This window comes from Mariniflexile sp. HNIBRBA6329 (genome assembly GCF_043558645.1).
Taxonomy (GTDB): domain Bacteria; phylum Bacteroidota; class Bacteroidia; order Flavobacteriales; family Flavobacteriaceae; genus Mariniflexile.
On record NZ_JBIFXS010000009.1, the window covers coordinates 57,672 to 139,701 of the forward strand.

Genomic DNA, 82,030 nt, shown 5'->3' on the forward strand with positions numbered 1-82,030 from the left:
GTGTAACACCTTGGTCTATAATAGGACCCGCATCTAATTCTTCGGTCACATAATGACTGGTGGCCCCTATAATTTTAACGCCACGTTTAAAGGCCGAATGGTAGGGTTTTGCCCCCACGAAAGCAGGTAAAAACGAATGGTGGATATTTATGATTTTGTTCGGATATCTTTCAATTAGTTTAGGCGAAATAATTTGCATGTACCGCGCTAATACAATAAAATCTATTTGGTATTCTTCAAGCAATTCCAACTGTTTTTGTTCCGCTGCTTCCTTGGTATCTTTGGTAACAGGAACGTGGAAAAACGGAATTTTAAAACTACCGGCAATCGGTTTTAAATCTAAGTGATTACTGATAATGAAAGGGATTTCTAAATTAAGCTCGCCAGAATTATAGCGTCCTAATAAATCGTACAAACAGTGGTCGTATTTAGAAATAAACAGTGCCATTTTAGGCTTTCTGGCCGAAGAGTAAATGCGCCATTTCATTTCAAAAGCATCAGCCAATGTTTTTTTAAAAGCATCTCTGAAAACATCGGCAGAAAATGATTCTTTTGTAAACTCGCTTTCCAATCGCATAAAAAAGATGTTTTGCTCTCTATCAACATGTTGGTCTATGTAGACAATATTGCCATCTTTTTGGGCAATAAAATTGGTTACGGTAGCAATAATGTTCGGACGGTCTTTACAATGAATTAAAATGGTAATCTTTTGCATTTGAATTAAAATGATTTAAGTTCAAAATTAACCTAAAAATTATTGATGCATATTATAAGATTATAATTTTAGATAATCGTTTGTAAATGCTTATTTTTTTTGAACATTTCGTAAATTTACACCCTATTAAATTAATTTATTTTAGAATGATGCACATAGCGCCATATAAGCCCAAACATAAAATTAGAATAGTAACCGCAGCATCTTTGTTTGATGGTCACGATGCCTCCATAAATATCATGCGCCGAATTATTCAAGCTACGGGTGTGGAGGTGATTCATTTGGGTCACGATAGAAGTGTGGAAGAAGTGGTAAATACAGCCATTCAAGAAGATGTAAATGCTATTTGTTTGACCTCCTATCAAGGCGGCCATAACGAGTATTTTAAATATATGTACGATTTGTTGAAGGAGAAAGGCGCACAGCATATTAAAATTTTTGGTGGCGGCGGCGGTGTTATTTTACCTTCTGAAATTAAAGAGTTAATGGCTTATGGTATTGCCCGAATTTATTCGCCAGATGATGGTCGTGAACTTGGGTTGCAAGGCATGATTAACGATTTGGTAGCACAATCGGATGTACCTCTTAATTTCTCCGAAGGGGAGAAACAGCAACCGGGAAAAGTTTGTAATGAAGATGATTCTTGGTTATTGAAATTAGGAAAAGATAAGGTTTTAGAAAATTTAAAAAATAAAGATGTTAATACCATTGCAAGGTTAATTTCATTGGCAGAAAATAATCATAAGGCTTTTGAAAATTTATTTTTTCAGCAGAGTGAGAATTCCTCCCCTTCGGGGAGGTTAGGAGGTACTCCCGTTTTAGGAATTACGGGAACAGGAGGCGCAGGAAAATCATCGTTAGTAGATGAGTTGGTGCGCCGATTTTTAATCGATTTTCCAGAAAAAACAGTCGGCATTATATCTGTAGATCCATCCAAACGAAAAACAGGTGGCGCGCTTTTAGGCGATAGAATTAGAATGAATGCTATAAACAATCCGCGAGTTTATATGCGTAGTTTGGCAACACGTCAGTCTAATTTAGCTTTGTCAAAATATGTGCACGAGGCTATTGAGGTGTTGAAGGCTGCTGAATACGATTTAATTGTTTTGGAAACTTCGGGTATAGGGCAGTCGGATACCGAAATTATTGAGCATAGCGATGTGTCATTATACGTGATGACGCCCGAGTTTGGAGCTGCAACCCAATTGGAAAAAATAGATATGCTCGATTTTGCTGATTTAGTGGCGATAAATAAATTCGACAAACGAGGTTCGTTAGATGCCTTGCGTGATGTGAAAAAACAGTACATGCGTAATAATAACCTTTGGGATACACTACAAGAAAATTTGCCTGTTTTTGGAACGATTGCTTCACAGTTTAACGACCCAGGGATGAATACGCTTTATAAAGCGGTCATGGATAAATTGGTTGAAAAAGCATCGGCAGATTTAAAATCGACTTTCTCCATTTCAGATGAAATGAGTGAAAAGATTTTTGTCATTCCACCATCTAGAACCCGTTATTTATCTGAAATAGCCGAAAACAATCGTGCTTACGATTCAAAAGCCATTGAACAAGTTGAAGTTGCCCAAAAATTATATGGTATTTACAAAACGATATGTTCCGTTGCAAATGTCTCGTCGAGCGCAGTCGAGACGCCCTTTGTAAACAAACAAGGAGTAAACCACGTAGCCATCCTAAAACAAACACCAGATGATAGTAAAGATTTTATCAGATTGTTAGTTGCCGAATTTGATCGTGTAAAACTAAACCTAGACCCCTACAACTGGGAAATAATTACAGGTTGGGATGAAAAAGTTAACAAATATAAAAACCCGGTTTACACATTTAAAGTCCGCGATAAAGACATTAAAATAGAAACCCATTCAGAATCGCTTTCACATTTGCAAATCCCTAAAGTCGCATTGCCCAAGTACCAAGCTTGGGGCGATATTTTAAAATGGGTGTTGCAAGAAAATGTGCCAGGGGAATTTCCATACACCTCAGGATTGTATCCATTTAAACGTACAGGCGAAGATCCAGCGCGTATGTTTGCAGGTGAAGGAAGTCCGGAGCGCACCAATAAACGTTTCCATTATGTAAGTGCCGGTTTGCCAGCAAAACGCTTGTCTACGGCTTTTGATAGTGTAACGCTTTATGGAAACGACCCCGATTTACGTCCGGATATTTACGGTAAAATAGGAAATGCAGGCGTTAGTATTTGTTGTTTAGATGATGCTAAAAAACTCTATTCCGGATTTGATTTGGCACATGTAATGACTTCGGTTAGTATGACGATTAACGGGCCAGCTCCCATGCTTTTAGGGTATTTTATGAACGTTGCCATCGACCAACAATGTGAAATTTATATAAAGGAGAACGGTTTAGAAAAAGAGGTAGAAGCTAAAATAACAGCTTTATACAAAGGTAAAGAGCGACCAAAATATAACGGTAAATTACCCGAGGGAAATAATGGTTTGGGTTTGATGCTTTTGGGGGTTACGGGAGACCAAGTATTGCCAAAAGAAGTCTATCAAACCATAAAGGCAAACTCCATGTCGCAGGTACGGGGTACGGTACAAGCCGATATTTTAAAAGAAGACCAAGCGCAAAATACTTGTATATTTTCAACGGAATTTGCATTACGTTTAATGGGCGATGTCCAAGAATATTTCATTGAAAATAATGTGCGTAATTTTTATTCGGTGTCTATTTCTGGTTATCATATTGCGGAGGCTGGCGCAAACCCCATTACCCAATTGGCGTTAACCTTATCTAATGGTTTCACGTATGTGGAATATTATTTAAGTCGCTGTATGGATATAAATAAATTCGGACCCAATTTATCATTTTTCTTTTCAAACGGCATCGACCCAGAATATGCAGTTATTGGTCGTGTAGCTCGTAAAATTTGGGCAAAAGCCATGAAGCTGAAGTATGGCGCTAACGAACGCGCTCAAATGCTTAAATACCATATTCAAACTTCTGGTAGAAGCTTGCATGCTCAGGAAATCGATTTTAATGATATCCGAACCACGTTACAAGCCTTGTATGCTATTTACGATAATTGCAATTCTTTACACACGAATGCATATGATGAAGCGATAACCACACCAACTGAAGAATCTGTGCGTCGTGCTATGGCCATTCAATTAATTATAAATAAAGAATTAGGGTTAGCAAAAAACGAAAACCCAATTCAAGGTTCGTTCATTATTGAAGAATTAACCGATTTGGTTGAAGAAGCTGTTCTTTTGGAATTCGATAGAATTACCGAACGCGGTGGTGTTTTAGGCGCTATGGAAACTATGTACCAACGTAGTAAGATACAGGAAGAAAGTCTGTATTACGAAACCTTGAAGCATAATGGCGCATTCCCCATTATTGGCGTTAATACCTTTTTAAGCAGTAAAGGGTCTCCTACGGTGTTGCCTGCGGAAGTGATTCGAGCCACCGAAGAAGAAAAGCAGTTTCAAATAAAAACTTTAGAAAATCTTCATAAAGCACACGATACAACGGCACTTTTAAAAGCGCTTCAGCAGAAAACCATCCAAAATGAAAACATTTTTGAAGCTTTAATGGAAGTTTGTAAAGTGTGTTCTTTAGGGCAAATTACAAACGCTTTGTTTGAAGTTGGTGGTCAGTACCGTAGAAATATGTAAGCAGTGAACCATTTTTTGCTTTATCAAAAAATGTTTGAATCGCTTACCCTGAGCGGAGTCGAAGGGTCTTTCTTTAGAAGTGAACATTTTAAAAACAAAATTATTTCAAAAAATGCATCTTTTTAAACATTTGTACGTCTACTATATGAACATTAAAAATAGATATTATGAAAAATAAAGAATGCACTTGCAACTGTGATGGTTGCCAAAATGGACAATGCCAAAATTGTACCTGCGAAAACTGTACTTGCAGTAATTGTAACTGTTAAGTTTATTTTAATTTGAAAAGCAACAGTGTTTATTTTAGTAACTTTATGCTAAAGTAAGCACTGTTTTTATAATTCTAGTTATGCAAACCCAAGACATTTGGAACACTTATTCAAACGATATAAAATACTTTATATTAAGTAAAGTGAAGGATGCCGTTGTTGCAGACGATTTGCTTCAGGAAACCTTCATTAAAGTACATACAAAGCTTGATACTTTAAAAGATGCCGATAAATTAAAGTCGTGGTTGTTCGCCATTGCCAGATATACCGTTCTAGATTATTTCAGAAATAATAATATCACTTATGAAGTTTCAGAAGTTGATATGACTTTTGATGATCAAAAATTAGAACATACCAAAGAAGACTGTTTAAGGGGCATTATTAAAAGTTTGCCAAAGAAATATAGAGATCCATTGTTTTTATCAGATATTAAAGGAATTAAACAAACCCAAATTTCAGAACAATTGCATTTGCCATTGCCTACCGTAAAATCTCAAATACAACGCGGTAGAAAATTAATTGCCCAAGGTTTTATGGATTGTTGTGATTTTAAAGTGAATGATGCCGGTTATTTAGTGGGTGAGATTAAAGATAAAAAGGATTGCAAAATGTGCAATTAGAAATTTAATTCGCTTGGAATAAGCTACAGATACAAATTTTTAGAATTTAATAATTAATGCGATGAAAAACTTTTTTAACAGAGTTTTTCATCGTTTTTTTTTGCAAATTAAAACCACTTATAGATGTATGTAAACCCTTGAACTAATATTGTTTAAGAAATTTTTCGGCTATCAACTCCTAGTGTAATTTTATCCTGTTGAAGTTAATTATTAAACAAGATTTACCCCAACATTTAAATCTTATACCTATGGAAGCAAATTTAAAATACCAATTCAAAAGACAGTCAAAAAATCATTTCGACTGGTTGATTAATTTTATAAAATCGGAAAGATATTATGAAATTGAAGCGACATTAGTAAATACTAAAAATACTATGTTTATAGATTAAAAAAACAAGACTCTCATTTGTTTTTTTAGAATCCTTGTGTTAAAATACAGGGATTTTTTTGTCTTAAAATAAAGTAAGTGATGTTTTTTACAAAGTTAACATCCAACTGCGTTGCAATTGTTTAAACTTTTTTAATTCGCTACGTAAAATAGGTAAAAAGTCTTTCCCGTTGCTGTTAGAATGCTCCAAACGATACGAATTTTTATAAAGCTTGTTAGTTAAGCGTCTTAAAGAGGCAATGTGTTTATGTTTTCTTTCGGTATAACGTTCTAATTCGGCATTAACAATCTCTGGAGCTAAAGAAACAGATTGCTGAACAATATCACCAGAAAAATAAATATGAGAATCTTCAGAACCATCATTTTTTAAAGCAGATAAATCATGATTTAAATACGTGGAAATGTTTTGAGATAAAGCAAATATCTCAATAGCTTTTTTATAAATCGGTAATTCCGATAGGTTTGATGGGGTATTAGACATCATATTCTTTTTTCTCTTAGCAATTATATCAAAATTACTCACAAGAATCAACAAACAACTTTTTATTTTAAAGTAAAAGTGTATATTTACTTTAATTATTAACTTTTTATAGTTAAATTTCATTCAATATGAATTTAGATAATCTTAACTGGAAGATTTTGAAGTGTTTGCAAGAAAATGCTCGACAATCTAATGCCGAAATAGGCAGGCAAGTGGGTATTAGTTCGCCAGCAGTTTCAGAGCGCATAAAAAGGCTGGAAGATGCAGGTATTATATTGGGTTATAAAACAGTAGTGTCGCCATTGGATATGGGTTACCAACTAAAAGCCATCATTACTTTGCATGCTTTTATTGGTAAATTAAAGCCCTTTTTAGAGAAAGTGAAAACTTATGATGAAGTGTTGAATTGCTACAGAATAACTGGCAATGAAAATATAGTAATGGAAGTGCTTTTAAAAAACCAAAAGCACTTAGAAACCTTTATAGACCAACTTATTGTTTACGGCGAAACGAAAACACAAATCGTGTTGTCTCATGTTACGCGATTTAAAGAGGTGAAACCTATGAAATAAAGCTTGTTAATTTATCAAATTCGCCATGGCGGGTTTTTTCTATTTTCACCTGCATGATATATAATAATTTTGTTACCATCTAAATCGTTTAAATGTGCCTCGCGCCAAAGCCAGGGTTTATCTTGTGGTTCGCTTAAAAAAAGGATTCCTTTTTGTTTTAAATTGGATACGGTTTCATCAATATTTTCATTTTCAAAATATATGGATATGCCAATGCCAATTGGTAATTCATTTACTTTATGTATGGAAAATGTACTGTTTCCGTTTGGACATTCAAATCTTACATACCTAGGAAGTGCATCTACAATGAGATGCAACCCCAAGGTTTTATAAAATGCCGTTGCTTTTTCAACATCTAAAGATGGAATGGTTATTTGGTTTAAATTCATTACAAAAGTCTTTTATAGTTTAAGTTTCTATTTAGCAGAAATAAAATGATGGCACAAATAAGTGCAATTATCGAAATTATGTACCAAGTATTATCAAATCCAAGTGCGGCCGTCATTTGTAAACCAGCATTATGTCCAAAAATGTGAGCTATTGAAAACGACATGGAATACAATGCCATATATTCCCCTTGATTTCCTTTTTTGGCTCTTTCAACGGCAAAGGCATTTGAAAATGGAAAAGCAATCATTTCTCCAATGGTCATTAATAACATTCCAATTACTAAAATGCCAGACCACGTGGTAAAATTTAATATCAGTAAACTTAAACCCGTTAATATTGCTCCAAAAAACATTAACCCTAATTTGGTGTATTTGGTATTTTCCAACCATTTAATTAATGGCATTTCTAAAATAAAAATAAGGAAACCGTTCAGCCCTAAAATAAGTCCAATTTGAAGCTCACTTAATGAATGTACATCTTTATAGTAAATAGTTATGGTTGAAAAGTATTGTAAGAATACTACGCCAAACAGCATCATAGCTATAAGGAATACCATAAAGGCATAATCACTATATGCCGAAACTGGATTTTTGTTTTCAATAGCATCTAAAACTTTGGCCTTTTTAGGATGCAATACTTTAATCATTAAAAAGGTTGCAATAATGCAAGTAATGCCATCAACCCAAAACAAACCGGCATATCCTAAGCCAGTTATAATAAGGCCACCAATGGCAGGTCCAGCCGAAAATCCTAAATTTATGGCTAAGCGTATCAGTGTTAACGACCGTATTTTGTTTTCAGGTTTGCTATATGCATTTAAAGCCACAAACATAGCAGGTCTAAACGCATCAGCTACCAACATCACAATAAAAATACCAATACAAATGGATGCGAACGTATTTAAAAATTGCAAGGCTATAAATAAAGCTCCAGTAGCTAATAGGCTTCTTACCATTACTTTGTAGTAACCAATTTTATCGGTTAATTTGCCGCCAATCCAAGAGCCAACTACCGATCCTAATCCAAAAGCACTCATAACCCAACCTACATGGCTTACTGTAAAATGCAAATCTTCCTTTAGGTATAACGATAAAAAAGGAATGACCATAGTACCTGCTCTGTTTATAAGTGTTATGAGAGCTAGCCACCATATTTCTTCCGATAGGCCTTTGAAAGTATTTATATAGTTTTTGAAAAGTGTTTTCATGGTTTGGTTTACATGGTTCTTTTGATTGAAAGTTAATTATAGACTAAAAATAAAAAGTCCGACTGTGAAGTCGGACTTTTACATATTGTAATAATTTATAACTATATCACCTAAATATATAAAAAGCCCGACTTCCTCTACGTGAAGTTGTTAATTGCATCTTACAAACGGTGACGTTTTTACGCATTTTTATTTTTTATGAGTTACAAACTTATAGAAAATAATTGTAAGTTGTATTTTTGAATTTAAATTATAATTTTAATGAAGCCATTAATTACATTATTAATATTTATAACTTTCTTAGTAAGTTGTGCCCAAGATAAAAAAGCCGTTAAAGGAGAAACCGAGTTTCAGCGTGAGTTGAATGCTGAATATAAAGATGCTACCACTTCACCTTTAAAAGATAAAGATAGAAAGCATTTTGAAGGCTTGGAATTTTTTAAGTTTGATGAAGCCTATGTAGTGACAGCAACTTTGAAACGTACACCAGATACAAAGTTTTTTAATATGAAAACAACTACTGATAGGGTTTCTAAAGAACGTGTTTATGGTATTTTAACTTTTGAATTAAAAGGAAATACATATCAACTAAATGTTTATCAAGGGAAAGATTTAATGGAAAGAGATGGTTACGAAGATTATTTATTCTTGCCTTTTTTAGATGAAACCAACGGGTTAGAAAGTTATGGAGGTGGGCGTTACATTGATGCCCGAATACCTAAAGGAGACACTATGGAAATAGATTTTAATAAAGCCTATAACCCATATTGTGCCTATAATGATAAATACTCTTGCCCTATTGTACCCAGAGAAAATTATTTAAAAACCAGAATTGAAGCAGGAGTGAAGGCTTTTGGGAAGCATTAATGAAATGTCTATTTTATTCGCTTTTTAATGTCCATTCTTTGATGTAGTATCCTGACTATTTCAACTTTGCCATCTTCTATTTTCCTATAAAAAATTAGATGTGATTTTATTTTAGTCACCCTATAGTTTTTACGTGTTAGATCTACAGATTTACCAGTCATAAAATTATCTGCAACGAATTCAATTTCACTTATAATTAAATTGTAATATCTGTCTGCTTGTTCTTTAGACCATTTATGGAATGTATAAATCCAAATATCATTTAAATCGGTAATAGCTTGCTTGCTTATTCGATATTTGTTTCTATTCATAAGTGTTCACGATGTAATTCTTTTAGGTTATCTTTTGCGTCGAAGTTTTCAACAAAGCCACTAAGCTCTCCTGTTTCAAGGGCTTTTATTAGCTCGATTTCTTTTTTTTCTTCACGTTCTAAAAGCCTTAAAGCAGATCTTATTACTTCACTTACAGAACTATACCTTCCAGATTTAACTTCGTTATTGATAAACTCTTCAAAATGATTTCCAAGTGATATTGATGTGTTTTTTCCCATTTTCAAATAAATTTACTCAAATATACCAAATCTTGGTAATTTTGGCAAGTTCTTGAATTTGAAATATATTTTGTTCAGAAATTAAGCTAAAATCACTTGTTTTATTGCCAGATAAGAAGCTTAGCTATAATGAATATTATCATGGGTTAAACAAATGTAAAGCTTACTTCACCAAAAACATCCCTAAAAACACCGCTAAAAAACCAATTACAAAACTGGCAATGGTGTAAGTGGCAAAGCTTAAAAAATCACCCGATTTTAAAAACACATGGTTTTCGTAAGCAAAGGTAGAAAAGGTTGTAAAACCACCACAAAAACCCGTGGCAAGTAGTAAGGTTTGGTTTTGGGTTAACGAGTCGTTTTTGGCGGCAAAACCTAAAATAAGCCCAATAAGTAAACTGCCTAAAATATTGGCTAGAAAGGTGCCATAAGGAATGCCGTTTTCAGGATTGTTCAAATATTTTCCAATAATGTAACGCAGTACACTGCCAAAACCACCTCCAAAAAAAACAAGTAAAATGCTCTTCATTTATTCAATGGTATCTTTTTCTTTAACAGCAATATAAATTTCGGTAACCAAGTTGGCAGGATTTGGTGTTTTTGTTGGATCTGTTAAGTAAGTTTCAATCATAGGGCCATTTTCAGCAAACTCAAAACCATTTTTGGGTATATATGCCATAGCAGTTTCCCAAGCTTCTTTTAAATGGTTATAGTTTCCTTTTAAAGTTGTTTTGATGGCTTTAAAACTTTCAAATTTACCGGTAAGTATATCGTCTCCTTCGGCAGTAATAACCTGTTCAGTAGTTGGAATGCAACACGAAAATATAACGGCATTGTTTTCTTCATCCCATTTTATATAATTTATAAACGGAGTGCCTGCTAAACTTATATTATTTTTTATGGCATATTCACTAACTTTGGGCAACATTTCTTGAATTTTGCTTTCTAATTCACTTATTTTACATGATGCGGTATTGTATAAATAGTAACCGCCGCTATGGTTTGTTACACCATTTACAGTGATGCTGTATTTTTTCATTTCTGCAACTACAATGCTATCCAATTTTTCCAAACTGCGTTCGTAGTGCGATCCAATTTGTTTTTCCATACCGCCAGTAAAAACCGTATAGGCTATAAAACCAAATGGTAAATCTTTGCCAGAAATGCTCCAAGTTACATTGGTACTACCATTAGTATTGGGTTTAAAATCCCAAGTAATATCTGATGCAGGAAACTCGGCAATCTGCATTTGTTGTTTGATGAATTTATTTGCAATGGTTTCAATGGTTTTCATAGTACCAATGCCATTTTTATCTTCCCAAGAGTATGAACCGCCAACACCTTTAGTTTGGTTTGGATAGGTAATTTTCATGTTAGGGTCTGCTTCAACCCAAGACGACCAATCTTTCCAGTTCTTAAAATCTATAACATTATTGTAAATAACCGCTGCGGGTGCCTTCATGGTTCGGGTTCGGCTAACTTCAAACGAGTTAGGTTGCACCGAAATGTAAATGGAAGTTCCAATTATGGCGATTAACAATAAAAATGCGATATACTTAAAAACCTTCATTTTAATTTTTTTTGAAAAGATGCGAATCAAAGATAAACAATTTTAAATTCTCATTAATAAATTATTACATTTGCACTATTAAAAATAAATATTCAATAATTTAAATATCATAAATCAATATAATCAACAATTTAGATTGATTAATTGCTGTTTTTTTATAAGAAAAAATAATTAAAAACAAATGAAACTAAAATCAGTATTGAGTTTTGTGCTTATTGGGGCACTGATGTTTTCCTGTGGAAATGATAAAACTAAAGAAAATAATGAAGATTTAAAAGCAAATGAACCAACGTTTGATTACAATGTTGATCAATTTGCAGATGTTAAAGTATTGCGCTACCAAATTCCAGGTTGGGAAGACTTAACCTTAAAAGAAAAAAAATTGGTTTATTATTTAACCCAAGCAGGTTTGTCTGGACGCGATATTATGTGGGACCAAAATTACAGACACAACCTTAAAATTAGAAAGGCTTTAGAAAACGTTTATACTAATTTTAAAGGCGATAAAACTTCTGAAGAATGGAATGCTTTTGAAGTTTATTTAAAACGGGTTTGGTTTAGTAATGGGATTCATCATCACTATTCAAACGACAAAATAAAACCCGAATTTTCAGCCGATTATTTAAAACAATTACTAGCTGAAACCAATACGGTTTTAGAAGGTGAAGCATTTGATGTTATTTTTAATGATGTGGATGCTAAAAAAGTAAATCAAGCCAAAGGGGTTGATAACGTAGCGCAATCGGCAGTTAATTTTTATGGTGTAGGCGTAACCAATAAAGATGTTGAAACATTTTATGCAGCTAAAAAATCTCCAGATCCTGCTAAACCTTTATCTTTTGGATTGAATTCTCAATTAGTTAAAGAAAATGGCGTGCTTAAAGAGCGTGTTTACAAATCGGGTGGATTATACGGCTCGGCTATTGATGAAATTATCAAATGGTTGGAATTAGCTAAGGGTGTTGCAGAAAACGAGGCACAAGGCAATGCATTAGGTTTGTTAATTACATATTATAAAACAGGCGATTTACAAACTTGGGATGATTATAATGTGCTTTGGACAGCCGCCACCGAAGGCAATATCGATTATATAAATAGTTTTATTGAAGTGTATAAAGACCCATTAGGTTATAGAGGTTCTTATGAATCTATTGTACAAATTAAAGATTTTGATATGTCGAAAAAAATGGAAGTGCTTTCAAAAAATGCCCAATGGTTTGAAGATAATTCACCTTTAATGGAACCCCATAAAAAGAAGAATGTGGTAGGTGTTTCGTATAAAACCGTTAATGTGGCAGGTGAAGCGGGTGATGCCTCACCAAGTACGCCTATAGGTGTTAATTTACCAAATGCTAACTGGATTCGTGCCGCTGTAGGAAGCAAATCGGTGTCTTTAGGGAATATTGTAGATGCCAGTAATAACGCAGGAAGTTCCGATAGATTGAAAGAGTTTGTAAACGATGAAGAAGAGTTGGCATTAGAGGAAGTTTACAGTAAGTTGGCCGATAAGTTGCATACGGCTTTACACGAAGTGGTTGGGCATGCATCGGGTCAATTAAACCCTGGTGTTGGCGAAACCAAAGAAACTTTAAAAAACTATGCTTCTACGCTTGAGGAAGGTCGTGCCGATTTGGTAGCACTTTATTATTTGTACGATAGTAAAATTCAGGAATTGGGATTAACCGATGATTGGGAAAAAACAGGAAAAGCGGCGTATAACGATTATATTAGAAACGGACTTTTAATGCAATTAATCCGTTTAAATTTAGGTGATGATGTTGAAGAAGCACACATGCGAAACAGACAATGGATTTCTGCATGGGTTTTTGAAAAAGGAAAAGCCGATAATGTCATAGAGAAAATTACCCGAAACGGAAAAACCTATTTTAACATAAACAACTATGTAAAACTTCGTGAGCTTTTTGGAGAATTATTACGAGAAACACAACGTATAAAATCTGAAGGCGATTTTAAAGCTGCTGAAACTTTAGTTGAAACTTATGGTGTAAAAGTAGATCAAAAAATACATGCTGAAGTATTGGAGCGTAACAAACAATTTAAATCGGCACCATATACAGGTTATGTAAACCCTGTATTGGTTGCAAAAACAAACGAGGCTGGTGAAATAATTGAAGTGAACGTAGAGCATCCTAAAACATTTGTTGAACAAATGCTAGATTATAGTAAAAAATATAATTTCTTGCCAGAAGTAAACTGATAAGAGTATAAAATAGTAATTAAACTATAAACGGAATCTTAATCAAGGTTCTGTTTTTTTATTAACACTAAATACCAAAAGAATAAGGTTTACAACTATAAGAGCACTGATAATAAGAATAATATTCATGATTTTAGTTATGTTAGTTACTCATTAGATGCAAGATTTTAAAAAAGGTTGCGTCAAGTTTTCAAACTATTTATAAAACAAGATAAAAAAGTTTTTTTTTCTAGTGTGAAAAATACACTTTTTATTACTTGAATATAAATTTAATAGCTGTAATGAGAAGAATAAAGGTTATAAATGCAATAAGCACCCAAATACTACCAGAGTAAAAACGTTTGTGGAGTTTAAAATCTTTTCGGTAAGTGTAACCAATAACAATGGCGAACACTATAAAAAATAAAACTCCGAAAATGATTTGACCTTTACTAAACATATGGTTATTTTTATGCAAAAATAGGTAATTATAAAATGAAAAATAAAATAGAAGCTGTAAAAGCATTTCATACGGCATTTAAAATTGGACATAGTGAAATTCCAAAGGCTGATTTAGGTATTGAAAAAAACACACTGCGTTTTAGTTTAATGAAAGAGGAAAATGAGGAGTATTTGGAAGCAGCCAACAACAACGATTTGGTAGAAGTAGCCGATGCCCTTGGTGATATGCTTTACATTTTATGCGGAACTATTATAGAACACGGCATGCAGTATAAAATTGAAGAAGTGTTTGATGAAATACAGCGTAGTAATATGAGTAAATTAGGAGAAGATGGTTTGCCTATTTACAGAGAAGATGGTAAGGTGCTGAAAGGGCCTAATTATTTTAAACCAAATATTGCATCTATTTTAGGTAAATAGTTTTTGCTGTCATTCTGAATTTATTTCAGAATCACCTAATTATAAAGTTCACAAACAAAAAAGAGAAGCTAAATAGCTTCTCTTTTTTAATATATCCTTAATGTTTAATCTAATTTATAACGCCATCCAAACGGGTCTTCAGCTTTATTTGTTTGAATATCGGTAATACGCTTTTTTAAATAGCTTGCGTAAGTATCATCTAATTCAGGTAAATCATAATCATTGTCTTTATATCCAAATCCTGAAATTGGCGAAATAACCGCCGCCGTACCTGCTCCAAACATTTCTTTTAAAGTACCGTTTTTAGCAGCTTCAACCACTTCGTGTACCGATAGTTTTCTAACTTCAACGTTTATGCCTTCAGCTTTAGCCAATTCAATAATACTTTTTCGGGTAATTCCATCCAAAATACGGTCGCTAGTAGGGCCTGTTATTAGCGTATCGTTTATACGTACAAAAATATTCATAGCACCAGCCTCTTCAATATATTCATGAGTGGTGTCATCAGTCCAAATAACTTGTTGGTATCCTTTTTCAACAGCTAATTGTGTTGGGTAAAATTGCCCTGCGTAGTTGCCACCAGCTTTAGCAAAACCAACACCACCATTGGCAGAACGCGAATAGGTTTGTTCAATTAATACCTTTACTTTTCCTGAAAAATAAGCGCCAGATGGTGCGGTACAAATAATGAATTTATACGCATTGGCAGGCGATGCATGAAAACCGTTTCCAGATGCAAAAATGAAAGGGCGTATGTATAAAGAACTGCCTTCTTTTTTAGGAATCCAATCTTTATCAACTTCCAGTAAGGCTTTTAAACCCTCCATAAAATGGCTTTCTGGCAATTCAGGAATTGCTAAACGTTTAGATGAAATATTCAAACGTTTGAAATTTTCTAACGGACGGAATAACCAGACATCTTCGTTGGCGTCTTTATATGCTTTCATACCTTCAAAAACCGATTGTCCGTAATGGAAAATCTTAGCAGAAGGGTCTAAAGTAATGGCTTGGTAAGGAATCACTTTAGGCGCTTCCCACTTACCATCTTTAAAATTACATTCAAGCATATGGTCTGAAAATACACTTCCAAAAGCCAAATTATCAAAATCTACCTCGTTTATTTTGGTAGTTTTCGATTTTATAATCTCGATGTCGTTGATTATAGAGTTCATAAATCTTGTTATTTTAAGTTACAAATTTAAGTAAAAACGTTTTTAAAAAAGAGGTATATTTACAACAAATCATCCAAAAATTAAATTTTATTGTATGAAACATCTATTATTCGCAACTTTTTGTCTGTTCTTGCTAAATTCTTGTAAAGATAAATACTATTCCTTTGGAGAAAAAATATCTGCGGATGAAGCTAAAGAAGCGTCTTTCATGGCATTGCAATATAAGCACATGCAGGTTGGTGATAGCGTGAATTCTAAAAGAAAAGCTAAGGTAATGGATGTTTGTCAAGCAAAAGGCTGCTGGATGACTTTAAATTTGGAAGATGGGAGTGAAGTGATGGTGAAATTTAAAGATTACGGTTTTTTTGTACCGAAAGACATTACAGGAAAAGAAGTGATTGTAAACGGAAAAGCTTTTGTAAACGAGGTTTCGGTAGATGAACAACGCCATTATGCTGAAGATGCAGGAAAAACTTCTGAAGAAATTGCAAGTATTACCCAACCCAAACGCACTTATTCTTTTGAAGCCGATGGTGTTTTAATAAAACAATAAATTTGGAAAGAGAAGTAGTAATTACCGGAGATGGATCAACAACTATACACTTGCCGCAGTGGGATGAGCAATACCACTCCAAACATGGCGCCATACAAGAAGCGTATCATGTATTTATAAAACATGGCTTGAATTATTTTTGTTTTAAAAAAGAGATTTCTATTGATGTCACTTCGAGCGCAGTCGAGAAGTCTCAGAAAGTATGGAATGAGCCAATTTCAATCCTAGAAATAGGCTTTGGCACAGGATTAAACGCTTTTATAACTTTACTTGAAGCCGAAAAACTAAAAGTTAAAATTGAATATGTTGGTGTTGAAGGCTATCCTGTAGGAATGAATGAAATTGAGCAACTCAACTATCCCAATCAATTAGAGGCAAACGGAAAAGAACCTCTTTTTAAAACCATGCACGAAATTTCTTGGGAAATTCCACATGCTATTTCCAATAACTTTTCACTTACTAAACAAAACCGTTTTTTTTCAGAAATTGAAGAGACTAATAGTTACAACCTCATTTATTTTGATGCTTTTGGTGCCCGTGTTCAACCCGAGTTATGGACGGAAACCATCTTCAAAAAAATGTTTGATGCCTTAAAGGAAAACGGTGCATTGGTAACCTACGCCGCCAAAGGCAGTGTACGTCGCGCTATGCAAGCCGTAGGTTTTCTAGTTGAAAAACTCCCTGGGCCACCAGGTAAGAGAGAAATGCTGAGAGGAACGAAGCATTCAATGACTCAATTAAAATAATTTTTGGAGTTAAATGCTCAGAGCCACGAAAAGGCTCTGAGCATTCGGCGCTAGCCAAATGTTAAGTGAGTTAAAGTCTCTTAGCATTCGGCGAAGCCAAATGTTACGCGCCACTAAACAGTCTCAGTTTTCAATCACAGCAAACAGTATTCATAGACTATAAGTTTGCTTAGTCACTTTGCTTCTTTGCCTCTTTGCAACTTTTTTCAATTATACCCATTCTGTTAAACCTAATACAAAACCTTAGCAAATGCCTTTTCCGTTTCGTAACTTTAAATAAAAAAGAAAAATGCGAGTTTTAATTACAGGAGCGACGGGACTTATTGGGCAAGAGATTGTAAAACTTTGCTTAAAAAAAGATATTGCGGTAAATTACTTAACCACGAGCAAATCTAAAATAAATCAATCCGATAAAACACAAGGCTTTTATTGGAATCCCAAACAACAGGAAATTGATATCAATTGTTTTAAAGGTGTAGATGCTATCATCCATTTAGCAGGGGCTACGGTGTCAAAACGGTGGACTTCCTCATACAAAAAAGAGATTATTTCAAGCCGAAAAGAAACTACGCAGCTATTGGTTTCTAGTTTAAAATCCATTGGGCATACGGTAAAACAGGTTATTTCAGCAAGTGCCATTGGTATTTATCCGGATTCGTTGATTAATTATTACGATGAAACCTTTAAAGATTTTGACGATTCGTTTTTAAGTAGCGTCGTACAAATTTGGGAACAGGAAGTAGATGCTTTTTCCGAATTAAATATTAAGGTGTCTAAAATTAGAATAGGCTTGGTGCTATCCCATAAAGGTGGTGCGCTTACCGAAATGCTTAAACCTATTAAATTAGGCATGGGTGCTGCTTTTGGCGATGGAAAACAATGGCAATCGTGGATACATATCTCCGATTTGGCACAACTATTTTTATATGTATTAAAATATCAACTACCTGGAGTGTATAATGGTGTAGCGCCCAACCCGGTAACCAACCAAGAATTAACAAAAACTATAGCGAGTACATTAAATAAACCTTTGTTTTTGCCCAACATTCCAAGGGTTTTTATGAAATTGGTTTTAGGCGATATGCATACCTTGTTGTTTGATAGCCAACGCGTCAGCAATAAAAAAATAGAAGATAAAGGTTTTTATTTTGAATACCACCACTTACAACCTGCTTTGGAGGATTTGTTGGGGTGATTTGAAGGTCTTGTTTAAAGGTTACGTATGAGAAAAGTGCGTAGTTTGAGTGTGAGGATTTTCCGAAGGAAAATCAGATGCAAGCAAACAAGTACTAACTTTTTATTTAGGAATAAACTTACGCATTATTTTTATACAATGCTACCCAACGTTTTTATTTTTCAGAACTATTTTAGCTGCTTCAACAGCCTCTTTTTGATAGCTTTTGCTGTTGTCCAAAATTTCAATTAATTGTTTTTCGTTTTTCGACTCATATTGTTCAATGAACTTTTCAATTCGAGTTCTTTCTCTTTTTTCTTTTAATTCAACCGCTTTTTTAGAATCCGATTTATTAATGTAAGTAAACATTCTAAATCGGTATTTTGTTTTCCCTAAAAAAGGTGTATCGTGTATAAAGTCGTGAAGAATATTTGTTAAATAATATCTGTCTCCATTTTTAAATTTTAAATCCCAATATCCAAACTCAGATACGAGCATTGGAATCCGTCCAGCTCTATCTATTGCATTTTTGTAATAAATTCCGAGATGATAGTTTGATTCAGCAACATCATTTATGGTGTAAACTTTAGTTAATCCATTTTGAGTGATTTCAATTTTTTTTGAGTCAAAGTCCAAAGTAAAAGAAGTGTCTTTGTTTTCAAAGTAATAATTGAGATAGATTAATAAAGATGGAATGTTCATAATCAAGACTATTACACTAAAGATTATGATTATTTGTTGGTCAAGAACAAATTCGGTTCCGTTTCTCCATTTCCAATAAAAAGGCAATGCGATGATTAAAAGAGCTATCATTTTGAGGTTGTCAAAAAGTAGTCCTTTCAGAAGTTTGTTGTTTATTTCGTAGTGTTTTCTCAAATGTTGGATAACTACTTTGATATGAAATCGTTTTAATACTGAAACAAGTTCAGCACAAATGTTTTATATCATACGTTAAACGAAGGTAGTTGATTTTTTCTACAAAATCAACAGCTTTATTATTTCCAATAAAAAAATATTTTAATGACATTATGACATTTTTACAATAATGGCAGTACTTTTGCCAACCAATTTAAGTATTTGTATAAAAATTGAGATACAACAATGAGTAAAAAGGATAAAGCAAACGATATAGAAAAGGAGCAAGTAGACGCTGTGCAAAACGAAACAGTGGAGGTTGAAGAGCAAATTGTTGAAGAACAAACAGTTGAGGAGAAACTTCAAGGTGAACTAAAACAAGAAAAGGATAAGTTTTTACGCTTATTTGCTGAGTTTGAAAACTACAAACGTCGTACCTCTAAAGAGCGTATCGAGTTGTTTTCTACTGCCAGTGAAGACGTTATGAAAACCTTACTGCCAGTTTTGGACGATTTTGAACGCGCATTAAGTCATATTGACGAAGATAAAGAGGCAGAAGCTTTACGTAAAGGCGTGTTGTTAATTTACAACAAACTGGTAAGCACCTTAGAGCAAAAAGGACTTAAAGTGGTTGCTGTTGCAAAAGGCGATCCATTTAATGCCGATAACCACGAAGCTATTACGCAAATTCCTGCGCCTACAGACGATTTAAAAGGAAAAATTATTGATGTTGTAGAGAAAGGTTATAAACTTGGCGAGAAAGTAATACGTTTTCCTAAAGTTGTTATCGGACAATAAATATTAACTTAAAAAAAGTCCTTTCCTTTGGAAAGGATTTAGGATAGGACATGGCTAAAAGAGATTACTACGAGATATTAGGGATAAGCAAAGGAGCATCGGCTGCTGAAATAAAAAAGGCATACCGTAAAAAAGCTATTGAGTATCACCCAGATAAAAATCCAGACAATAAAGATGCTGAGGCAAAATTTAAAGAAGCTGCCGAAGCGTATGAAGTGTTAAGCGACGAAAACAAAAAAGCACGTTACGACCAATACGGTCACCAAGCCTTTGAAAATGGCGGTGGTTTTGGTGGTGGCGGCATGAATATGGATGACATATTCAGTCAGTTTGGTGATATTTTTGGCGGTGGCGGCTTTGGCGGTGGTTTCTCAGGTTTTGGCGGTGGCGGAGGTCAACGTCGTGTTAAAGGAAGTAATTTACGCATTCGTGTAAAACTTACTTTAGAGGAAATTGCTAATGGCGTAGAGAAGAAAATAAAAGTAAAACGTAAAGTTCAAGCACCAGGTACCACTTATAAAACCTGTTCTACATGTAACGGGTCTGGGCAAGTAACCCGAATTGCAAATACCATTTTAGGTAGAATGCAAACATCGGCACCTTGTAATGTGTGTGGTGGCGCCGGACAAACCATTGATAAAAAACCTTCCGATGCCGATGCACAAGGTTTGAAGATTTCAGAAGAAACCGTATCAATCAAAATACCTGCAGGTGTTGTAGATGGGATGCAGCTTAAAGTTTCTGGGAAAGGTAACGAAGCGCCAGGAAATGGTATTTCGGGCGATATTATTGTGGTTATTGAGGAAGAAGCACACGAAAAACTACAACGCGAAGGCGATAATTTACATTACGATTTGTACGTAAGTTACCCCGATGCTGTTTTAGGTACGTCGCAAGAAATTGATACGGTAACAGGTAAAGTGCGCATCAAGGTAGAAGCTGGTGTACAATCGGGTAAAATTTTACGCTTACGCGGAAAAGGAATACCAAGTATCAACGGTTATGGTAGAGGCGATTTATTGGTACATGTAAATGTTTGGACACCAAAAACCTTAAGCAAACAACAGCGCGAGTTTTTTGAAGCCATGCAGAATGATGAGCATTTTACACCAAAACCAGATAACACCGATAAATCTTTTTTTGAGAAAGTAAAAGACATGTTTTCATAATATTAGTGATAAAAGAAATTTCAAGTAATCGATTATTTTTTTTAAAGTTTCTAGTTCCGTTTTAAGGGTTTTTAGAAAAAAAAACATATATTTGGTTTATCACTAATTTATTTTAGTGATAATTTTTCTTTTTCATAGCAATTTTTTTCCCATCCTTAATCTTTTTTAAGGGTGGGTTTTGTTTTTATAGCGGTTTGTCACCCTGAGCGCAGTCGAAGGGTCTATTTATACCTAAAAATTTCTTCATAAATTCATAAAAAAACTATAAATAATATACAAAGCATTGAACTACTGTTTTAACATTTAATATATTTACAAACTACAAGTCAATTAAAAACTACCAATGAGTAACTTATTAGAAGTTAACCAGGTTTCTAAAAATTTTGGAGACTTTAAAGCCCTTAACAATGTGTCAATTTCGGTTCCTAAAGGCAGTATTTTTGGGCTATTAGGGCCCAATGGTGCAGGAAAAACAACTTTAATTCGCATCATCAACCAAATTACCATGCCCGATGCTGGTACAGTACATTTAGATGGCGATTTGTTGAGCGCTACCCACATAAAAGATATTGGTTATTTGCCAGAAGAACGTGGTTTGTACAAATCTATGAAAGTGGGCGAGCAGGCATTGTATTTAGCACAATTAAAAGGTTTGAGTAAAACCGAAGCCAAAGAACGCTTAAAATATTGGTTTGAACGGTTGGAGATTGGCGACTGGTGGAATAAAAAAATCCAAGAGTTATCTAAAGGGATGGCGCAAAAAATACAGTTTGTAGTTACCGTATTGCATCAGCCAAAACTCTTGATTTTTGATGAGCCTTTTTCTGGTTTCGATCCCATAAACGCCAATTTAATTAAAGATGAAATTTTACATTTAAGAAATCATGGTGCCACCGTTATTTTTTCAACCCATCGTATGGAATCGGTTGAAGAGTTGTGTGATGATATTGCTTTAATCCATAAATCGAACAAAATCCTAGATGGAAAACTGGTAGATATTAAACGTCAATATAAAATCAATACGTTTGAAGTTGGTATTAATTCAACTGATAAGGAGGCGTTAAAAGCAGAATTATTACAAAAGTTTGATGTGTCGTTAGCCAATTTCAAAACTTTGGAAGACGAATTAAAGCTTAATATAAAACTGAATGAGGGTGATATCCCCAACGATTTATTGAACTTTTTAACCTCAAAAGGTGACGTATCGCATTTTGTGGAATTAATACCAAGTGTAAATGATATTTTTATTCAAACCGTGAAAAACAATTGACAATTAACAATTGATAATTAACAATGAGTAATCGTTAAAACCCAACAACACCTAATGAACCATTTACCACTTATAATAAAACGCGAATATTTAACGAAAGTTAAAAACAAATCGTTTATAGTCATGACTGTTTTAAGTCCGCTTATCATGATTGTGCTCATTTCGGTAGTTGCTTATCTATCGCAGTTAAATAATGATACAGTAAGAACCATTACAGTTTTAGACGAGTCAGGTTTTGCCAACGGTGTTTTCGAGAATACCGACAAAACCAAGTACAATGTATTGGAAAATATGTCGCTTAGCGATGCCAAGGTATTGGCAAAAGAAAGTGGTTCGGTAGGTTTGTTGCATATTGATAGAGTTGAAAACATTCATACCATTTCAAATCATATTAAGTTTTATTCGGAAGAATCGCCATCACTTTCCTTAATATCAGATTTAGAAAGCAAATTGGAAAAAAAGTTAACCAATATAAAACTTTTGGAAAATGGTGTTGATTTACAAATGATTAACGACTCAAAAATACGTGTAAATATTGCGCAGGAAAGTTTTGCTGGTGAAAAAACATCAAAAATAGATAGCATTATGAAGTTGGCTTTTGGTGGTGCAGCTGGCTATTTGTTGTTTATGTTTATTATTATTTATGGGAACATGATTATGCGCAGTGTTATTGAAGAAAAAACCAGCAGAATTATAGAAGTCATTATTTCTTCAGTAAAACCCATGCAATTGATGCTAGGTAAAATTATCGGAACCTCGTTAGCTGGTATTACACAATTTGTAATTTGGCTAGTAATTGGCGGTATTCTTTTATCTGTGGTTTCTTTAATTTTTGGCATCAATATTCAAACGCCCCAACAGGAAATGGTGGAGCAAGCCATGGCAAATCCAGAATTAAGTATGCAGGTTCAAGATTTTATAAATGCATTTTTCCATTTGCCTTTAACTAATTTAATCACAGCTTTCATACTGTTTTTTATTGGAGGTTATTTGTTGTACAGCTCGTTATACGCTGCCATTGGTGCTGCGGTTGATAATGAAACTGACACGCAACAATTTATGTTGCCCATCATCATGCCTTTAATTTTAGCCGTTTATATAGGATTTTTTACGGTTATTGAAGATCCTCATGGAACAGTGTCAACGGTGTTTTCATTTATACCATTCACATCACCGGTGGTTATGCTCATGCGTATTCCGTTTGGTGTTCCCATATGGCAACAGTTGGTGTCGTTATTTATATTAATTGCTACCTTTATGTTCACGGTTTGGTTTGCAGCAAAAATTTACCGCGTAGGAATTTTGATGTATGGCAAAAAACCAACCTACAAAGAGTTGATAAAATGGATTAAATATTAAAAAAATGATTCAGGAATTAGAAAAGATAGAAAAGACGGTTGAAAAAAGTTCTATTTGGGAAGGGGTAAAAAACTTTCTAAATCAGCATTATGATTTTACCGATAGGATTAGTATTTCTGTAAAAGACGTACTTATTATTATAACGGTAATTTTTATCACTACCTTAATTTTAAGATTTGTTTTAAAAATAATTACCCGAAAATTACCGGATGATGATAAAGGCAAGTTTAATGTGGTATTTGGGTATTTTAGATGGCTGGTCTATCTGCTTATCTTGCTTCTTACCTTACACAGTGTAGGCGTAGATGTTACGGCTGTTTTTGCAGCATCGGCAGCGTTAATGATTGGTATTGGTTTGGCACTTCAAACCTTATTTCAAGATATTATTTCGGGTGTTTTTATTTTAGTAGACCAAACCGTGCATGTGGGAGACATAATTGAAATTGATGGTAAAGTTGGACGTGTTGAAGAAATAAAATTAAGAACCACTAGAGCTGTAACCATAGATAATAAGGTATTAATAATCCCTAACCATTTATATCTAGAAAACAGCCTTTATAACTGGACACAAAATGGTACGGATACAAGAGAATATGTAGAAGTTGGCGTTGCTTACGGAAGCGATGTGCAGCTAGTAAAAAAGATACTAATACAAGCAGCAGCTTCAAACCCCATTGTTTTGGATAAGGATGATATTGCTGTGCGATTTACCAATTTTGGAGATAGTTCATTAGACTTTAAAGTGGTTTTTACTATTGCAGATAGCTTCAATGCCAACGCCATAAGAAGTGAAGTTAGGTTTGAAATAGATAGACTATTTAGAGAAAATAATATTAGCATACCGTTCCCACAACGCGACATACATATTATTCAAAAACCGGATCAAAGTGTGAGTTTAAGATTGGAACAATCGGAGTTTAATACCAATTTGAGTAAAGATTGATTTCAATTAAAAATGATAATTAAAAATTAATAATATGGAAATGTAGATGTCTTTTGTCTATTTTCTAAAAATATAAAAATACTTATGCCAAAAATTTTAATAATTGAAGATGAAGCAGCTATCAGACGTGTGCTTGTTAAAATTCTTTCAGAAGAAAATGAATCGTACCAAGTAGAAGAAGCTGAAGATGGCTTGATAGGAATTGAAAAAATTAAAAATGATGATTTCGATTTAATTCTGTGCGATATTAAAATGCCAAAAATGGATGGTGTTGAAGTGTTGGAGGCTACCAAAAAAATAAAACCAGAAATACCCATGGTCATGATTTCGGGTCATGGCGATTTAGATACAGCCGTTAATACCATGCGAATGGGTGCGTTCGATTATATATCGAAACCACCCGATTTAAACCGACTTTTAAACACCGTTAGAAATGCTTTGGATAGAAAAGAACTGGTGGTTGAAAATAAATTGCTAAAAAAGAAAGTCAGCAAGAATTTTGAAATGATAGGTGAGAGTACTGCCATTTCCCACATAAAAGAGATTATTGAAAAAGTAGCTCAAACCGATGCGCGCGTGCTTATTACCGGACCAAACGGAACGGGAAAAGAATTGGTGGCACACTGGTTGCACCAAAAAAGTGAACGTGCTAACGGCCCAATGATTGAAGTGAATTGTGCCGCTATACCAAGCGAACTTATTGAAAGTGAATTGTTTGGTCATGTAAAAGGGGCGTTTACAAGCGCTGTAAAAGATAGAGCTGGAAAATTTGAAGCGGCTAATAGTGGTACTATTTTTTTAGATGAAATAGGTGATATGAGTTTGCCGGCACAAGCCAAAGTACTAAGGGCGTTGCAGGAAAGCCGTATTCAACGTGTGGGTAGCGATAAAGATATTAAAGTGAATGTACGTGTGGTTGCCGCCACCAATAAAGACTTAAAAAAGGAAATAGCTGAAGGTAGATTTCGTGAAGATTTGTACCACCGCTTAGCAGTTATTCTAATACAAGTGCCAGCATTGAATGATAGAAGGGATGATATTCCGTTATTGGTAAATCATTTCACCGAAAAAATAGCAAGCGAACAGGGTACGGCTAAAAAAATGTTTTCAGATAAAGCCATCAAGTTGTTACAAGATTATGATTGGACAGGTAATATCCGAGAGCTTCGCAATGTTGTAGAGCGTTTGATTATTTTAGGTGGCACCGAAGTAAGCGAGCAAGATGTAAAAATGTTTGCCAGTAAATAGTTTTATTTTTTTAAACATACATAGTATTGCTGTTCGTTCGAGCGCACTCGAGAACTTCGGGTTTCCGACTGTAATTTTAGGTCTCGACATTAGTTTATCTTGAGCGCAGTCGAAAGACTCGATCAGACAAATTACTTGCTACACAAACTTAACTCCGATAAATATGTTGAAGCCAACGTTTTAAGGTTGTTTACGTAATAAACCTTTAATTCTTCAATGCTTTTTGATGTGACACCCTCTAAATCATCAACATTTTTTATGGATTGGTGATTGCAATTACAGCTTTTTAGTGTTTCGTTGTAGGTTTTGATATTGGAAGTAATAGCATTTTGATAGTTCAGAATTAATGCTTCCTTTTTAAGTTCTAATTCTTTTTCTTTCTGTTCGGCTAATTTTGCTTTTATTTCAGCTTCCTTAAGTTTTAAAGCTTCTTGTTGCTGTTTTAATTTTTGCTGTTCTTTTTCTAAATCGCTTAAAGCATCTAAGTTTGTAATATTTTCGGTTTTGGTGGATGTCATGCATTTATCAATTGCAATAACACTTTCTTTACTTAAATCCCGACCTTGTTTTACATAAAACCTGCCGTCTTCATAAGTTTTGGCCGCTTCAACTTTAGACAATAAAATAATGGCTTTGTCGGCAAATTCTTTTGCAGCAGCACAATCACAACTGCTTAATTTCTTTTTTGAAAGGTTTAATGATTCAACCGATCGGTTTGCATAATACTTTAAATGGCTGATGTTATTGGCATCATAAGATGATTTTACATGCGAATAAGCACTCACAAGATAGTAGTTGGCATCATCGCATTCAGTTTGTCCGTTAATGGAAAAGGAAGTAATTAAAACTAAAAATAAGTAAAGGTTTCTCATGAAATTTGGGTTAAAAACATAAATAGGTGGTGCTAAAGTATTAAAAACATTAAACATATATGTGTAGTTCATCGAATTTGTGGGATTTACTATATTTATAGAATATTAGTTGCAAACAAAACTTTACACATGGAAGATAAATTCATAGAGAAATATAAAGTATCAAGTTCAATTTCATTAAAAGATATTGAAACTAAAGAGGTTATAAAAAAAGCCGATAAAAAGCTAAACGATGTAAGCAAAGATTTAGGTAAACTTCAAGATACCATGTATGCGCATGGTAAATATGCGGTGTTGGTTTGTTTGCAAGGCATGGATACTTCTGGTAAAGATAGCTTAATACGCGAAGTGTTTAAAGAGTTTAATGCTAGGGGCGTAGTGGTACATAGTTTTAAAGTGCCAACCGAATTGGAGTTAAAGCACGATTACTTATGGAGACATTACATAGCGTTGCCCGCACGAGGCAAGTTTGGGGTTTTTAATAGAACGCACTACGAAAACGTGTTGGTAACACGAGTACATCCCGGTTATATTTTGGGTGAAAACATTCCCACGGTAAATTCTGTAGATGATATAAATGATGCTTTTTGGGATGCCCGTTTTGAACAAATAAATAATTTTGAGAAACATATAGCCGATAATGGCACCATCATTTTCAAATTCTTTTTAAACCTTTCAAAAGAAGAACAAAAAAACAGGTTGTTGCGCCGTTTAGATAAACAGGAAAAGAATTGGAAATTTTCTCCGGGCGATTTAAAAGAACGAAAATTATGGGATGCATATCAAACTTACTATGAAGATGCCATCAACAGAACATCAAAACCACACGCGCCTTGGTTTGCCATTCCTGCCGATGATAAAGATTCTGCACGCTACATAGTTGCAAAAATAATGTACGATACCCTAAAGAAGTATACCGATATACAAGAACCTGAGTTGGATGATGATATTAAAGCCAATATAGAAATGTATAGAGGTTATTTGAACAACGAATAGATTTTTGTGGTTTTTTTCTTGATTAATTTTGTGTTTTCCCGGAATTTATCAATTAAAAAAATGATCTAAAGAAAACTTCCATATATGCAACTCTTTGTTATTAATTTCCACAAATTCGTGTGTAAATTCAGTTATTTTATTAAACGTTACAATAAAAGAACGGTGAATGCGAATAAAATTATTTTATCAATCATTGCTTCGATAGCCGATATTGTTTTTCTACAAAGATGTGTTTTTTTATGAGTAAATAGTGGAAAAAAAAGCCTTCTGCAACCGACATAAGGAAATTTGGAAATTTCCCAGTCGTTATAAAATTAAGAGGTTAAGATAGCGTACCATTGTAAAATATCCACCCCCAAAAAGTAAAAAAACCAAATGTCTGCTAAAACTATACCATTTCTTATTAGATAAGATAAATTCACGCATGATTGAAAGCTTTAATTTTATAAATGTAATTGATTAAAAAGATAGATTGCTTATATCGTACACATTAAAGACATAAAAAGAAAAAATAGCAACAAACAAGTTTCGTCGACTGATATATGCTTTGTGTCATTTTTTAACATGATTCTGTCTCTAAAATTATTTTGATATTCAAATGTAATTTAAATTTGCATATTAACATGTTGAAAATCAGGTAAAAATGAAAAATTTTAATTTTAGAGTTTATTTTAGAAAGCTGATTTTATTTTCGGCTTATATGTGTATACTTAACCTGAATGGTCAAATTATATATACAGATATAGAACCGGACTTTGAAGCAAATAAAGTTGGAGACAATTATAATCTGGATTTAAACAATGATGGAATTATTGATTTTATTTTGAATACATCCTATTATGATTATTATTGGTTTGAAATTCGTTCAACTAATAATTTTAATGGAATTATTACTGTCCAACCTTGGTATTCAAACGCACTACCTCTTGATAGTGGTAAAGAAGTTTTTACACTTTCGGGTTATAAAAATGGAGAAATTTATGAAAAATGGGGTTTGTTTACTGTTGGAGATTGCTTTGCAGGCGAATATGAGTGCTTTTATAATTGGAAAAATAAAGGCGATAAATACCTTGGATTACGCTTTTTAGTTAATGGGCAAATCCATTATGGATGGGTTCGTTTAGATGTTATAAGTTATGTCCATTGGGTTATTAAAGATTACGCTTATAACACAATATCCAATACGCCAATTCTTACTGGTCAGATAGTTTTAGGTTTAGAAAAGCAAAACTATCAAAAATTTAAATTGGTTGTAATAAATAGGCAAATATTGATTGTTAATCTAAACGATAATTTTAAATACAGTATTTATTCTATAGAAGGGCAAGAAATATTTTGTGGAAATATAAAGTCTAATGATGAAAGGATAGATGTTCAAGCACTCGCTTCGGGTGTTTACATTATAAAATTATGGTCATTAAATGATTCATATCATTTTCAAAGGAAATTTATAATACCGTAAAAAGTTTAATTAATACCTATAAAAGCATTAACAATGAAAACAAATGTTAAGTATATAGTTTGTTTTGTAGTTATTGTATTTCTTACTAACTGTTCAAATAACGGAGAAATTCTTAATCTACAAGATGCCAATTAATTACCAGAAAATGATGTTAGTGCTGTTTCGAAAGTTGGTTTTCCAAAATTGCGGTTAGAGTTTCAAAATGAAACATTAACTAACTAGACTCAATACTATTTTAGAAGCGATGGGCAATTATTGAAAGTTCTATATAGTTATCCCAACTCCTCTGAACAAGTTTTTCAAATGATTACTATTATGATAATTTAGACAAAGTTAAGTTGCTGAGGGGACATGATGTATATAATTTTGTTTGGAATGATGATAGGATTATTAAGGTGCTTAGGTATAATGGGATGTGGAGTGGAAGATCGGAAATATTATTTACCTACAATAATCAAGGTCAAATTGTTCAAAAAACCGAAAACAACTTTGATTTTCATTATGGTCATAAAGACTCTTATGAATACTAGGATGATGGAATCTTAAAATCAATAGAAGTTTTCATGTAGATGATTATCATTCAAGTAATGCCTTTAAATTATATTCCAAGACAAATTTTTCAGGTTATAATAGTGCAAATAATTTATTTTATGAAATTGAGATAATTCCTGGTAAAATTACACAAAACCGTTTTCCGGTCTCACAAGAGTTTAATCACCTATTATCTTCAGGTTATGATACCTACTATGTTTACGAATATCAGTATGACAATGTAGGAAGGGTCGTTTGTAAATCATATGGAAACACAAAAATAGTTTATGAATATTATTAACAATAAAATCTAAGGTTATGAATACAAAAATTCGTTTAAGGAACAGTTCTGATATGATTTAAATGGATATTAAAATTGTTCTTTATTTAAATTTTCTTTAACAGAATTTTATATTTTATTATTGCCATGTTTTTTTTAGAAATTCTATATTTAACGAAACAAAAACATGGCATGAAAAGACTATTTATATTTTTGATATTTACATTTTCAATTGCACTTTTCTCCCAAACCGATGAAGCCGTTTTAAAGAAAATTTATACCACCTCACTAACAAATGGCAAAAGTTACGATTGGTTAAACCATTTATCTACTCAAATAGGAAGTCGTTTATCGGGTTCTTTAGGAGCCGAAAGAGCAGTAGCTTACACAAAAGCGGAACTAGAAGCTTTAGGCTTGGATAAGGTTTGGTTACAGCCCGTTATGGTGCCAAGGTGGGTTCGAGGTGCTAAAGAGTACGCCTACATAGAAACCGCCCCCGGAAAAACCAATACAGTAAATATTTGTGCTTTAGGTGGTTCGGTTGCAACACCTTCTTTAGGAATTAAAGCCCATATTGTTGAAGTGAAAAACTTTGAAGAATTAGAAACTTTAGGAAAGGCTAATATTGAAGGTAAAATAGTTTTTTACAATCGTCCGATGCAAGCAGATTTAATTCAAACCTTTGATGCTTATGGAGGCTGTGTAAACCAACGATATAAGGGAGCTGTTGAAGCTACAAAGTATGGCGCGGTTGCTGTAATAGTTAGATCTATGAATTTACGATTGGACGATTTACCACACACAGGAAGTATGGCTTACGATGATATTCCTGTTGAAAAACGCATTCCCGCTGCAGCCATAAGTACTAATGATGCCGAAATTTTAAGTACCATGTTGCAGCTTGATAAAAACATTAAGTTTTATTTTAAACAAAACTGCAAACAATTAGCCGATGTGCAATCATACAACGTGATTGGAGAAATAACCGGTAGCCAGTTTCCAAATGAGTATATGCTAGTTGGCGGACACTTAGATTCTTGGGATTTAGGTGATGGTTCGCACGACGATGGTGCTGGCGTGGTACAATCTATGGACGTGTTACGATTGTTAAAAGAATCTGGTATCAAGCCAAAACGCAGTATTCGTGTGGTATTGTTTATGAATGAAGAGAATGGCCTTCGCGGAGCCAACAAATATGCAGAAGAAGCCAAACAAAAAGGAGAAAACCATGTGTTTGCTTTAGAAAGTGATGCTGGCGGATTTACACCTCGAGGTTTTAGTTTCGATTGTAGCGATAATAATTTCAACCAAATATTAAGTTGGCAAACGTTATTTAAGCCTTATTTAATTCATTATTTTGAAAAAGGAGGCACAGGAGCCGATGTAAGTCCTTTAAAGAATAAAAGTAACGTGGTAGCAGGTTTACGCCCCGATTCACAACGTTATTTCGATCATCATCATGCAAGTAACGATACGTTTGATGCCGTTAATAAACGCGAGTTGGAATTAGGTGCAGCCACCATGACCGCTTTGGTGTACTTGTTCGATAAATATGGAGTGAAAAACAATTAGCAGGTTTGTATTTTAAATGAAAAAAATAATTTTCACATTTTTAGTAATGAGTTCTATGTTTTCTAACGGACAGTCAGAAGAAAAATTACCTTATTATGAAATTCCCGATTATCAAGAAGATTATACGGCGAACACAGTAGCAGCCAGAATGATTGATGGATTGGGCTTTCGATATTATTGGGCAACTGAAGGCTTGCGAGATGAAGATTTAAATTTCAAACCAAGTGAAACAGGTCGCGCCACCATTGGAACTATCGAGCATATTTACGGCCTGTCTAAATTTATTAGAAATAGTGTTTTAAGTGATAATAAAGATGCTAATAAAACAGAACTGTCTTTTGAAAATATGCGTAAACAAACCCTGTTGAATTTTAAATTGGTATCTGATGTTTTGAGAAATACTAATTTTCAACTTCAAGATACTGAAGTGCCTTTTTGGAATATTATTAATGGTCCCATTGCCGATGCGTTATGGCATTGTGGGCAAGTGGTTGTGCTGCGCCGTTCTTCAGGAAATCCATTCAATTCAAATATTAACCTGTTTTCAGGTAAAATAAAATCGCGGTAATTAATCTAATGGTTTTTGGTCTGGAGATAATGGTTCTTTTAAAAGCACTTTACATATTTGGTAATTGCCATTTCTAAAGCCAGTAATCAATAAGTTAATGTTGTTGGGAGACCAACGAGGCAATATGTCTTCATCGTCATTATATGTAATTTGAATTTTATTCGTGCCATCATTTCTCATAATATATATATCAGAAGTTTTGGCATCATCTTCTTTGGCTGAATAAACAATTCTACTACTTCTTATATTAGTCCAATCGGGGAATTCACTGTGGTCTTTAAAATATGTAAGTCTGTTTTGTTCTTTGGTAATAATATTGTAGCTATAAATAACATTGTTTTTCTTTTGGGTGTTTTTATTTGAAAAGTAGATTAGATTATCGCCCCTTGGAGAAAGGTTGGGTTGCAAATTAATATGTTGGTTGTCTATAATTTTTTTTAATCGTTTACCATTGGCACTGCACATGTAAATTCCTGTTTCATTATTCTTATCGTGGCAAATAAAAACAACCTCAGCGCCATTCGGTGCGAATTGTGCAAAAGATTTATTGTAACTTAAACTAATAGGCATTTTTTTTACGGATTTGTTTTCTAGGTTACAGGTGTAAATTTCGTTGGTGCCTGTCCGGTCTGATTCAAAAATAATTTTATTTTTAAAGGGATGCCAACTTGGTCTGCGGTCGTTCGAGGTACTGTTTGTAAGCCGTACCTGATTGTTGCCATCAATATCCATAATGTAAATTTGCCAATGTCCGTCTCTGTTTGATTCAAAAACTATTTGTGTACCGCTTTTGTTATAACTGGCATATCTGTTGTCCGAACCAGTATGTGTTAATTGTATTTCTTTAAACCCTTTTTCTTGAGCATTGTTGAAGATAGGTGATAAGAGTAAAATTAAGGTAGTACTTAATAATTTATAAAGTGTCATTTGTTGAATTGTAATAAAAAGCGTTACTAATATAAGACATTTATAAAAAATGAAATAATATTACTAATTTTCGAGTTGTATTTATTTGATTTTATAACTCAATACTAATCATGTTTTTAATAATTTTTTGAAAGCTTTCGACTCCAGATGTTAATTCTTAAGTATTTAATTGAAATGAGCGGGATTGTTGTTAATTTTAATAGAGAGCTTCATTACCTCTTTCTTTTTTTCAAAAACTTTACTAAAACAAAAATTAATGATAACACACCTATAATAATTACAGTTGCAATTATTTCATTTTGTGCTAAATTTGATAGAAAATAAAGTATAATCAGTATTGAAAGTATAGGAACGCTTAACCCTCCAGGAATTTTAAATTCACTCGGTAGAGATTTATGAGAGTTGCGTAATTTAATGACAGACAAAGCAACACCCAAATAAAGCAGGAGTACAGAACTACTAGCAATAACAACCAACTGCTCAAAATTACCAGATACTGCCAGTGTAAAGCCAATAGTAGCATATATAATAATGGCAATGTGCGGTGTTGCAAATGATTTGTGAATTTTAGACAACCAATTAATGGGTATAACTTTATCTCTAGAAAGTGCATATAAAATTCGTGGGCTATTTAAAATAGATCCGCTCATATATCCAAACATAGAGATTATGGCACCAATTAATAAAAGTATAAGTCCAAAAGGACCAAAAATAATTTTCGCTGTTTCGGCAAGTGGTGCTGCTTTAAAATTTGGTAATTCGCTTCCTAAAACACCTTGCGCCACAGTTTGAATTAAAATATAGATGATAACAACCGTTATAATACTTATAAAAACGGCTTTAGGTATGCTGCGTTTTGGGTTAATAACTTCGCCACCAACAATAAGCCCTGTTTCGCAACCTTGAAACGCAAAAAATAAAATAAGGGAGGTTTCACCTAAAGTTTTAATACTTGGTAAGGAGTGAATTTCTAAATTCTCAAAGGAAACATTTTTCCACCCAAAAACAATAATTAATAATAAAGGGATGATTTTAGCAATAGTATTAAATTTTACCAACCCGATACCCTGTTTTAGTCCAATAACATTAATGTAAACCAAACCATAAAAAAGTATGAATAAAAATAAAAACCGAACCCATCCTGTTTCAAATATGGGATACGTAGAGGCCAAAATATTTACTAACGCATTCGAGACTGCGGCATCAGCAAAAAAATTACCGCTTACAGCAAGAATACCTCCAATAAATCCAGCGTAATCGCCAAATGCAGTTTCAATGTATGTATAAGGACCGCCTGTATTGGTCACTTTACTTCCTGCTTCTGCAAAGCATAGCATAACAAGAGCCATTAAAATTCCACAAAATGCGTAAGCTATAATACTAGAAGCGCCCATATTTGCAGCAATAATAGCTGGAAGTACAAAAATTCCCGAACCTATTATAATATTTATAACATTAGCAGATAAGCCTATCGCACCAACACTTCTTTTTAAACCTTCCTCTTTTTGAATCATATTATTTTATGGAATTTTACAAATAGCTCAACCACCATTTGTTTTTGTTTTCGGATTTATAAATCATATATTTTTTGCACGGAATATATAGTAAAGCTATAATACCTATCCATACTAAATATACCACAAAGAGCGAATATCCATAATTAATAAGATTGGCATTGGCAAATACTTCTTTAGTTAAAATCATGTCTTGCCAGTTACCACCAAAAATTAATATCCCAATTATAGCTAAAATATGAATAACCAAAACATGTAAAAAATAATAAAACAAAGGCACACGCCCGAAGACCAAAAAGAAGTCGGTCAATTTGTTTTTTACAGTCTCCATGCCATATAAAAATAGTAGGGCAGGACCAATAGTGATTAAGATGTATGCTAATGATGGCGGATATTTTGTAACGTTAAAGAATGACAAAACGGTATAGGTTGTATTTCTTTGAACTGTCCAAGGCACTAAATCGCCATAAACATTGATGCTTCTTAAAACGAAAAACAAGATAATAGAACCAGTACCCAAAATAACCAGCCATTTTTTTCTAATTTCAATATTAAAATCTCTTGTATAAAGGCTTCCTAAACAATAGCCTAAAATCATAAGTCCTATCCAAGGTAATACTGGATAAAAAATACCTATGTCGTTATTGTTGTTTAAAGTAATAATATTTGGTTGATGCAGAGTATACCAAAAAATAGACTTTAAACTTGCACCATTCATTACAATACTATCTAAGGTATTATGGCCAACAACTATTAAGATTCCAATTAAGAGTGTTGTTTTTCTTGATAAAAAGATTAAAAAGGATAGTACAATCATGCTAAAACCAATAGCCCAAATTACTTGAAGAATGAGTCGGCTATAGGTTATATCGAATTTCCAAATAAGATTGTTTAAAACAATTTCCAGTAGTATTAACCAAAGTCCCCGAGTTAATAAGAATTTAAACAACTCATTCTTTGTTTTTTTACTGCCATATAAAAAGGCTGAGGTTCCTGCTAAAAACACAAATACAGGGGCACAGTAATGTGTTATAAAGCGGGTGAAAAACAAAATAGGCGTCGTGGTTGCTAAATTAGTAGGGTTAATAAAGAACGACCCATAATGAAAATAGTCTCTAACATGATCTAAAGCCATGATAACCATTACGACACCTCTTAATATGTCTATGGATTCTATACGGTTGGTTTTAACCATATTTGATATTGTTTATTTTTTAAATGAATGCCGTTTTTGATAACTTAAATTTCTCCAAATCCATTCTAAAGGACCAAATTGATAATATTTTAACCAAATAGGGCTAGCTATTAACTGAAACAACCAAATTGAAAATACAATATATAACAATTCATGACGATGAAAGGTTCCAAAGAGTCCAAATCCTGCACCAGTAAAAATAAACATAGCAAAAACCGAGTGCATCACATAATTGGTTAAAGCCATTTTGCCGACAGCTGATAAACTCTTTTTTAACCAATTTAAAATAGGTAGTTTACAAAATAACATGATGAGCCCAACATGCCCCATAGCAACAGGTACTCTTCCTAAATCATAAGTCAAGTATGATTGTGAAAAAGCCAGCATTGAAAATTGATTGTTAATAATTAATTGGGTTTCGTAATAGTTAACAGATATGCCAATTACATAACCAGCTACAACCATTAACCCGTAAAAGCGATATGATTTTTCAGCGGTAAGGATTTTCAATTTAAACAACGCAATACCTAAAAGCATCATGCTTAATACATCCCATAAATCGTATCTATAAGGAAAATGTTCATTATAATGTAGATTTTTTGGGGCTAGAAAAGTGACAACATCAAAATATCCTTTACGCATGCTGGAGTTGTATTCTTCAACACCTTTTTGGGATCTTTCCCATGCTCTGGCTTCCCATTTCTGGTCTGCCTCCTTTAGTTCTTTTGGTAATTCTTTACCTTCCAATTTATAACTTTGAGCAAGTTCAACTTGTTCCATAAACTTGATATCCTTAAGATAGTCTGAGTAGTTCCACAAGGCACCTGCAGAAAATAAAAATAAAGCAATAGTTATTAATTTTTTCGGCGCTATATATCTAAAAGAAAACACCAAGAATCCCATTAATGCATAGTTATATAAAATCTCTCCGTCCCATAGCAATAAGTAGCAGTGAATTAATCCGAAAACTAATAACCAAGTAAGTCGTCTAAAATAGATGTTTGCTGCTTCAATGCCTGCTCCTTTTTTTTCGAGTCGGTCAAGAAGTATAAACATGCCAACACCAAATAAGAGCGAAAATAATGCCCTCATGGTACCTTCAAAAAACATATTGGTCGTTATCCATGTAGTTAAATCCCAACCCGATGAACCTCCACTAACCGTAGGGTCTTCATAAGCTCCGGCTAGACCCATACCGTTGATGTTCATTAATAATATTCCAAACAAAACAATACCTCGCATAATATCAAGGGATTGAATTCTATCTGAACTCTTTAAAGGAACAAATACTGTTTGTGTGTTTTCCATTGTGGTTGGTTGTTTTAATAGCATCTTTCTAAATTCTATTTTAAGAAAGATGCTATTGGAAAGTTAAGTTTCATTCTACGTAGGGACCTGCATCGACAATATTACAGGTTCTAAAACAGTATGTTCGTCTTTCTTTGATTTGTTCTTTGGGTCGTTAATGATAGCCCCAAGCATTTCTAGATCAGCATCTTCAAAAACTATGAGTATGGAATTGGAATCATTTGAATCCTGAAATGTCCTGAAACTGGCTACTGCAGGAGAAAATAAGTTAACTCGGTCTTGATGGCCTTTAAGCCATTTGTCAAAATTTCCGACTTTATGTCGGCCTATAACGGTTTGTTTCATGATATTCTATTTATATTAATGCCTACTCTTATTGGTTTTCGGCTTACCCATTTTTGTATGTATTCAATCCAAAAGCCAGGGCTGTATCAATACCAATGCCTGTTGTTCTTAATTTTGTTTGGTTTTTAGTTTTATTATTTTATGGCATCTGCTAGTTGCTTTGTATCCACATATTGTTGAAAAGCAATTACCTTTCCATCATTAAGCGTCCATAAATGAGCTGCTTGAGCATCAATAGGCTTATTGGTCTTTTTATAAGTTCCATTATAGCGTAAAGTAGCAAGCACTTGGTTATTGAACATGTCATGCAATTGAATATTAACCAGTTTAAATCCATCCCATTCACCACCAACACGTGCAAATACACCATTTAAAACGGTATCTGGCCCTACGTATGGATTGCCATCGGCATAAGCATTGCCTTCGGCTTCATTCCAAACAATATTGGCATCCATTTTGCTTAAAACAGTAGGAATATCACCAGTTCCAAAAGCTTTATAAAGACTGTCAATAATGCTTGTATTTTCTGGTGAAGATACAATGCCTAATTGTTGTAAAAATACCGTGTTATCCATGAAATCTTGTTCTTGGGCAATTTTACCATCTTTCATTTTAGCTATGGTAACACCCTCAATGTCTACCGATTTTCCTGTGGCGGGCATTCCGAAGAAATCACCAGTATGTTTTCCTTTAAAATTCCAATGTTTCACAATATTATCGTCTTGACCAAAAATATCAACAACCGTAAATTTAATATCTGAAAATCCAGTTATGAAGTTTTGGTAATAGGCTTTAAAATTGTCAATACCTACAATGTTTTCTGGACTAGATATCATTGTGATGTCTTCGGTGAAGTTTGTATTGTTAATAAGGTCTAAGTTGCCATCGTTAACAATATGATCCCAAGTATCGGAATACATTTTAATGTTTTTTTCAGTTTTAGTATTGTTACAAGACATTATGCTTAATCCAATGATTAGAAGAAATAGTTTGACTGAATTTTTCATTTTAGTTGATTTTAGTGGTTAAACTTATATAATTGTGTAAATACAAAGGCAGCTAAATAGTTAAGCAGCCTTTGTATTTTAAATGTTTCACTTGGCAGTCAGCAAGCTTTGGCTATAGTACCCCATTTCAGCTATTATTTTTCCGTCTGAGTTAAAACTGTTGCTAATGTGCATTGGCAGCGTAATTTCTTTTTTATCCGACTTACGAATTAAATGGTAATTCCACCAAGATAAAACTTCACGTCCGTTACCCATTTCATATTCCAAGTAATCAGGATATCCAATCATCTCTAAATTTTTTATCTCATAATCATTTAAGAATTTTTGCCACATGGATTTTGTTTCTTCTTTTGTATAGGTTTTTTCCCATCCTGAATTGATATCTGAAAATTTTGCATCATCACTGTAATAACTCATGCATTTGTCTAAATCTTTTTTTTCAAAAGCATAGTTGGCCAAACGAACGGTATTAATATTGTCATGATGGTTATAAATTTTGCCATTTGTTCTATTTACATAGCTGGCACGTATTTCGTCTGGGATACTTTGATTGGTGTAATTTATAATGGTTTGTATCTTGTTGTTTTTGTTTACAACAAAAAGTTTGTGTGTAGGCATATCAATTTTTACGCCTGTTTTTTTATGCACCCCTTTTAAATCTTCCCAAGTTTGTACCCAAACTACATCCTTTTGATTATCTTCTTTGTATTCCAAAGCATCAGGATAAGCACTTTTGGTGCGGGTTATAGAAAAATAATCGAGGGCGTCGTTCCACCATTTCACACCTTTTAAATAAGAGGTTTTGTCTTGTCCTTTATCGTTGGTCCTTGTGCCTACGCCGTTATAGGATTTAAAATCATCAGCCAAATAACTTGCTACTTTGGCAGAATCTCCAGCTACAAAAGCTTTGGTCATGTTTTCAACTACAGCAATAGCTGGGTGTTCAATGTAAATGGTTCCATTGGATTTTTTTTGGGCGAATGATGCCACTGTGCTTGCTAAAGCAATTACGAATAATAATGTTAGTTTTTTCATTGGTATAAAAATTTATGGTTAATTAATTCTTTTTAAATTTATAGTTAGTAAATTGGTTTAATGTTGATTTTATAGACAGAAACGGTATGCCCAATTGATGCTCTGCCAATTGGTTTTGGTAAATTATTTTAGCTTTAGGAGTGAGTGTTTTGGTATTAGGTTTTACACTTTGCTTGTTAGATGTGTTTTGCAAAAATGAAAAAGTAGTGTACAGCCACAAGAGTATAAATACAACCTTTAGTTTGAAGATGTATGTAGTTGTATAAAATAGCATAAAGTCTTTTTATTAAAATTAATTTAACTAAAAAAAGACTTAGGGAAAATATTATATAATATTAGTTAATATATTGATTATTAACAAATTTTATAAATAATATTTATTGAAAAGATGTTTTGAAGAAAAAAAGCTCAACAATTATTGTTGAGCTTTTTTTATAAACTAAGATTTAATATGGAATTTATTTAACTAATTCCTTTTGTTTTTTAGAAGAAAAATCAACTTCAATTTGATTGTTTATAATATCATCAAAGGTTTCTCTTTTTCTTATTAAATGTGCTTCATTATTGTACCATAATACTTCGGCAGGACGGAATCTAGAATTGTAGTTACTTGCCATAGAAAAACAGTAAGCACCAGCATTTTTGAAACATAAAATATCACCTTCATTAATTTCGTTGATGCGACGGTTATTGCCAAAAGTATCTGTTTCACAAATATAGCCTACTACAGTATAAAAACGCTCGCGCCCTTTTGGATTGGAAATATTTGAAATTTCGTGGTGCGACCCGTAAAACATAGGGCGTATTAAGTGATTGAAACCAGAATCTACCTGAGCAAAAACCGTTGAGGTAGTTTGTTTAATGGCATTTACTTTAGTTAAAAAACTTCCAGATTCGCTCACTAAAAATTTACCTGGTTCAAATGCTAAGGTTAAATCTTTCCCGTATTCTTTACAGAAGTTATTGAATTTTTTAGTTAATTTTTCACCTAATTCTTCAATATTAGTTTCAATATCACCTGGTTTGTAAGGTACTTTAAACCCAGAACCAAAATCGATAAAGTCTAAATTTTTAAATTGTTTTGCGGTTTCAAACAAAATTTCACTAGCATATAAAAACACTTCAATGTCTAATATATCACTGCCAGTATGCATGTGTATACCGTTAATTGTCATTTTGGTATTTTCAACAATACGTAAAATGTGCGGTATTTGATGAATAGAGATACCGAATTTAGAATCTATATGGCCAACAGAAATATTAGCATTTCCACCAGCCATAACGTGCGGGTTTATACGGATACAAACAGGCGTTTTTGGGTGTTTTGCACCAAATTGTTCTAAAATAGATAAATTATCTATATTAATTTTAACACCTAAAGCAGCAGCTTCTTCAATTTCGGTTAATGAAACGCCGTTTGGTGTAAAAATAATTTGTTCTGGTGAAAAACCAGCAGCTAAACCTAATTGAACTTCTTGTATTGAAACAGTGTCAATTCCAGAACCTAATGAGTTAAAAAATTTTAGTATAGATATATTAGATAATGCTTTAACAGCATAGTTTATTTTTAGATGCTTAACATTTTTAAAAGCATTAGTTAGTCTTTTGTATTGACTTTCAATTTTTTCGGCATCATAAACGTAAACCGGGCTCCCAAAATCTTGTGCTATTTTTAGCAATTGATTTTCCAACATAATTTTCAAAATTTTTGCCAAAGATATTTCTTTAAAATCAATAAAAAAGAAATTAATTAAAAATTAAACAAATTAAACAAAAAGTTAATTATTTAACAAAATAAAAAACTTTAATTCAAAATAAGCGTTTTAGTAATTAATTATTAGGGTAAGTAAACATGATTATTTACATTTGCGCTTCTTAAACTATTTAGCAAATTATGAATTTACACGAATATCAAGGTAAAGAAATATTAAGCAGCTTTGGAGTACGCATCCAACGTGGTATTGTTGCTCAAAATGCACAAGAAGCGGTAGCAGCAGCAAAACAATTAACGGCAGAAACTGGTACAAGTTGGTACGTAATTAAAGCCCAAGTTCATGCTGGTGGACGTGGTAAAGGTGGCGGTGTTAAACTTGCTAAAAACCTTAAAGAAGTAGAAGCAATTGCAGGAAACATTATAGGAATGAACCTTATTACGCCTCAAACTTCTGCTGCCGGTAAAAAAGTACATCAAGTTTTGGTTGCTGAGGATGTTTATTATCCAGGAGAAAGTGAAACCAGCGAGTTTTACGTATCTGTTTTATTGAACAGAGGTACAGGTCGTAATATGATTATGTATTCTACCGAAGGTGGAATGGATATTGAAACTGTTGCAGAAGAAACCCCTCATTTAATTTTTACTGAGGAAGTAGATCCTGCAGTTGGTCTTTTACCTTTCCAAGCAAGACGTGTTGCTTTCAATTTAGGATTATCTGGTACAGCTTTTAAGGAAATGACAAAGTTTGTTACCAATCTTTATACGGCTTATGTAAAATCAGATTCATCTCTATTTGAGATCAATCCAGTTTTAAAAACAAGCGATAATAAAATTTTAGCTGTTGATGCTAAGGTTACTATAGATGACAATGCGCTTTACAGACATAAAGATTATGTAGATTTACGTGATATCCGTGAAGAAAGTGCTATTGAAGTTGAAGCTGGCGAAAAAGGCTTAAACTATGTAGACTTATATGGTAATGTTGGATGTATGGTGAACGGTGCTGGTTTAGCTATGGCAACCATGGATTTAATTAAACAAGCAGGTGGTGAGCCAGCAAACTTTTTAGATGTTGGTGGTACTGCTGATGCGGCTCGCGTAGAGGCAGCTTTCAAAATCATATTAAAAGATCCAGCTGTAAAAGCTATTTTAATCAATATTTTTGGAGGTATTGTACGTTGCGACCGTGTGGCGCAAGGTGTTATTGATGCTTACAAAAACATGGGAACTATCAATGTGCCAATTATTGTGCGTTTACAAGGAACGAATGCTGATATAGCTAAAGAATTAATTGATAATTCTGGTTTAGCAGTATTAAGTGCTACTGAATTCCAAGAAGCAGCAGATAAAGTACAACAAGTATTAGCTTAATTTTACCCTGCAAGGTTTTAAAAACCTTGTAGGCATATATAACAAAAAGAGCAACATTAACCGTTGCTCTTTTTGTTTGTTTTAGAATGTAATAAACTTTTCTTTTTTATAAACTTTTTTTGTGGTGCTTTCTCGGAAGCTTCACCTTTTTCGGTTCCAGGTTTAATATTGATACCTTTTTCTTTATTGGCATCTTTCTTGGGCATTGGTCCGCGTAAATGAATAACCAAACCGTTTAAAAAGTTTCGTAAAATTTGGTCGCCGCATTCCATATACTTTGGATGGTCTTCATTTCTAAAAAAAGCACCCAACTCACTTTTAGAAATTCTAAAGTCTACAAGCTCTAAAATTTTCACAATATCATCATCTCTAAGCTTTAACGCAACACGTAGTTTTTTTAAAATATCGTTATTTGTCATATCTGCAATTTTTACACTAAAATTAAGCTTACCGTTTATCGATAATGCAATCAAGCACATGCTTTTCTAGCGTTTTTGTAATTTTTGTAAAGATACCTTAAAAAATTTATTTTGATTAACCTTATTTTATAATAATTAAAATAAATTAATTTACTGTATATCAATTAGTTAATTAATTGTTTTTTAATTTTTTGTTAAGATTTTATGCTTAAAAGCACATGTGTTTTTTTGTGTGATAATTTTTTTTATTGATGAAATAAATAAAATACACGACCAACTACGTTTGTGTTTTCGATAAGTTACATATTATCCACGATTATTAAATTATTGTTGTTCGTATCTTTATAATGTAATTAATTAATCCCTCTTAGCCATGATTAATAGAGTAGAAAAACTAAGTCTTCTTTCCGAAATGATAGCTTTTGCTAAGTACGATAAAGACATAAAACATATAGAATATAATTTTTTACTAGGTGTTGCAAAACAGTTAGATATTTCGCGAGAAGATTTTGATTACTTGATAGAACATCCAATTAATTATACTCATTTAAAATCTCATAGCGAGCGCATTGTGCAATTCCACCGTTTGGTTTTGCTAATGAATATTGAAAATCAAGGCGGTAACGAATCAAAAAGTGCGATTAAGTTATATAACTTTGGATTGCGTATGGGTTTAAGCCATGAATCAATTACAAAGGTTTTATATTTAATGGAAAGTTTTCCCAATAAAATTGTTCCACCAGACGTTTTAATAGATATTTTTAAAACACAGTATAATTAGGTTTATAAAGTAAATTCCAAAATCCAAATTCCAATAGAAGGTTTTAATTACTGAAATATTGGAATTTGGATTTTTTATTTGGAATTTTAAACATTTAACTTTTCCAGTTTCGTTTGGTAGTCTTTAATTTCATCACGTAGTTTTGCCGCAACAATAAAATCTAATGCTTTAGCAGCTTCTTCCATAAGTTTCCGTTTTTCGCGAATTTTCTTTTCCAATTCAGGTTTGTTTAAATAAGCACTTTCTGGTTCGGCAGCTTTTAAGGCTTCCAATTCATAACTATAGGTGCTTACTGAGTTTTTAGTTAAAGCATTATCTAAACTTTTATTTAATGCCTTTGGAACTAAATTGTGTTTGGTATTGTATGCAATTTGTTTTTCGCGTCGGTAATTGGTTTCATCAATGGTTTTTTGCATGCTATTGGTTATTTTATCGGCATACATAATAGCTTTGCCGTTAAGGTTTCTAGCGGCTCTACCAACGGTTTGTGTCAATGAACGTGCCGAACGTAAAAAACCTTCCTTATCGGCGTCTAAAATGGCGACAAGAGACACTTCGGGTAAGTCCAATCCTTCTCGAAGTAAGTTTACACCAACCAACACATCAAATAAACCTTTACGTAAGTCTTGCATAATTTCTACACGCTCCAAAGTATCTACATCGCTATGTATGTAGCGACAACGAATTTGAATGCGGTCTAAATATTTAGTCAGTTCCTCTGCCATACGTTTGGTAAGTGTAGTTACCAAGGTACGTTCGTCTTTTTCAACACGTTGCTGGATTTCTTCTATTAAATCATCAATTTGGTTTAAACTGGGTCGGATTTCAATAACGGGGTCCAATAATCCGGTTGGACGAATCACTTGCTCTACATAAATACCGTCCGATTTTTTTAATTCATAATCAGCAGGTGTAGCGCTTACATATATAACTTGGTTTTGTATGGCTTCAAACTCTTCAAATTTTAAGGGTCGGTTATCCATAGCAGCAGGCAATCTAAAACCGTATTCTACCAAATTTTCTTTTCTGCTTCTATCGCCTCCATACATGGCGTGTACTTGCGAAATAGTAACATGGCTTTCATCCACTACCATTAAGTAATCCTCTGGAAAATAATCCAATAAACAGAATGGTCTTGTACCCGGAAGTCTTCCATCTAAATAACGTGAGTAGTTTTCAATACCGGAACAATAGCCCAATTCCCTAATCATTTCCAAGTCGAATTCGGTACGTTCTTTAAGCCTTTTTGCTTCTAAATGTTTACCAATTTCTTTAAAATAATCGTGCTGTTTTACTAAATCGTCCTGAATTTCCTTAATGGCGTTTTGTAAAACATCGGGCGATGTTACAAACATGTTTGCAGGATAAATAGTCAGTAAATCATATTTTTCAATCACTTGATTGGTTTGGATGTTGAAAGATTCCATATCCTCAATTTCATCGCCAAAAAAGTGGATTCTAAAGGCATCATCGGCATAACTTGGGAAGATATCCACCGTATCACCTTTTATCCTGAAGTTTCCATGATTGAATTCACCTTCGGTACGCGAATACAAACTTTGTACCAATTGATGTAAAAGTTTGGTTCTTGAAATAACTTGGTCGCGCTTAAGCGTAATCACGTTTTTTTGAAATTCTATTGGGTTTCCAATACCATAAATGCACGAAACGGATGCAACAACCAATACATCGCGTCTGCCAGAAAGTAGGGAAGAGGTTGCACTTAAACGCATCTTTTCTATTTCTTCATTGATGGATAAATCTTTTTCTATAAAAACTCCCGATACGGGAATGTATGCTTCAGGTTGGTAGTAGTCGTAATACGATACGAAGTATTCAACAGCATTATTTGGAAAAAACTGTTTAAACTCAGAATATAATTGAGCTGCTAAGGTTTTATTATGGGCTAAAACAAGCGTGGGTTTTTGAACTTCCTGAATCACATTAGCAACTGTAAAGGTTTTACCAGAACCTGTTACACCAAGTAGTGTTTGGTATTTTTCGTTGGCATTTATACCGGCAACGAGTTGTTTTATAGCTTCGGGTTGATCGCCTGTAGGACTGAATTCGGATTCAATTTTGAACTTCATATTGCAAAATTACGCAAAAAAAGTGTGTTATCGTTTCAAAGTAAAGCGTCCATTATATTCGCTACTATCGGGCAATGTTACTAAATACCAATAATCGTCATTTGATAAAAATTTGAAACTATAGGTACCATTTCAACCAGCTTCTAAAGGATTGATAGGTTTGACTGTCAACTTGAAGATTTTGTTTAATCGAGAGAAATCCTAAAAAAGAAAACTTAAAAGAAAAAGCGGCTTCATTATAAATGACAACTCTAACTGTAAAAATAACTACTTAAACATAAAAAGTTAATGATTTTAGCGTTTTAGTGCAAAATGTCCTTTAATTTCAAAAGCTTCTCCGTTTTGAATGATTTTTGCAACAAACCAATAATCATCTGTAGGCATGTTTTCGCCATTGTACGTTCCATCCCATCCACTGGAGGTGTGCAGTAAATTTTTGAGTAATTTACCATATCTGTTATAAATATAAATAACGGTTCCAGGTAGTTGTTCAATGCCTACAACATGCCACGTATCAAAATAGCTATCGTTGTTTGGTGTGAAAAATTTAGGAATATCTATAACAAAAACTTCGGTAGTTACGTCTTCACAACCATTTAAGTCTCTTATGGTTATTGTGTGAACACCTAAAGTAACATTATTAAATACGTTAGATGTTTGTGGTTCTCCACCATCCAGTATAAACAGATAATCTCCAATTCCACTAACATTCACAGTAATGCTATTTGGGTCTGCAAAATCAACGGTTGTTGTAAAATTGATATTGGCGGTTTCAGACTCTATTACGGAAAAGAATTTGGTATATGAACAATCATCTGAAATGACATGCGGTGTTGTAGCTGTTACCCAATAATCGCCTATTTGAGAAGCATCAATTAATACAATTTGTGGGGTTGTTGCTCCGTTAGACCATTGATACGTGTCGTTTGGGTTGCCTGTATAAGCATCTATAACTAGCGGTAAATTGTTTAAGCACAAAGGAACGATGTCGTTTATAGGAATGACAGGCAGAGGGTTTACTATGGTTGTAAATTGGGTGATGTCATAACAATCCGAATTGTTTTCTATTCGTGCATAAATAATTTCGTTATTGGATGCGGAGTATAAATTGCCTAAAGCATTAGTACCGGCTTCGGCACTTGCAGAATTATTATAATAAGTTACGGTATGTGTATTTGCATTTTGATTTCCTATAATAGCATTTGCTGTTGCCAATAAATCAAATTCTAAAAAGCCATCAAAATTGTCATCACATGCTATTAAATTTGGAGGTGTGTTAGCCACGGGGTTACTATTTATTTCCAAGATAAAAGATTGTATGGCATAACATCCAGAGTTGTTATTTGCTACCCTTGCATAAATGGTATGGTTGCTCGAAGTGTAATTAAATGTGTTTCCAATAGGGTTTGTATTGTTATTTGCCTCGTTTAGTGTGTTGTGGTATGATATTGCAGACGTATTATAAGCATTAGTAATTAATCTGTTTACTTGAGTTAAATCAAAGGTATTAGTGTCATTGTCGCAAATAGGAATGGTTCCTATATCATTGGTTACAGGTGGTATATTTACATTTAGCTCTAGAGACATTGAGTCCGAACAGTCTGTTGATTCAATTTCCGCTTTAACATAAATTATTTTACCATCACTTGCGGGATATGCATTTATTTGAGAAGTTGGTATTTCTATTGTTAAATCTACATCTTCATAATAGGATATCGCCACATCACTAAACCTTACGTTTCCTATGTCATAAATGGTTGATTCTAAATTGATAGTTGTATTGCCATCATAATCCACATCGCATACAGGTGCTATAGTAGCAGAAATAATATGAGGTGTAGGAAAGGTAATAAATCTTACCTCTTCTACAACGGCACATAGATTGGCTAGATTTTCTATTCTTGCATAAAATTGGCCCTGAAGCGCATTCGAAGTGTATTGATTAGGTAATGGCGTTCCAGTATTGTTAAGAGCATCATTTTCATTTAAATAAAACTGAATATTTAAATTGTCACTGCTGCCTTGAGCAATTTCCTGGCGTTTACTTTCTAAATCGAAAGTATTATCGCCAGCAACACTTTGACAAACCGGAGGGAAATCTGAAAAATTAGTATTATAGTCGGGGTTTGTTGCTACTTCTATTGTAAAAGACCCTGTGCTGTTACAGGTGGGGTCTGAAATATTTTCAACACGTATATATATGGTTTCTAACCCCGAACTTGGGTAGGGATTATTCTTATCTATTAAGCTAGTAAAGGCGCTATCTTCAAAATAGAAAACTTCTTTGCCATTTTGTCCATTTAAAATTTCAGCATCTTTATCTGCAAAAATAAAGTTTGCCGATGTTGTACCTATATCAACACATATTTTGTAGGGTGTTATGTTAGGAATTATTGGTATGGTATTAACAATAATATTAAAGGATTCAATAGCAGGACATATGATTGTTGATGTAGTATCTTCAATACGAATATAAATGGTTTGCGTATTAGCATTATATGTTTCAGGGTTACTAATAGCATCTGTACTTGTATTAGCATTATCGTAAGATGTATGAAAACTGATATTTAATCCATTCGTGTTAGAAACAACCTCAGGTATTTTAGCTTCTAAATTTATAATTGAAAACCCATCTTGATCGTTATCACAAATAATAATAGGAGTAGGTGTCGTCGTCGCTGGAGCTACCGATACTTCAATATCGAAGCTGTTTTCGGTGTGGCAACCCGTGTCAATATTTTCAATACGTGCCCATAGGGTTGCTTGTTGGTCTACTACATACGTATTGGGTAGTTGGTTTGCGGTGTTATTGGTTTCAGCATCTTGTAAGGTTGGAAAATAAGTAACAGCAAAGTCTGTATTTCCATTTAGAATAGTATCGTCAAACGATGGTAAAAAAACATCAGCAACACCATCATCATCAGTATCACAATAAGGTAGAGGGGTTGGCGAATTAAAAAGTAATACAGGATTTACCCGCAATATAATATCTTCCTCTTCAATACAGCCCGTAGCGGTATTTTCAATTTTTATAAATAAGGTTGTGGGTGTTGTTGTACTTACTGGATAAAAATCATCCTTGTTAATAGGGTTAGTATCGTTATCTAAATCATCTTGGTTGTTGTAAAAGGTTACAGCTATAGGAAAAGGCAATTGCCCGATAATGAATGATTCAACGACATATAAATCGAAGTCTACAGAATTATTATTATCAGAATCATCACATAAAGCAAATTCACCAGTATCGGTTCCTGTAAGTAATAGATTGGTGTGAATTTCAATAGGAACTATGGCGTAGCAACCCGTTGTACTATCAACAAGTCTAACATAAACGGTTGTGTTTCCAGGTTCGGGCACAGCATTTGTATATTGGTAATTTGCGGGGTCAGAAATCGGGTTAGCTCCAGATTCAGCATCACTTTGACTTGTATGGTAAGTTGGTGGTAAAAAATTAGTTTCACCGTTTAAAATGTTGTTAATAACCTGAGTTAAATCGAACAAAGCTGAGCCATCATGGTCCACATCACAAGCATCAATGTATTGCAGATCCCTAACTATTTGAGTATTACCATTAGTTACATTAATAGTTAAAGAGGTCGTGCTCACACAGCCAGTTAGATTATCTGTAACTCTTACATAAAGTGTTTCAGAAGGTCCTGTAACGTTATAAGGAGGTAAAATACGATTGGTTCCATTATTAGCATCGAGTGGTGTAGTGTGGTAGCTTACACCTAGGTTAGTTTGACCATTGGTTATTTCACTATCTTTTTCTCTTAAATCTACAGCGGTTTGATTATTTGGGGTGTCATCATTATCGCAGACATCCCAATCTGCTGGCTGCGAAATTATTGGAGGTGAATTAACTTCTAAATTGAATTCCCCATAAATTAGACAGCCTTGGTCAGTATCTTCAACACGTACAAAAATAGTGGTTGGACCACTTGTTATTGGACTTGTTATATTGTTACTAGGATTGTTTCTTGCATCAGCATCGGTATAATAATACGAAATCGTATAATTAGCAGGAAGATTAGAGATTGCATTAACAACATCTTGATTTTTGGTAGATAGATTAAAAGTTTCTACGCCATTTCCATCATCATCACACACTGCGTAAGGTGAAATTGGATTGGTTGATAATTCGGTATCTATAGTAACATTAATGTCATCTGTAATAGTACAATTAAGCCCATTGATAGTTACCTCAACGCGGTATAAACCACTATCAGTAGTTGTTAGTATTGGGGCTATTTCTCCAGGCAAAAGGGCGTTGTCTCGGTACCATGCGTAAGTGGCTTGGGGGTTTTGTATTTCGCCATTTAAACTTACACTGCCAGAGCAAGTATTGACATCGTCTCCCAGCTCAAGCGCATTAAACGTATTGGCTTCTATAAAAACGGCCGTATCGTATGAAGGGTCGTTTCCTTGGTCCGCTACAATTAATTTAACATGATATTGCACATTTGGTGTTACATTACCAGCAGCAGTGAGTACGGTAGTTCTACCATTATAGTTCGTGTTTCCAAAATTATAGCCATCAAAATATTGTGCATTAGCTGCAGGACATTGAGTTATAATTTCATCATGAATATTATTAACTGTAACAGGTGTGTTGGTACCCGGAATGAGTGCTATATTTTGGTATGGCCCTGTACTGCTACTTTCTCTTATTAAAAAAGCAAAACCATCTGAAGAATTGCAGGGGTAATTGGCATAGTATTCTTCAGAGGCTAAAAGATAATTAAATTGTATGGCATCAGATAGGGCTACAAAATCGAATTCAATAACTGTAGCATTTACAGTATTGCCAACTCCTAAAGCGGTTTCAATATCTGGTTCGGTGCCCCAACTAAGTGTACCTTCGCTCAAATCGGTGGTATTTGTAGTGTTCGCTCCCGAGGCAGCATTTCCTGTAGATAGTACAATACCTGTACTTAAAGGAAAATTAGAACCCCCACTTTGAAAACTACCAAAACTAGAAAAGCCATTTACACTACCATTAAGTGATGATGTTACATTAGAAATATCGACACAATTACTAGCTAAATTATTTTCTATGAGGTCTTGTACAGGAATAGTATTATCAATTGTAATTAGCTGAGCGATCACAAAATTACAGCTGCAAACGCATGCTATTATAGTAAGATATATAAATCTCATACTTAAAGTAGGTTTCTAAATAGTATTTTAGGTATAAAAGACACCGAATCAACGGATTAATTATTTCGGAAAAGTATATAAAATTTAGATGAAATGCAAAAAAAATACGACGAAATGTATTTTTAATTGTTTTAAGTAAAAATTTATCGTTTTAATGTGAAATGATTTTTGAATATTCTGCCATCTTCAAGTTCTACGGAAAACCAATAGTCATCCACGGGCAATTCATTTCCATTAAGTAAACCATTCCAAGCTTCCAAAGGGTGTATTTCTTTAAGTAATTTTCCAAACCTATTAAAAATTTGAACTTTAGTGTTGGGCTGAAACATGCTGGAAACACCATATACTTGCCATGTATCATTATAACCATCACCATTTGGCGTGAATACTTTAGGAAACCCAATCACAGAAATTTTGAATGGAGGCGTGGTACCGCAATCGTTTTTAATGTCTTTTACAGAAATAGTATAAAATCCTGGATGAACATTTTCAAAAACATTACTACTTTGAAATGAGGCGTATATACTATTGTTTTCGTCTAGTAACCTGTATTCGTAGGTGCCTTCTCCAGAAACTAACACGGTAACCGTATTGTTTTTGGTTGCATCTGTTATATAAACATCATCAATAGTGGCTATATTAGAAGGTTTAACAATAACAGTTCGGTCTTTATTACAGCCGTTAGCATTGGTAACAGTAACAGTATAGGTGCCGGGTGTATTTATGTTGGTTTCGTAAGTGTCATCACCAGTAGACCAATTGTATGTGTAATTCATTGGTGAATCGTTAATAATACCAGCATTTAAGGTAATAGTTTCAGGATATTTATTTAGACAATAATCTACAGTACTTTCGGTTTCTATATTTGGTAATTTATTAACTATTAAATACACATTTTTAATGCTAAAACAACTATTTGCACTTTCAGTACGTGCGTAAATAATTTGAGAATACGGAGTTGTATTGGTAAATGCTGTGCCTAATTCGTTTTGTTCTAAAATAGCATCGTCAAAAGTTTTGTAATAAGAAACAGGGTTGGTATAACCATAATACATTTGTATTTCGGTTGTAATGTTGTTGAGGTTGAACGTATTGATACCATCTTCAGAACCAATTATATCGCATAAAGACGTAGGTGTAAAATCTTCAATAGGAGCAATGTTTAGATTTAGGGTTAGTACCGAGGTGTCATAACAACCTGTTTTGTCATCATAAACTTCAATATATAGCGGTTGTGGATTGTCTGCGTTATAATTGTACGAACTAGTATTGGTTATTTCATTCGTTCGTGCGATATCTGAATAAAATTTAACCAAAAGACCAGCAATATTGCCTGTTAAATAGTTAGTGGCTTCATTTAAATTAAACCTTGTATAGCCACCAGCAACTCCATCTTCATCACACTGGGTTAGTACATAATCATACGCTATAGGGTTTTTGTTGTAAACAACATAAGCGACACCTTCAAAAGTGCTGTCGCAATCGCCTGTATTAGGGTCTATAAATACTTTGTAAAAACCATCTTCTGAAACTTCAAGGTCAAAATCAGATTCAGCTAAAAGCACATCATTGCGTGTCCAAGTATAAGTGGCTCCAGGGATTTCGTCAGCAGTTAAGATATATTTGTCGCCATCACATAAAAACAATTCGGTAGACGATAACGACGTACTGCTTCTAATAATATCAATTTTTTCTGAAAAGAAAGAAGTTATAAATGGAGGTAAACCTTGCCTTGAATTATTGCTCAATTGAAAACTGTTATGGGTGTAATTACTGGCCGCACCTATATTGTTAGGCGCATTAATTACAGATAGGTAGGGCATGCCTAGGTCGTAACTAATATTCATGGCCCTGTATATTTTACCATTAGGTCCTAATTGAAGTCCACTTCTATATGTTTGTCTTGCATCTAAAACTATTTCGCTGCTGCTAATATCTGGAGCTGTTAAGTTATATTGAAGTAAAGCGCCATATTGAGCATTTGGATCGTTACCTTCTTGACGTGTTGTTTGATAATAGGTTGATACATAAAGCAACTCATTGTTTTGAGAAAATTCAACACCATATGAAGCTTGAGGTTTTAATCCGTTGTTGGAAAAATTAATATATATAGGAGTTTCATTACTTACAATACCTGTGTCTTTATCAAAATCATAAATGTACAAACCAGAAGTTGTATTTGAAGAAACAAGTTTTGTGCCATCGGGTGATAGCTTTAAGTACCCTCTAGAGTCTTCTACCAATGTTGTAAAAGGGGATTCAACTGGCGTTGTATTTAAACCAGCGGTACTAACTTCATATGCATAAAAGGTATTGTTAAATCCAAGACTAGAACTGTTGGGTGCGTAGGTAATAACCCAAATAGATTTACTAATGCAATCCTTAACCACAGCGGTTACTTTTTCCGAGCAGACAGGTAGCAAATTGCTATTTTTTAGGGTGATACTCCCTAAACCTCCGTTTAAGCTTAAATCTACTATTGAGTAATTAAAGCCGAAATTGGGATCTCTATTATTTGTAGAGGTGTCAACAGTAAATATATAATATATGTTGGGGTTGTTGGGTAGTGGTACTACAATGGCAGATTGTGTACTGGAAGGGTCGCCAAATAGTCCTAAACCATTGGGCATAATGCCATGGTTTCTGTTCCAAACAGTAACGCCATCGGTGTAAAATAACAAATTACCATTAGCATCCGATATGGTTGTACAGCCTTCTATAGTACTTAATTGTCCGTCGGTTAGTTCTGTAACCGACCCATCTGCATTAAAACGAATGCCAGCATTATCACCAAAATACCAGTTGGATGCTTCTTTTTGTCCGAAACAGAAAATGGTGCTGAAAAAAGTTAATATTAAAAAGGTTTTTTTCATTTTAGATAGCAAAGCTATCAAAGATATCATAAATCCCGCTGTTTTAATAATCTGTACGATAAAAAGTTGAATAAGGCTGTCCAACCTAAAACTACTATTATTTTGTACAAATGTACCGTATAATTATAGGTTAAATTTGCTTTTAACTTGCATTTAGCGTTTTAAAGTAAAGTGGTTTTTAAAAATACGACCATCTTGCAAAGTGACTGAAAACCAATAATCATCGGAAGGTAGTTTTTGTCCATTTAAAAGCCCATTCCAACCTTCACCTAAAGGGGGCAATTGTTTGATTATTTTTCCAAAGCGGTCATAAATTGTAATTTTGGTATTTGGTTGAAACATTTCTGAAACGCCCATAAGTTGCCATGTGTCGTTAATACCATCATTATTAGGGGTAAAGAATTTGGGATAACCAATAACTGACACTTGATTTGTAACAACACCACAATTATTCTCTACATCTTTTACATGAACATTATAAATGCCTGGGTATACATTATCGAAATTATTACTTTCTTGATAAGGTTTATACAAGTTGTTTTCAGTATCATATAAGGCATAATTATATATACCTTCACCAGTAACTACAACTGTAATTATATTGTTTTCGGTAACGTCTACAATATTGATTTCTTTGAAAGCAGCAATATTTGATGTTTCAACAATAATACTACTTTTTTTACTGCACCCCGTTTCCTTGCTGGTAACGGTAACTGTATATATTCCAATTTCATTAGTTTGTATTTGATAGGTTGTTTCTCCATTGTCCCACAGATATGTGTAATTATTTGGGTCATCATCAATCAAGCCTGTATCAAGATTGATATATTCGGGGAATTTGTTTAAACAATAATAATCGCGACCAACTGCTTCAATATTGGGTAATTTCTGTACTACCAAATCAACTTTACTTATACCGTAACAGGCGTTGGCATTTTCAACTCGCGCAAAAATAGTTTGGTTATATGGTTGTGTATTGGTAAAATTAAAGGGTAATTTGTTTGTTTCTAATAGTGCGTCTTCATAAGTTAAGTAATAGAAAACTCCTAAATTCCTGTTAGGAATTCCTCTCAATATTTCGGAATCGGCTTCTCTTAAGTTAAAAATATGGAATCCATCTTCTGCGCCATCATCATCACATACAGTGGGTAAAACAACATCATTAACATCGGTTAAACTTACAGATAGGGTTAACTCTGAAAAAGAAAAACAACCAGTATCCGTATTAGTTGTTCTAACATAAATAGTTTGAGGGTTCCGTATGTTTTTATAAGAACTACCATTTATTTCTATTGTTCTAGTCGAGTTCAAATAAAAGGCATACTTTAAAGTTCCATTGAGTGATGAATTGATATAGGTCTCATTTAAATTAAAAGTGGTTATTCCGTCTTTAATACCATCTTCATCACATTGAACTAACGACAGATTTGCGGACGATGGTTTATTGTTTAAAAAGACATAGGCTTGTCCTTCTTTTGTACATTCTCCATTATTTGGATTTATTTCTACTTTATAATGTCCACCATCTGTAATTAGTAGACTATAGGTATTATTGGATAGTAAAATATTATTTTTCGTCCAAGTATAATTTGCTCCGGGAATATTTTCGGAAACTAAGCGATATGAACTTCCTTCACATAAAGTTAAATTAGTATCACTTTTACCATTTTGTATAATATCTATTTGTTCTTTGAACAAAGATTGAATAAACGGAGGAAGCCCTTGACCAGATTCGTTAGGTGAGAGGTTAATGGCATTGTGTTCATAATTACAAGCTAAACCAATATTATTAGGGTTTTTAATAACGCCTAAATAGGGAAGTCCCACACCATAAGCAGCAGTGAGTGCTCTATATATTTTTCCATCGGGTCCTAACTGTAATCCACCTCTATAAAGTTGCCTTTCATCTATAACAATTTGTGAGTTTTGAATGTTTGAACCGGAAATATTGAATTGAGTTAGTGTAGAACGTTGATTTAGGGGGTCTTCATTATCATTATTGTTGTTATCATTGGAACGATAATTGTTATATGAATGCACATATAGTAATTGGCTATTAGGGGAAAACTCTAAACCGTACGGGTTATGATTTTCTCCATTAATTCTCAATTCAACTGGATTTGATACTATTCCTGTAGAGGCATCAAAATCATATATAAATAATTCGTCATTTTTAGTGGAATTATCTTCATCGGCAGTAGCATTGGCACAGGCAATTTTAGTACCATCTGGCGATAATTTTAATGCACCTCTAGGATCTGAAATGTTTTTTGGGAAGGTTGATTTTACTGGAATGGGGTTAACGCCATTGTTGCCTACTTCATAAGCATGAAATGTATTGTAAGCAGCACGATTTCCATCTTCTGAAGCGAAAGATACAACCCACATGGATTTAGAAATACAGTCTTTTAAAACTGAAGTTACTTTTTCGCTACTTAGATTTAAAAGCCTAACATTAGCAGTGGTAACAGCTCCCAAACCATTATTTTGGGTCATGTCAACAATAGAGTAATGCAATCCAGTATTGCTTTGTTTGGAACCCACCGTAAAAACATAAAAAATATTGGAATCATTTGGTTTTGGAACTATAATGGCTGAGTGCGTACTAGAGCTATCACCTAGCAAACCTAAGCCGTTTGCCATATATTGATGGTTCTTGTTCCATATAAAAGTTCCATCTGTGTAGAATAATAAATTCCCTGACTTGTCAGACATTGTAGTACAGCCTTCGTGCGTAAAAAGTTGCCCGTCATTTAAAGAACTTACAGTTTCATTGTATGGATTGAATTTGATACCCGCACCATAGCCAAAGTACCAATTAGAGGCTTCACTTTGAGCAAATATGTTTAAGTTTAAAAAACAAAATACGAGGGATGTAAAATACAGTTTCATCTTTTAAAGGCAAATGCCTCTAAAGATATTATAAATCCCTCTTTTTCAATAATAAAAACGATAAAAATATAAATAAGGATGTCCATCCCAATACAATGGCTATTTCGTACCAGTGTACCCCATAATCATAGGCTAAATTTGCTTTGTCAGGAAATTTGGTCATAGCTATACGTTGGAAAGGTTGGTCAATTAGTTTATACATAGATTTTAGTGGAAAGAAATTTTGGATTTTCTCAGCAATTGTTGCATTAAATTTCCATGTGAGGAGTCCAAAAATCAGCCATTCCAAAATAAAGAGAATGAACAAAAAAGCCAATGCAAAAGCAGAACGTTTTACAAGCATACCAAAGAACAAGCATAAACTAAAAAAGCCCATGAGCTTTACAAAATAAGCCACCAAAAAATTGGTTTCTCGTATGATAATGGAGACTTCATTATAACTGGAATAATACAAACCAATACAGATGGAGATTATAAAAATTAATATTGTAGATATTATAGAAAAGAAAACAATGGTATAGAATTTAGACAGGATGAATTCCTTTTTGCTTAAACCATCTATAAGATTTTGTTTCAAGGTTTTGTTACTGTATTCGTTACCAATCATACTCACCACTACTATGGCGAAAAAGAATTTGAATTGTGAAGCAAAAAAAGTGGTTAAATGCCAGATGATAGGGAAATTGAAAATGCCTAATTCACCTAACTCCAAAGTAAAAAAGCCAAAAACATTTATTTTTAATGATGAAAGCAGGATCACAAAAAATGGTAAAACAAATGAAATGAATATGAGAATTTTGCTTGTTCGGTTAAGCAAAAGTTTTTGTAATTCTAGGTTTAGAAGTCGTAACATGGGTTGGTTTTAGAGGTGTTAGTTCTTATCGGTTAATTGTAAAAATTGTTCTTCTAAACTTTCTTTACGTTGTACTAAATGGGTAAGAATGATGCCTTTTTCAAAAAGAAAGTTGTTGAATTCGTCCGACTTCATGGGTTCGTTTAAAAATGCGGTTACCAAGGTATCTTGCACTTTTATTTTTCCAAAAACAGGATTACTTTCCAACAGTTCGATGAGGGCTTCTTGGTTGTTGCATTTAAGTTCGAAAAAGCCGTGGCTGGAAATCATTTCGTCTACTCTGCCGGAATATAATTTCTCGCCTTTACGAAGTACAACTACGTGTGAACATACTTTTTCAACTTCATCCAATAAGTGCGAAGCCAATAAAATAGTAGTGCCTTTGGCGGCAATTTGTTTTATAATTTCCCGTATTTGATGGATGCCTTGTGGGTCTAAACCATTGGTGGGTTCGTCTAGAATTAAAATTTCGGGGTCGTTAAGTAGGGCAGAGGCAATGGCCAAACGCTGTTTCATGCCTAAGGAATAGGCCCTGAATTTAGAATCTTTCCGTTCTAAAAGTCCAACAACTTGAAGTTTTTCGTCTATTTTTCTAAAATCAACATCTTTAATTTTGCAAACCAGTTTTAAATTTTGGGTAGCAGTCATGTACGGGTAAAAGTTGGGGCGCTCTATAATGGCACCAACTTTTTTTAAGGAATCGTGTGTAGTGGTGTTGCCATCAAACCATTTAAAATCGCCAGCGGTTTTGTTCACTACGTTTAAAACGATGCCCAAAGTGGTAGATTTTCCGCTGCCATTGGGACCTAAAATACCATACACATTGCCTTTGTTTATAGTGAAAGTTAAGTTGCTTACGGCTGTTAAATTCCCAAATTTTTTGGTGAGGTTGTTAATAGTAAGTATAGGTTCCAAGATGAAAAATTTTAATTCAGAATTAAGATTCTGTTTTGGTTAGTTTTAAAAGTATGACGAAAGTGTGTAGGTTTTGTTACATATTTGAAAAAAATAAGTATATTTTGTGATGCTTTAGGGATTACTCATACATTTCTGTTGTAAAATTGAAATTGTGACGCGTTAGGGATGGAGGCGGCATCCTTTTGGTTTTCTTTTGATATGGAAATGACCTTAAAAGGAAAGATTTAATTTTAATTGTAGATTACTGCTTTCGCAGGAATGACAAAAACCAAAAGATATAGCCGAAAGCCCGACCCTTGTGGTAACGCCCTAAAAATTGTTACTTTTGATTAACTTTAATATTTATGGACGATTTAATAATTTCTAAGAAAAAACCATCTTTCCCTATAAAACCTAAGTTGCACGAGTACCTTAGTGAGTATAATAGGAATATTAAAATCCCTATTTTTTACGACGATTTATTGCGTTTCCAAGGGTCGATTGTAGTTTATGATAAGGAGGATAATGATACACTTTGGATTCGGGTATATTATAATGAGTATGAACGTCAGGAAATTGAATTGTCGTTGAAAAAGGTGTACACTATTTTGCATTCGGATGGGAATGAAAACACCATTCCGTTTTTAAGTGTAGATGCGATTGATTACTGCACGTTTGGAAATTCGAAACCTTTTAGAATTAAAATCAGGAACATTTTAAACGATAACTTTACTTATTTTTATATTAAAACCGCCGATGCATCCCGGGTATATGGTTTGGAGTTGGAGCATATGCTATCGCCCTATAACTTGAACTTTTTGGTTTATAAGGACACTTTGATTGAAGAGCATATTGCAGGAATTCCGGGAGATGAGTTTATTAAAAAGTTTTTACCAAAATGTGATAAATCGGAAAAATCGCAAATAGCCAAAGAGTTTGTAAAGTTTAATGAGCGCTGTATGATTCGGCTTTTGGGCGATATGCGGTCGTATAATTACGTGATTGTACCAACGCACGATTTTGACCATGTGGTTTATAAAATAAGGGCAATTGATTTTGATCAACAATCATACGAAGGAAAGTTTAATGTGTACCGCCCTCAGTTTTTTAAAGAGAATTTAAAAATGGTTGAGTTGGTTTCTGAAACCTTCCAAAAGCTATCCATAGACCAATATAAAATTGAAGAACGTTCTATTTTAGTGAAACGTTTGAAAAGTTTTCATGGACGTATTGATGAGCTTATAGATTGTATGGTGGAAGATGTGATTTCGAATCCTGAAAATATAGATTTACTTAAGGGAAAAATATTTGATTACACGTTAGATGCTGAATTTATGAAATGTACCTCTATGGGACAGATACTGAAAAAATCGTTGGAATTTTTAACCCAGAACTATGAAAATATTAACCCCATTAATTTTAAATAAATTAGGGTTAATTCCAGTTTTCGTCAAAATCTAAGCCTTCGTAATCTTCAATATCTAAATCGTCTTCAAACTCGTCGAAATCATCAAAATCGTCATCCGTATCAAATAGCTTTTCTGGTGCTTCATCGGGTATTTGCCCGTGTACAAACATGAGGTTTGGGTAATCTACACCTTTTGCTTCTTCAACAATTTCGGCTAATTCAACAAAAAATGTCCACATACTTAAAAAGTCGTACACGTAAATAAGTCGTGTTTGCATTTCATGAACAACATCGTTAATAATTGTTTCATTCATTAAACGTGCCGAAGCATCTTCACTTAAATCGAATAATGAAATTTCTTCACCTTGATCCCATTGGTTGTTGCTTACATAAAAGGAAGCCATTTCGGTACCATCAAACCCGAAGGATTGTGTGATGATGTTGTGTAAATCTTCTAGGGTGTCCGTTTCTCGAATTTCTAAATCGCGAAACACATCATCGTCAACATCGTTATCAAGTATAACTCTAAATCTGTAAATCATAACTAAAAAATATTTTGCAAATGTATGTTATTTTATGCTATTTAGTGAAACGATGTAAGGTAAAAGTCATGGCACTTAACAAGAAAAATGCCCCTATTTGATGTGCAACACCTAACCATAACGGTACTTGTAAAATAATAGTAAATACACCTAGAATAAATTGGGCTATTACCAAAATAACTAATGAGTTAATTCCTTTTTGTTGATGAGGTGTTAACGTGTATTTTTTTGATTTTCTCCAAATTAAGAATATAGAAAACACCACTAAATAAGCAGTTGTTCGGTGTATAAATTGAATACCGCTTGGGTTTTCAATCAGGTTTTTGTAAAATGGTTCTAGGGTATAAGCTGTAAAGTGGATAAATTGGCCATCGTTCATCAAGGGCCAATGGTTATGAAGTAGACCTGCTTTTAAACCTGCCACAAATGCTCCGTAAATAATTTGAAAAATAAGCACGCCATAACTTACCATGATGATGTTTTTCATGGGTTTGTTGGCTGGTTTTCGGTTTGGGAACATAAGGTCTAAGGCTACCCATAGTGTGGCAGCAAATGTTAGAAATGCCGTTGTTAAGTGGGCTGCTAGCCTAAAATGGCTTACATCGGGCATATCTACCAAGCCACTTTTTACCATGTACCAACCTAAAAACCCTTGAAATGCACCAAGCCCGAGAAGAACCAAGCATTTTAATATGGTTTTTTTAGTTAGTTGTTTTCTTATTAAAAAGTATATGAACGGGATAATGAATACCAAACCTATAACCCGACCAATAACACGGTGGAACCACTCCCAGAAATAGATGCTTTTAAAATCTTCTAAATCGAAATGGCTGTTAAGTTTTTGGTATTCAGGGTATTGTTTGTATAGGTCAAATGCTTCTTGCCATTCTTGTTCACTAATAGGCGGGATGGTTCCAGAAATTAGTTCGTAATTGGAGATTGATAAACCAGAATCGGTCAATCGAGTTATGCCACCAACAATAACCATAATAAATATGAGTAGGCAGCCTGTTAATAACCAGTAAATTACATGTTTGTTGTCCTTTTTCATTTTTGTCCGGTCGAGCGCAGTCGAGACCTATTCCCTTTAATGTTAAAAACCTCTCGACTGCGCTCGAGGGGACAAATTTTTTATAGATCCTCTCAGTAGTGCGCGAGAGTGTATTTTTAGTTTTGTTAATTGTTAATTGTTAATTGTTAATTGTTAATCCAAGCCGTTCACCTTCCTTCAACATCAATTTATAAGCAGCGTCATGTTCGTTAGGAATGATGCCTTCTAAAATGGCTTCTTTAATGGTTTCTTTAATGATGCCAATTTCTTTTGAAGGTTTTAAATTGAAGGTTTCCATAATTTCTTCGCCCGAAATTGGAGGCTGGAAATTACGAACATGGTCGCGTTCTTCTACTTCAATAATTTTTTCTCTAACAATTTTAAAGTTGTTATGGTATTTGTTGAACTTTTTAGGATTTTTCGTGGTAATGTCAGCTTCACACAGCGTCATTAAATCGTCCACAAATTCACCAGCATCAAAAACCAATCTTCTAACAGCAGAATCTGTAACTTCATCGTTAGCCAATACAATAGGGCGCGAACTCATGAATACCATTTTCTGAACAAACTTCATTTTTTCATTCAATGGCATTTTCAACCTTTTGAATAAACGGTATACCATTTTAGAGCCTTCAAATTCATGCCCATGAAAAGTCCAGCCTACTTTTTTGTTGAATTTTTTAGTTGGTGCTTTTCCTATATCGTGCAATAATGCAGCCCAACGCAGCCATAGATCGTTCGTGTTTTTGGCAATGTTATCTACTACTTCTAGGGTATGGTAAAAATTGTCTTTATGGCGTTGACCATCTACTTCATCAATACCTTTTAAGGCTATCAGTTCGGGTAAAATGTATTTTAATAACCCTGTTCTTTCAAGTAAAAGAAAGCCTATTGAAGGGGTTTCACTTTCTAAAATTTTATGCAGTTCTACTACAATGCGCTCGTTAGTAATGATTTTAATCCTTTCGGAATTTCTGGAAATGGCATCTAAAGAACTTTTTTCTATGATGAAATTCAGTTGTGTTGCAAATCGGATGGCGCGCATCATTCGTAACGGGTCATCGCTATAGGTGATATCGGGGTTTAACGGTGTACGAATGATTTTGTTTTCTAAATCTGAAATACCATTAAAAGGATCTAGTAAATTACCAAAATTTGCTTCGCTTAAATCTAAAGCCAAGGCGTTTATGGTAAAATCTCTACGGTTTTGGTCGTCTTCCAAAGAGCCGTTTTCAACAGCAGGATTTCTACTGTTTTCGGTGTATGATTCTTTTCTGGCACCAACAAATTCTACTTCAATATCATCGTAAAGAAGCATGGCGGTTCCATAGGTTTTAAAAACCTGGACTTTTGGTTTGTTGGGCAGGTTTTTTGCCACTTGTTTGGCTAGTTTTATGCCATCGCCAATGGCAACCACATCAATATCTTTAGCAGTGCCACGTTTTAAAATATAATCGCGTACAAAACCGCCAATAACGTAACTATCTACATTTAGTTCTTTGGCAGATTGCGAAATGGTTTTAAATATTTTGTGGTGTAATGCTTCTTTGTAATTCATTTATGAAATTTCAATAATCAAATTCCAAATTCCAAACGTTTATTTGGAATTTGGTGCTTGAAATTTGCGTTTTTATTCCCGAATTATCTTCACAACACCATTATTACTTAATTTAATAATGGACGATGGTTTGTTGCAAATTTTTTCGTGGTGCAAATTTACAACATAGTCTACACCTTTTAAAACCTCTTGTTGTATTTCTTTAAATGAATTTGGGGTGGGGAACCCACTAATGTTTGCCGACGTTGAAACAATGGCGCCATTTAGCTTTCTGCAAAGTTGAAAACAAAACTCATCATCTGGAATTCTAATGGCTATGGTGCCATCTTCGGCTACCAAATTTGAAGCTAAATTTTGCGCATCATCATAAATTATCGTGGTAGGTTTATCTGTAATATCAATAATGTTTAATGCAACTTCCGGTACGTTTTTTATGTATTTTTTCAGCATTCTATCGTCAGCAACTAAACAAATTAATGCTTTACTATCCTCCCGTTGTTTTAGGGCGTACACTTTTTTAACGGCTTCGGGGTTTGTGGCATCGCAACCAATGCCCCAAACGGTATCGGTTGGATATAGTATCAAGCCACCATCTTTTAAAATTTGTAATGCTTTATTTATTTCTCCAATCATTTTATGAATCTTATATTTGCAACGGTGCAAATTTACAACAGAAAAGTATAATGTTTTTGTTTTAAATTGAATAGATTGCATTATAAAATTTATAGATAGGTTATTTTAGCTGATGAAGGAAGTTAAGGTTTTTAATACGGAATTAAATAGTGGTTTTAAAGAAGCGTTAACCAAGGTGGTTTATAGTTTTGACTCGTTAGAAGGAGGAGTTGGTAAGCGAAACATTATCAAGATTATATATGTTGAAGGTGTAAATTTAAACATAAAAGCCTTTAAGGTTCCTAATGTAGTAAATAGTATAGTCTATAATTTTTTTAGAAAAAGTAAGGCACAACGCTCATTTGAATATGCAAACAAGTTGATAACGTTAGGAATAGGAACCCCAAAACCAATTGCTTATTATGAGTTTAAGTCGGTTTTTGGCTTCAAAAAAAGTTTCTATATAAGTGAACAATTAGAATGTGATATGACATATCGAGAGTTAACTAAAGATTTCACAATTCCAGACTATGATAATATATTGAGGGCTTTTACTAGATTTACATATAAACTTCACGAAAACGGTGTGAATTTTTTAGATCATTCTCCAGGAAATACACTAATCAAAAAAAATGATGATTCGTATGATTTCTTTTTAGTTGATTTAAACAGAATGCAATTTGGTCCCATGGATTTTGAAACCAGAATTAAAAATTTTGCACGTTTAACCATTCATAAATCGATGGTAGAGATAATGAGTGATGAATATGCGAAATGTTCAGGTGAAGATTATAAAAAAATTTTTAATTTAATGTGGAGCGAAACTGAAGCTTTTCAAAATAAATACCATAGAAAAAGACGTTGGAAAAAACGGCTTAAGTTTTAGAAACCAATCAAGCTTTTTGCTTTATTAGTTCTCTAAGTTTTGTATACTTTAAAAATGTAATATTTGCGGTTTGAACACAAATTACAAATCCATTTATACCATCTAAAAACCCAAATCGTAAAAAATAGGCTTTGAAAAATGCCCATGCAGGATTGAAGAATATTTTCCGCAAAGGCGCTTTTTTTCCTAAATCAAAATAAGCTTTAGCTGCGATACTAGAAAAATGTTCTGTTTTTAAATTAAATTCTGAATAGGTTTGATAAGTCCAATGTAAAATATCTCCATTTAAATGACCAGTTTTGTCGTTTGGACTGTGCATTACTACATTGTCGTGTGGATTTATACCTTTCCATTTTGCTTTTCTTCTATCAAAAACACGTAGTTTTTTATTTGGATACCAATCGGAATATTTAATCCACTGCCCACAAAAATTATTATACCGGTTAGCATAATAACCGTTTAAATTCCAATTATTTTTTAATGATATAATGGATTTTTGTAATGTTTCAGATAGAGCTTCATCACCATCAAGTGAAACGATATAATCGTTGTTAGCTTGTGAAAGTGCAAAGTTTTTTTGCTCTATATAGCCTAAAAATGCTTGTTGGATAAAAGTAACAGGGTATTTGGAGCAAATAGTTTTTGTATTGTCTGTTGAAAAGGAATCTACTACAATAATTTCATCAACAACATCAACTAAAGACTTTAAACATTTTTCAATATTCCGTTCTTCGTTATAGGTAATAATAACACCCGATAGTTTAATCATGTTCTGTGTAATGGTTAGGTAAAAATAGTTATTTTTGCCACAATGAGTAAATTTAAGGCAACAGTAATTATTAGTACGTATAATCAGCGCGATTGGTTGGAAAAAGTACTTTGGGGTTATGAAATACAAACCGAAGCTAATTTTGAAATTATAATTGCTGATGATGGTTCTTCCATAGAAACAAAAAAGCTCATTGAAAATTTCTGTGCTAAGTCTTCTTTAAAAATTAAGCATGTTTGGCAGGAAGATATGGGCTTTCGAAAAACAAGGATACTCAATCAAGCCATTTTAATTGCATCTACAAGTTATTTGATTTTTACAGATGGAGATTGTATACCTAGAAAAGATTTTGTTGAAACACATTTAAAGCTTAGTATACCAAATACGTTTCTTTCTGGAGGTTATTTTAAGTTGCCTGAAGCCATTTCGAAAAGCATATTAAAAAAACATATAATAAACCAAGATTGTTTTAGCTTAGATTGGTTATTAGCCCAAGGACTTTTAAAAAGTTTTAAAACAAACAAATTAACCGCTTCTGGGTTTAAAGCATGGTTTTTAAATACATTTACTACAACTAAATCTACTTTTGATGGTATGAACGTTTCGGGTTGGAAACAGGCTATATTAGATGTAAATGGTTTTGACGAGCGTATGGCGTATGGGGGTGAAGACAGAGAGTTAGGTGAGCGTTTAGTTAACAAAGGGCTGAAATTTAAACAAATACGATATAGTGCTATTTGTGTTCATTTGTATCATGAGCGTCCTTACAAAAATGAGGAGGCATTATTGAAAAATAAAAAGATTAGAAAAGAAACCAAAAAAACAAGGTCTGTATATACCAATTTTGGTTTAAAAAAATAATTCTTCACTATCAAAAATCATAAGCCATACAGAGGCTTTTTTAGGAAAGTGCTTTGCCGCAATACTTGAAAACTTTTCTATTTTTTGATTATTTTCAGAATTATCTCTATGAATACAATGGAGTAAAACACCCTTTAGTTTACTTGCTTTAAGATTTTTTTTAATTTATAAATGTCTTGTGGGTTAATGCCTTTCCATTCATCACTATCTTTCTTAAATAGTTGTGATTTTTTATTTGGATACCAATACGAATGTTTAATCCAATATCTGCAATAGTGTTTGTGATTATAAAGTATATGAAATGTTTTTTTAGAAATTTAAGATTTTCCAAAAATTGAATGAATTTTTAAACGTCTTAAAAATGATAAATTCCTTTTTTCGGGTACGCCATGTTTCGTAATGTATGATCTTACTGTTTCTACCATTCGTTCAGCAGATTTACCATCGTTATATGGATGAAATTGGTTGTTTATATATGCTCTAGATTTTGAAAAAGGGTCTTTTTCCAAATTTGTTTTCACTAAGTTTTCTAAAGCGTTATAATCGGTAGAATTTTCCCAATTTATTTTTTCAGAAATACTATTAAAGGTAATTACAGGTTTATCTAGTAAAATAAATTCGTAAATAACAGATGATGTGTCACTTATAAGTATATCGGCGATTAGTAAAAATTTAATAATGTTTTTTTCTTCTTGAAAAATAATATTCGGGGTATTTTCAGCTAAAATTTTATAGGCATCTAACCATTCTTGGGCCATTAAAGGATGAAACTTTAACAAAATAACATATTCAGCATGCTTGTTGGCTAAGTTCTTTATTTGGTTTATTAAATGTGGGCCAGAGGTTAATTTTGGTGAAAAGGTAGGTGCGTATAAAATTACTTTTTCTGCACTATATGTTTTTAGAAGTTCTGCTTTGTAATTGGAGTATTTGTTTTTGTCTTTTCCGTAAATGTCTAACTTAGGCCATCCGGTTTCAATAACATCAAAGTTTTTGTGTTCTTCCTTAAGTTCATTAAATTTATTTGTAAAATATGGGCCTTGTGTTAGATACAAATCAAAATAATGTCTAATTCTAAAGTGTCCTTTTTTTTCGCCAGCCAACCCATGAAATATTTGAGTTTTTAAACCTCTCAAATAATGAGGTACTTCATTTCCTGGTACAAGAATTACATCGCTTTTATAAGCTTTTAATACAGAAACTTTTGTAGTATGTTTGTCCGATTTAAAAGGAAAATCGTTATAAATGTGTTCTTTTACAAACCAAATAAAATCGTCGTTATTAGCTTCAAGAACTTCTTTTATGGGTTCTAAGATACCGAATGCATAATTATTTTGGCAAAAAAGAATAACCTTCATTACAACATATTGTTTACATTTTCTAAATCTTCAATAAAATCAATTTCCATACAATTGTATGCTGAAATATCTACGGCTTTAATTTTTAAAGCATCTTTTTCAATGGCTAGTTCAAGGCCTCTTTCAAAGTAATCATTATCATCACATTCTTCTAAACGATCAATAAACTTTAGGATATCGTTTGAAGAAATAAAATTAATGCCAACCGCTTCACCTAAACCATTTTTTACGGTTTTAGAAAGTTCAAAAATATAATTGTTTTTTAAAGTGTACTTTACCTCTTCATCTGCAACTTTACTAGTGTTTACAGCAACAAAGGATTGGTTTTCTTGTATGTATGGGTTTAATATTTCCAATATTTTTTCATCAAAAACAACATCACCATTAAACCAAAGTACCGACTTGTCTCTATGTTTTTTTAAAGCTTGTAACAAACTTTTTGATGTATTGGTTCTATCAAAAAAGGGATTGTAAATGTACATGAGCTCAGGAAACCGTTCCATTATTAAGTCTTTTTTAAAACCTACAACTACATTAATATCGTCAATATTGAATTTTGAAGCGATATTTTCGGTTTGCATTTGCATAATGCTTTTTCCGTTTTTTAGAGGAGTTAGAGGTTTAGGAAACGGATTGCCCAATCTAGAGCCAATACCGGCAGCAAGGATTATTATTTTCATTTAGAGAAAATTATTTTTTTGATAAAAGGATAGCTATAAATGTTAAAAATATCAGCATTAAAGCTTAATTCGTGCAAAGTTAGCATAAATTTAAAACTAACATGATGATATATGGTTTGATTTTTTTGTATGGCTAACAAAGAATTTATTTTTGTAGTTTTGGCAAAACTATAATGACATTGAAAATGATTCATAATATCGATATAAATTTTCTTAATAATACCTTTGATAATTGGCAAATTGATTTTGAGAAAGATGACGAGTATATTACAATTAAAGGGACTCCGGATGCTCATTCAGATGAGTTATTCAATATTTTGAAACTTATCAGTTCAGAGTGTCATTACAATGTAACAATTGATTTAAACAATGATAACCATATAAGTGCTGTAGTAAATTTAAAAATGACGAAGGCAAAGTATAATAGAATGTACACATCTGGTTGTTTTGATATCTTCCATTATGGACATCTTAATATTTTAGAGCGCAGTAAAGAGCTTTGTAATTATTTAATTGTTGGTGTTTCAACAGACGAATTAATAGAAAAAGAAAAAGGTAAACGTCCAATAATTTCATTTGAAGAACGCGCTAAAATTGTAAGAGCTATTAAGTTTGTAGACGAAGTAATTCCACAAACTGATAAGAACAAACAGCGTATAGTTGATGAATATCAGATTGATGCTATTTCCGTTGGAGATGATTGGAGAGGTAGATTTCCTAAAACAAGTTGTCCGGTTGAGTATTTTTCGTATACTGACAGCGTTAGTAGTACTATATTAAAAGATTTATTAAAGCTTTAAACTAAAGCTTTATCATCTTTTGAAGTATCCCAGTCTTTAATAGGTGTTTCCCAATCTCCATACCGATAAGTTAAATATTCATCAGTAAATTCAGGTATAGAATAATCATGGCCTTTAAAATTGATAGCCTTGAAAGAACTGTAAAACTTACTAGGTACACATTTTACTTTATTGTCTATTTCCCAATAGCTATTATCGTCTTTAGGGTATTTTATAAATACATCAAGGCATACAGTTCCTTTTAAAAGGCCAAAAAAACGACGCTCACGTATTTTAATCATACGGATATCGCCTTGTTTAAATGGAGGGATAGATTCTTGAAATAATCGAAATCTAACCCGGTATTTTTTTTGCTTTAATTGATTGTGAAAATTATCGAGTTTAGATTTTTCACTTACCATCATAGAAATGTCTATGTCATTGTCCCAAGGTAATAATCGGTTTTCTCGTCTAATTCCTAAAAGCGTACCTCCTTCTAGCCAATATTTTATTTTACAATCGTCCAGTATTTTGCCCACATCTTCAAGCATTCTTTCTGCTATAACTGTGTTTTTGCCTTCTAAGCTAATGTTATATGCCATAATTATTATAGGTTTAAATCAAAAAAATGTTTTAGTTCGCTTAGTGGGTTTCCAATTTTTAACCAAAAGCTATTAATATTTAATGATTTGGCAGATTTGATTGCTTCTTCATTATGCTCAAAATAGACAACATCATCGATTGAAAGGTTGTATTTAGAAAGTAATATTTTAAAATATTCTGGATTAGTTTTATTTGGATTATGGCTTAAGCTAAAAACAGGATACGGCATATTTACAATGCCGAGAGAAATTAATTCATTTTCATCGGCATTTGTAACTATGATTTTTTTATTTGTATAGCTATCTAGAAGCATTTTTAATTCTTGATTAATACCATCTTTAGTAACAAAAGTATTCCATGCATCAACTAAAATTGTCTTCATAATATCTAAAATATTTATACTAAACCGCTACATCATTATCACGAAGTGCATCATTTAAAGGTGTTTTTGTGACATTAAAACCTCAGCAGCATTAGTTTATTTTAATTTTTTGTTTAACCAATTTAAAATATAGGTTTGGGTTTTTGGTTTTGCCATTTCCAAACTTTGAAACGTTAAAAACAATTTGTTTTTATTTTTTTCAAACCAAAATAATTTGAGTTTAACTTTTAAGTGACTCTTATAAGACCTAAAATAAGTTAATTTGATATTTCTTCTGTAATGATACGTGTTGTTTTTAATTTCTAGATGGTCTGCTAACGAATATATCACAAATTGTTTTTTGTTCCTAAAACGATATTTTATGTTATCTGCTAAATCATTTTCTTTGAAATAATTGACTAAAACGGATTTCCTTACACTATAAGGGGCATGAAAGTGCCTAATGTATTTATTTGTTCCAGCTAATTTAGCTCCTTTTTGCTGAATGCCTTTAAAACTAGCTCCTTTTTTTATTTTGGATTTTCCGAGAAATGAAAGCACATTATGGTAGAACTTTCTGAGTTTTTTATCTTCATTAAATTTTTTCCAACGCCCTCTAATAATAGGGTATCCATTAATAAAGAAATCGCTGGGTTTTGTTTCTCTCATTAAAAAGAAGTCATCATTAAAAATCACAAAATGTTCAGATAAATCTGGAATTTTAAAAAACATGGTCTCTATAGAACAAGAGCAAAAACAAGGTAAATACTCTTCAAAACCTTTAAAAATAATTTTATGATCTATGAGTATTAAATTTATGTCTTTACTTTTAGCTAATGATGAAAGAGTATCAAATGATTCTGGTTTTTGATTATCTGTTACAAGAAATATGTTTCTAAAATAAGGGGCGAATTTTATAATGGACTTTATTGCTATATCAATTTCTCCAATCGAGTTAAAACGAACACTTTCTTTTTTTTTATTAAAATCTATTTTAATTTCTAAATGTTCATTTATTTTCTTTTGCCAATTTGTATCATTACCATCTACCCACGGAATTACTGCATCAATACAAATATCAAGAGATTGGTCTCGCATTTAATTAAATTTAAGAATAAATAAAACAGCAACTTCCCTATTAATTTGTAGCATAAGAAGTAATTTTTATACAGCCACATCGTTTTCACGAAGCGCATTGTTTAGAGAGGTTTTCTTATCGGTACTTTCTTTACGTTTTCCAATAATTAAAGCACATGGCACTTGGTATTCACCTGCAGCAAACTTTTTAGTATAACTTCCTGGTATTACTACCGAACGTGCTGGTACACGACCTTTCATTTCAATAGGTGTGTCGCCCGTTACGTCAATTATTTTAGTACTCATAGTTAAAACTACGTTGGCGCCTAAAACCGCTTCGGTTTCAACATGTACACCTTCAACAACAATACACCTAGAACCCACAAATACATTATCTTCAATAATTACAGGGGCAGCTTGTAAAGGTTCTAAAACGCCACCAATACCAACACCACCAGATAAATGTACGTTTTTACCAATTTGGGCACAACTTCCAACGGTAGCCCACGTATCAACCATAGTGCCTTCATCTACATAAGCACCAATGTTTACGTAACTTGGCATTAAAATAGTACCTGGAGATAAATACGAACCTTGTCTTGCAGAAGCACCTGGAACCACACGGACACCTTGTTCTTTGTAATTGGTTTTTAAAGGCATTTTATCGTGATATTCAAAAATACCTGCTTCTAAAGTTTCCATCTTTTGAATAGGGAAATATAAAACAACTGCCTTTTTTACCCATTCGTTAACTTGCCAGCCACCTTCAATAGGTTCAGCCACTCTTAATTTACCTTTGTCTAATAAATCGATAACCTGTCTGATGGCAGAAGTTGTTTTTTCTTCTTTTAAAAGCTCTCTATTCTCCCAAGCTTGTTCTATGGTTTGTCTTAATTCAGTCATTATATATTTAATTTTTGGCAAATATAATAGTATCCATTAAAAAAACAGGAACGAAACACCTATTAATATGGATTTTGAAAGAAATTAAAAGATGCCGTTAAACGACTTATTTTTAAAAAATAGTCTATCGGTTTCTCTTTTAAATAAAATAATTATCCGATGAAATGCATTTTTGGTGTATTTCGTCTTTTAAAATAAGCTTTTTATCTGTTTACCGATAAAAATTTGCCGCTCCACTACTAATCGAAAATACCCGTGTGTACAACTAATTTATTGTGTGCAAGCATTCATGTGCCTATATATTTGTCTCATCAAACAATAACAAACACATGAAAACAAATTTCTACATATTAATAATCTTCTTACTAACTTTCTCTTTTGGTAATGCACAAAGTTCTACTGAAACTGTAAAAGTTGAGATTAATAATACTGTTTCTGTTACTGAAGATACTAAAGAAGTAAGTGTTGAAAATGAAGCTATTTTAATTGAAGCTTCAGAAGTAAAAGAATCTATTGCTCGTAGTAATAGTGATATTAAACTTTACTTCAACCGTTTAAGAAATGTAGATAACTTAAACTTATTATTTCCAAAAATAAATAAAGCTGTAAAAGCTTAATATAAAAAAGAGTTCATATTCAAATATTTCACAAGGTTAAATTATTTAAAAGGCTTTCTTAAAAAGAGAGCCTTTTTTATTTTTATACTCTATTTTTGCAGAAAGAATAAATATGGCACGCATTTTAGCTATTGATTATGGTATGAAACGTACAGGTATTGCGGTAACCGATGCATTGCAGATTATCGCATCTGGACTTACCACAGTTAATACCAATGAATTGATTTCTTTTTTAAAAGATTACATAAGTAAAGAATCTGTTGAATTGTTTATAGTTGGCGAACCTAAGCAAATGGATAATACGGCATCTGAAAGTGAAGTGTTAATTGCGCCATTTTTAAAGAAGTTGAAGGAGCAGTTTCCAAGTATACCAGTAGAACGTGTTGATGAACGTTTTACTTCTAAAATGGCATTTCAGACCATGATTGATAGTGGGCTGAAAAAAAATCAGCGAAAGAATAAAGCACTGGTAGACGAGATTAGTGCTACTCTTATTTTACAAAGCTATTTGTATTCTAAATAAATTAGAATATTGCTAATTATTTTTATTATAAAATGTTTACTTTTACTACTGAATCCATAAAAATTATTATATGAAGCAATTTTACTTTTTATTATTTATTACGTTTTTCAGCGTTAACCAAATGAATGCTGAAGCTTGTCCTGCAGCAGGAACAACATCTTCTGGGGGCAATCAAATTATATTTTCACATGCTGCTGGAACATCTTCATGTGTGAATAGACCTGCCACAATTGAGATAAATGGAACAACAACATTTCAACTAGATCCTTTTTCTTGCTCGGAATCCATTTCGGTATATAACCGTATAAGTGGTCCCGCAATAGTAGGACAAGGTTTTTCGGTAACTAGTGGTTTTGATACGTCATGCTCGTATAGTGGAGGCACGTTGCCTGTTGTAGATTTTAAGTTTTTAAACGAACAACTTAAAGTTTATCCTAGTCCTTTAATAGAAGGGAATGACATAAAAGTAGCATTTGGTTTTAATGTAACCGCTAAAATAGACTTGTATAATGTTACAGGAAAATTAGTTCTAAGCGATAGTATTAATAATAAAAGTACTAAAAGCATCAATATATCAAGCTTTTCAAATGGCGTTTACATTGTTAGAATTAAAATAGATAATACTTCATTTTCTAGAAAAATTGTTATTTTAAAATAATAATTAAATCAATTAATAAAAAACGCCTTAGACATAAGGCGTTTTTTTTATGTGATTCTTTAACAAAGAATTTCTTTTAGTATTGTATTTTTGCAATCAATAACAGAAATTTTAACCATGATTTTACCCATTGTAGCCTATGGCGACCCTGTTTTGAAAAAAGTAGGCGTTGATATAGATAAAGACTATCCAGATTTAAAAGCATTATTAGATAATATGTTCGAAACCATGTATAATGCCAGTGGAGTTGGTTTAGCAGCACCTCAGATAGGATTAGCTATTCGATTGTTTATAGTGGATACTACGCCATTTTCAGATGATGAAGATTTAACCGATGAAGAACAAAAAGCTTTAAATGGCTTTAAGCGTGTTTTTATAAATGCAACCATTTTGAAAGAAGAAGGTGATGAGTGGGCGTTTAACGAAGGGTGTTTAAGCATTCCAGATGTTCGTGAAGATGTTTTTAGAAAACCAAAAGTAACTATTGAATACCTTGACGAAAATTTTGAATTACATACCGAAGTTTTTGATGGCTTAATAGCTAGGGTTATTCAGCATGAATACGACCATATTGAAGGTGTGCTGTTTACCGATAAACTATCCAGTTTAAAAAAACGTTTGATAAAAGGAAGACTTGGCAACATATCAAAAGGAAAGATAAATGTGGATTACCGCATGCGTTTTCCAGACCAAAAAAAGAAACGATAATATTTGCAAGACATCAATAAACAGTTGATATTTGCCCTTTTCAAAAAAATAATTTATGAGTTTAGAAAAAGTTATAGCTATTACAGGAAAACCAGGTTTATATAAATTGGTGGCCCAAACCCGAGGAGGTTTTGTGGCAGAATCGTTGATTGATAAAAAAAGATTATCTGTTAATATTCAACAAAATGTAAGTGTTTTAAGTGAAATAGCTATTTATACTTTAACGGAAGAAGTGCCTTTAAAAGACGTGTTTAAAAACATTAAGAAAAAGGAAAATGGCGGAGCAACTTCAGTAAAAGCTAAAGATAGTAAAGACAAACTAGAAGAGTACTTCTTTGAAGTTTTACCAGATTACGATGAAGACCGTGTGTATGCAAGCGACATCAAAAAGGTAATTCAATGGTATAACTTATTGTTGGAACACAATATGTTAGATTTAGAAGATGATTCTGATTCAAAGCCAAAAAAAGCTAAAAAAGAAGCAGTTAAAGACGAAGAAGAGTAGAAACCTTTTTTGTTTTGTTAGATATAAGGCATAATTTCGACATAGAAATTGTGCCTTTTTTAATTGATATATGATTGTCCATAATCAGTAATAATTCAGTTTCTATGTCAGGTCGAGCGCAGTCGAGACCTTATTGTTATTCTACTTAATAAGATAACCTCTAGACTGCGCTCGAGAAGACATTTGATTACGAATCATACCAGAAAATAGAATTAGTATAATGAATATAACAAAACCCAAATTAAAGAATATTGTTTTTTTTATTCTAGTAGCAGTTTTAATCATTCCTCAAACAAGAAAACCCATTCAAGTGTTATTACATAAAGCTATTGCGTTTGTAAGACCAGTGAGTGTAAACGACGAAAAACTCACTAAAATCAACAATTACATTTGGAAACTAACAGATAAAGACAATTCGATTTTTGATTTTGAAGACACCAAAGGAAAGGTTGTTTTAATCAATTTTTGGGCAACTTGGTGTCCGCCTTGTATTGCTGAAATGCCCAGTATACAAGCGCTTTACAACGATTACAGTGATAAAGTTCAGTTTCTTTTTGTTACTACCGATGGGTATAGTGAAGTAGATCCGTTTTTAGCTAAAAACAACTATACATTTAAAGTGTACAGGCCAGTAACCGACTATCCGGAATTCTTCAATATAACTACCATTCCAAGAACGTTTTTAATCGACAAAGAAGGAAACGTTATTATAGACGAAAGTGGTGCCGTAAATTGGAATAGCCATAAAGTAAGAAGCACCATTGATAATTTATTGAAATAATTAAAACCCATTGTGTTTTTGTCAGAATTCATTTTTCATTAATTTTAAAAACATTAAAAAATGAATGTTATGAAAATGGTAGTTTTAGATGGGTATACCCTAAACCCTGGCGATTTAACATGGGAAAGCCTTAAGCAAATTGGCGATTTAAAAGTTTATGATCGTACCGATTTCAATCCAAAAAAAGTTCTCGAAACCATTGGTGAAGCCGAAGTCATATTTACCAATAAAGTACCCATTCCAAAGGAAGTGCTTACCCAAGCTCCCAATCTTAAATATATAGGTGTTTTGGCAACGGGCTATAATATTATAGATGTTGAAGTTGCTCGTGATTTGAATATAGTGGTAACAAATGTTCCAAACTACGGAACAGCTGCTGTAGCGCAGTTTACCATGGGTTTGTTGTTGGAAATGTGTCATCACATAGGCGATCATAACAATGCGGTTAAAAAGGGAGAATGGACAAAATCATTAGATTTTTGCTTTTGGAATAAACCATTGATAGAGCTGGCAGGTAAAAATTTAGGCATTATAGGTTTTGGGCGTATTGGGCAAGCAACGGCTAAAATTGCGCAGACGTTTGGGTTGAATATTTTGGCATATAACAGAAGTAAAGATTTCTCATTGGAAACGAGTACTTGTCGATATGTTGAATTGGAGGAACTTTTTGAAAAATCAGATATTATTAGTTTACATTGTCCGTTGTTTGAAAGTACCGAAGGCATCATCAATAAACAGAATATTGCCAAAATGAAAGATGGTGTTATGATAATTAATACTGCAAGAGGTGGTTTAATTGTTGAAGAAGATTTAAAAGAAGCGCTTAATTCAGGTAAAGTAGCAGGTGCCGCCGTTGATGTGGTTTCATCGGAACCTATTCAGGAAAATAACCCACTATTAAAAGCAAAAAATTGTATTATAACACCTCATATTGCATGGGCTGCAAAAGAATCGCGGGCACGTTTATTACAATTTGTAGTTGATAATCTAAAAGCGTATTTAAGTGGAAACCCTGAAAATGTAATAAACGCTTAATTAGACTTTGGTTTTTCTATAGATTGTATAATGAAAAGATTCAAAAGAATAAGTGTGAAAGCATAAACTGTATCTTCTATAGGGATAGTGAACAATCTTAAGTTTAAATTTTCAGTATTATTATACCAAACCACTTCATTTTCAATAAAACTTCCTGTTAAAATACCATTTACTATAAAAAAAGGAATTAGCATGACTAAAAATGTTAGTAAATAAGATTGAAGAAGTTCTGGCTTTTTGTTAACCACTATAAGTGTCAATATAGTAGCCAAAGTAAAATTTATAAAGGTGTACCATTTGTCGTAATTATATATGGAAACCATAAAAAAACAAAGAATCAAAATATAGCTAGTTAGTCTTGTGGCGCCACGTGATAATTCTAGATTTGGAAAATAGTATAATAATGAATAATGTGTAAATACACAGGCATAGGGGATGCATATAAAAAACAGCCATTCTTCAATAGGTAAATTAAATAGTTTTGCACCTAAATAATAATCGGGGTTAAAGCCCCAAATTCCGTGTATAGTAAAGAATACATCCCAAGGAATAAAAATGAGCATACTAACTAAAATGCCCATGCCTAAAGATTTCCAATATTTATAGAATTTTAGTTTTGGATGAAAACTAAATATAAAAGGAACAGATAACGAGCCTAAATTTAAAAGTAGGTACAAATAGGTCATTTGTTGTTTTTGAAATATTTAAATGGCACAAACAGCATTCCAAAACATTCGCCATCTTCTTTTCCTAAATGTTTATGGTGCATTTTATGAGCGCGCCTAACACCTTTTGCATACCAATTATTGGCATTTCTAAATAATTTGAAACGTTGATGTATAAAAATATCGTGCACTAAAAAATAAGACAGTCCGTATGCAAAAATGCCAATACCAATAGGTAGGCCGGCCCAAAATATATCGTATTTCCAAAGTAAAAAGCAGCTAATACTAACTACGGCGTAAAAAACAAAAAAAGCATCGTTACGTTCAAACCAACTATCGTGGTCTTTTTTATGGTGGTCTTTGTGCAAACTCCATAAAAAACCGTGCATGACGTATTTATGGGTAAACCACGCCATAAATTCCATAATGCAATAAGTTGCTATAAAAAAGAGTATAAATAGTGCCGTTTGCATGCTATAAATTTACATTAAATTTAATTGATACTTTACGTAACTACGCATCAATAATTCTACTTTTTTAGGGTTTGAAACACGTATTCTGGCATTTCTTATTTGTAACGCAGGTGTTCTTTTTAGTTTTTTTAAGAGTTGTTTGTAATACCTGTAAGCCATAAAAACACCAAATTTTGCTTCAATAGGTAGCTTTTTAATACCACTCAAACCTTTCTCAAAATCTTGTTCAATATCATCAATAATTTGTTGTTTTGAGTTTTCATTTAAATTACTCAAATCCACATTAGGGAAGTAGCTTCTGTTCAATTCATCAAAATCTGCCTTCAAATCCCTTAAAAAGTTTACTTTTTGAAATGCAGAACCCAATGCCATAGCGGTTTCTTTTAATTCGTTGTATTTATCATTATCGCCTTTTACAAATACTTTTAAACACATAAGCCCAACCACATCGGCAGACCCGTAAATATAATTTTTGTATTCCTCATCAGTTAAATAGGTGGTTTTATGTAAATCCAATTGCATACTTTTCATAAAGGCATCAACTAAGCTCTTATCAATGTTGTATTTGTGATAGGTGTATTGAAATGAATTCAAAATAGGGTTTAGGCTTATTTTATCTTTTAAAGCACGTTCTAAATCTTCAGAAAATCTATAGAATAATTCTTCTTTATTGTAATCGTGAAAAGAATCTACAATTTCATCTGCAAACCTTACAAATCCATAAATATTATAAATGTCATTTCGTATCGATTTGTATAACATTTTAGTAGCTAATGAAAACGAGGTGCTATAAGTTTTGGTTACAATTTTACTGCAATTGTAAGATACTGTGTCGAATAATGCTTTCATAGGTTGTGATGTTTTAATACTAAATCGGCTACTAATTTTCCCGAAATTAAAGAAGGCGGAACCCCAGGTCCGGGAACAGTTAATTGTCCTGTAAAATATAAACCTTTAACTTTTTTGCTTTTTAATTTGGGTCTTAAAAAGGCGGTTTGTGTTAGCGTATTAGCCATTCCGTAGGCATTTCCTTTGTAGGAATTGTAATCTTTTACAAAATCGTTAATACAAAAGCTTTCCTTAAATATAACATGATTTTTTATATTTTGGGAGGTTATATTTTCAAAACGGTCTATAATTTTGTTAAAGTAGGTTTCGCGCAATTCGTGCGTGTCTTCCAAACCAGGAGCAAGTGGTATTAAAAAAATACCTGCCTCTTTGCCTTCAGGAGCTGTGCTATCATCTGTTTTACTGGGAAAACTAGCGTAAAACAATGGATTTTCTGGCCATTTTGGATTATCGTAAATAGCTTCGGCATGTATATCAAAATCAACATCAAAAAATAAGGTATGATGATTTACATTGATAAGTTTTTTATCAAAACCTACATAAAAAAGTAGGGAAGAAGGTGCAAAGGTTTTTTTGCTCCAATAAGTTTCGGAGTATTGTCTATACGGTTCATCTAGTAAATTTTCAGTGTGATGGTAATCTGCACCGCTTACTATAATGTCACTTTTATATATGGTTCCTTTTGAAATGATGCCTACTGCTTTACCATTATCTACGATAATTTTATCGACTGGGTTTTCTGTTTTTATGGTAACACCAAGTTCCTTTGCAAGATGTTCCATGGCTAGAATTACTTGGTACATGCCTTTTTTTGGGTGAAAGGTGCCAAGACCAAAATCGGCATAATTCATAAAACTATAAAAAGACGGGGTGTCACTTGGTTTTGCACCTAAAAATAGCACCGGAAACTCAAGAATTTTAACTAACCTTTCGTTTTTAAACTCTTTTCTAACATCTTTTTTTATAGTGCTAAAAAACTGATTTAGCTTGGCAATGGTTTTAGGGGTAACCAATTCCAAAGGTGAAACACCAGGGTTGTACACCAAATCTTTTATAGCTATATCGTAATTGCTTTTGGCTTTTTTGATAAAGGTGTCTAGTTTTTTAGAACTGCCAGTTTCTTCTTTTTCAAAAGCTATTTTTATTTTTTCCAATGTGTCTTCAATGGTTATGAAATCGTTTTTGCCAAAGTATACACTATATGCTGGATTTAATTTTTCTAAGGAATAATAATCGGAAGGTTTTTTATTGAAATCGGAAAAAAAACGTTCAAAAACATCGGGCATCCAGTACCAGGTTGGACCAATATCAAAGGTGAAGTCTTCTCTTTTTAATTGTCTGGCGCGACCACCAATGGTTTTGTTTTTTTCAAGTATGGTAACCTTGTACCCAGCTTTAGCTAAGTAGCATGAAGCTGATAACGATGAAAAACCTGAGCCTATTATAAGTATATCTTTTTTCATATTGTTTAACAAATATAGTTAAAGGTTAAACAATATAAAAGTATTTATAAATCTTTAACTAAATTTTCTATTGATTTGTAGATGGATATGTTTTTAGGAAGCTTATTGTTGCTATAATTTGTTAGTTTGTGCCCTAATAGAATTAATGAAGCGTGGTTGTTTTCCAAAAGTAAATTGTTGAATTCATCAAGATAAGCTGTGATTTTTTCTTCTTCAGGATAAATAGTGAAATAAGAGATAAACGAAATATCATTAAAAAAGTTAAATAAATCTTTCAAATTATTCATTGGAACGCTTTCCCCAAGGAATACGGTATGGTAGCCTTTGCTTCTTAGTTGGTAATTTATAAAAAGCAAGCCAATGTCATGTATTTCGTGTTCTGGTAAAAACAAAACATAGGTTTTGGTGTTTGGTTTGGGGGTTAGGTTTTGTGTGTTTTCAATGTTTAAAAGAATTTTTTGCTTGATAAGTACCGATATAAAATGTTCGTGTGCTGGCGTGATGGTGTTGGTTTGCCATAAAACCCCTATATGGTTTAGCAAAGGTAGGAATACAGTATAGAAAATGTCGCTAAATGTTTTGCTTTCAAGTAAGCTGTTGTATGTGGTATTAAAAAGCGTTTGGTTAAAATTGAACATGGCCAGTTTAAAAGTGTTCACAGCATGATCCTCCGTTTTTCCAATAGAAGCTATTTCCTTAACTTTCTCCGGAATATCTTCTTCTTTAAGTTCTGCAATTTTTGAAATTTTTAAACCATTGTTGTTTAAATATGAAATATTGAGCAGTTTTTGCAAACTCTCAATACTGTAGGTTCTAATATTGGTATCAGTCCTATTTGGTGAGAGTAAATTATAGCGTTTTTCCCAAATTCTTATGGTGTGCGCTTTAATTCCAGTAAGATTTTCAAGATCTTTAATGCTGAAGTTAACCTTAATATTGTTCATCAATAATTGATTATAGTTAAACAAAAGTACACTAATCAATTGATTAAATCAATTTTAAAAGGAATTTTTTAATGGATTTATGAATAAAAGTGCGCACGAGAAGACTCGAACTTCCACATCCTAAGCGAATACCAGCCCCTCAAGCTGGCGCGTCTACCAATTCCGCCACGTGCGCAATGAACGCCGTAAAAATAGAAAAAGTTAAGCAATTAAGCCTAACTTTTTCTATTGAGTTAAAAGGAGGTTTTAAAAATGTTTAATCTGTTTAAACTATATGTGCAATCACCTTAAAAATACTATCAAACTTAAATAAGTTCTTTCAATTTATTACAAGCAATTTCAGCAGTAATATCGCGTTGTGGCGACCCGAACATTTCATAGCCTACCATAAATTTTTTAACGCTTGCGCTTCTTAATAATGGTGGATAAAAACTCATGTGCCAATGCCAGTGGCTGTTGTCCTTTCCATTGGTGGGTGCTTGATGGATACCACTGGAGTAGGGGAATGAAGTGTTGAATAATTTATCGTAAGCTTTGGTCAATACCGAAATAGCTTGAGCAAAAAGGAACGATTCGTTATCTTTTAATTCAATAATGTTGGATTGATGTCTTTTAGGAACAATCATTGCTTCAAATGGCCATACGGCCCAAAAAGGCACAAGTACTACAAAGGCATCATTTTCAAAAATAATGCGTTCTTTTTTTGATAGTTCTTGTTTTAAATAATCCCCTAAAAGACTGCTTTTATTTTTATTATAATATGCTAACTGGTGTTTGTCTTTTTTGTCAACCTCATTGGGCAGACTTGTTTGGCTCCATATTTGTCCGTGTGGGTGCGGATTGCTACAACCCATAACGGCACCTTTATTTTCAAATATTTGAACGTAATTGATTAATTTGTTGGCAGCAAGTTCTTTGTATTCCCGTTGCCATGCGAAAACTACTTTTTCAATTTCTGAAGGTTGCATGTCCGCCAAACTTTTGGAGTGGTCCGGACTAAAACAAATGACTTTACAGATGCCCTGTTCGCTTTGCGCTAAAA

Annotated in this window: 77 protein-coding genes and 1 tRNA gene (1 of these 78 running past the window's edge); 32 read left to right on the top strand and 46 right to left on the bottom strand. The window is 33.2% G+C overall.

Features of this window, described 5'->3' with window-relative positions:
- On the bottom strand, positions 1–715 hold the 5' portion of the coding sequence (gene purU / locus ACGK9U_RS11095; protein ID WP_394466446.1) for a formyltetrahydrofolate deformylase. 140 nt of this gene lie to the left of the window's left edge; the window shows 715 of its 855 coding nt (coding positions 1–715); the start codon lies at positions 713–715; its stop codon lies beyond the left edge, outside the window.
- Positions 716–861: 146 nt separating this feature from the next.
- Between purU and ACGK9U_RS11100 the strand changes: the two genes are divergently transcribed.
- Positions 862–4,377, top strand: a complete 3,516-nt coding sequence (locus ACGK9U_RS11100) for a methylmalonyl-CoA mutase family protein (protein ID WP_394466447.1) — start codon at positions 862–864, stop codon at positions 4,375–4,377.
- Between the two features lie 349 nt (positions 4,378–4,726).
- The gene (locus tag ACGK9U_RS11105) at positions 4,727–5,266 is read left to right on the top strand and encodes a sigma-70 family RNA polymerase sigma factor (RefSeq protein WP_394466448.1); all 540 of its coding nucleotides are present in this window, start codon (positions 4,727–4,729) and stop codon (positions 5,264–5,266) included.
- A 476-nt stretch (positions 5,267–5,742) separates the two neighbouring features.
- Here the strand turns inward: ACGK9U_RS11105 and ACGK9U_RS11110 are convergent, their stop codons facing one another.
- A complete protein-coding gene (locus ACGK9U_RS11110; RefSeq protein WP_394466449.1) occupies positions 5,743–6,138 on the bottom strand; it encodes a hypothetical protein in 396 nt (131 codons plus the stop codon).
- A gap of 125 nt (positions 6,139–6,263) precedes the next feature.
- Between ACGK9U_RS11110 and ACGK9U_RS11115 the strand changes: the two genes are divergently transcribed.
- Positions 6,264–6,707, top strand: a complete 444-nt coding sequence (locus ACGK9U_RS11115) for an Lrp/AsnC family transcriptional regulator (protein ID WP_394466450.1) — start codon at positions 6,264–6,266, stop codon at positions 6,705–6,707.
- 14 nt (positions 6,708–6,721) lie between these two features.
- On the opposite strand, the gene ACGK9U_RS11120 is transcribed toward ACGK9U_RS11115, so the two are convergent.
- Both ACGK9U_RS11120 and ACGK9U_RS11125 read right to left on the bottom strand, forming a co-directional pair.
- On the bottom strand, positions 6,722–7,096 hold the full coding sequence (locus ACGK9U_RS11120) for a VOC family protein (RefSeq protein WP_394466451.1): 375 nt from the start codon (positions 7,094–7,096) through the stop codon (positions 6,722–6,724).
- Positions 7,096–8,304: an MFS transporter gene (locus tag ACGK9U_RS11125; RefSeq protein WP_394466452.1), complete on the bottom strand. Its 1,209-nt coding sequence runs from the start codon at positions 8,302–8,304 to the stop codon at positions 7,096–7,098. Before ACGK9U_RS11125 ends, ACGK9U_RS11120 begins: the two co-directional genes overlap by 1 nt.
- 261 nt (positions 8,305–8,565) lie before the next feature.
- On the opposite strand from ACGK9U_RS11125, the gene ACGK9U_RS11130 reads away from it, so the two are divergent.
- A complete protein-coding gene (locus ACGK9U_RS11130) occupies positions 8,566–9,171 on the top strand; it encodes a DUF1684 domain-containing protein (RefSeq protein WP_394466453.1) in 606 nt (201 codons plus the stop codon).
- Between the two features lie 8 nt (positions 9,172–9,179).
- On the opposite strand, the gene ACGK9U_RS11135 is transcribed toward ACGK9U_RS11130, so the two are convergent.
- The 4 genes from ACGK9U_RS11135 to ACGK9U_RS11150 form a co-directional block, all read right to left on the bottom strand.
- Positions 9,180–9,482 (bottom strand): type II toxin-antitoxin system RelE/ParE family toxin, encoded by a 303-nt coding sequence (locus ACGK9U_RS11135; protein ID WP_394466454.1) that lies wholly within the window; start codon positions 9,480–9,482, stop codon positions 9,180–9,182.
- Positions 9,479–9,721 (bottom strand): type II toxin-antitoxin system ParD family antitoxin, encoded by a 243-nt coding sequence (locus ACGK9U_RS11140; RefSeq protein WP_394466455.1) that lies wholly within the window; start codon positions 9,719–9,721, stop codon positions 9,479–9,481. Before ACGK9U_RS11140 ends, ACGK9U_RS11135 begins: the two co-directional genes overlap by 4 nt.
- A 163-nt stretch (positions 9,722–9,884) precedes the next feature.
- A complete protein-coding gene (gene crcB, locus ACGK9U_RS11145) occupies positions 9,885–10,250 on the bottom strand; it encodes a fluoride efflux transporter CrcB (protein WP_394466456.1) in 366 nt (121 codons plus the stop codon).
- The gene (locus ACGK9U_RS11150; RefSeq protein WP_394466457.1) at positions 10,251–11,291 is read right to left on the bottom strand and encodes a GyrI-like domain-containing protein; all 1,041 of its coding nucleotides are present in this window, start codon (positions 11,289–11,291) and stop codon (positions 10,251–10,253) included.
- 181 nt (positions 11,292–11,472) lie between these two features.
- Here ACGK9U_RS11150 and ACGK9U_RS11155 point away from each other — a divergent pair, with 181 nt between their 5' ends.
- The gene (locus ACGK9U_RS11155) at positions 11,473–13,509 is read left to right on the top strand and encodes a dihydrofolate reductase (protein ID WP_394466458.1); all 2,037 of its coding nucleotides are present in this window, start codon (positions 11,473–11,475) and stop codon (positions 13,507–13,509) included.
- A 474-nt stretch (positions 13,510–13,983) separates the two neighbouring features.
- A complete protein-coding gene (locus ACGK9U_RS11160; RefSeq protein ID WP_394466459.1) occupies positions 13,984–14,370 on the top strand; it encodes a hypothetical protein in 387 nt (128 codons plus the stop codon).
- Between the two features lie 104 nt (positions 14,371–14,474).
- Here ACGK9U_RS11160 and ACGK9U_RS11165 read toward each other — a convergent pair whose 3' ends face one another.
- Complete coding sequence (locus ACGK9U_RS11165; RefSeq protein ID WP_394466460.1) at positions 14,475–15,542, bottom strand: branched-chain amino acid aminotransferase; 1,068 nt, start codon at positions 15,540–15,542, stop codon at positions 14,475–14,477.
- A gap of 94 nt (positions 15,543–15,636) precedes the next feature.
- Here ACGK9U_RS11165 and ACGK9U_RS11170 point away from each other — a divergent pair, with 94 nt between their 5' ends.
- From ACGK9U_RS11170 to ACGK9U_RS11180, 3 genes are all read left to right on the top strand, one after another.
- Entirely contained in the window at positions 15,637–16,095 is a 459-nt protein-coding gene (locus tag ACGK9U_RS11170) for a DUF4920 domain-containing protein (RefSeq protein WP_394466461.1), read from the top strand.
- A gap of 2 nt (positions 16,096–16,097) precedes the next feature.
- A complete protein-coding gene (gene mnmD / locus ACGK9U_RS11175) occupies positions 16,098–16,841 on the top strand; it encodes a tRNA (5-methylaminomethyl-2-thiouridine)(34)-methyltransferase MnmD (protein WP_394466462.1) in 744 nt (247 codons plus the stop codon).
- A gap of 289 nt (positions 16,842–17,130) precedes the next feature.
- Positions 17,131–18,036, top strand: a complete 906-nt coding sequence (locus tag ACGK9U_RS11180) for a TIGR01777 family oxidoreductase (RefSeq protein ID WP_394466463.1) — start codon at positions 17,131–17,133, stop codon at positions 18,034–18,036.
- A 141-nt stretch (positions 18,037–18,177) separates the two neighbouring features.
- Here the strand turns inward: ACGK9U_RS11180 and ACGK9U_RS11185 are convergent, their stop codons facing one another.
- Positions 18,178–18,828: a hypothetical protein gene (locus ACGK9U_RS11185; RefSeq protein WP_394466464.1), complete on the bottom strand. Its 651-nt coding sequence runs from the start codon at positions 18,826–18,828 to the stop codon at positions 18,178–18,180.
- Positions 18,829–19,116: 288 nt separating this feature from the next.
- Between ACGK9U_RS11185 and ACGK9U_RS11190 the strand changes: the two genes are divergently transcribed.
- The 6 genes from ACGK9U_RS11190 to ACGK9U_RS11215 all read left to right on the top strand — a co-directional run bounded on the left by ACGK9U_RS11190 (position 19,117) and on the right by ACGK9U_RS11215 (position 25,657).
- Positions 19,117–19,668 carry a nucleotide exchange factor GrpE gene (locus tag ACGK9U_RS11190; RefSeq protein WP_394466465.1) on the top strand — a complete coding sequence of 184 codons (552 nt, stop codon included), beginning with the start codon at positions 19,117–19,119 and terminating at the stop codon, positions 19,666–19,668.
- Positions 19,669–19,718: 50 nt separating this feature from the next.
- Entirely contained in the window at positions 19,719–20,837 is a 1,119-nt protein-coding gene (gene dnaJ / locus ACGK9U_RS11195) for a molecular chaperone DnaJ (RefSeq protein ID WP_394466466.1), read from the top strand.
- A gap of 343 nt (positions 20,838–21,180) precedes the next feature.
- Positions 21,181–22,107, top strand: coding sequence for an ABC transporter ATP-binding protein (locus ACGK9U_RS11200; protein WP_394466467.1), 927 nt, complete (start codon positions 21,181–21,183; stop codon positions 22,105–22,107).
- 54 nt (positions 22,108–22,161) lie between these two features.
- On the top strand, positions 22,162–23,466 hold the full coding sequence (locus ACGK9U_RS11205) for an ABC transporter permease (RefSeq protein WP_394466468.1): 1,305 nt from the start codon (positions 22,162–22,164) through the stop codon (positions 23,464–23,466).
- Between the two features lie 4 nt (positions 23,467–23,470).
- A complete protein-coding gene (locus ACGK9U_RS11210) occupies positions 23,471–24,409 on the top strand; it encodes a mechanosensitive ion channel family protein (protein ID WP_394466469.1) in 939 nt (312 codons plus the stop codon).
- Positions 24,410–24,493: 84 nt separating this feature from the next.
- Positions 24,494–25,657: a sigma-54-dependent transcriptional regulator gene (locus ACGK9U_RS11215; protein WP_394466470.1), complete on the top strand. Its 1,164-nt coding sequence runs from the start codon at positions 24,494–24,496 to the stop codon at positions 25,655–25,657.
- Between the two features lie 131 nt (positions 25,658–25,788).
- On the opposite strand, the gene ACGK9U_RS11220 is transcribed toward ACGK9U_RS11215, so the two are convergent.
- Positions 25,789–26,529: a hypothetical protein gene (locus ACGK9U_RS11220; RefSeq protein ID WP_394466471.1), complete on the bottom strand. Its 741-nt coding sequence runs from the start codon at positions 26,527–26,529 to the stop codon at positions 25,789–25,791.
- Positions 26,530–26,658: 129 nt separating this feature from the next.
- Here ACGK9U_RS11220 and ACGK9U_RS11225 point away from each other — a divergent pair, with 129 nt between their 5' ends.
- On the top strand, positions 26,659–27,525 hold the full coding sequence (locus ACGK9U_RS11225; protein WP_394466472.1) for a PPK2 family polyphosphate kinase: 867 nt from the start codon (positions 26,659–26,661) through the stop codon (positions 27,523–27,525).
- A gap of 48 nt (positions 27,526–27,573) precedes the next feature.
- On the opposite strand, the gene ACGK9U_RS11230 is transcribed toward ACGK9U_RS11225, so the two are convergent.
- Positions 27,574–27,699: a hypothetical protein gene (locus ACGK9U_RS11230; RefSeq protein WP_394466522.1), complete on the bottom strand. Its 126-nt coding sequence runs from the start codon at positions 27,697–27,699 to the stop codon at positions 27,574–27,576.
- A 469-nt stretch (positions 27,700–28,168) separates the two neighbouring features.
- Here ACGK9U_RS11230 and ACGK9U_RS11235 point away from each other — a divergent pair, with 469 nt between their 5' ends.
- From ACGK9U_RS11235 to ACGK9U_RS11245, 3 genes are all read left to right on the top strand, one after another.
- A complete protein-coding gene (locus ACGK9U_RS11235; RefSeq protein ID WP_394466473.1) occupies positions 28,169–28,987 on the top strand; it encodes a T9SS type A sorting domain-containing protein in 819 nt (272 codons plus the stop codon).
- 1,003 nt (positions 28,988–29,990) lie between these two features.
- The gene (locus ACGK9U_RS11240; RefSeq protein ID WP_394466474.1) at positions 29,991–31,370 is read left to right on the top strand and encodes a M20/M25/M40 family metallo-hydrolase; all 1,380 of its coding nucleotides are present in this window, start codon (positions 29,991–29,993) and stop codon (positions 31,368–31,370) included.
- 16 nt (positions 31,371–31,386) lie between these two features.
- Complete coding sequence (locus tag ACGK9U_RS11245; RefSeq protein ID WP_394466475.1) at positions 31,387–31,938, top strand: hypothetical protein; 552 nt, start codon at positions 31,387–31,389, stop codon at positions 31,936–31,938.
- Here the strand turns inward: ACGK9U_RS11245 and ACGK9U_RS11250 are convergent, their stop codons facing one another.
- The 9 genes from ACGK9U_RS11250 to lysA all read right to left on the bottom strand — a co-directional run bounded on the left by ACGK9U_RS11250 (position 31,939) and on the right by lysA (position 40,963).
- Entirely contained in the window at positions 31,939–32,865 is a 927-nt protein-coding gene (locus ACGK9U_RS11250) for a hypothetical protein (protein ID WP_394466476.1), read from the bottom strand.
- A 212-nt stretch (positions 32,866–33,077) separates the two neighbouring features.
- Positions 33,078–34,379: an APC family permease gene (locus ACGK9U_RS11255; protein WP_394466477.1), complete on the bottom strand. Its 1,302-nt coding sequence runs from the start codon at positions 34,377–34,379 to the stop codon at positions 33,078–33,080.
- A gap of 16 nt (positions 34,380–34,395) precedes the next feature.
- Entirely contained in the window at positions 34,396–35,574 is a 1,179-nt protein-coding gene (locus ACGK9U_RS11260) for a DUF1624 domain-containing protein (RefSeq protein WP_394466478.1), read from the bottom strand.
- A 12-nt stretch (positions 35,575–35,586) separates the two neighbouring features.
- On the bottom strand, positions 35,587–36,882 hold the full coding sequence (locus ACGK9U_RS11265; protein ID WP_394466479.1) for a DUF418 domain-containing protein: 1,296 nt from the start codon (positions 36,880–36,882) through the stop codon (positions 35,587–35,589).
- 75 nt (positions 36,883–36,957) lie between these two features.
- Positions 36,958–37,227, bottom strand: a complete 270-nt coding sequence (locus ACGK9U_RS11270; protein ID WP_394466480.1) for a hypothetical protein — start codon at positions 37,225–37,227, stop codon at positions 36,958–36,960.
- A gap of 134 nt (positions 37,228–37,361) precedes the next feature.
- On the bottom strand, positions 37,362–38,234 hold the full coding sequence (locus tag ACGK9U_RS11275) for an ester cyclase (RefSeq protein ID WP_394466481.1): 873 nt from the start codon (positions 38,232–38,234) through the stop codon (positions 37,362–37,364).
- A gap of 87 nt (positions 38,235–38,321) precedes the next feature.
- A complete protein-coding gene (locus ACGK9U_RS11280; protein ID WP_394466482.1) occupies positions 38,322–39,269 on the bottom strand; it encodes a nuclear transport factor 2 family protein in 948 nt (315 codons plus the stop codon).
- Between the two features lie 22 nt (positions 39,270–39,291).
- Positions 39,292–39,543 carry a hypothetical protein gene (locus ACGK9U_RS11285; RefSeq protein ID WP_394466483.1) on the bottom strand — a complete coding sequence of 84 codons (252 nt, stop codon included), beginning with the start codon at positions 39,541–39,543 and terminating at the stop codon, positions 39,292–39,294.
- 184 nt (positions 39,544–39,727) lie between these two features.
- Positions 39,728–40,963, bottom strand: a complete 1,236-nt coding sequence (lysA, locus tag ACGK9U_RS11290; RefSeq protein WP_394466523.1) for a diaminopimelate decarboxylase — start codon at positions 40,961–40,963, stop codon at positions 39,728–39,730.
- Between the two features lie 200 nt (positions 40,964–41,163).
- Between lysA and sucC the strand changes: the two genes are divergently transcribed.
- Positions 41,164–42,354: an ADP-forming succinate--CoA ligase subunit beta gene (gene sucC / locus ACGK9U_RS11295; RefSeq protein ID WP_394466484.1), complete on the top strand. Its 1,191-nt coding sequence runs from the start codon at positions 41,164–41,166 to the stop codon at positions 42,352–42,354.
- A 56-nt stretch (positions 42,355–42,410) separates the two neighbouring features.
- Here the strand turns inward: sucC and ACGK9U_RS11300 are convergent, their stop codons facing one another.
- Entirely contained in the window at positions 42,411–42,773 is a 363-nt protein-coding gene (locus tag ACGK9U_RS11300) for a DUF1456 family protein (RefSeq protein WP_394466485.1), read from the bottom strand.
- Between the two features lie 373 nt (positions 42,774–43,146).
- On the opposite strand from ACGK9U_RS11300, the gene ACGK9U_RS11305 reads away from it, so the two are divergent.
- Positions 43,147–43,554, top strand: coding sequence for a TerB family tellurite resistance protein (locus ACGK9U_RS11305; protein ID WP_394466486.1), 408 nt, complete (start codon positions 43,147–43,149; stop codon positions 43,552–43,554).
- An 86-nt stretch (positions 43,555–43,640) separates the two neighbouring features.
- Here the strand turns inward: ACGK9U_RS11305 and uvrB are convergent, their stop codons facing one another.
- From uvrB to ACGK9U_RS11335, 6 genes are all read right to left on the bottom strand, one after another.
- The gene (gene uvrB, locus ACGK9U_RS11310; protein WP_394466487.1) at positions 43,641–45,644 is read right to left on the bottom strand and encodes an excinuclease ABC subunit UvrB; all 2,004 of its coding nucleotides are present in this window, start codon (positions 45,642–45,644) and stop codon (positions 43,641–43,643) included.
- Between the two features lie 294 nt (positions 45,645–45,938).
- Positions 45,939–50,804 (bottom strand): choice-of-anchor L domain-containing protein, encoded by a 4,866-nt coding sequence (locus ACGK9U_RS11315; RefSeq protein WP_394466488.1) that lies wholly within the window; start codon positions 50,802–50,804, stop codon positions 45,939–45,941.
- 143 nt (positions 50,805–50,947) lie between these two features.
- Positions 50,948–53,707, bottom strand: a complete 2,760-nt coding sequence (locus ACGK9U_RS11320) for a T9SS type B sorting domain-containing protein (protein WP_394466489.1) — start codon at positions 53,705–53,707, stop codon at positions 50,948–50,950.
- A gap of 123 nt (positions 53,708–53,830) precedes the next feature.
- Positions 53,831–56,569, bottom strand: a complete 2,739-nt coding sequence (locus ACGK9U_RS11325) for a T9SS type B sorting domain-containing protein (protein ID WP_394466490.1) — start codon at positions 56,567–56,569, stop codon at positions 53,831–53,833.
- Positions 56,570–56,597: 28 nt separating this feature from the next.
- On the bottom strand, positions 56,598–57,422 hold the full coding sequence (locus tag ACGK9U_RS11330; RefSeq protein ID WP_394466491.1) for an ABC transporter permease subunit: 825 nt from the start codon (positions 57,420–57,422) through the stop codon (positions 56,598–56,600).
- An 18-nt stretch (positions 57,423–57,440) separates the two neighbouring features.
- A complete protein-coding gene (locus ACGK9U_RS11335) occupies positions 57,441–58,337 on the bottom strand; it encodes an ABC transporter ATP-binding protein (protein ID WP_394466492.1) in 897 nt (298 codons plus the stop codon).
- Positions 58,338–58,684: 347 nt separating this feature from the next.
- Between ACGK9U_RS11335 and ACGK9U_RS11340 the strand changes: the two genes are divergently transcribed.
- Positions 58,685–59,746 (top strand): hypothetical protein, encoded by a 1,062-nt coding sequence (locus ACGK9U_RS11340; RefSeq protein ID WP_394466493.1) that lies wholly within the window; start codon positions 58,685–58,687, stop codon positions 59,744–59,746.
- Between the two features lie 7 nt (positions 59,747–59,753).
- On the opposite strand, the gene ACGK9U_RS11345 is transcribed toward ACGK9U_RS11340, so the two are convergent.
- The 4 genes from ACGK9U_RS11345 to ACGK9U_RS11360 all read right to left on the bottom strand — a co-directional run bounded on the left by ACGK9U_RS11345 (position 59,754) and on the right by ACGK9U_RS11360 (position 63,511).
- Positions 59,754–60,269, bottom strand: coding sequence for a hypothetical protein (locus ACGK9U_RS11345; RefSeq protein ID WP_394466494.1), 516 nt, complete (start codon positions 60,267–60,269; stop codon positions 59,754–59,756).
- Positions 60,270–60,306: 37 nt separating this feature from the next.
- Positions 60,307–61,320, bottom strand: coding sequence for a COX15/CtaA family protein (locus tag ACGK9U_RS11350; RefSeq protein ID WP_394466495.1), 1,014 nt, complete (start codon positions 61,318–61,320; stop codon positions 60,307–60,309).
- A 139-nt stretch (positions 61,321–61,459) separates the two neighbouring features.
- Positions 61,460–62,878, bottom strand: a complete 1,419-nt coding sequence (locus ACGK9U_RS11355; RefSeq protein ID WP_394466496.1) for a CCA tRNA nucleotidyltransferase — start codon at positions 62,876–62,878, stop codon at positions 61,460–61,462.
- A gap of 72 nt (positions 62,879–62,950) precedes the next feature.
- On the bottom strand, positions 62,951–63,511 hold the full coding sequence (locus ACGK9U_RS11360; protein WP_394466497.1) for an L-threonylcarbamoyladenylate synthase: 561 nt from the start codon (positions 63,509–63,511) through the stop codon (positions 62,951–62,953).
- A 112-nt stretch (positions 63,512–63,623) separates the two neighbouring features.
- Between ACGK9U_RS11360 and ACGK9U_RS11365 the strand changes: the two genes are divergently transcribed.
- Entirely contained in the window at positions 63,624–64,376 is a 753-nt protein-coding gene (locus ACGK9U_RS11365; protein WP_394466498.1) for a lipopolysaccharide kinase InaA family protein, read from the top strand.
- 7 nt (positions 64,377–64,383) lie between these two features.
- On the opposite strand, the gene ACGK9U_RS11370 is transcribed toward ACGK9U_RS11365, so the two are convergent.
- The gene (locus ACGK9U_RS11370) at positions 64,384–65,145 is read right to left on the bottom strand and encodes a glycosyltransferase family 2 protein (RefSeq protein ID WP_394466499.1); all 762 of its coding nucleotides are present in this window, start codon (positions 65,143–65,145) and stop codon (positions 64,384–64,386) included.
- A gap of 42 nt (positions 65,146–65,187) precedes the next feature.
- Between ACGK9U_RS11370 and ACGK9U_RS11375 the strand changes: the two genes are divergently transcribed.
- Positions 65,188–66,006, top strand: a complete 819-nt coding sequence (locus tag ACGK9U_RS11375; protein WP_394466500.1) for a glycosyltransferase family 2 protein — start codon at positions 65,188–65,190, stop codon at positions 66,004–66,006.
- Positions 66,007–66,323: 317 nt separating this feature from the next.
- Here the strand turns inward: ACGK9U_RS11375 and ACGK9U_RS11380 are convergent, their stop codons facing one another.
- Entirely contained in the window at positions 66,324–67,364 is a 1,041-nt protein-coding gene (locus tag ACGK9U_RS11380) for a CDP-glycerol glycerophosphotransferase family protein (RefSeq protein WP_394466501.1), read from the bottom strand.
- Positions 67,364–68,044, bottom strand: a complete 681-nt coding sequence (locus ACGK9U_RS11385) for an NTP transferase domain-containing protein (RefSeq protein WP_394466502.1) — start codon at positions 68,042–68,044, stop codon at positions 67,364–67,366. The genes ACGK9U_RS11380 and ACGK9U_RS11385 overlap by 1 nt, the downstream gene beginning before the upstream one ends.
- 185 nt (positions 68,045–68,229) lie before the next feature.
- On the opposite strand from ACGK9U_RS11385, the gene ACGK9U_RS11390 reads away from it, so the two are divergent.
- Entirely contained in the window at positions 68,230–68,844 is a 615-nt protein-coding gene (locus ACGK9U_RS11390; RefSeq protein ID WP_394466503.1) for an adenylyltransferase/cytidyltransferase family protein, read from the top strand.
- On the opposite strand, the gene ACGK9U_RS11395 is transcribed toward ACGK9U_RS11390, so the two are convergent.
- The 4 genes from ACGK9U_RS11395 to ACGK9U_RS11410 all read right to left on the bottom strand — a co-directional run bounded on the left by ACGK9U_RS11395 (position 68,841) and on the right by ACGK9U_RS11410 (position 71,767).
- On the bottom strand, positions 68,841–69,425 hold the full coding sequence (locus ACGK9U_RS11395; RefSeq protein ID WP_394466504.1) for a LicD family protein: 585 nt from the start codon (positions 69,423–69,425) through the stop codon (positions 68,841–68,843). The genes ACGK9U_RS11390 and ACGK9U_RS11395 overlap by 4 nt on opposite strands.
- 5 nt (positions 69,426–69,430) lie before the next feature.
- Positions 69,431–69,808, bottom strand: a complete 378-nt coding sequence (locus tag ACGK9U_RS11400) for a hypothetical protein (protein ID WP_394466505.1) — start codon at positions 69,806–69,808, stop codon at positions 69,431–69,433.
- Between the two features lie 96 nt (positions 69,809–69,904).
- Positions 69,905–70,885 (bottom strand): Stealth CR1 domain-containing protein, encoded by a 981-nt coding sequence (locus ACGK9U_RS11405; protein ID WP_394466506.1) that lies wholly within the window; start codon positions 70,883–70,885, stop codon positions 69,905–69,907.
- A gap of 66 nt (positions 70,886–70,951) precedes the next feature.
- Positions 70,952–71,767: a 2,3,4,5-tetrahydropyridine-2,6-dicarboxylate N-succinyltransferase gene (locus tag ACGK9U_RS11410; RefSeq protein ID WP_394466507.1), complete on the bottom strand. Its 816-nt coding sequence runs from the start codon at positions 71,765–71,767 to the stop codon at positions 70,952–70,954.
- Between the two features lie 329 nt (positions 71,768–72,096).
- On the opposite strand from ACGK9U_RS11410, the gene ACGK9U_RS11415 reads away from it, so the two are divergent.
- The 7 genes from ACGK9U_RS11415 to ACGK9U_RS11445 all read left to right on the top strand — a co-directional run bounded on the left by ACGK9U_RS11415 (position 72,097) and on the right by ACGK9U_RS11445 (position 76,594).
- Positions 72,097–72,384, top strand: coding sequence for a hypothetical protein (locus ACGK9U_RS11415; protein ID WP_394466508.1), 288 nt, complete (start codon positions 72,097–72,099; stop codon positions 72,382–72,384).
- A gap of 112 nt (positions 72,385–72,496) precedes the next feature.
- Positions 72,497–72,907: a Holliday junction resolvase RuvX gene (gene ruvX, locus ACGK9U_RS11420; protein ID WP_394466509.1), complete on the top strand. Its 411-nt coding sequence runs from the start codon at positions 72,497–72,499 to the stop codon at positions 72,905–72,907.
- Positions 72,908–72,977: 70 nt separating this feature from the next.
- Entirely contained in the window at positions 72,978–73,565 is a 588-nt protein-coding gene (locus ACGK9U_RS11425; protein WP_394466510.1) for a T9SS type A sorting domain-containing protein, read from the top strand.
- A gap of 117 nt (positions 73,566–73,682) precedes the next feature.
- The gene (def, locus tag ACGK9U_RS11430; protein ID WP_394466511.1) at positions 73,683–74,273 is read left to right on the top strand and encodes a peptide deformylase; all 591 of its coding nucleotides are present in this window, start codon (positions 73,683–73,685) and stop codon (positions 74,271–74,273) included.
- A gap of 55 nt (positions 74,274–74,328) precedes the next feature.
- Positions 74,329–74,778: a DUF5606 domain-containing protein gene (locus ACGK9U_RS11435; RefSeq protein ID WP_394466512.1), complete on the top strand. Its 450-nt coding sequence runs from the start codon at positions 74,329–74,331 to the stop codon at positions 74,776–74,778.
- 220 nt (positions 74,779–74,998) lie between these two features.
- A complete protein-coding gene (locus tag ACGK9U_RS11440) occupies positions 74,999–75,559 on the top strand; it encodes a TlpA family protein disulfide reductase (protein WP_394466513.1) in 561 nt (186 codons plus the stop codon).
- Positions 75,560–75,628: 69 nt separating this feature from the next.
- Positions 75,629–76,594: a D-2-hydroxyacid dehydrogenase gene (locus tag ACGK9U_RS11445; RefSeq protein ID WP_394466514.1), complete on the top strand. Its 966-nt coding sequence runs from the start codon at positions 75,629–75,631 to the stop codon at positions 76,592–76,594.
- On the opposite strand, the gene ACGK9U_RS11450 is transcribed toward ACGK9U_RS11445, so the two are convergent.
- The 7 genes from ACGK9U_RS11450 to galT form a co-directional block, all read right to left on the bottom strand.
- Complete coding sequence (locus ACGK9U_RS11450) at positions 76,591–77,280, bottom strand: lycopene cyclase domain-containing protein (RefSeq protein WP_394466515.1); 690 nt, start codon at positions 77,278–77,280, stop codon at positions 76,591–76,593. The two genes, ACGK9U_RS11445 and ACGK9U_RS11450, sit on opposite strands and share 4 nt — an antisense overlap.
- A complete protein-coding gene (locus ACGK9U_RS11455) occupies positions 77,277–77,732 on the bottom strand; it encodes a sterol desaturase family protein (protein ID WP_394466516.1) in 456 nt (151 codons plus the stop codon). The genes ACGK9U_RS11450 and ACGK9U_RS11455 overlap by 4 nt, the downstream gene beginning before the upstream one ends.
- Before the next feature lie 9 nt (positions 77,733–77,741).
- The gene (locus ACGK9U_RS11460; RefSeq protein ID WP_394466517.1) at positions 77,742–78,581 is read right to left on the bottom strand and encodes a phytoene/squalene synthase family protein; all 840 of its coding nucleotides are present in this window, start codon (positions 78,579–78,581) and stop codon (positions 77,742–77,744) included.
- Entirely contained in the window at positions 78,578–80,044 is a 1,467-nt protein-coding gene (locus ACGK9U_RS11465; protein ID WP_394466518.1) for a phytoene desaturase family protein, read from the bottom strand. Before ACGK9U_RS11465 ends, ACGK9U_RS11460 begins: the two co-directional genes overlap by 4 nt.
- A gap of 44 nt (positions 80,045–80,088) precedes the next feature.
- Positions 80,089–80,988, bottom strand: a complete 900-nt coding sequence (locus ACGK9U_RS11470; protein ID WP_394466519.1) for a MerR family transcriptional regulator — start codon at positions 80,986–80,988, stop codon at positions 80,089–80,091.
- A gap of 90 nt (positions 80,989–81,078) precedes the next feature.
- A tRNA-Leu gene (locus ACGK9U_RS11475) sits at positions 81,079–81,163 on the bottom strand.
- A 130-nt stretch (positions 81,164–81,293) separates the two neighbouring features.
- The coding region (gene galT, locus ACGK9U_RS11480) for a galactose-1-phosphate uridylyltransferase (protein WP_394466520.1) at positions 81,294–82,030 on the bottom strand (737 nt) is incomplete at its 5' end.

Bases quoted from the DNA above. Each gene is read 5' to 3' on its own strand.
- ACGK9U_RS11100 (WP_394466447.1), top strand. From the start codon at position 862: ATGATGCACATAGCGCCATATAAGCCCAAACATAAAATTAGAATAGTA.
- ACGK9U_RS11105 (WP_394466448.1), top strand. From the start codon at position 4,727: ATGCAAACCCAAGACATTTGGAACACTTATTCAAACGATATAAAATAC.
- ACGK9U_RS11110 (WP_394466449.1), bottom strand. From the start codon at position 6,138: ATGATGTCTAATACCCCATCAAACCTATCGGAATTACCGATTTATAAA.
- ACGK9U_RS11115 (WP_394466450.1), top strand. From the start codon at position 6,264: ATGAATTTAGATAATCTTAACTGGAAGATTTTGAAGTGTTTGCAAGAA.
- ACGK9U_RS11120 (WP_394466451.1), bottom strand. From the start codon at position 7,096: ATGAATTTAAACCAAATAACCATTCCATCTTTAGATGTTGAAAAAGCA.
- ACGK9U_RS11125 (WP_394466452.1), bottom strand. From the start codon at position 8,304: ATGAAAACACTTTTCAAAAACTATATAAATACTTTCAAAGGCCTATCG.
- ACGK9U_RS11130 (WP_394466453.1), top strand. From the start codon at position 8,566: ATGAAGCCATTAATTACATTATTAATATTTATAACTTTCTTAGTAAGT.
- ACGK9U_RS11135 (WP_394466454.1), bottom strand. From the start codon at position 9,482: ATGAATAGAAACAAATATCGAATAAGCAAGCAAGCTATTACCGATTTA.
- ACGK9U_RS11140 (WP_394466455.1), bottom strand. From the start codon at position 9,721: ATGGGAAAAAACACATCAATATCACTTGGAAATCATTTTGAAGAGTTT.
- crcB (WP_394466456.1), bottom strand. From the start codon at position 10,250: ATGAAGAGCATTTTACTTGTTTTTTTTGGAGGTGGTTTTGGCAGTGTA.
- ACGK9U_RS11150 (WP_394466457.1), bottom strand. From the start codon at position 11,291: ATGAAGGTTTTTAAGTATATCGCATTTTTATTGTTAATCGCCATAATT.
- ACGK9U_RS11155 (WP_394466458.1), top strand. From the start codon at position 11,473: ATGAAACTAAAATCAGTATTGAGTTTTGTGCTTATTGGGGCACTGATG.
- ACGK9U_RS11160 (WP_394466459.1), top strand. From the start codon at position 13,984: ATGAAAAATAAAATAGAAGCTGTAAAAGCATTTCATACGGCATTTAAA.
- ACGK9U_RS11165 (WP_394466460.1), bottom strand. From the start codon at position 15,542: ATGAACTCTATAATCAACGACATCGAGATTATAAAATCGAAAACTACC.
- ACGK9U_RS11170 (WP_394466461.1), top strand. From the start codon at position 15,637: ATGAAACATCTATTATTCGCAACTTTTTGTCTGTTCTTGCTAAATTCT.
- ACGK9U_RS11180 (WP_394466463.1), top strand. From the start codon at position 17,131: ATGCGAGTTTTAATTACAGGAGCGACGGGACTTATTGGGCAAGAGATT.
- ACGK9U_RS11185 (WP_394466464.1), bottom strand. From the start codon at position 18,828: ATGATAGCTCTTTTAATCATCGCATTGCCTTTTTATTGGAAATGGAGA.
- ACGK9U_RS11190 (WP_394466465.1), top strand. From the start codon at position 19,117: ATGAGTAAAAAGGATAAAGCAAACGATATAGAAAAGGAGCAAGTAGAC.
- dnaJ (WP_394466466.1), top strand. From the start codon at position 19,719: ATGGCTAAAAGAGATTACTACGAGATATTAGGGATAAGCAAAGGAGCA.
- ACGK9U_RS11200 (WP_394466467.1), top strand. From the start codon at position 21,181: ATGAGTAACTTATTAGAAGTTAACCAGGTTTCTAAAAATTTTGGAGAC.
- ACGK9U_RS11205 (WP_394466468.1), top strand. From the start codon at position 22,162: ATGAACCATTTACCACTTATAATAAAACGCGAATATTTAACGAAAGTT.
- ACGK9U_RS11210 (WP_394466469.1), top strand. From the start codon at position 23,471: ATGATTCAGGAATTAGAAAAGATAGAAAAGACGGTTGAAAAAAGTTCT.
- ACGK9U_RS11215 (WP_394466470.1), top strand. From the start codon at position 24,494: ATGCCAAAAATTTTAATAATTGAAGATGAAGCAGCTATCAGACGTGTG.
- ACGK9U_RS11220 (WP_394466471.1), bottom strand. From the start codon at position 26,529: ATGAGAAACCTTTACTTATTTTTAGTTTTAATTACTTCCTTTTCCATT.
- ACGK9U_RS11225 (WP_394466472.1), top strand. From the start codon at position 26,659: ATGGAAGATAAATTCATAGAGAAATATAAAGTATCAAGTTCAATTTCA.
- ACGK9U_RS11235 (WP_394466473.1), top strand. From the start codon at position 28,169: ATGAAAAATTTTAATTTTAGAGTTTATTTTAGAAAGCTGATTTTATTT.
- ACGK9U_RS11240 (WP_394466474.1), top strand. From the start codon at position 29,991: ATGAAAAGACTATTTATATTTTTGATATTTACATTTTCAATTGCACTT.
- ACGK9U_RS11245 (WP_394466475.1), top strand. From the start codon at position 31,387: ATGAAAAAAATAATTTTCACATTTTTAGTAATGAGTTCTATGTTTTCT.
- ACGK9U_RS11250 (WP_394466476.1), bottom strand. From the start codon at position 32,865: ATGACACTTTATAAATTATTAAGTACTACCTTAATTTTACTCTTATCA.
- ACGK9U_RS11255 (WP_394466477.1), bottom strand. From the start codon at position 34,379: ATGATTCAAAAAGAGGAAGGTTTAAAAAGAAGTGTTGGTGCGATAGGC.
- ACGK9U_RS11260 (WP_394466478.1), bottom strand. From the start codon at position 35,574: ATGGTTAAAACCAACCGTATAGAATCCATAGACATATTAAGAGGTGTC.
- ACGK9U_RS11265 (WP_394466479.1), bottom strand. From the start codon at position 36,882: ATGGAAAACACACAAACAGTATTTGTTCCTTTAAAGAGTTCAGATAGA.
- ACGK9U_RS11270 (WP_394466480.1), bottom strand. From the start codon at position 37,227: ATGAAACAAACCGTTATAGGCCGACATAAAGTCGGAAATTTTGACAAA.
- ACGK9U_RS11275 (WP_394466481.1), bottom strand. From the start codon at position 38,234: ATGAAAAATTCAGTCAAACTATTTCTTCTAATCATTGGATTAAGCATA.
- ACGK9U_RS11280 (WP_394466482.1), bottom strand. From the start codon at position 39,269: ATGAAAAAACTAACATTATTATTCGTAATTGCTTTAGCAAGCACAGTG.
- ACGK9U_RS11285 (WP_394466483.1), bottom strand. From the start codon at position 39,543: ATGCTATTTTATACAACTACATACATCTTCAAACTAAAGGTTGTATTT.
- lysA (WP_394466523.1), bottom strand. From the start codon at position 40,963: ATGTTGGAAAATCAATTGCTAAAAATAGCACAAGATTTTGGGAGCCCG.
- sucC (WP_394466484.1), top strand. From the start codon at position 41,164: ATGAATTTACACGAATATCAAGGTAAAGAAATATTAAGCAGCTTTGGA.
- ACGK9U_RS11300 (WP_394466485.1), bottom strand. From the start codon at position 42,773: ATGACAAATAACGATATTTTAAAAAAACTACGTGTTGCGTTAAAGCTT.
- ACGK9U_RS11305 (WP_394466486.1), top strand. From the start codon at position 43,147: ATGATTAATAGAGTAGAAAAACTAAGTCTTCTTTCCGAAATGATAGCT.
- uvrB (WP_394466487.1), bottom strand. From the start codon at position 45,644: ATGAAGTTCAAAATTGAATCCGAATTCAGTCCTACAGGCGATCAACCC.
- ACGK9U_RS11315 (WP_394466488.1), bottom strand. From the start codon at position 50,804: ATGAGATTTATATATCTTACTATAATAGCATGCGTTTGCAGCTGTAAT.
- ACGK9U_RS11320 (WP_394466489.1), bottom strand. From the start codon at position 53,707: ATGATATCTTTGATAGCTTTGCTATCTAAAATGAAAAAAACCTTTTTA.
- ACGK9U_RS11325 (WP_394466490.1), bottom strand. From the start codon at position 56,569: ATGAAACTGTATTTTACATCCCTCGTATTTTGTTTTTTAAACTTAAAC.
- ACGK9U_RS11330 (WP_394466491.1), bottom strand. From the start codon at position 57,422: ATGTTACGACTTCTAAACCTAGAATTACAAAAACTTTTGCTTAACCGA.
- ACGK9U_RS11340 (WP_394466493.1), top strand. From the start codon at position 58,685: ATGGACGATTTAATAATTTCTAAGAAAAAACCATCTTTCCCTATAAAA.
- ACGK9U_RS11345 (WP_394466494.1), bottom strand. From the start codon at position 60,269: ATGATTTACAGATTTAGAGTTATACTTGATAACGATGTTGACGATGAT.
- ACGK9U_RS11350 (WP_394466495.1), bottom strand. From the start codon at position 61,320: ATGAAAAAGGACAACAAACATGTAATTTACTGGTTATTAACAGGCTGC.
- ACGK9U_RS11355 (WP_394466496.1), bottom strand. From the start codon at position 62,878: ATGAATTACAAAGAAGCATTACACCACAAAATATTTAAAACCATTTCG.
- ACGK9U_RS11360 (WP_394466497.1), bottom strand. From the start codon at position 63,511: ATGATTGGAGAAATAAATAAAGCATTACAAATTTTAAAAGATGGTGGC.
- ACGK9U_RS11365 (WP_394466498.1), top strand. From the start codon at position 63,624: ATGAAGGAAGTTAAGGTTTTTAATACGGAATTAAATAGTGGTTTTAAA.
- ACGK9U_RS11370 (WP_394466499.1), bottom strand. From the start codon at position 65,145: ATGATTAAACTATCGGGTGTTATTATTACCTATAACGAAGAACGGAAT.
- ACGK9U_RS11375 (WP_394466500.1), top strand. From the start codon at position 65,188: ATGAGTAAATTTAAGGCAACAGTAATTATTAGTACGTATAATCAGCGC.
- ACGK9U_RS11380 (WP_394466501.1), bottom strand. From the start codon at position 67,364: ATGAAGGTTATTCTTTTTTGCCAAAATAATTATGCATTCGGTATCTTA.
- ACGK9U_RS11385 (WP_394466502.1), bottom strand. From the start codon at position 68,044: ATGAAAATAATAATCCTTGCTGCCGGTATTGGCTCTAGATTGGGCAAT.
- ACGK9U_RS11390 (WP_394466503.1), top strand. From the start codon at position 68,230: ATGATTCATAATATCGATATAAATTTTCTTAATAATACCTTTGATAAT.
- ACGK9U_RS11395 (WP_394466504.1), bottom strand. From the start codon at position 69,425: ATGGCATATAACATTAGCTTAGAAGGCAAAAACACAGTTATAGCAGAA.
- ACGK9U_RS11400 (WP_394466505.1), bottom strand. From the start codon at position 69,808: ATGAAGACAATTTTAGTTGATGCATGGAATACTTTTGTTACTAAAGAT.
- ACGK9U_RS11405 (WP_394466506.1), bottom strand. From the start codon at position 70,885: ATGCGAGACCAATCTCTTGATATTTGTATTGATGCAGTAATTCCGTGG.
- ACGK9U_RS11410 (WP_394466507.1), bottom strand. From the start codon at position 71,767: ATGACTGAATTAAGACAAACCATAGAACAAGCTTGGGAGAATAGAGAG.
- ACGK9U_RS11415 (WP_394466508.1), top strand. From the start codon at position 72,097: ATGAAAACAAATTTCTACATATTAATAATCTTCTTACTAACTTTCTCT.
- ruvX (WP_394466509.1), top strand. From the start codon at position 72,497: ATGGCACGCATTTTAGCTATTGATTATGGTATGAAACGTACAGGTATT.
- ACGK9U_RS11425 (WP_394466510.1), top strand. From the start codon at position 72,978: ATGAAGCAATTTTACTTTTTATTATTTATTACGTTTTTCAGCGTTAAC.
- def (WP_394466511.1), top strand. From the start codon at position 73,683: ATGATTTTACCCATTGTAGCCTATGGCGACCCTGTTTTGAAAAAAGTA.
- ACGK9U_RS11435 (WP_394466512.1), top strand. From the start codon at position 74,329: ATGAGTTTAGAAAAAGTTATAGCTATTACAGGAAAACCAGGTTTATAT.
- ACGK9U_RS11440 (WP_394466513.1), top strand. From the start codon at position 74,999: ATGAATATAACAAAACCCAAATTAAAGAATATTGTTTTTTTTATTCTA.
- ACGK9U_RS11445 (WP_394466514.1), top strand. From the start codon at position 75,629: ATGAAAATGGTAGTTTTAGATGGGTATACCCTAAACCCTGGCGATTTA.
- ACGK9U_RS11450 (WP_394466515.1), bottom strand. From the start codon at position 77,280: ATGACCTATTTGTACCTACTTTTAAATTTAGGCTCGTTATCTGTTCCT.
- ACGK9U_RS11455 (WP_394466516.1), bottom strand. From the start codon at position 77,732: ATGCAAACGGCACTATTTATACTCTTTTTTATAGCAACTTATTGCATT.
- ACGK9U_RS11460 (WP_394466517.1), bottom strand. From the start codon at position 78,581: ATGAAAGCATTATTCGACACAGTATCTTACAATTGCAGTAAAATTGTA.
- ACGK9U_RS11465 (WP_394466518.1), bottom strand. From the start codon at position 80,044: ATGAAAAAAGATATACTTATAATAGGCTCAGGTTTTTCATCGTTATCA.
- ACGK9U_RS11470 (WP_394466519.1), bottom strand. From the start codon at position 80,988: ATGAACAATATTAAGGTTAACTTCAGCATTAAAGATCTTGAAAATCTT.